Source organism: Cobetia sp. Dlab-2-AX, from assembly GCF_024124625.1.
GTDB lineage: Bacteria > Pseudomonadota > Gammaproteobacteria > Pseudomonadales > Halomonadaceae > Cobetia.
The window spans coordinates 113669-228411 of the sequence record NZ_JAMXRV010000005.1 but is presented as its reverse complement, the minus strand read 5'-3'; the positions used below and the strand labels follow the sequence as shown (position 1 = coordinate 228411).

General features: G+C 62.5%; 104 protein-coding genes and 1 other RNA gene (2 of these 105 running past the window's edge). 54 read left to right on the top strand and 51 right to left on the bottom strand.

What is annotated here, in order from left to right; all coding sequences use genetic code 11:
* The 9 genes from NH396_RS10645 to argC form a co-directional block, all read right to left on the bottom strand.
* A protein-coding gene (locus NH396_RS10645) for a ParB/RepB/Spo0J family partition protein (RefSeq protein WP_043331703.1) crosses the window boundary here: on the bottom strand, positions 1-266 show its beginning. It extends 682 nt beyond the left edge of the window; 266 of the gene's 948 nt are visible here — the first part of the coding sequence; its start codon is at positions 264-266; the stop codon falls past the left edge of the window.
* Between the two features lie 18 nt (positions 267-284).
* On the bottom strand, positions 285-1052 hold the full coding sequence (locus NH396_RS10640) for a ParA family protein (protein WP_043331702.1): 768 nt from the start codon (positions 1050-1052) through the stop codon (positions 285-287).
* 149 nt (positions 1053-1201) lie between these two features.
* A complete protein-coding gene (rsmG, locus tag NH396_RS10635; protein ID WP_253063536.1) occupies positions 1202-1852 on the bottom strand; it encodes a 16S rRNA (guanine(527)-N(7))-methyltransferase RsmG in 651 nt (216 codons plus the stop codon).
* A complete protein-coding gene (mnmG, locus tag NH396_RS10630; RefSeq protein WP_253063534.1) occupies positions 1849-3771 on the bottom strand; it encodes a tRNA uridine-5-carboxymethylaminomethyl(34) synthesis enzyme MnmG in 1923 nt (640 codons plus the stop codon). The genes rsmG and mnmG overlap by 4 nt, the downstream gene beginning before the upstream one ends.
* A 1352-nt stretch (positions 3772-5123) precedes the next feature.
* Positions 5124-5870, bottom strand: coding sequence for an amino acid ABC transporter ATP-binding protein (locus NH396_RS10625; RefSeq protein ID WP_279836538.1), 747 nt, complete (start codon positions 5868-5870; stop codon positions 5124-5126).
* A gap of 109 nt (positions 5871-5979) precedes the next feature.
* Positions 5980-6651 carry an amino acid ABC transporter permease gene (locus tag NH396_RS10620; RefSeq protein WP_253063532.1) on the bottom strand — a complete coding sequence of 224 codons (672 nt, stop codon included), beginning with the start codon at positions 6649-6651 and terminating at the stop codon, positions 5980-5982.
* Between the two features lie 174 nt (positions 6652-6825).
* Positions 6826-7533 carry a transporter substrate-binding domain-containing protein gene (locus NH396_RS10615; protein ID WP_253063611.1) on the bottom strand — a complete coding sequence of 236 codons (708 nt, stop codon included), beginning with the start codon at positions 7531-7533 and terminating at the stop codon, positions 6826-6828.
* 288 nt (positions 7534-7821) lie between these two features.
* Positions 7822-8175 (bottom strand): iron-sulfur cluster insertion protein ErpA, encoded by a 354-nt coding sequence (erpA, locus tag NH396_RS10610; RefSeq protein ID WP_043331693.1) that lies wholly within the window; start codon positions 8173-8175, stop codon positions 7822-7824.
* A gap of 147 nt (positions 8176-8322) precedes the next feature.
* The gene (gene argC / locus NH396_RS10605; RefSeq protein ID WP_253063530.1) at positions 8323-9366 is read right to left on the bottom strand and encodes an N-acetyl-gamma-glutamyl-phosphate reductase; all 1044 of its coding nucleotides are present in this window, start codon (positions 9364-9366) and stop codon (positions 8323-8325) included.
* A gap of 253 nt (positions 9367-9619) precedes the next feature.
* Here argC and NH396_RS10600 point away from each other — a divergent pair, with 253 nt between their 5' ends.
* The 6 genes from NH396_RS10600 to NH396_RS10575 all read left to right on the top strand — a co-directional run bounded on the left by NH396_RS10600 (position 9620) and on the right by NH396_RS10575 (position 16669).
* Positions 9620-11371, top strand: coding sequence for a chloride channel protein (locus tag NH396_RS10600; RefSeq protein ID WP_253063609.1), 1752 nt, complete (start codon positions 9620-9622; stop codon positions 11369-11371).
* A 182-nt stretch (positions 11372-11553) separates the two neighbouring features.
* Complete coding sequence (gene hemJ / locus NH396_RS10595; RefSeq protein ID WP_043331686.1) at positions 11554-11985, top strand: protoporphyrinogen oxidase HemJ; 432 nt, start codon at positions 11554-11556, stop codon at positions 11983-11985.
* Between the two features lie 14 nt (positions 11986-11999).
* The gene (locus tag NH396_RS10590; RefSeq protein ID WP_253063520.1) at positions 12000-12860 is read left to right on the top strand and encodes a hydroxymethylpyrimidine/phosphomethylpyrimidine kinase; all 861 of its coding nucleotides are present in this window, start codon (positions 12000-12002) and stop codon (positions 12858-12860) included.
* Positions 12861-13109: 249 nt separating this feature from the next.
* Positions 13110-14402, top strand: a complete 1293-nt coding sequence (hemL, locus tag NH396_RS10585) for a glutamate-1-semialdehyde 2,1-aminomutase (protein WP_176678570.1) — start codon at positions 13110-13112, stop codon at positions 14400-14402.
* Positions 14403-14628: 226 nt separating this feature from the next.
* Positions 14629-16134 carry a bifunctional aminoglycoside phosphotransferase/ATP-binding protein gene (locus NH396_RS10580; protein ID WP_253063519.1) on the top strand — a complete coding sequence of 502 codons (1506 nt, stop codon included), beginning with the start codon at positions 14629-14631 and terminating at the stop codon, positions 16132-16134.
* Between the two features lie 124 nt (positions 16135-16258).
* Complete coding sequence (locus tag NH396_RS10575; protein WP_253063517.1) at positions 16259-16669, top strand: hypothetical protein; 411 nt, start codon at positions 16259-16261, stop codon at positions 16667-16669.
* A 148-nt stretch (positions 16670-16817) separates the two neighbouring features.
* Here the strand turns inward: NH396_RS10575 and NH396_RS10570 are convergent, their stop codons facing one another.
* The 7 genes from NH396_RS10570 to NH396_RS10540 form a co-directional block, all read right to left on the bottom strand.
* Positions 16818-17999, bottom strand: coding sequence for a hypothetical protein (locus NH396_RS10570; RefSeq protein WP_253063515.1), 1182 nt, complete (start codon positions 17997-17999; stop codon positions 16818-16820).
* Positions 18000-18317: 318 nt separating this feature from the next.
* Complete coding sequence (locus NH396_RS10565) at positions 18318-18806, bottom strand: hypothetical protein (protein WP_253063513.1); 489 nt, start codon at positions 18804-18806, stop codon at positions 18318-18320.
* Positions 18807-19162: 356 nt separating this feature from the next.
* Positions 19163-19996 carry a CsgG/HfaB family protein gene (locus NH396_RS10560; RefSeq protein ID WP_176675815.1) on the bottom strand — a complete coding sequence of 278 codons (834 nt, stop codon included), beginning with the start codon at positions 19994-19996 and terminating at the stop codon, positions 19163-19165.
* Between the two features lie 27 nt (positions 19997-20023).
* Entirely contained in the window at positions 20024-20437 is a 414-nt protein-coding gene (locus NH396_RS10555; RefSeq protein WP_176675816.1) for a curli assembly protein CsgF, read from the bottom strand.
* 76 nt (positions 20438-20513) lie between these two features.
* Positions 20514-21017, bottom strand: a complete 504-nt coding sequence (locus NH396_RS10550) for a curli production assembly/transport protein CsgE (RefSeq protein WP_253063511.1) — start codon at positions 21015-21017, stop codon at positions 20514-20516.
* A gap of 11 nt (positions 21018-21028) precedes the next feature.
* Positions 21029-21712, bottom strand: coding sequence for a LuxR C-terminal-related transcriptional regulator (locus NH396_RS10545; protein WP_176675818.1), 684 nt, complete (start codon positions 21710-21712; stop codon positions 21029-21031).
* Positions 21713-22294: 582 nt separating this feature from the next.
* Positions 22295-22933, bottom strand: a complete 639-nt coding sequence (locus NH396_RS10540) for a LuxR C-terminal-related transcriptional regulator (RefSeq protein WP_176675819.1) — start codon at positions 22931-22933, stop codon at positions 22295-22297.
* Positions 22934-23415: 482 nt separating this feature from the next.
* Between NH396_RS10540 and rdgB the strand changes: the two genes are divergently transcribed.
* The 4 genes from rdgB to rlmJ all read left to right on the top strand — a co-directional run bounded on the left by rdgB (position 23416) and on the right by rlmJ (position 27906).
* Positions 23416-24036, top strand: a complete 621-nt coding sequence (rdgB, locus tag NH396_RS10535; protein WP_253063509.1) for an RdgB/HAM1 family non-canonical purine NTP pyrophosphatase — start codon at positions 23416-23418, stop codon at positions 24034-24036.
* A complete protein-coding gene (hemW, locus tag NH396_RS10530) occupies positions 24036-25235 on the top strand; it encodes a radical SAM family heme chaperone HemW (RefSeq protein ID WP_253063500.1) in 1200 nt (399 codons plus the stop codon). The genes rdgB and hemW overlap by 1 nt, the downstream gene beginning before the upstream one ends.
* A gap of 85 nt (positions 25236-25320) precedes the next feature.
* On the top strand, positions 25321-25983 hold the full coding sequence (locus tag NH396_RS10525; protein WP_253063498.1) for an OmpA family protein: 663 nt from the start codon (positions 25321-25323) through the stop codon (positions 25981-25983).
* A 228-nt stretch (positions 25984-26211) separates the two neighbouring features.
* Complete coding sequence (rlmJ, locus tag NH396_RS10520; protein ID WP_253063496.1) at positions 26212-27906, top strand: 23S rRNA (adenine(2030)-N(6))-methyltransferase RlmJ; 1695 nt, start codon at positions 26212-26214, stop codon at positions 27904-27906.
* Between the two features lie 114 nt (positions 27907-28020).
* On the opposite strand, the gene NH396_RS10515 is transcribed toward rlmJ, so the two are convergent.
* The 6 genes from NH396_RS10515 to rpmH form a co-directional block, all read right to left on the bottom strand.
* Positions 28021-29838, bottom strand: coding sequence for an ABC transporter transmembrane domain-containing protein (locus NH396_RS10515; RefSeq protein WP_253063494.1), 1818 nt, complete (start codon positions 29836-29838; stop codon positions 28021-28023).
* Positions 29835-31730 (bottom strand): ABC transporter transmembrane domain-containing protein, encoded by a 1896-nt coding sequence (locus tag NH396_RS10510; RefSeq protein ID WP_253063492.1) that lies wholly within the window; start codon positions 31728-31730, stop codon positions 29835-29837. Before NH396_RS10510 ends, NH396_RS10515 begins: the two co-directional genes overlap by 4 nt.
* 154 nt (positions 31731-31884) lie before the next feature.
* The gene (gene mnmE / locus NH396_RS10505) at positions 31885-33303 is read right to left on the bottom strand and encodes a tRNA uridine-5-carboxymethylaminomethyl(34) synthesis GTPase MnmE (RefSeq protein ID WP_253063490.1); all 1419 of its coding nucleotides are present in this window, start codon (positions 33301-33303) and stop codon (positions 31885-31887) included.
* Between the two features lie 210 nt (positions 33304-33513).
* Positions 33514-35178, bottom strand: coding sequence for a membrane protein insertase YidC (gene yidC / locus NH396_RS10500; protein ID WP_253063488.1), 1665 nt, complete (start codon positions 35176-35178; stop codon positions 33514-33516).
* Between the two features lie 119 nt (positions 35179-35297).
* Complete coding sequence (gene rnpA, locus NH396_RS10495; protein ID WP_176675826.1) at positions 35298-35687, bottom strand: ribonuclease P protein component; 390 nt, start codon at positions 35685-35687, stop codon at positions 35298-35300.
* Between the two features lie 11 nt (positions 35688-35698).
* Complete coding sequence (gene rpmH, locus NH396_RS10490; protein WP_043331656.1) at positions 35699-35833, bottom strand: 50S ribosomal protein L34; 135 nt, start codon at positions 35831-35833, stop codon at positions 35699-35701.
* 840 nt (positions 35834-36673) lie between these two features.
* Here rpmH and dnaA point away from each other — a divergent pair.
* On the top strand, positions 36674-38161 hold the full coding sequence (gene dnaA / locus NH396_RS10485; protein ID WP_253063486.1) for a chromosomal replication initiator protein DnaA: 1488 nt from the start codon (positions 36674-36676) through the stop codon (positions 38159-38161).
* A 145-nt stretch (positions 38162-38306) separates the two neighbouring features.
* Positions 38307-39410: a DNA polymerase III subunit beta gene (dnaN, locus tag NH396_RS10480; RefSeq protein ID WP_043331653.1), complete on the top strand. Its 1104-nt coding sequence runs from the start codon at positions 38307-38309 to the stop codon at positions 39408-39410.
* Here dnaN and NH396_RS10475 read toward each other — a convergent pair.
* Positions 39397-39588 carry a hypothetical protein gene (locus NH396_RS10475; protein WP_253063484.1) on the bottom strand — a complete coding sequence of 64 codons (192 nt, stop codon included), beginning with the start codon at positions 39586-39588 and terminating at the stop codon, positions 39397-39399. The genes dnaN and NH396_RS10475 overlap by 14 nt on opposite strands.
* Here NH396_RS10475 and recF point away from each other — a divergent pair.
* Positions 39587-40672: a DNA replication/repair protein RecF gene (gene recF / locus NH396_RS10470; RefSeq protein ID WP_253063482.1), complete on the top strand. Its 1086-nt coding sequence runs from the start codon at positions 39587-39589 to the stop codon at positions 40670-40672. The genes NH396_RS10475 and recF overlap by 2 nt on opposite strands.
* 19 nt (positions 40673-40691) lie before the next feature.
* Positions 40692-43109: a DNA topoisomerase (ATP-hydrolyzing) subunit B gene (gene gyrB / locus NH396_RS10465; RefSeq protein ID WP_253063480.1), complete on the top strand. Its 2418-nt coding sequence runs from the start codon at positions 40692-40694 to the stop codon at positions 43107-43109.
* Between the two features lie 146 nt (positions 43110-43255).
* Here gyrB and NH396_RS10460 read toward each other — a convergent pair whose 3' ends face one another.
* The 5 genes from NH396_RS10460 to glyQ form a co-directional block, all read right to left on the bottom strand.
* The gene (locus NH396_RS10460) at positions 43256-44185 is read right to left on the bottom strand and encodes an alpha/beta fold hydrolase (RefSeq protein ID WP_253063468.1); all 930 of its coding nucleotides are present in this window, start codon (positions 44183-44185) and stop codon (positions 43256-43258) included.
* Between the two features lie 139 nt (positions 44186-44324).
* Positions 44325-44837 (bottom strand): S-ribosylhomocysteine lyase, encoded by a 513-nt coding sequence (luxS, locus tag NH396_RS10455; RefSeq protein WP_043331647.1) that lies wholly within the window; start codon positions 44835-44837, stop codon positions 44325-44327.
* A gap of 137 nt (positions 44838-44974) precedes the next feature.
* Positions 44975-45604: a D-glycero-beta-D-manno-heptose 1,7-bisphosphate 7-phosphatase gene (gene gmhB, locus NH396_RS10450; protein WP_253063466.1), complete on the bottom strand. Its 630-nt coding sequence runs from the start codon at positions 45602-45604 to the stop codon at positions 44975-44977.
* 376 nt (positions 45605-45980) lie between these two features.
* A complete protein-coding gene (glyS, locus tag NH396_RS10445; protein ID WP_253063464.1) occupies positions 45981-48050 on the bottom strand; it encodes a glycine--tRNA ligase subunit beta in 2070 nt (689 codons plus the stop codon).
* Positions 48051-48052: 2 nt separating this feature from the next.
* Positions 48053-49009 (bottom strand): glycine--tRNA ligase subunit alpha, encoded by a 957-nt coding sequence (glyQ, locus tag NH396_RS10440; RefSeq protein WP_253063462.1) that lies wholly within the window; start codon positions 49007-49009, stop codon positions 48053-48055.
* A 169-nt stretch (positions 49010-49178) separates the two neighbouring features.
* Here glyQ and rfaD point away from each other — a divergent pair, with 169 nt between their 5' ends.
* The 3 genes from rfaD (at position 49179) to NH396_RS10425 (ending at position 52165) form a co-directional block, all read left to right on the top strand.
* Positions 49179-50135 carry an ADP-glyceromanno-heptose 6-epimerase gene (rfaD, locus tag NH396_RS10435; RefSeq protein ID WP_175088931.1) on the top strand — a complete coding sequence of 319 codons (957 nt, stop codon included), beginning with the start codon at positions 49179-49181 and terminating at the stop codon, positions 50133-50135.
* A gap of 102 nt (positions 50136-50237) precedes the next feature.
* Positions 50238-51257 carry a lipopolysaccharide heptosyltransferase II gene (gene waaF / locus NH396_RS10430; protein ID WP_253063460.1) on the top strand — a complete coding sequence of 340 codons (1020 nt, stop codon included), beginning with the start codon at positions 50238-50240 and terminating at the stop codon, positions 51255-51257.
* On the top strand, positions 51254-52165 hold the full coding sequence (locus tag NH396_RS10425; RefSeq protein ID WP_253063449.1) for a hypothetical protein: 912 nt from the start codon (positions 51254-51256) through the stop codon (positions 52163-52165). The genes waaF and NH396_RS10425 overlap by 4 nt, the downstream gene beginning before the upstream one ends.
* A 124-nt stretch (positions 52166-52289) precedes the next feature.
* On the opposite strand, the gene NH396_RS10420 is transcribed toward NH396_RS10425, so the two are convergent.
* The 3 genes from NH396_RS10420 to NH396_RS10410 all read right to left on the bottom strand — a co-directional run bounded on the left by NH396_RS10420 (position 52290) and on the right by NH396_RS10410 (position 55213).
* Positions 52290-53423 (bottom strand): glycosyltransferase family 4 protein, encoded by a 1134-nt coding sequence (locus NH396_RS10420; RefSeq protein WP_253063447.1) that lies wholly within the window; start codon positions 53421-53423, stop codon positions 52290-52292.
* 2 nt (positions 53424-53425) lie between these two features.
* Positions 53426-54271: a glycosyltransferase family 2 protein gene (locus tag NH396_RS10415; protein WP_253063445.1), complete on the bottom strand. Its 846-nt coding sequence runs from the start codon at positions 54269-54271 to the stop codon at positions 53426-53428.
* Between the two features lie 159 nt (positions 54272-54430).
* The gene (locus tag NH396_RS10410) at positions 54431-55213 is read right to left on the bottom strand and encodes a 3-deoxy-D-manno-octulosonic acid kinase (RefSeq protein WP_366071719.1); all 783 of its coding nucleotides are present in this window, start codon (positions 55211-55213) and stop codon (positions 54431-54433) included.
* 4 nt (positions 55214-55217) lie between these two features.
* Here NH396_RS10410 and NH396_RS10405 point away from each other — a divergent pair, with 4 nt between their 5' ends.
* From NH396_RS10405 to waaA, 3 genes are read left to right on the top strand one after another with little or no spacing between them, the layout of a single operon-like run.
* Positions 55218-56381, top strand: coding sequence for a glycosyltransferase family 9 protein (locus NH396_RS10405; protein ID WP_253063441.1), 1164 nt, complete (start codon positions 55218-55220; stop codon positions 56379-56381).
* Positions 56381-57811 (top strand): bifunctional D-glycero-beta-D-manno-heptose-7-phosphate kinase/D-glycero-beta-D-manno-heptose 1-phosphate adenylyltransferase HldE, encoded by a 1431-nt coding sequence (gene hldE, locus NH396_RS10400; RefSeq protein ID WP_253063439.1) that lies wholly within the window; start codon positions 56381-56383, stop codon positions 57809-57811. The genes NH396_RS10405 and hldE overlap by 1 nt, the downstream gene beginning before the upstream one ends.
* Before the next feature lie 2 nt (positions 57812-57813).
* Positions 57814-59136 (top strand): lipid IV(A) 3-deoxy-D-manno-octulosonic acid transferase, encoded by a 1323-nt coding sequence (waaA, locus tag NH396_RS10395; protein WP_253063437.1) that lies wholly within the window; start codon positions 57814-57816, stop codon positions 59134-59136.
* A gap of 149 nt (positions 59137-59285) precedes the next feature.
* Here waaA and NH396_RS10390 read toward each other — a convergent pair whose 3' ends face one another.
* Positions 59286-60062, bottom strand: coding sequence for a DeoR/GlpR transcriptional regulator (locus tag NH396_RS10390; protein WP_176675839.1), 777 nt, complete (start codon positions 60060-60062; stop codon positions 59286-59288).
* A gap of 319 nt (positions 60063-60381) precedes the next feature.
* Here NH396_RS10390 and NH396_RS10385 point away from each other — a divergent pair, with 319 nt between their 5' ends.
* Complete coding sequence (locus NH396_RS10385; RefSeq protein ID WP_176675840.1) at positions 60382-61650, top strand: NupC/NupG family nucleoside CNT transporter; 1269 nt, start codon at positions 60382-60384, stop codon at positions 61648-61650.
* Between the two features lie 348 nt (positions 61651-61998).
* Entirely contained in the window at positions 61999-62868 is an 870-nt protein-coding gene (locus NH396_RS10380; RefSeq protein ID WP_253063435.1) for an outer membrane protein OmpK, read from the top strand.
* Between the two features lie 118 nt (positions 62869-62986).
* Here the strand turns inward: NH396_RS10380 and NH396_RS10375 are convergent, their stop codons facing one another.
* Positions 62987-63712, bottom strand: a complete 726-nt coding sequence (locus NH396_RS10375; protein ID WP_176675842.1) for a DUF3157 family protein — start codon at positions 63710-63712, stop codon at positions 62987-62989.
* Positions 63713-63721: 9 nt separating this feature from the next.
* Positions 63722-64393, bottom strand: coding sequence for a ribose-5-phosphate isomerase RpiA (rpiA, locus tag NH396_RS10370; RefSeq protein WP_176675843.1), 672 nt, complete (start codon positions 64391-64393; stop codon positions 63722-63724).
* Positions 64394-64630: 237 nt separating this feature from the next.
* Here rpiA and ilvA point away from each other — a divergent pair, with 237 nt between their 5' ends.
* Positions 64631-66154, top strand: a complete 1524-nt coding sequence (gene ilvA / locus NH396_RS10365) for a threonine ammonia-lyase, biosynthetic (RefSeq protein ID WP_263643043.1) — start codon at positions 64631-64633, stop codon at positions 66152-66154.
* Between the two features lie 773 nt (positions 66155-66927).
* Here ilvA and NH396_RS10360 read toward each other — a convergent pair.
* From NH396_RS10360 to NH396_RS10350, 3 genes are all read right to left on the bottom strand, one after another.
* On the bottom strand, positions 66928-67644 hold the full coding sequence (locus NH396_RS10360; RefSeq protein ID WP_253063433.1) for a 5-formyltetrahydrofolate cyclo-ligase: 717 nt from the start codon (positions 67642-67644) through the stop codon (positions 66928-66930).
* A 22-nt stretch (positions 67645-67666) separates the two neighbouring features.
* A non-coding RNA gene (gene ssrS / locus NH396_RS10355) (6S RNA) lies at positions 67667-67849 on the bottom strand.
* 73 nt (positions 67850-67922) lie between these two features.
* Positions 67923-68300 (bottom strand): cell division protein ZapA, encoded by a 378-nt coding sequence (locus NH396_RS10350; protein WP_064503224.1) that lies wholly within the window; start codon positions 68298-68300, stop codon positions 67923-67925.
* Between the two features lie 259 nt (positions 68301-68559).
* Between NH396_RS10350 and NH396_RS10345 the strand changes: the two genes are divergently transcribed.
* From NH396_RS10345 to NH396_RS10330, 4 genes are all read left to right on the top strand, one after another.
* Complete coding sequence (locus NH396_RS10345) at positions 68560-69201, top strand: UPF0149 family protein (RefSeq protein ID WP_176675846.1); 642 nt, start codon at positions 68560-68562, stop codon at positions 69199-69201.
* 133 nt (positions 69202-69334) lie between these two features.
* Complete coding sequence (gene pepP / locus NH396_RS10340; protein WP_253063431.1) at positions 69335-70678, top strand: Xaa-Pro aminopeptidase; 1344 nt, start codon at positions 69335-69337, stop codon at positions 70676-70678.
* 4 nt (positions 70679-70682) lie between these two features.
* Complete coding sequence (gene ubiH, locus NH396_RS10335) at positions 70683-71945, top strand: 2-octaprenyl-6-methoxyphenyl hydroxylase (RefSeq protein WP_253063429.1); 1263 nt, start codon at positions 70683-70685, stop codon at positions 71943-71945.
* Positions 71946-72136: 191 nt separating this feature from the next.
* Positions 72137-73462, top strand: coding sequence for a UbiH/UbiF/VisC/COQ6 family ubiquinone biosynthesis hydroxylase (locus tag NH396_RS10330; protein WP_253063428.1), 1326 nt, complete (start codon positions 72137-72139; stop codon positions 73460-73462).
* 219 nt (positions 73463-73681) lie between these two features.
* Here the strand turns inward: NH396_RS10330 and NH396_RS10325 are convergent, their stop codons facing one another.
* The 3 genes from NH396_RS10325 to gpmI all read right to left on the bottom strand — a co-directional run bounded on the left by NH396_RS10325 (position 73682) and on the right by gpmI (position 78168).
* The gene (locus NH396_RS10325; RefSeq protein ID WP_290441748.1) at positions 73682-75076 is read right to left on the bottom strand and encodes a S41 family peptidase; all 1395 of its coding nucleotides are present in this window, start codon (positions 75074-75076) and stop codon (positions 73682-73684) included.
* A 241-nt stretch (positions 75077-75317) separates the two neighbouring features.
* Positions 75318-76487 (bottom strand): peptidoglycan DD-metalloendopeptidase family protein, encoded by a 1170-nt coding sequence (locus NH396_RS10320; protein WP_253063426.1) that lies wholly within the window; start codon positions 76485-76487, stop codon positions 75318-75320.
* Between the two features lie 118 nt (positions 76488-76605).
* Positions 76606-78168, bottom strand: coding sequence for a 2,3-bisphosphoglycerate-independent phosphoglycerate mutase (gene gpmI, locus NH396_RS10315; RefSeq protein WP_253063424.1), 1563 nt, complete (start codon positions 78166-78168; stop codon positions 76606-76608).
* Between the two features lie 449 nt (positions 78169-78617).
* Here gpmI and NH396_RS10310 point away from each other — a divergent pair, with 449 nt between their 5' ends.
* The 11 genes from NH396_RS10310 (at position 78618) to NH396_RS10260 (ending at position 87243) form a co-directional block, all read left to right on the top strand.
* A complete protein-coding gene (locus tag NH396_RS10310; protein ID WP_176675852.1) occupies positions 78618-79037 on the top strand; it encodes a rhodanese-like domain-containing protein in 420 nt (139 codons plus the stop codon).
* Positions 79038-79163: 126 nt separating this feature from the next.
* On the top strand, positions 79164-79667 hold the full coding sequence (gene secB, locus NH396_RS10305) for a protein-export chaperone SecB (protein WP_176675853.1): 504 nt from the start codon (positions 79164-79166) through the stop codon (positions 79665-79667).
* Between the two features lie 165 nt (positions 79668-79832).
* A complete protein-coding gene (locus NH396_RS10300; RefSeq protein WP_253063422.1) occupies positions 79833-80579 on the top strand; it encodes a 16S rRNA (uracil(1498)-N(3))-methyltransferase in 747 nt (248 codons plus the stop codon).
* Positions 80580-80791: 212 nt separating this feature from the next.
* Entirely contained in the window at positions 80792-81763 is a 972-nt protein-coding gene (gshB, locus tag NH396_RS10295; protein ID WP_253063420.1) for a glutathione synthase, read from the top strand.
* Positions 81764-81870: 107 nt separating this feature from the next.
* On the top strand, positions 81871-82785 hold the full coding sequence (locus tag NH396_RS10290; RefSeq protein WP_176675856.1) for a TonB family protein: 915 nt from the start codon (positions 81871-81873) through the stop codon (positions 82783-82785).
* 15 nt (positions 82786-82800) lie between these two features.
* Entirely contained in the window at positions 82801-83358 is a 558-nt protein-coding gene (locus tag NH396_RS10285) for a YqgE/AlgH family protein (protein ID WP_043331610.1), read from the top strand.
* The gene (gene ruvX, locus NH396_RS10280; protein WP_054556397.1) at positions 83351-83806 is read left to right on the top strand and encodes a Holliday junction resolvase RuvX; all 456 of its coding nucleotides are present in this window, start codon (positions 83351-83353) and stop codon (positions 83804-83806) included. The genes NH396_RS10285 and ruvX overlap by 8 nt, the downstream gene beginning before the upstream one ends.
* A gap of 83 nt (positions 83807-83889) precedes the next feature.
* Positions 83890-84438 carry a bifunctional pyr operon transcriptional regulator/uracil phosphoribosyltransferase PyrR gene (gene pyrR / locus NH396_RS10275; RefSeq protein ID WP_245162881.1) on the top strand — a complete coding sequence of 183 codons (549 nt, stop codon included), beginning with the start codon at positions 83890-83892 and terminating at the stop codon, positions 84436-84438.
* Complete coding sequence (locus NH396_RS10270) at positions 84435-85487, top strand: aspartate carbamoyltransferase catalytic subunit (RefSeq protein ID WP_052384301.1); 1053 nt, start codon at positions 84435-84437, stop codon at positions 85485-85487. Before pyrR ends, NH396_RS10270 begins: the two co-directional genes overlap by 4 nt.
* The gene (locus tag NH396_RS10265) at positions 85484-86749 is read left to right on the top strand and encodes a dihydroorotase (protein WP_253063418.1); all 1266 of its coding nucleotides are present in this window, start codon (positions 85484-85486) and stop codon (positions 86747-86749) included. Before NH396_RS10270 ends, NH396_RS10265 begins: the two co-directional genes overlap by 4 nt.
* Positions 86750-87057: 308 nt before the next feature.
* A complete protein-coding gene (locus NH396_RS10260; protein WP_043331603.1) occupies positions 87058-87243 on the top strand; it encodes a tautomerase family protein in 186 nt (61 codons plus the stop codon).
* A 290-nt stretch (positions 87244-87533) separates the two neighbouring features.
* Here NH396_RS10260 and serA read toward each other — a convergent pair whose 3' ends face one another.
* Positions 87534-88784, bottom strand: a complete 1251-nt coding sequence (gene serA / locus NH396_RS10255; RefSeq protein ID WP_253063416.1) for a phosphoglycerate dehydrogenase — start codon at positions 88782-88784, stop codon at positions 87534-87536.
* Positions 88785-89105: 321 nt separating this feature from the next.
* Between serA and xseB the strand changes: the two genes are divergently transcribed.
* The 4 genes from xseB to NH396_RS10235 all read left to right on the top strand — a co-directional run bounded on the left by xseB (position 89106) and on the right by NH396_RS10235 (position 93126).
* Positions 89106-89390, top strand: a complete 285-nt coding sequence (gene xseB / locus NH396_RS10250) for an exodeoxyribonuclease VII small subunit (RefSeq protein WP_043331600.1) — start codon at positions 89106-89108, stop codon at positions 89388-89390.
* Entirely contained in the window at positions 89390-90322 is a 933-nt protein-coding gene (locus NH396_RS10245; RefSeq protein WP_253063414.1) for a farnesyl diphosphate synthase, read from the top strand. Before xseB ends, NH396_RS10245 begins: the two co-directional genes overlap by 1 nt.
* A 12-nt stretch (positions 90323-90334) precedes the next feature.
* Entirely contained in the window at positions 90335-92257 is a 1923-nt protein-coding gene (dxs, locus tag NH396_RS10240; protein ID WP_175088961.1) for a 1-deoxy-D-xylulose-5-phosphate synthase, read from the top strand.
* A 239-nt stretch (positions 92258-92496) separates the two neighbouring features.
* Positions 92497-93126 (top strand): glutathione S-transferase family protein, encoded by a 630-nt coding sequence (locus NH396_RS10235; protein ID WP_253063412.1) that lies wholly within the window; start codon positions 92497-92499, stop codon positions 93124-93126.
* A 280-nt stretch (positions 93127-93406) separates the two neighbouring features.
* On the opposite strand, the gene NH396_RS17170 is transcribed toward NH396_RS10235, so the two are convergent.
* Positions 93407-93577 carry a pentapeptide repeat-containing protein gene (locus NH396_RS17170; RefSeq protein ID WP_366071721.1) on the bottom strand — a complete coding sequence of 57 codons (171 nt, stop codon included), beginning with the start codon at positions 93575-93577 and terminating at the stop codon, positions 93407-93409.
* A gap of 339 nt (positions 93578-93916) precedes the next feature.
* Between NH396_RS17170 and NH396_RS10230 the strand changes: the two genes are divergently transcribed.
* Positions 93917-95212, top strand: coding sequence for a DUF4172 domain-containing protein (locus NH396_RS10230; RefSeq protein ID WP_253063410.1), 1296 nt, complete (start codon positions 93917-93919; stop codon positions 95210-95212).
* A gap of 195 nt (positions 95213-95407) precedes the next feature.
* Here NH396_RS10230 and NH396_RS10225 read toward each other — a convergent pair whose 3' ends face one another.
* Together NH396_RS10225 and ribA are read right to left on the bottom strand one after the other, a co-directional pair.
* Entirely contained in the window at positions 95408-96217 is an 810-nt protein-coding gene (locus tag NH396_RS10225) for a hemolysin III family protein (protein WP_253063408.1), read from the bottom strand.
* Positions 96218-96351: 134 nt separating this feature from the next.
* Positions 96352-96987, bottom strand: coding sequence for a GTP cyclohydrolase II (gene ribA / locus NH396_RS10220; RefSeq protein WP_253063406.1), 636 nt, complete (start codon positions 96985-96987; stop codon positions 96352-96354).
* A 324-nt stretch (positions 96988-97311) separates the two neighbouring features.
* Between ribA and hemE the strand changes: the two genes are divergently transcribed.
* The 7 genes from hemE (at position 97312) to NH396_RS10185 (ending at position 104883) form a co-directional block, all read left to right on the top strand.
* Positions 97312-98409, top strand: coding sequence for a uroporphyrinogen decarboxylase (gene hemE / locus NH396_RS10215; RefSeq protein ID WP_253063404.1), 1098 nt, complete (start codon positions 97312-97314; stop codon positions 98407-98409).
* Between the two features lie 79 nt (positions 98410-98488).
* Positions 98489-98875 carry a VanZ family protein gene (locus NH396_RS10210; protein WP_253063402.1) on the top strand — a complete coding sequence of 129 codons (387 nt, stop codon included), beginning with the start codon at positions 98489-98491 and terminating at the stop codon, positions 98873-98875.
* A gap of 286 nt (positions 98876-99161) precedes the next feature.
* The gene (gene speE, locus NH396_RS10205; RefSeq protein ID WP_253063400.1) at positions 99162-100025 is read left to right on the top strand and encodes a polyamine aminopropyltransferase; all 864 of its coding nucleotides are present in this window, start codon (positions 99162-99164) and stop codon (positions 100023-100025) included.
* A gap of 430 nt (positions 100026-100455) precedes the next feature.
* Positions 100456-101481, top strand: coding sequence for an amino acid ABC transporter substrate-binding protein (locus NH396_RS10200; protein WP_176675869.1), 1026 nt, complete (start codon positions 100456-100458; stop codon positions 101479-101481).
* A 254-nt stretch (positions 101482-101735) separates the two neighbouring features.
* Positions 101736-102926 (top strand): amino acid ABC transporter permease, encoded by a 1191-nt coding sequence (locus NH396_RS10195; protein ID WP_253063398.1) that lies wholly within the window; start codon positions 101736-101738, stop codon positions 102924-102926.
* Positions 102927-102936: 10 nt separating this feature from the next.
* Positions 102937-104076: an amino acid ABC transporter permease gene (locus tag NH396_RS10190; RefSeq protein WP_253063396.1), complete on the top strand. Its 1140-nt coding sequence runs from the start codon at positions 102937-102939 to the stop codon at positions 104074-104076.
* A 78-nt stretch (positions 104077-104154) separates the two neighbouring features.
* Positions 104155-104883 (top strand): amino acid ABC transporter ATP-binding protein, encoded by a 729-nt coding sequence (locus NH396_RS10185; protein WP_176678200.1) that lies wholly within the window; start codon positions 104155-104157, stop codon positions 104881-104883.
* Positions 104884-105027: 144 nt separating this feature from the next.
* Here NH396_RS10185 and NH396_RS10180 read toward each other — a convergent pair whose 3' ends face one another.
* Complete coding sequence (locus NH396_RS10180) at positions 105028-105576, bottom strand: hypothetical protein (protein WP_253063394.1); 549 nt, start codon at positions 105574-105576, stop codon at positions 105028-105030.
* 340 nt (positions 105577-105916) lie between these two features.
* Between NH396_RS10180 and NH396_RS10175 the strand changes: the two genes are divergently transcribed.
* Entirely contained in the window at positions 105917-106345 is a 429-nt protein-coding gene (locus tag NH396_RS10175; RefSeq protein ID WP_043331587.1) for a host attachment protein, read from the top strand.
* Between the two features lie 176 nt (positions 106346-106521).
* Here NH396_RS10175 and NH396_RS10170 read toward each other — a convergent pair whose 3' ends face one another.
* Positions 106522-107469, bottom strand: a complete 948-nt coding sequence (locus NH396_RS10170; protein WP_253063393.1) for a LysR family transcriptional regulator — start codon at positions 107467-107469, stop codon at positions 106522-106524.
* Between the two features lie 286 nt (positions 107470-107755).
* On the opposite strand from NH396_RS10170, the gene NH396_RS10165 reads away from it, so the two are divergent.
* Positions 107756-108532 carry a ferredoxin--NADP reductase gene (locus tag NH396_RS10165; RefSeq protein ID WP_166019073.1) on the top strand — a complete coding sequence of 259 codons (777 nt, stop codon included), beginning with the start codon at positions 107756-107758 and terminating at the stop codon, positions 108530-108532.
* A gap of 129 nt (positions 108533-108661) precedes the next feature.
* Here the strand turns inward: NH396_RS10165 and glnK are convergent, their stop codons facing one another.
* The 3 genes from glnK to NH396_RS10150 form a co-directional block, all read right to left on the bottom strand.
* On the bottom strand, positions 108662-109000 hold the full coding sequence (gene glnK, locus NH396_RS10160; RefSeq protein WP_024951507.1) for a P-II family nitrogen regulator: 339 nt from the start codon (positions 108998-109000) through the stop codon (positions 108662-108664).
* A gap of 149 nt (positions 109001-109149) precedes the next feature.
* On the bottom strand, positions 109150-110397 hold the full coding sequence (locus tag NH396_RS10155; RefSeq protein WP_253063391.1) for an ammonium transporter: 1248 nt from the start codon (positions 110395-110397) through the stop codon (positions 109150-109152).
* A gap of 31 nt (positions 110398-110428) precedes the next feature.
* Complete coding sequence (locus NH396_RS10150; RefSeq protein ID WP_043331582.1) at positions 110429-110767, bottom strand: P-II family nitrogen regulator; 339 nt, start codon at positions 110765-110767, stop codon at positions 110429-110431.
* Positions 110768-111202: 435 nt separating this feature from the next.
* Here NH396_RS10150 and NH396_RS10145 point away from each other — a divergent pair, with 435 nt between their 5' ends.
* A complete protein-coding gene (locus NH396_RS10145; RefSeq protein ID WP_176675875.1) occupies positions 111203-111577 on the top strand; it encodes an accessory factor UbiK family protein in 375 nt (124 codons plus the stop codon).
* Between the two features lie 95 nt (positions 111578-111672).
* On the opposite strand, the gene NH396_RS10140 is transcribed toward NH396_RS10145, so the two are convergent.
* Positions 111673-111951, bottom strand: coding sequence for a hypothetical protein (locus tag NH396_RS10140; RefSeq protein ID WP_253063389.1), 279 nt, complete (start codon positions 111949-111951; stop codon positions 111673-111675).
* Positions 111952-113128: 1177 nt separating this feature from the next.
* Here NH396_RS10140 and NH396_RS10135 point away from each other — a divergent pair.
* Complete coding sequence (locus NH396_RS10135; protein ID WP_253063387.1) at positions 113129-114673, top strand: YifB family Mg chelatase-like AAA ATPase; 1545 nt, start codon at positions 113129-113131, stop codon at positions 114671-114673.
* 34 nt (positions 114674-114707) lie between these two features.
* On the opposite strand, the gene NH396_RS10130 is transcribed toward NH396_RS10135, so the two are convergent.
* On the bottom strand, positions 114708-114743 hold the 3' portion of the coding sequence (locus tag NH396_RS10130; protein WP_253063385.1) for a DUF4105 domain-containing protein. Its footprint extends 1023 nt past the window's final position; the window shows 36 of its 1059 coding nt (coding positions 1024-1059); its start codon lies off the right edge, out of view; it ends in the stop codon at positions 114708-114710.

Sequence of the window (114743 nt, the reverse complement as noted above, 5' to 3'; positions counted from 1 at the left end):
TCCGCCAGCTCCTCGAGCGCTTCCGGCTGAATGTCACGCCGTGGCTGATACTTGCCACGCTGCAGCTGCCCGAGCGGCAGGCGCTCGAGGCGCTCGCTGGGCAATTCCGCCGTGGCAGCGGCCGGATTCGCGGCCAGCGCGGCATCCGGTGACGCATCGATGGCGTCGCCATCGACAGCTTCTATATCGGCTTCGACATGGCGGCGGCGGTTTCCGGCGCCAATCAGGGCATCCAGGCCCCTTCCCAGGGCACGCTTACGCGTCATGGACCTTCCTCGGTGAAGTTACAGCGAGAGACGACGAATCAATTCCTTGGCGAGCACCCGATAGGCCTGGCTGCCACGCGACAGACGCGCATACTTGGTCACCGGCAGGCCGTGGCTCGGCGCTTCTGCCACCCGCACGTTGCGCGGAATGGTCGCCTTGATCAGGGTATCGCCAAAGTAATCGGAAAGTTGCTTGCTGACATCGCGGGTCAGACTGTTGCGAGCGTCGTACATGGTGCGCACGATCCCGAACACGTCGAGGGCCGGATTCACGTTGCCTTGAATCTGCTCGACGGTATCGAGCAGTGCTGACAGACCTTCCAGTGCATAGAACTCGCACTGCAGCGGGATCAGCACGCCATGGGCGGCGGTCAGGGCATTGACGGTCAACATGTTGAGCGAGGGCGGGCAGTCGATCAGTACCACGTCATATTCCGCGGCGATCGGCGCCAGAGCTTCCGTGAGGCGGCGCTCACGCCCCTCGACACCGAGAAGATCGACCTCGGCGGCGGTAAGGTCGCCATTGCCGGGCAACAGGGCGTAGCCGGCATCGGGACAATCGAGAATCACGTCACTGGCACGCAGCTCACCCAGCAGCACATCTAGCACGCTGCCTTCGAGGTCGTGCTTGTCGATGCCGCTGCCCATGGTGGCATGGCCCTGCGGGTCGAGATCGATCAGCAGAACGCGGCGATCGAGTGCCGCCAGCGACGCCGCCAGATTGACGGCAGTGGTGGTCTTGCCGACGCCACCCTTCTGGTTGGTCAGCGCGATGATCTTGGTCACGAGCGACTTCCTTGGTTCCTTGAGAAGCGGGGCCATTGGCACCAGCCACATGCTCACGAGGACAGATCAATGATCTGCCCTCGTGAAAACATCAGGCTGCCTGCCTTTTGCGCCCGGCACAATCCCTGCGCACACCTTGAGGCGCTTTATCAGTCGCGCTTGAGGCGCAGAAGGTGACGCTCCCCTTCCTCGCCCGGCACTTCCAGCACCAATGTCTCGACCAGCGAGACACCCATCGGCAGGCGGGCAATCTCATCACTGGGGATGCGCCCTTTCATGGCCAGCCATTCGCCGCCCTCGGCGAGCACGGCCGCCGACAGATTGACGAAGGCATCGGTATCGGCGAAGGCACGCGAGATGATCTGCTCGAACGGCGCGCCATCATAGGCTTCGATACGGACCTGGGTCGGGCTCAGATTCTTGAGGCCCAGTTCGTGGCCGGCCTGAATCTGGAAGCGCACCTTCTTGCCATTCGAATCCAGCGGCACGACGGCGATGTCGGGACGCATGATCGCGATCACGATGCTGGGCAGGCCCGGGCCGGCGCCGACATCCAGAAGACGTGGCCCATTGATATAAGGCAGCACACTGAGGCTGTCGAGCAGATGGCGAGTCACCATCGCCTCCGGCTCACGTACCGCGGTGAGGTTATAGGCGCGATTCCACTTGTGCAACAGCACCAGCAACGTCATCAGCTGGGCGTGCTGTTCCTCGCTCAGCGCCACTCCCATGGCGCTGGCACCGCGACTGAGCAGCTGAGCGCAACGTTCACGCTGGGTCTCGTTGAGCGTCTGGCTCATTGCGCGACTCCCGTGTCAGTCGTTGCGGCATCTGCGGGTGTCTCCGCCTTGATCAGCTGACGCTTCTTCAAGTGAATCAACAGGATGGAGACGGCTGCCGGCGTGACACCGGAAATGCGACCGGCCTGGGCCAGCGTCGCCGGGCGCGCTTCGTTGAGCTTCTGCTTGATCTCGTTGGAGAGACCATCGACGGAATCATAGTCGAGGCTGGTCGGCAGTTCGGTGTGCTCGTGACGGCGCAGGCGGTCGATCTCCTCCTGCTGACGCTGGATATAGCCTGCGTACTTGGCAGTGATCTGCACCTGTTCGGCGATGCGCCAGTCGTCGACCCCTTCCCCTTTCAGGCCTGCCACATCCGGATACTCGAGCTCCGGACGCTTGAGCAGCTCCATCAGGCTGGCTTCGCGCTTGAGCGGCGAGCTGAGCTTGTCGCTCAACGGGGCCAGCTCCGGGCTCTTCGGCGTCAGCCAGGTGCTCTCGAGACGCGCGGTCTCGCGGGCGATGGCTTCACGCTTGCGATCGAAGGCTTCCCAGCGGGCGTCATCGATCAGGCCCAGCTCGCGCCCCTTGGCGGTCAGACGCAGATCAGCATTGTCCTCACGCAGCAACAGGCGATATTCGGCACGCGAGGTGAACATGCGGTACGGCTCGCGCGTGCCGAGGGTGATCAGGTCATCGACCATCACACCGGTATAGGCCTCGTCACGCAGCGGGTGCCAGGACTCGTCGTCACTGGCGCGCAAGGCGGCATTGACGCCCGCCAGCAGCCCCTGGGCACCGGCTTCTTCATAGCCGGTGGTGCCATTGATCTGACCGGCGAAGTAGAGGTTCTTGATGAAACGGGTCTCCAGGGAGTGATGCAGGTCCTGGGGATTGAAGAAATCGTACTCGATGGCGTAGCCGGGACGCGTGATATGCGCGTTCTCCATGCCACGGATCGAGCGCACCACCTCGAGCTGCGTATCGAAGGGCAGCGAGGTGGAGATGCCGTTGGGATACAGCTCATGGGTATTCAGGCCTTCCGGCTCGATGAAGACCTGGTGGCTGTTCTTGTCGGCGAAGCGATGCACCTTGTCCTCGATGGACGGGCAGTAACGCGGCCCGATGCCATCGATGACGCCGGAGTACATCGGCGAGCGGCCGAGATTGGCGAAGATGATCTCGTGAGTGCGCTCGTTGGTGTGCGTGATGTAGCAGTTGACCTGCTCCGGCTGCATCTCACGGCTGCCCATGTAAGACATCACCGGACGCGGCGTATCACCCGGCTGGGCTTCCATCTTGCTGAAGTCGACGCTCTTGGCATCGATGCGCGGCGGGGTGCCTGTCTTGAGGCGATCGACCCGGAACGGCAGTTCACGCAGACGTGAGGCCAGGCCATTGGCGGGCGGATCACCGGCACGGCCACCGGCATGGTTGTCCAGGCCGATGTGAATCACGCCGCCGAGGAAGGTCCCGGTCGCCAGCACCACCGTGGTGGCGTGGAAGCGGATCCCGGTCTGGGTGACGACGCCCCGCACGGTCTCGCCGTCGACGATCAGGTCTTCCGCACCCTGCTGGAACAGCGTCAGGTTCGGCTGGTTTTCCAGCACGTTGCGGATCGCGGCCTTGTACAGCGCCCGGTCAGCCTGGGCGCGAGTGGCACGCACTGCCGGCCCCTTGCGGGCATTCAGGGTACGGAACTGGATACCCGCCATGTCGGTGGCCAGACCCATGGCGCCGCCCAGCGCATCGATCTCCTTGACCAGATGGCTCTTGCCTATCCCACCGATGGCGGGATTGCAGGACATCTGGCCCAGCGTCTCGATGTTATGGGTCAGCAGCAGGGTCTGACGGCCCATGCGGGCAGCAGCCAGTGCGGCTTCCGTACCGGCATGACCGCCGCCGATGACGATCACGTCAAAGCGGTTCGGGTAATCCACGTTGGCACCTCGGGGTATCACGAAACTTGGATGAAGCGCTGTTCGCTGGTTGGCGAAGCAGGCAAATCGGCCAGGCAGGGCGATGAATCGATGCCTGGATGAATCAAGGACTGCCAGACGGCATGGCGAATGATGTCCGTCGCCGAAGGCATGTGCTCGACCGGTGAGGGAGCTTGCAAGCCAGCAGGATGACGTCCGGGCCGCACAGTATAAACCGCCTGTGGGTAAGCGTCAGGAGTTTTCCACAGCGCCGTGTCCTGGCAGGCCATGAATGAATGCCCGGGTTGTTTCTACTCAGGCATCAATCCACGCCGTGACGATTCACGAGTCTTGCGGATACGACACGTTGATTTTCCGGCGAGGGATGTCCTGACCAGACAGCCGTTCGTTATCCCGAACACTTCGGGTTCGGTGGGTTCACGTCAGGTCGATCGTGATGTCTCGGTCCGTCCTTCGGGTTTCCGGATAACAAGATTATATAAAGAAAAGAAAAAGGGGTTTTATTGATATTGTAACTACTGTTGTGGACAAAATCAGTGGGAAATCGACTTTACCCGTTACAAATCAAAAGCTTACGATGTTGATATAGTTGGGGAGAAAATGCGGAGTACCTGAGGACGTCACCGGTCGCTTCCTGTGGATGAAATGCGCCCTTGTCCACAGCCCCGATTATCCCCTGATTCATACCGAGCTGGTACCCGACTTTTCTGCCCTGCTGTGCACAAGTGGCGTTGTTACCCACAACCCCTAGTGCTGCATGGCCTGACGGCAAGAAGGCCGCGGATAATGCCGGAAAATGTCCACAGAGGCAAATGTCGATTTCCTGCGCTGACCAAAGCTGTAGACAGTCATGGGATAAGTGGTGCGTGAATGCCTACAGCCCTCGCCAATGGTGCCAATGACGCGATGCGTCCCAGCCTGTGGATACTTTTTCGCTTGTTTTGCCCGTATCGGCCGCTGAGATTGCCTGAACGCTGTCCCGGCGGCTCACGGTGCACGTTATCCTCGTGTGGTTTTCCGGCTAGGCCCCTGATTTATCCCTGCTTTTCACACGCTAAAGCGACGCTTGAGTGAGGGCTGCCAGGCGGGGAAAGCGACATTCGTTCGAGCGTCGAGGCTTGTTTGCGTGACCTGGCAAGGGGATGGCCGGGTCCAAAAAAATTCGTTTTTTTCTTCTCGAAATGCCGACAGAAGGCGTGGAGGGAGAAGATTTTTCATCGTTTGGCGATCCGCACGGCTCGCAAGCCTCTCTGAGGACAAAAAAATGCCCCGACCTGACGGTCGGGGCATGCCCGCTGCCATGCGTGCAGCGGTGGGGACATCACGTGCTCAACGCGTGTCCGGACAGTGGCTCAGCGAGACAGTACGCGGGCCAGGAAGCTCTGGGTGCGTGGATGTTGCGGCGTATCGAAGACCTGCTCTGGCGTGCCTTCCTCGACGATGCTGCCCTGATGGATGAACACCACCCGGTCTGCCACTTCACGGGCAAAACTCATTTCATGGGTGACGATCATCATCGTCATGCCTTCGCGGGCCAGCTTGCGCATGACATCGAGCACCTCGCCGATCATTTCCGGGTCCAGTGCCGAGGTGGGCTCATCGAACAGCATCAGGCGCGGTTCCATCGCCAGTGAGCGGGCAATGGCCACGCGTTGCTGCTGGCCACCGGAGAGTTGCCCCGGGTACTTGTCGGCCTGCTCGAGGATATTGACCCGCTCGAGCAGCGTATCGGCTTGCTGCTCGGCAGCCGGGCGTGAGGTACCGCGGACCTTGATGGGGGCCAGACTGACGTTGTCACGCACGCTCATGTGCGGGAAGAGGTTGAACTGCTGGAAGACCATGCCGACTTCGGTGCGTATCGCCTTGAGCGCCCTGTGGCTCTTGCCATGGGGGATCAGCGAGTGCCCATCCACCTCGATGTTGCCGTCCTGAAATTCCTCCAGGCCGTTCACGCAGCGAATCAGTGTCGACTTGCCGGAGCCACTGGCCCCGATGATCACCACCACCTCCCCCTGGGCGACCTCGAGCTCGATGTCCTTGAGGACATGCAGGCTGCCGAAATGCTTGTTGAGCTTGTGCATCTTCACGATGGCAGTCATGGGGCGCTCCGAACCGGCGCTGCATGCCGGAAGGTCGTCAGAGAAATGAGATCAGGCAGAAGGAGAGATGGCGCGGCGATATCCGTCACGTTTGGGGGGCAGAGAGACATCATTGGCCCACCAACCCGCGGCGCTCGAGCATCCGCAAGCCAAATGACAGGCTGAGGGTGATCACCAGATACAGCAGCGCGACCATGAAGTAGGTTTCCAGCGCATTGAAGGTCGTGGCGATATGAATCTGCCCCTGACGCACCAGCTCACCGACGCCGATCACCGAGAACAGCGAGGTGTCCTTGATCGAGACGATGCCCTGGTTGCCCAGCGCGGGAATCATGCGGCGCAGCGCCTGAGGCCAGATGACATAGCGGAAGGTCTGCGGGATGGAAAGGCCGAGTGACAGGCCGGCTTCCCGCTGGCCACGGGCGATGGATTGCACGCCACCGCGCACGATTTCCGAGATATAGGCCGCCGAGTTCAAGGCGATCGCGGCGATGCCGGCGGTCAGGGCATCGATGGGGCCACCGATGATCTGCGGCAGGCCATAGAAGATGAAGAGCACCTGGACGAGCACCGGGGTGCCACGGAAGATCTCGATATAGGCGGTGGCGACCCAGCGCAGGATCCGGCTGGGAGACAGGCTCAGCAGTCCGAACAGGATGCCGAGCACGAAGCCGATGGCGAGGCCACCGAAGGAAATGGCGAGGGTCCAGGGAATGCCCTCGAGCAGGTAGGGCACCGAATTGAGTGCGGCCTGCCAATCAAACTGGAACTGAACGTCCACGGGGGGCTCCTTGGCACGAACCTCTCATGCACCGCTGGGCGCGCCGGAGGTTCGAGACGACCGACATTCCGGCAGGCTGTCGCTGCCGAAATGTCGTGATGATGATCTGTACTACGCTCTGCACTATGTTCTGCGCTACGCGACGTGAGGCGTCTTAGGCGAGTTGGAAGCGGCTTACTGGCTGTCGCCGGGCATGGTGCCGAACCACTTCTGGTAGATCTCGGCATAGCTGCCATCGGACTTCATCTCGGCCAGCGCCTTGTTGGCGGCCTCGGTCCACTCGCTGCCTTCGGTGAAGGCGATGCCGTATTGCTGGCCTTCATAGAGCGGCCCCACCGTCTTGACGCGTCCATTGCCCTTGGTCTTGGCGAAGTAGCCGACGTTGGGGGCATCGTAGAAGACGGCATCGACGCTGCCGGACATCAGGGCCATGTACATGTCGGCGCTGCCCGGATAAGGCGTGATGGTGGAGTCACCGAGGTTGGCGGTGAGATAGTCGTAACTGGTGGATCCGATCTTGGTACCGACCTTCTTGCCTTCCAGGCCCTCGATGTCCTCGATGTCGCCGTTGTTGGCCGAGGTCAGAATCTGCAGGCCGGAGTCATAGTAGGGATCGGTGAAGTCGACGATCTTCTCGCGTGCTTCGGTGATGGTGATGCCGGCGATGGCGACATCGACGCTACCGGTCTGCACGGCCGGGATGATGCCATTGAAGTCCATGGTCTTGAGGTCGATATCGAAGCCGGCGCGCTCGCCGATGGCATTGAGGATGTCGATATCGAAGCCGACCATCTCGCCGCTTTCCTGATCGAGCATCTCGAAGGGCACGAAGCTCGGGTCGGTCGCCGCCTTGAGGGTGACGGCATGGGCAGCGCTGGCCATGAAGGTGGCGGCCGCAAGGCCAGAGAGGGAGGCCAGCAGGTGAGAACTGCGCATTTTACATTCCTCTTTATATTTAGATTTTAGGATGTATAGCGTTTTTAGATTGACGAGCGCACCGGACCCCGTCAAGTCTCCCGCCTCTGCCATACCGCGAAGGGAAGCTGGCAAGCCACTGAGATGACGAAAAAAATCGCCCCTACCGGGAACCGGTAGGGGGCGATCAGGCCTCAGCAAGGCGTCAATGTCGTGCGCGGGGCTGTCAGACCCTCACGATTAGATCCTCAATGATCAGACCATGAAAGAAGATCCGCAGCCACAGGTGCTGGTGGCATTGGGGTTCTGGATCATGAAGCGGGCGCCTGCCAGACCTTCCTCATAGTCGATCGTCGAGCCGACCAGATACTGATAGGACAGCGGGTCGATCACGATGGCGGCTTCGCCCAGCTCGACCACGGTGTCGTCATCGGCCAGATCGGTGGCGATATCGAAACCGTACTGGAAGCCGGAACAGCCGCCGCCAGTGACGTAGACCCTGAGACGCAGCTCCGGGTTGGCTTCTTCCGCGCGCAGCGCTGCAATCCGGGCACTGGCGCGCTCGGACAGGTACAACGGCGTGGGGATGAAGCTTTGTGCTTCGCTCATGCGGGCCTCCTGGAAGGAGTCGGAGGCCGGACGCTGAAGATAGCGCCCGGCACGGTATAGAGAACAGAATGACGCCTATTATCCCTATATCCGAGCAAAAGGGTCAACTTTGTCTGACGTGCTGCCTTGCGGGCGTACGCTGGCGGTTCAGGGCATCATCGCCGGCGCACCGACCCCCATCATCTCATCGAGACCGAACATCAGATTGAGGTTCTGGATGGCCTGGCCTGACGCGCCCTTGACCAGGTTGTCGATCACCGACAGCACCACCAGGGTGTCGCCGTTGCCCGGACGATGCAGGGCGATGCGGCACAGGTTGGTACCCCGCACACTGCGCGTCTCCGGATGGCTGCCCAGCGGCATGACATCGACGGCGGGGTGGTCGGCGTAGCGCTGTTCGAACAGCGTCTGCAGATCTTCCAGCGTGCCGCTGAAGCCGCTCAGACGCGGATAGAGGGTGGAGTGGATGCCGCGAATCATCGGCGTCAGGTGCGGGACAAAGGTCAGACCGACCGCGCTGCCGGCTGCCAGGTCCAGCCCCTGGGTGATTTCCGGCAGATGACGGTGGCCGGAGGCGCCGTAGGCCTTCATGGACTCGCCGGCTTCACACAGCAGAGAGCCGACCTTGGCACCGCGACCCGCGCCGGAGACGGCGGACTTGCAGTCGGCGATGATGTTGTCGGTCTCGATCAGGCCGGCTTCCAGCAGCGGGATCAGGCCCAGCTGCACGGAGGTCGGGTAGCAGCCCGGCACCGCGATCAGGCGCGCTTCGCGGATGGCATCGCGATTGACTTCCGGCAGGCCATAGACGGCTTCGCCGAGCAGCTCCGGCGCGCCATGCGGCTGGCCATACCACTCGGCCCAGACGTCGGCGTCCTTGATGCGGAAGTCCGCGGACAGGTCGATGACCCGCGTGCCGCGTGCCAGCAGATCGCCAGCCAAGGCGTGAGCGACACCGTGAGGCGTGGCGAAGAATACGGCGTCACAGGCGGCCAGCACCTCGGCATCCGGCTCGCTGAATGCGAGAGTGTCGTAGTGGCCGCGCAGATTGGGGTACATCTCGTCGACACGCACGCCCTTCTCGCTTCGCGAGGTGATCACGGTCACTTCCACCTGCGGATGGCTGGCCAGGAGCCTGAGGAGTTCCACTCCGGTGTAACCGGTGCCGCCGACGATACCTACCTTGATCATGCTGCCTCCCCGCCTTCGGGCGGTGTCCTGTTGATGCGAGATGTAATCTTGTGTCCGATCTGCTGCTGCGACCTTTGGTGGCCTGTGCGCGAGACAGGCGTTGCGCCATGCTGTGCCGAGCTTGTCGGATTGCGCACGGTCGCGACGGTTCGCAATCGATATGATACACAGGTGTCAGGCGGGCAGTAATGCGCTGCCGACATGGATGTCCTCTGTCATTGCCAGTGCCTTCAAGGAGTCGTGAGTGTCACGCCTGACGCGTCCGCATCTGCCTCGTCCCAGTCTCGACAATTTTCGGCGCAAGCTGGCGGCGGTCGATGCACTCCCGCAACTGTGTCTGCTGGGGCTGGTGGCAGGGCTGCTGACCGGCTCATTGATGGTCGGTTTCCGCCTGCTGTTGAGTGCCGGTGCTCTGGGCTTCATGCCCGATGACAATCCGGAGAACTTCGAAGGGCTTGCCCCCTGGGTGCGCGCCTCGCTGCCGCTGCTGGCGGTGCTGGTGATCGGCATCGTGCTGGGGCGACAGCATCCGGCGCAGCGCAAGCTGGGCATCGGTCATGTCATCGAGCGTTTGACCTATCATCAGGGCAAGATGCCGCTGCGTGCCTGGCTCAATCAGGTCGTGGTCGGGGTCGCGAGCGTGCTCGGCGGCCTGTCGGCGGGGCGTGAAGGCCCGGCGATCCACCTGGGTGCCGGTGCTTCAAGCTGGATCGGCGAGCGTCTCAAGCTGCCCAACAACAGTCTGCGCGTGCTGGTCGCCTGTGGCACGGCGGCGGGCATCTCCGCCTCCTTCAATACGCCGATCGCCGGGGTCATCTTCGCCATGGAAGTGGTGATGATGGAGTACACCCTGATGGGGTTCATGCCGGTGATTCTGGCCTCGACCACCGGCGCGGTGGTCACGCAGATGGTCTACGGCTCGGCACCGGCCTTCGCGGTGCCGTCTCTGTTGCTGCATTCCCTGCTCGACCTGCCCTGGGTCATCGTCACGGCGCTGGTCATCGGCCTGCTGGCGGGGGGCTTCGTGCATCTGGCGCGTCAGCAGGCACGCGTGGCACACCTGTCATGGGGGATGCGCATGGCGCTGGTCGGGGTCTCGACGGCCGTCGTGGCGTGGTGGTATCCCCAGGTACAAGGCATCGGCTATGACAGTCTGGCTCAGTTGCTCGACGGCCAGCTGGCGCTGGATATCCTGTTGGCGCTGGTGGTCGGCAAGCTGGTGCTGTCGGCACTGTGCGTGGCCTGTGGCGTGCCGATCGGCATCATCGGCCCGGTGGTGGTGGCGGGCGCCGCGGCCGGGGCATTGATGGGCATGCTGGGCGGCTGGCTGTTGCCGGACCAGGCCTCGGACATCGCGCTTTACGCCCTGCTCGGCATGGCGGCGATGATGGGTGCGGTGCTTCAGGCGCCACTGGCCGCCCTGATGGCACTGCTCGAATTGACGCATTCGCCGAATATCATCTTGCCCGGCATGCTGGCGGTGGTGGTGGCAGGCCTGACCTGTCGCCAGTTGTGTCACTGCCAGGGCTTCTTCATCTCGACGCTGACGTCGCAGGGACTGCATCCGCTCCAGCAGCCATTGATGCAGGCGCTGTCGCGGGTGGCAGTGCCGGCGGTGATGGAGCGCTCGCTGGTCAGCGTACCGCGCCGCATCACGCGTGAACGTGCTCGCGCCCTGCTCGACAGCAAACCGGTCTGGCTGGTGGTCACGCGCTCGACGCCGGAAAAGCCGATGGTCGCGCTGCCGGCGGCGGATCTGGTGCGTGTGCTGATGGATGAGCACTGGCGGGAGCAGGAAGAGCTCGACCTGCTCGAGATCCCCGCTCAGCGTCTGGATCTCGCGCCCATCCACCTGCAGGCTACCTTGTCCGAGGCCTATGAGCGGCTGCTGCCCAGCGATGTCGATGCCCTCTATGTCGAGCACACTACTGCACCGATGATTCGCAAGATTTCAGGTATCATTACGCGGGATGCAATAGAGAGCTACTATCGCTATACCCCTTGAGACTTGCTGCATTCCCTGTCTCTGGCGTGGCGCTTCGGTGTGTCCTCTGCCTTATGCCCGCGACCGCATACCGCATGGGCCTTTGGCGCCTCGCATGCCATCGTGTCGATCCAGTGGCATCCTGCGCCCCTTGATTGCCTGGCTTTCCTGACCTTCCTGACCCTGACTGACGGAGCTCCCTCATGTATCTGTGGATCAAGGCGTTTCATCTGATTGCCGTAGTGTGCTGGTTTGCGGCTCTGTTCTATCTGCCGCGTCTATACGTCTATCACGCCCAGGCGCGTGATGCCGGCGACCACAAGGCCATCGAGTACTTCAAGACCATGGAGCGCAAGCTCTATCGCGGCATCATGATGCCGTCGATGATCGCGACCCTGGTGCTGGGGATCTGGCTGCTGGCGCTGGTGCCGAGCTTCATGAGCATGGGCTGGATGCACCTCAAGCTGACCATGGTCGTGCTGCTGGTCGGCTATCACCATGCCTGTGGTCTGTATCTGAAGCAGTTCGCCGCCGATACCTGCAAGAGAACCTCGCGCTACTTCCGCTTCTTCAATGAAGTGCCGGTACTGATGCTGGTGGTGATCGTCATCTGCGTCATCGTCAAACCGTTCTGAGGGCTGGTTCAGCCATGACCGAGTACTCAGTGCAACTGCCCTACGTGCTGGTATTGGCGGGGCATGATCCCAGCGGCGGCGCGGGGCTGGTCGCCGACAGCGAGGCGATCCGTGCCGGTGGCGGCTGGGCGCTGACGGTGCCGACGGCACTGACGGTGCAGAACTCCTGCAATGTGCAGGCGGTGATCCCGCAATCGGGCGAGTCGATGCTCGCCATGGCCCGCACCCTGTGTGAGGACTTCCGTCCAGGCGCGCTCAAGATCGGTCTGCTCGCCAGCGAAGCGGCGCTCACGGCGTGCGTGACGCTGATCAAGGAACTCCAGCAGCGCTGGCCGGGGCTGCCCGTGGTATGGGACCCGGTGTTGAAAGCGGGCGGCGGGCTGGAGCTTTCCACCGAGTCGCTCATCCATCAGGCGCGTGAGAGCTTGCTGCCGCACGTGGATGTGCTCACGCCCAACCGCGCGGAGCTTGCGCGGCTGGCGGCCTGCCCTACGGAGATGGGCGACGGCCAACTCGCCGAGCATCTGCTGGCGGCAGGCGCCGGAGCCGTGCTGGTCACCGGTACTGATCCTGTCGAGCGCGATGCTGACCCGCTGGGAAATGACGCTGATTCGCTGGCTGAGCCGTCGGTGATCCATCGTCTGTATCGCCGAGATCATGCCACGCTCGCACTGGACTGCCCGCGACTGACGGGCAGCTTCCATGGCAGCGGCTGCACCCTGGCATCGCACCTGGCGGTGCGTCTGGCACGCGGCATGACATTGCCATCGGCGTGGCAGGCTGCCCAGCAGGCCACCTGGCAGAGTCTCGTCGATGGCCAGCAGCGTGGGCGGAAAGGTGCGTTGCCCGAGGCCCAATTTCTGCCCTGGCGATAGCGCTAATGCCCTTTCGACGCCGGCACCCCTTGCGCTCGCGCGGCTGCAACTCACCCGTGAGTCGCGTTAAGCTGTCGCCATCGACGGCATTCGGGTTATCCACACCCCCTTGCCGCCCCGAGGCTATCGGGCCGTTTCATCGGCTGTGGACAAGCTGCATTCACGTTATCCACAGCGTTTTTATGTCTGATCCCCTTTTCTCCATTTTCGCGGCCGATGAGCCGCCCGCCGCTTATCAAGAGGTATGTCATGACCACGTCCGCTGCCCAGTTCGAACGCGCCAGCCGTCATATTCCCGGTGGCGTCAACTCGCCGGTCCGCGCCTTCAAGGGACTGCATCGTCCGCCGGTGTTCATCGACCATGCCAAGGGCGCGTATCTGTTCGATGTGGAAAATACGCGCTATATCGATTACGTCGGCTCCTGGGGGCCGATGATCACCGGGCACGCCGATGAAGATGTGCTCAGCGCCGTGCGCGAGCGTCTCGAGAGTGGCCTGTCCTTCGGCGCGCCCACCGAGATCGAGTCCGAGATGGCCGAGCTGATCTGCGAGATGCTGCCGAGCCTCGACATGGTGCGCATGACCAACTCCGGCACCGAAGCCACCATGTCGGCGATTCGCCTGGCGCGTGGTTTCACCGGTCGTGACAAGATCGTCAAGTTCGAGGGTAACTATCACGGTCACTCCGACTCGCTGCTGGTCAAGGCCGGCTCCGGCGCGCTGACCCATGGCGAGCCCAGCTCCCCGGGCGTGCCGGCGTCGCTGGCCGAGCACACCATCACACTGGACTACAACGACGCCGAGGGCGTGCGTCGTTGCTTCGCCGAGCTGGGTGACGAGATCGCCTGCATCATCGTCGAGCCGGTCGCCGGCAACATGAACTGCATTCCGCCGGTTCCGGGCTTCCTGGAAAGCCTGCGTGAAGTGTGCGATGCCCACGGCAGCGTGCTGATCCTCGATGAGGTGATGACAGGCTTCCGTGTCGCCCTGGGCGGCGCTCAGGCGCATTACGACATCACGCCGGACCTGACCTGCCTGGGCAAGATCGTCGGCGGCGGCATGCCGGTAGGTGCCTTCGGCGGCAAGCGCGAGATCATGCACCACCTCTCGCCGCTGGGGCCGGTCTATCAGGCGGGGACGCTGGCAGGCAATCCGCTGGCGATGGCCGCTGGCGTCGCGCTGCTGCGCAAGCTCAAGGCGCCCGGCTTCCACGCCGAGCTTGCGCGCAAGGTCGAGATGCTGTGTGAAGGCCTGGAAAGCCGTGCCAAGGCGGCAGGCATCCGTCTTATCACCCAGCATGCCGGTGGCATGTTCGGTGTCTTCTTCACCGATGACGCAGAAGTCAGCAATTTCGCCTCCGCCACGCGCTGCCGTCAGCAGGATTTCGTGACCTTCTTCAACGCGATGCTCGCCGAAGGCGTCTACCTGGCGCCGTCCGCCTATGAAGCCGGCTTCATGTCCGCGGCGCACACCGATGCGGATATCCAGGCCACGCTGGATGCGGCTGAGCGGGTCTTTGCGCAGATGTCCGCATCGAACTGAGTGCGACGCAAGACAGTACCTGAGTCCGCGGGTTGGCCAACGCAGACAGGAACCCGCTCGGCAGGCTGCCGGGCGGGCTGCCATCCGGTACACTTGTCGCCAACGATAGCGATTGCGCTAATGACCTTATAGCCAGCTTGCCCTAGCGGAGACGACCTTGAGCCAGGCCTTGATTCGAGCCCTTCACACAGCCGATTGCTTCGATCACCCAGTGAAGGATATCGAAGTGCACGAGACGCATATCTCGTGGATCGTGCTGACCGGCGACTACGCCTACAAGATCAAGAAGCCGCTGGATTTCGGCAGCTTCCTGGATTTCTCGACCCTTGAGCGCCGCAAGATCCTGTGCGAACAGGAAGTGCGCCTCAACCGCCGTCTGGCACCGACGCTGTATCTGGATACCGTGGCGATCTCGGGCACGCCCGAGGCTCCGCGCATCGGAGACGACAGTGCTGTCTTCGAGTACGCGGTCAAGATGCGCCAGTTCTCCAATCGCCATCTGTTCAGCGCCCTGCAGGCCAGTGGCGAGCTGTCGCTGGAATTGCTGGATGATCTGGTCGACCAGCTGGTGGCCTTCCATGAGCAGGCCGAGCGCATCCAGGGCGATAGCGAGCTGGGTAGCCCGCAGATGGTCAGCCGTACCATCGATAACGAGTTCGAGCTGATTCGTCCCCGCCTCGGCGATGATGCCGAGGCCATCAAGCGACTCGCGCTGCTCAAGCAGTGGACCGAAGAGACCTTCCAGCGCCTCAACCCCGAGTTCGAGCGTCGCTGGCAGGAAGGCTTCGTGCGTGAGACTCACGGCGATATCCACCTGGGTAACGCCGTGCGCCATGAAGGCCGTGCTCTGTTGTTTGACGGCATCGAGTTCAATGAAGAACTGCGCTGGAACGATGTCGGTTGTGACCTGGCCTTCCTTGTGATGGATCTCGAAGCGCGTGATGAGCAGGCCTTTGCCCATCATGCACTCAACCGTTATCTCGAGCTCTCCGGTGATTACTCGCTGGTGCGTCTGCTGCCGTACTACAAGATTTATCGCGCACTGATCCGGGCCAAGGTGGCGATGATTCGCTATCACCAGCCGGACCTGTGTGAAGCGGATCGGGCCGATGTGCTGGCCGAGTACGAGCGCTATATCGAGCTGGCGGAGCGTTATAGCGAGATCCGCTTCCCTTACATGATCATCGGTGTGGGTGTCTCCGGTAGCGGCAAGAGTCGCTTCACGGAAGAGATGGTGCGTGAGCTGGGCGGCGTGCGTATTCGCAGTGATGTGGAGCGCAAGCGCCTGTATGGCTTTGCGGCGGATGCCGATACCGAGTCCGGGCTCAATGGTGGCATCTATACGCCGCAGGCCACCCATGCGACCTACGAGCGACTCTCGCATCTGTCCGCCACGCTGCTGGAATCGGGTATCCCCGTCTGCATCGATGCCACCTGCCTGAAGAAGGTGCAGCGTGATCGCCTGCGTCATGAGGCAGAAGCCCGTGGCCTGCCGGTGCTGATGATCAGCTTCGAGGCCGATGACGAGACGCTGCGCAAGCGCATCATCAAGCGCAGCCAGCGCAGTGGTGAGGCGTCCGAGGCAGGTCTCGAGGTGCTCGACAAGCAATTGGCCAATCGCGAGCCATTCGCACCGGAAGAGCATGGTCAGCTGGTCCACATCGACACGACAGCGCCCAACGCCAATGTCACCTTGGCTCGCCTGATTCGTGAGCAGCTCAGGCTACATTGAGACGAGCGATCATTGTCATGGGGCATGGCGGAATGAGCGCCATGCCCTTTTTTGTATTGCATAGTGCGCTCCCGAGTGAGCCTTGGCTTTGGTTGGGAAGCTATGCATCTGGAAAGGAAATATCATGCGCCAACAATGGGTAAATACTGCCGCCGCTGCCATCAGTCTGGCACTGCTCGCGGGCTGCTCCAGCCAGCCGACAACCGCTGATCTCATGCGCGGTCAGGCTGAGGAAGCCAAGGCTGTCGCCAAGGTGCGTGACCAATTGGCAGATCAGTGGGAAGAAGGCAAATCACTGGTCGCGGCAGGTGAGAAGCAGATCGTCAGTGGTGAGAATCTGGTCAATGATGGCGAATCCAATATCACCAAGGGCCAGGCGCTGATCGACAAGGGCAATGGTCAGATCAAGAAGGGCAAGGCGCGGATCGTCGGCGGTAACAAGCAGGTCAGTAAGGGCCGCCAGATGGTGGATGAAAGCCTTGAGAGTTATCGCAAGTCCTTCCCGGAGGGGGCCGTGACAGCGCCAAAGAAGTAACGTGTCGCTGCGTTAGGTGTTTCGCGGTTGGCACTGGAAGGCCGCTGACAACCCTGTCAGCGGCCTTCCATTATATGGATCCACTGGGTGGGAAAACGAAAAACCCCGCTTGCGCGGGGTTCTGTAAGACATCCTGGCTGGGGCATGATCAGTACTGCATCACGTTGGCCACGTTGCCACCGCCAGTCTGGGTGATGGTGGAAGTGTTGGTGAAACCAGTCTGCGTCACATTGGCAGTATTCGGCGCAAAACTCATGAAGCCGCCAGCCTGCTGCAGAATGGTGGATTCGTTATGTCCGCCTACCTGCAGCACGGTCGCACTGTCGTTGTAACCGGTCTGGGTAATGTAGGACTCGTTATCAACAGCCCAAACCTGCGTGACATTGGCATCGTTATTGAAACCGCTTTGCTCAATCACGGCTAGATTGCCCAGGCCAGCCTGCTTGATATCAGAGTCATTGAAGGCGCCGCTTTGAATGACCATGCTGCGGTTACCGTAACCATACTGGTCTATCTCTGAGTCATTGTGGAAGTCAGACTGAGATACGCTGGCACGGTTGTAGCCCCCCCCCTGATTGATCTCGGAGTCGTGTGACGTGCCGCTTTGCATGACACGAGCTCGCTGATGCTTGCCGGATTGTGCGATGTCCGAGTCACTGAAAGCCCCCGTCTGCATGACACGTGCCTTGCTGTACTTTCCGCTCTGCAACACGCTGGAGTCATGGTAGATGCCGCTCTGGCTGACGGAAGCGACGTTGTATTCACCGCTCTGTTCGACATCCGAATCATGGCCGAGGCCCATTTGGATCACGGTCGCTTTCTCGTGACTACCGCTTTGCGTGGCGATGGACGAGTTGAAGGCGCCTGTCTGGGTCACGGTCAAGTCATTGAAACGACCACTTGAGTTCGGGCCGCTATCGCCTTGCTTGGAGACGGAGTTGTTACGCAGGCCATCCTGCGTGATGGTTGCCGTGTTCTTGAAGCTTTTCTGGTCGACATCGGCGTGGTTGCGGCGCCCCTCCTGGTAGACAGTTGCTATCTGTGCCTGACCCCTCTGCAGGACATCCGTCATATTGGCCAGGCCTTGCTGATTGACACTGGCAATGCTCGCGACGCCGCTCTGGTAGACAGTGGCGCCGTTGAAGGCACCTGTCTGGTCGATATCACTGGTATGCTCGCCAGCGTTGAACGGGTTTCCATTGCGATCACCTTGGGTGACCATCGCGCCATTAGCGAAACCGGTCTGATCGATGTCGGAAGCATTGTCCACTGCCATCGCATGTGAAGAAAAAGCGACAGCGGCAGCCAGCAAGCTCATTTGGATTTTCATGGTTTGTTCCCTTGTGTAGATCGTTTTTTGAGTTGTGTTTTTATTTTTTATTTGCTTCTGGTCGTGCATCCCCTGACATGATGACGGTCTGGTTTTTCGTTATCCGCGACATGACATCATGTTGTACTGCTACTGCTCTTTTGTGCCCTTGCCAGGAGGCTGTGTTCGTCATGCAGGACTCTTGACTACATGTAAGTGAGAACCTCTCCTAGCCAGGCAAAATTCGTATTGTCGATTCGACGAAAGCGAATATTAAGTTACCATCTTCACAAGACTTATTGTCATATGACAATGTCATGTAAGTCATTGTAGTAAAGATCATTGTTGTATGACCTGGACACGCATATGGCCCCGTGAATATTGAGTGATACTTGCCGGTACCTGACTACTGGCCTGTTGTAGAAGCGTGGCGCTTCCCCCGATACCTATCTGCTGAATGCTGGCGCTTTGCCCAACGCCTTGCTGAATGATCAGCGCAGCATGATATTGGCCATGTTGAAGAATGCTGGCTTCATGCAGGGCACCCTCTTGCAGCGTGTATGCCGTGTTCCCATTGCCATACTGATCGACCTCTGCTTCATTCAGAGCACCGCTCTGGCGAATCAATGAGACATTGCTATTGCCATGCTGAGCGATCATCGCTGTGTTGTACGTGCCAGATTGCTCGATGACGGCCACTGAGTGGCTGCTTCCCAATTCGGAGGTGGTCGCCAGGTCATTGGCCAACACCCACAAGCTGAGTGTCAGTGATGAGAAGAAAAGGCAGGCCTGTAGCATTCTTCTTTGTTGATGCTTTGCCGTAGCCATGGCACGAGTCCATCCAGGTGACCGTCTAAGTGACCTAACTATTGTTCTTTATCGAGGCCATCACCATCAGTCATTTTCGGGTTTATGAGGGCTAGAGATTGCTACTCATAATGTCTTGCCAAATAGCGGCGAGTAATGACAAAGAGTGGTCAGGTTTTCAGCACCGTTCAGGGAGATATTACTGTTGACGGTATTAGGCGCATGATATTTCATGATTTGTTATTTTGTTTATTTCTTATGTTTGTACCAATACGAAAAAAGGCAGCCACCTCTTGCGAGGTGACTGCCTTTTGAGGGAGAGAGAATCACTGCGAATACCACGATACTCTCTGCGGGGGCTTGAATATGGGTTGGCTCTACAACATCGGAGTCGGGGCTTGCAGATAATCCATCAGCTCTGATGTCTGAAGGCTGCCCGGGTCCTGGAGAACCCAGAGCTGGCGTTCGACGCCTTGCGCAATCAAGTGAATCACGGCAGATTCGATGGCGGACATGACCGCCATCTGTACGGGTTCATTGCTGGTATACCCCGCCTCCATCTCCAGCAAGCGACTGAAATCGATGAAGCGATAGACGCCCGCCCTCAGCTCGCGTGAGTAGATCGTCTTGCTGGTATTGACGTTGGCGATGACCTGCCCCGTGGTGATATCGACAGCGCGCAGATTGACCGTCACCTGGTCCACCTGATACTGACCAGAGGCGCCGATGCCGAAGTATTCTGCGCCTGCGCCACCTGTTCTGACATTGGAGTCGAAGGCAATGATGCCACCCTCGAACAGCAGGTTGGCGGCTTGCAGCGCGGCAAGATCATTCTGGCCCGTGCGTTCCATGTTGGCGCGGATGATCTTGCGCTCTGTCAGCAGGTTCTGCAGTCCTACGCGCTCGAGGGGGATGAACCAGCCGGAGTCCGACAATGCGGCGCTCAGCATGGCGGCGCCGCCTTGGGTGACCGCCGTAGAGAAAGTACTGGCAGGGGCAGGCCGGTACTGGCCTGTCTGGTCACGGAAGTCATAGATGGCGACCGGAATACGTCCGGCAGGGGGTGGTAGACTGATCAGGTCCTGATAGGTGGCGGTTCTTGGCATCAAGGTGCTGGGCACCCCTTCAAGACCCTGGGTATTGGCAACCATCGGCGCACAGCCTGCAAGCGCCAGGCTGGCAGCGGCCAGCATGAGAGTGAGTATCTTCATTGGACGAAACCCTTCATCAGTAGCGGATCAGAATGAATTGCCTGATGTGCCGAGGTTGATGACGGTGGTTTCACCTGTGGCGCGGTCAAGCACCTGCATGGAGAAACCGCCATTGCCGTTGCTGACCACTTCAATGCGCAGCTGCGCACTGTCGATCACGCTGGAACGGCCGGGCTCCGTAGCTTCTACAGCGTCGGTGATGGCATCAGAGACCAGGCTATTACGCAGGTCATTGATGAAGATTTCGGTATCGGAGAGGCTATCGAAAGAGTAGGCATCAGGATCCTCGTGGGTGTCCTGGGCCTGGGCCTTGCCAAGCAGGTAGCTGCCATTGAGAGGGTTGCCACCAAAGCTCGGGTTGATGGGCTGATAGATGAGTTCACCGGCATATAGCGGCATCGCCGACAACAGCAACGACACCGCGAGTGTCTGATGCTTCATGATGTTCCCCTGTTCCCTTGCGTATTGTCAGGGTCTCCGTGTCCGGAGCCCATTTATTATGTCGGTCTTCGATACATCAGAATTCGTCACCGGCCATGTCCGGGTCATTGCGCAGGGCTTCCATGACCTTGCGACGCAGGAACTGGTCGGAGACGCTTGATACAGCGGCGCTGGCGTACATATCCACGTCATTCAGGCGCGGAGGGAGCGTCGCTTCATACAGAACGTTGTTGCCTTCGGTGATCCAGATGAGGCTGCCCCAGCGTGCAGAGGGGCGTTCGTGGATACTGAGAGATGTGTTGCGGATGGCTGGACTGTCGAGGCGTTGCTGGCTGAACTGGCGGAAGAAGGTCTTGCCGATCATGGTCATGGTGCGATCGATCATCACTCCATTCAGACCGTCGGAGAGCGTGGGGCGCGCGCGCTGGATGGCGACCCCATCCTCTCCCTGACGGCGAGCCTGCTGCTCTTCACTGGCAACGGATACCTCGGGTCGCACCGCCTCCGGCGCGGATTGCGCGAAGGCGGGCGACAGACTGAAGCATGTCAGTCCCCAGGCGAGTACCTGGCGGCTTATCATGCCCCAACCGTTCACGACATCTGTGCTCTGCGAGCGATGCGTGGGGTGCGCGAGACAGGCATGGCCAGGTTCTGACGTGCCCAGTTCATGGCCTGAATGCGGTTATGCACCTTGATCTTGCGGAAGATGTTGTAGAGATGTGACTTGACCGTGTGTTCACTGACGAACAGCTGGTCAGCAATCTCGGTATTCGAGGCGCCCGTGCCCAGCAAGCCGATGATTTCCACCTCACGCTGGGTCAGACCACAGACTGGGCGATAGGCGTTGAGCTGCTGACGGCGATAGAAATCCAGCAGGCGGGTCATTAGCGGTCGGGACATCCACATGTCGCCTTCCAGCAGTTTCGCGATGCCCTTGCTGATCAGTGAGAGGCTGTCCTGTCGGTAGAACACGCCTTGAAGATGGGTACTGACCAGCAGGCTGGCAGCTTCCTCTTCATCACTGATGTTGATAGCGGCCAGCTCTGTGCTGGCATCCTGGCTGGCATCTGCATCCCAGCGTTGCATCGTGCCTTCATCGACGTGGTCGGTGTCCAGCAGCACTATCGTTCTTTCTGCCTGCCCGGGTGTGTAATCCTCGTCGGGGCTTGCGGAAGCCACCTGACACTCAAGCTGCTGGCGAATGTACTCCATGAAAAGCGCTGACTGCGGATTGCAGTCAGTCACCAGCAGCACCATTGCGTTCCCTGTAATCATGGTGCGAGACCTCTGAGTTGTCGTACCGATTTTTCTTGGCGGAGCCATATCTGAAGTATGGTTGGGGTCATCCTGTGGGATGGGGAAGATGACGCGTTGGGCATTACGCGTTTGTCCCTATCCAAGGATTGCGCGATAAGGCAGATATGGCAACCACTTATAAATAATTTATAAGTTATGCAGGTAGCTTTTTCAGTCCTTTTGCGTTCGATGCACCAAAAAGAACTGGAAAAACAGTGCACAACCTTGGAAGACGACGAGGCAAGTGTAATATCCTCGCTGGTAAGTACAATAAAAACCAAACCTTTGCACTTTTTTACCAAGCTTTCCACAAGTTAAAAGGTACCACATACCTAATGCCGAAATGCTTCTGTTCAGTGTTATTGCGTAACCTTGCTTGTCTTTTTGTATCCTCTCATTCAGTGAGTGTCAGGAATACGACGCAGCACTGCGTATGAGTCATTTCACGCTTGAAAAGTGAAGCGCTTACTACGCGTAGCCGGTTTGAGGCATGCTCTGTCACTGTGGTGATCTCACAGATCCACCTGCTGGAAGACATGCTCGTCCAGCGTCACCTGAGCCTCAGGATTCCGGCTCCGTCGTACGCTTGGGGATGTAAAAATTGAGGTGCTCGTGGGCCCATTGGATCGCTTGATGGCGGTTGTGGACTCTGATCTTGCGAAAGATGTTATATAAATGAGACTTCACGGTGTGTTGGCTCAACATCAATCTATGCGCGATATCTGCATTACTTTGCTGTGATGCAACGAGTGACAATATTTCCAGCTCCCGTTGTGTCAGTCCCATGACAGGCTGGAAGGCAATCTGTAGTTGTTGACGATAATGACGAATCAATGTCTGCATGGTGTTGCGAGTCAGCCAGTTTTCATTCTCGAGTATCTTGCCGATACCCTTGCTGATTTGTTCAAGGCTGTCGTGGCGATAGAAGATTCCGCTGAAGGGAATATTCAGAAGTAGTGAGATGGCATCGTCTTCATGCTCGACATTGAAGGCAGCGATCTTGTCGATATGGCTCCATCGCATCATCTGGGCCAGACTGCACTGGGTGCTGTCGATCAGCACCAGGCAGGGAGATGACGGCAGTGGGGCTTCATGGTGGCAGGCCTCGACGACACATTTCAGTGTCTCTTGCAGGTACTCGACGAACAGTTCGGTCTGCGGTGAAGGGCTTGTCACGAACAGGACTCTGGTAGCAGTCATGGGGCGCTCCTGTCGCAAGCGTTTTGGGGGCTCATCATCAGCAGGCTGAGGCGGAGACATGAATCCACGGTGATTCGATGGTTGTCTTGAAGTCTAGTCGAGTGACATCTGAGGGCTGGCGCTGCGCATAGTGCTAGATGGCATAACGAACATTTCTTTTAATTCCTACTTCAAAGCTATAAAAATCATCGAGTTACGCGTTTTTTTCGGTTGATGCTTACTTCCTTGAGCCGCGAGGCACAGACAAATCCTGCACAGGCATTAGCCCGCGCTGGGGCAGATAGCCTGTATCGGCCTGTCAGTCATCAAGTTGAGCACATGAGTGACATCGGCCCATGACACCAAGAATCTCAGTCGTGCCTGTCGCAGACCCCTTGCGTGTACGCACCGGCCTCACGCGCTAGAATGGGGGGGCTGCAAGCGCCTCGCCCGTGTGACTCACACGCGGCCGCATTCTCGTTGTTCCTATCCCGGAGATTCACATGTCCGCTTCTTCTCTCGTACTGGCCAGTGGCAATGCCGGCAAGCTACGTGAATTTTCCCACCTGCTCGCACCACTGGGGATCGAACCGATTCCTCAAGGGCAGCTGGGAGTGAGTGACGCCGAAGAGACAGGGCTGACCTTCGTCGAGAATGCGTTGATCAAGGCACGCCACGCCGCAGAGGTCACCGGCCTGCCGGCATTGGCAGATGATTCCGGGATCGAAGTCGATGCGCTGGGTGGGGAGCCGGGCATCTATTCCGCACGCTTTGCCGCGCGGCGTCAGCAAGGTAGTGGTGATGGTGACAACAACGCCGCCCTGTTGGCAGCACTTGAGGGCGTGCCTGAGCACGCGCGTACGGCGCGCTACTGGTGCGTGCTCGTCTATCTGCGCCATGCGACAGACCCGGTGCCGATCATCGTTCAGGCCAGTTGGGAAGGGCGTGTCCTTGACGCGCCACAAGGCGAGGGGGGCTTCGGTTATGACCCGCTTTTCTGGCTGCCGGAGCATGACATGACCGCCGCCGCCCTGGATGCCGAGACCAAGAACCGGCTCAGCCACCGGGGGCGTGCGATGCAGCAGTTGCTCGAGGCGCTTGTCGCGCAGAGCGGGCAGGCGTGATGTCCGCAGCGAACCTGCCGCCTCTGTCGCTCTATATTCACGTGCCGTGGTGCGTGCGCAAGTGCCCCTACTGTGACTTCAACTCCCACGGGGTCGGGCGTGATGCCGGCTTGCCTGAAGCGGAATACATCACGGCACTGCTGGCCGATCTCGATCAGGACCTGCAGTTGCTGCAGGGCCAGCCCGAGCGTGAATTGCACAGCATCTTCATCGGCGGCGGCACGCCGAGTCTGCTGAGCGGGGCGGCTTACCAGCGACTTTTCGATGGCCTGCGGGCGCGCATGACGTTCTCTGCCGACTGCGAGGTCACGCTGGAGGCCAACCCCGGCACGCTGGAGCAGGGCCGCTTTGCCGCCTATCGCGCCGCCGGTATCAATCGCTTGTCATTGGGCGTGCAGACCTTCCAGCCGGAGCAGCTCGAGGTGCTGGGGCGCATCCACTCCGCTGAAGAAGCCGGGCGCGCGGTGGCCAGCGCACGGGCGGCGGGCTTCGACAATTTCAATATCGATCTGATGCATGGCCTGCCGGGCCAGACATTGGAGACCGCGCTGGATGATATCCGGCGCGCCCTGGCACTCAAGCCGACCCATCTGTCCTGGTATCAATTGACGCTGGAGCCGAATACCGAGTTCTATTCGCGCCCGCCGGTACTGCCGGAAGATGATCTGCTGTGGGATATCCAGGATCACGGTCACGCCGAGCTGGAGGCTGCCGGTTTCCGTCGTTACGAGATTTCCGCCTATGCCCTTGAAGGGCGCAGCGCGCGTCATAACCTCAACTACTGGAAGTTCGGTGATTACCTGGGCATCGGAGCGGGCGCGCACGGCAAGTTGACGTTGTTGAAAACCGACTCGGATGGGAACTTGAACGGCGAGTTGCAACTCCAACGCCGTTGGAAAAGTCGTCAGCCTGAAGCGTACTTGCGCAGGATGCAGGACCCTCGCGGGTTCGTGGCGGGCCAGCAGGAAATTGACCGCGATGAGCTGGCGCTGGAGTTCATGATGAATGCACTGCGCTTGACCGGGGGTGTCAGTTTCGAGGATCTGCGTCGCACGACCGGGCTGGATCGCGAGGCATTGGAGCCGGGCCTGAGCCAGGCGCGCTCGCGCGGGCTGATCGTTGAGGATGACGTGCTGTTGCGCGCCACGTCCCAGGGCTTATTGTTCCTCAATGACCTGCTGGCCATGTTCGACACCTGATTGATCAGGCATTATCGGAGGCATGACGATTATTTGCGCAATTGTCGTCTTGCCTTTAATGAGTGTGTAAATAGGGAGCGTTACCATGAAGAAGTCTGTACTCCTGGCCCTGCCATTGGCAGCCGCCGTCGCGATGGCGGGTTGTACCACGACCAACCCGTATACCAATGAGCAGCAGACCTCCAGTGCGGCGAAGGGTGCCGGCATCGGTGCGGTCGTCGGCGCAATCGCCGGGGCGACCAAGAGTGGTAACCATCGTCTCGACAAGGCGCTGATCGGTGCCGCTGCGGGTGCCGCCGCGGGCGGTGGTATCGGCTATTACATGGATGTTCAGGAAGCCAAGCTGCGTGATCAGCTGCAGGGCACCGGTGTCAGCGTGACGCGTGTCGGCGACCAGATCATCCTCAACATGCCGTCCAACGTCACCTTCGGCTCCGACTCCAGCACCCTGTCCGGCCAGATTCAGCCGGTCATGAATGGTGTCATCACCGTGCTCAAGGAATACGACGAGACGCGCGTCAACATCGCGGGCTATACCGATTCCACAGGTGCCAGCAACTACAACCAGAACCTGTCCGAACTGCGTGCCCAGGCCGTCGGCAACTATCTGGCCAATGGTGGCATCGCCTTCAACCGTCTGAACATGCGCGGTTATGGTGAAGCCAGCCCGGTGGCATCCAACGACACCGCCTCCGGGCGCGCCCAGAACCGTCGCGTCGAGATCACGCTGACGCCGATGGAAAGCTGAGTATCCACCAGCTGCCATGGCGACATGACGGTGAATGACCACGAGGCCTGCGCATTTGCGTGGGCCTCGTTGCTTGGCAAGTACAGCTTTTGGGGTGACAAGTGATCATCTCTGCTATCCTTCAGCCCCTTCGGCGGCCTTGTCTGGTTTTCCTCTCGTCGCCGCCCCCCGATTTCTCTCTGCTGCCTCGCTGGATGTGGCAGATATCGCCGTATCAAGGAGGCGCTCTTGCTCGCCTATCAGCACGCCTATCACGCTGGCAATTTTGCCGACCTGCACAAGCACCTGCTCGCCACCACCCTGGCCGAGCAGCTATTACGTAAAGAATCTCCCGTTACGTTTATCGACACTCACGCCGGTCGTGGCTGGTATCCGCTGGCGGCCCGCGAGACGGAACAGCTGCGCGAATACGAGCAGGGCGTTCTGCCGTTGTGGCAGGTGCGTGACCGCTGGTTGACCGATGCGGGCGAGCCACGCTCATCGGCAGCGGACAAGCCTCTGGCGCGCTGGCTGGCGCGTCTGGCGGATATGCAGCCGGAGACGGGCAAGGGTAGTGCCGGCGAGTTGAGTGTCTATCCCGGTTCGCCCTGGTGGCTGAGCCAGTCGCTGCGTCGTGGCGATCGCCTGTTGGCCTATGAGCTGCATCCGGGCGAGATCTACCACTTCGATCAGGCGCCGGTGCAGCGTGACAGCCTCGGCAAGGTCATGCGTCGTCAGCAGGATGGTCTGTCCGGTCTGTTGGCGGCCGTGCCGGTCACCACGCCGCGCGTCGCCGTACTGATCGACCCCAGCTATGAGCTGAAGAATGATTACCGTGATGTCGCCGAGGTCGTGGTCGAGACTCTGCGCAAGTCACGTCATGCCACCATCATGATCTGGTACCCGCTGCTGCCGGCAGGGCGTCAGCATGACCTGCTCGAGCGCCTCAAGAAGCATTCGCCGGCACCGATGTGGCGCAGTGAGCTGACGATCGATTCGCCGGAAGGCGAGCACGGCATGTACGGCTCCGGCATGCTGGTGATCAATCCGCCGTGGCAGTTCGACCGTCAGTTCTCCACCGCCATGCAGGAAGTGGTCAAGGTGCTCAAGGGCGCGCTGCCGGCTCCGCAGTCGGTTGCCGTCGAGCACAAGGGCCTGTGGTGGCTGTCGGAGGAGGTCGCACGCGAGCGCAGCGAGCCCAAGCCAATGTCGCGCGAGCGACTGCTGGCACTGCGCAAGCTCAATCAGAAGGTCAAGCGTGACAGTGATGTCGAGGTGACCCAGGCCAAGCCGAAGCGCGAGAAGCTCAAGCGTGGTGAAGGCTGGGCCAAGCCACGTGTTCGCAGCGACGGTGCGACATCCAAGGCCAAGGGCAAGCGCCATTCCGCGACCGCCAAGCCCAAGACCAGCATCAAGGCCCAGATCAAGGATCAGGTGCATGGGCATTCCGCGCCGAGCCGCAAGCGCGTCAGCGAGAAGCCTGTCGAGCGCAAGTCGACGGCCGCTGTCGAACCGACTCGTCCGCGTGGCAAGGGCGAGACGGCAGGCAAGGGCACGGGCAAGGATTCTGCCAGCTGGAGCGACTGGTCCTCCAGCGTGCCGGGCAAGGGCCGCCGCGAAGGTTCCACGCGGGTCAGCATGCGCAGCACGCCGGCGATCGGTCGTGATGGTCAGGTCAACCCGAACAGCACGACCAAACTGCCCAGAAAGTACGCGGCCAAGCAGCGTCCCGAAGACAACAAGGATGTCGGCAAGCCGCTGGATGCGCGTGAAGCGCGTGCCCTGCGTGAGAAGCAGGAAAGCAATGCCATGAGAGGCAAGGCGGCCAAGGGCGGCGCCAGCAAGGAAAGCTCTGGCAAGTCAGCGCCTGGCAAGACCGCTTCTGGCAAGACAGCGCCTGGCAAGAAACAGAGCAACAAGCCACGCGGCCCTCGCAAGCCGTGATGGTTGAGGTGAACGCAGAACGCTGAGCGCCATATCATGAGCTCGGATTGCAAACGCCCCCATAGGCCATGCCTGTGGGGGCGTTTGCATTGTGGGGGCCGTTGGCCTGCCTGATCAGTGCGCGATGTCTTCTCGCCATAGCCGCCGATAGAGGCCGGATTCTGCCATCAGGGCATCATGGGTCCCCAGCTGGGTGATGCGGCCCTGTTCCAGCACCAGCAGGCGGTCCGCATCGCGCACCGTGGCAAGCCGGTGTGCCACCACGATCAAGGTCACTTCGCCACGTAGCTCATGCAGTGCCTGCTGCAACAGGGCTTCGGTATGGCTATCGATGCTGGCGGTTGCCTCATCCAGCAACAGCACGCGTGGTGTCGTGACCAATGCGCGTCCGAGCGCCAGCAATTGGCGCTCACCCGTGGAGAGGCTGAGGCCGCGCTCGCCCAGCAAGGTGTCGAGCCCCAGCGGCAGACTATCGATCAGCGGTGCCAGGTGCGCCTTGTGCAGAATCCATGACAGTTTCTGCTGGCTGATCTCACGCCCCAGCAGCAGGTTGTCGCGCAGTGTCGTGGCGCGGATGAAGGGCTCCTGCGGGACGACGGCGATTGCGGTAGCGCGTTGTCGAGCCGACCACTCCATCAGCGGACGACCATCCAGCAGCAGCTGAGTCCCCGGGGCAGGGCGCTGCCCGCTGAGCAGGTCAAGCAGGGTGGACTTGCCGCTGCCCGTCGGGCCGACCACGCCGAGAAACTCACCGCTCTCGATGGCAAGCGTCAGGCCTTTGAGGGCCGAGCCCTCCGCACCCTGATGGCGGAACGTCAGCTGCTCGAGTTGATAGTGACCACTCGCTATCACGGTGTTGTCGGTGTGCCCACCCGTGGATTTCCTCGCAGCGCGCTTATCTGGCTCAGGCGTCTCGCGCGGCCGGTCCAGGACCTCTTCCAGCCGGCCTGTCGCCACCAGCGCCGACTGGAAGACTTGCAGTCGCTGTGTGATCTGGATCAGGGGCTCGCTGATGCGACCCAACCAGGCGATGAACGCGTAGAGCACCCCCAGTTCTGCACCGCCGCCCAGTTCGCGCAGCCCGAACACGGCGACCAGCGAGAGCGTGATCAGCATCGCCATCAGGTCGATGGCCGAACGCAACAGCAGCCCCGACACACGCACCGTGCGCATGCGCGCCTGATACTGGGAGACGTTGAGGTGATGGTAGCGCTGACTGAAGCGTTCGGTCTGGTTGCTTGCCTGCAGCACACTCATGCCGCCGATCGCCTCGGCGATTCTGGCATTCTGCAAGGCGCGCAGGCGGCGTACCTCGCGTGCAGCACGCCCGGAGAAGCGCTGATACAGCCAGATCATGCCGATGGAGAGCGGGACCAGCGCCGTCGCGATCATCGCCAGGGTGCCATCCATCAGGGCCATCGCCGACAGGATGCCGATCAACAGCACCACATTGCCGATCAGTGTCGCCAGCACCCCGATATACAGCTCCTTGAGCGACTCGGTGTCGTTGGTCACGCGGGCCACCAATTCACCGGCGGCGATATTGTCGAGGGTCGATAGAGGTTGATGCAGCAGGTGTGTGAAGACTCGCTCACGGATATCGCGCACGCTGGCGAGGGCCAGACGGGCAAAGCGCAGCTGCTGGAAATAGCGCCCGGCGGCGGCGCCCAGCTGGGTGATCACGTAGATGGCCACCAAGCCTGCCAGGGCCTCGGGAGCGAGGTTGCCGGGAATCAGGTAGTCATCCAGATAGCGCTGGGTCAGCCACGGGCCAAGCACATCCAGTACGGTCGCCGCGATCAGGATCAACAGCGCGCGCAGGACCTCTGCGCGGCGCCTGCCCAGCGGTTGCCAGAGCAATGCCAGCCGCCGTCGGCTGAGCAGGCGAGTGCCGCTGAGGGTGTCGTGTCGTGTCGCGGCATCCTGGCTCATGAGCGCTCCGCCTTGGCATCGTCTTCGCGGCTGACCTGCTGGGCCTGCCAGAGGCGCCAGTAGGCGCCTCGGGCGGCCAGCAGACTGGCGTGATCGCCCTGTTCCAGGATGCACCCGTCCTCGAGCACCAGAATCTGCTGGCAGGCCTGTACGGCAGACAGGCGATGGGAATTGATGATCAGCGTGCGCTGGAGGCCGTGGTGATCGGGCTGCTGCAGACGCGCCAGAGTCCTTAGCAGAGTGCGTTCGGTGACCTGGTCGACCGCCGACAGGGTGTCGTCCAGCAGCAGGATAGGCGCCTCGCTGAGCAGGCTGCGTGCCAATGCCAGTCGCTGACGCTGACCGCCGGAGAGTGTGATGCCTCGCTCACCCACCAGCGTTCCCAACCCTTGGGGGAGGCGGCGCAGATCCTCCTCGAAGGCTGCGGCGCGCAGCGCCTCACGGATTTGCTCGTCAGAGGCCTCGGGGCAGGCGAGAGCGACATTGTCGGCCACCGAGAGCGCAAACAGGAACGGGTCCTGGGGAACCAGTGAGAACTGCTGGCGCCAAACCGATAGTGTGTACTCACTCGCTTCTCTGCCGCCGAGCGTCAAGACCCCTTGCTCAGGCGTCAGAGGCCAGCTGCGCGACAGCAGACGCAGCAAGGTGGACTTGCCACTGCCGGTCGCGCCAACGATCCCCAGACTGCCCCCTGCCGCCACCTGAAGGGAGAGAGGGCCCAGAGCACGTTGCTGGTTGCCCGGGTAGTGGAATTCATTGATTTCAAGGCGTAGTGAATGGTCGCTGACATTGTCCAGGGTGCCGCTGTCCTCAAGGGCTTCTGGTGCGGCGTGGAAGGTAGCCAGCCGCCGTGCGGCTGCCGCGCCGCGCTGCAGGATATTCAGGCACCAGCCAAGCGCGAACATCGGCCAGATCAACTGCGCCAGATAGAGCGTGAAGCTGGTCAGTTGGCCCAGGGTGATGGCGTCATCCAGATAGCGCCAGCTACCCACGCCCAGGGTCAACAGCGTCGCCGCCGAGAGCGCAATGAACACCACCGGATCAAAGGCTGCCTCCAGCTTCTGGACGCGATAATCGACGGCTTCGGCGGCGGCGGCACGCTGCGAGAACCTTGCGCCTTCATCCTCCAGCAAGGCATGGCTTCTGAGCATGCGAATGCCGGCGAAGGCTTCCTGGGTCTGGTCATTCAGGTCCGAGAAGCGCTCCAGCGATTCGCGGAAACGCTCTCCGATCCGTCGCGAGATGCGTGCGAAGGCCCAGGCCATGAAGGGGAAGGGCAACAGCGCGAGCAGCGTCAGCGGCACATCGATGGCGATCAGCATGATGCCGAGCACCAGCACGAAGGTCATGGCGCCATCGACGCTGGACAGCACGCCTTCCGCGGCGGCCATCTCCACGGCATCGATGTCCTGACTGGCGTGCGCCATCAGGTCTCCGGTGCGATGGCGCTGGTAGAAGCCGGGGTCCAGGCGCGTCAGCTTGGCATGGAAGGCATCACGTTGCTCCGTCCCTAGCTGATAGGCGGTACCGAACAGCGTCACGCGCCAGGCATAGCGCAGTGCATAGAGCGCGAGCCCCGCGCCTATCAGCCATAACAGGCGGTTCAGCAAGGCGTCGTGGTCGAGGCTGCCGTCACGCAACGCGTCGATGGTGGCGCCGATCGCCCACGGCAACAGCAGATTCAGCCCCGCGACCCCGATCAGGAACGCGATGGCCAGCAGATAGCGGGGCCAATGGCGGGTGAAGAAGTCGAGCAGCAGGTGGCGCAACGGGGCCTCGGGGAGAGGCCCGGCAGTCAGCTCGGCGGCGGGGGCCGGCGGGGGTGAGGCACTGGAGTCACGGGACTCGCGATGGGCATCCTGCGGTCTGTTCGATGTCGCGCGTCCCGCCATGTCGGCTCCCTGTCTGCCCCTGCCCGCCTCCGCCACTCGGAGGGGTCGGCAGAGGCAGTATAACGAGAGGGAGACAGCCAGACGCAAGCACTGTCGGCAAGAGGAGAGCCTGCCTGCGGGCGGGAGTCAGCTCTGCGCGATCACTTCGGTGCGATCACTTGCCGATGCAGAAGCTGCCGAAGATTTCCCCGAGCAGGTCATCGGCGGAGAATTCGCCGGTGATCTCGGACAGCGCCATCTGGGCGGCGCGCAGGTCTTCGGCCAGCAGCTCCCCGGCACCGGCGCCATGCAGCTGGGCGTCGCCGTTATCGAGGGACTCGCCAGCGCGTTCCAGCGCATCCAGGTGGCGGCGGCGGGCGCTGAAGCGACCCTCTGCCGTGCCGGTGAAGCCCATGATGTCCTTGAGGTGATCACGCAGCGCATCGAGGCCCTGATTGTCGCGCGCCGAGATGCGCACCACGCTGGCCTGGTGGCGTGCCTGCTCGGCATCGCCATCCTGTGTTGCGGTGATGGCGGTCAGCCCCGGCGTCTCGCCGCTGGTGTCGATCTTGTTGCGGACCAGCGTCAGGCGGGTTGGGTCCGGCAGGCGCGCGACGAACTCCGGCCATATCTCCATCGGGTCCGTCGCCGAGGTAGTCGCAGCATCGACCAGCAGCAGGACGCGGTCCGCCTTTTCGATCTCGTCCCAGGCGCGCTGCACGCCGATGCGCTCGACGGCGTCCGGCGTGTCGCGCAGCCCGGCGGTATCGATGATATGCAGCGGCATGCCGTCGAGATGGATGTGCTCACGCAGCACGTCGCGGGTGGTGCCTTCGATGTCGGTGACGATGGCGGTGTCCTGCTCGGTCAGCGCATTGAGCAGGCTCGACTTGCCGGCATTCGGGCGGCCGGCGATCACCACCGTCATGCCCTCGCGCATCAGAGCGCCCTGGTTGGCAGCGGCGCGCACGCCCACCAGCTCTGCCTTGACCTCATTGAGGCGCGCCGCGACATGGCCGTCGGCCAGGAAGTCGATTTCCTCTTCGGGGAAGTCGATGGCGGCCTCGACGTAGATGCGCAGCTCGATCAGACGCTGCACCAGCGCGCTGACGCGCGTCGAGAACTCGCCCTTGAGCGAGCGCAGCGCATTCTCGGCCGCCGCGCGTGAGCTGGCGTCGATCAGGTCGGCGATGGCCTCGGCCTGGGCGAGATCCAGCTTGTCGTTGAGGAAGGCGCGCTCGCTGAATTCACCGGGGCGTGCCAGGCGTGCGCCCAGCTGCACGCAGCGCTCCAGCAGCAGGTCCATGATCACCGGGCCGCCGTGCCCTTGCAGCTCCAGCACGTCCTCGCCGGTGAAGGAATTCGGGCCCTGGAAATAGAGCGCGATGCCTTCGTCGAGGGCGATGGGATTGCCCTGGGTATCCAGTCCCATGAAGGGGCCATAGTGGGCGCGGCGCGCCGGCGGGCATTGGCCCAGCATGGCCTGGGCGATGGCCTGACAGGCCGGACCGGAGACACGGATAATGCCGACGCCACCCCGGCCGGGCGGAGTGGCCAGGGCCGCGATGGAGTCAGGCTGGTAGGCGGTAGACATGCACAAACCTCGGGCGCGAAGCCGGAATGAAAATGAAGGAGATGGCCGCTATTGTCGCGGCTGGAGGCCCGTGACAGCAAGCGGGGTGATGGGGGAGGCACCTTGCGGCGGGAGTATAGGCGCAGCCCCCGGAATCAGGGCCCTGAAACGCCACGACCCCCGCCGAGGCGAGGGTCGTGGGTGAGCCATGTCAGGCGAACCTGAAAGGCATCATGCGCCTTTCTTGGTTGGCTCGGCATTCTCGATCTGACGGGTGATGACGTACTGCTGAGCGATCGACAGCGTGTTGTTGACGATCCAGTACAGCACCAGACCCGCCGGGAACCACAGGAAGAAGAAGGTGAAGACGATCGGCAGCATCTTCATGATCTTCGCCTGGGTGGGGTCCGGAGGCGTCGGGTTCAGCTGCTGCTGGATGAACATCGTCAGGCCCATGATGATCGGCAGGATGAACAGCGGGTCCTTCACTGACAGATCCTGGATCCACAGCATGAACGGCGCGTGGCGCAGTTCGACGGATTCCATCAGCATCCAGTACAGGGCGATGAAGACCGGCATCTGGATCAAGATCGGCAGACAGCCCCCCAGCGGATTGATCTTCTCCGTCTGGTAGAACTTCATCATCTCCTGGGAGACCTTCTGGCGGTCGCTGCCGTACTTTTCCTTGATGCGCTGCATCTCGGGGCCCATCTTGCGCATCTTGGCCATCGAGCGGTACGCGGTCGCGGACAGCGGGAACAGCACGACCTTGACCAGAACGGTCAGCAGGATGATGGAGGCACCCCAGTTGCCGACCAGCGCGTGGATGTGCTCCAGCAGCCAGAACAGCGGGTTGGCCAGGAACCACAGCCAGCCGAAGTCGACAACCAGCTCCAGGTAGGGAGCGGTCGCTTCCAGCTGGTCCTGGTCCTTCGGGCCGACGAACAGGGTCGCGCCGAGCTCAGCCTGCTGACCCGCGGCAATCTGGGTCGTCGGGCTCGCGAAGGCGGCGACGTTGCGGTTCTGCTTGTCGACGGTGGTGTAGTAGAGGTTCTTCTGGTTGTCAGCCGGCACCCAGGCAGACACGAAGTAGTGCTGGATCATGGACACCCAGCCACCCTGGACGTCGACATTCTTGAAGCTGCCGTCCTGGATGTCTTCGAAATCGACCTTCTGGTAGTGGTTCTCTTCCGAAGAGAAGGCCGCACCCAAGTAGGAACTCATGCCCATGCCACTACCGCTGGTCGGGTCCGCGCTGTTGTCACGGGCCAGCTGACCGATGAAGCGAGCATTGACCGGCTGCTGGGACTGGTTGTCCAGCAGGTAGTCGACCTTGATCTGATAGCTGTCCTGGCTGACGGTGAAGCGCTTGATGACCGCAACGCCATTGATGTCGGTCTTCAGGTCCACTTGCAGGCTGTCGTCACCCTCGGCAAGGGTGTAGCTGTTGCTGTCGGCAGAGAAGGCGATACGGCCCTTGTGGCCATCCAGCTGCAGACCGGACTTGGCCACGTAGCTGCGTGACTGATTGTCGGACAGCAGCACGAAGGGCGACTCGGAAGCGTTGTTCTGCTTGTGCTCGAGCAGCGCTGCATAGACCACGTCACCGCCCTGCGGATCGATACGCAGGTCCAGCACGTCAGTCTTGACTTCAATCAGGTTTTTGCTCGGCGTGCTTGCTGCGCTATCCGGCGTGGAGAGGCCGGTATCGCCATTGGCAGTCGTGCTGCTGCTTGGGGCTTCAAGGCCTTGCGCAGTGTCATTGGCGGTTTGAGAGGCAACCTGGGGAGCCTGTGTTTCCGCAGCCGGCTGGTCGTAGTCCTTGTTCCACTGGACCACCATCAGATAGGCGACAACCGCAAGCGGAATCACGAGGAGTAATCGTTTGACGTCCATGGTGTATACCCGTTGGAGGGTGAATCAATCTGGCGGGGAGTCAGATGAGTCCGGGTACGAACGGTAGGGCGTATAACGAAAAAAACGCCACATGCCGGACGCACCGGGCAGGTGTCACGTCAGGCAGGTGGCGTTGACTTGGCCGCTTTCTGGCGTCTGGCGTCCTTCTCCAGACGAGCCCACATGCCGTTCAGCTGGCGATGCAGGGTCTCGTTGTCCAGCTCGGTCACGCCTCGCTTGGCCAGTACGACGATGTCGACGGCCGGAAGGCGCTGCTGGCGGAGGCGAATGGATTCGCGCGTCAGACGTTTGAGGCGGTTGCGATCTACGGCACGGCGCACGTTCTTCTTGCTGAACACCAACCCCAGGCGGGCATGTCCCAGGTCATTCGGACACGCCAGGGCCAGAAGCCCCTTGCCGTGTACCTTGAGGGTGGTGTGATCGAAGACGTGCCGGTAATCCCCGGCAGTCAGCAAGCGAAGCTGCCGGGGAAATCCCTGACGGGACATCCGGGCCTCGATCAGGCGCTCAGACGCTTGCGGCCTTTCGCACGACGACGCTGGATGACCTCACGGCCACCTTTGGTCGCCATACGAGCACGGAAACCGTGTGTGCGCTTGCGCTTCAGGACGCTCGGCTGAAATGTGCGTTTCATAGCTGCTTCTTCCCACGTGGTTGTTTGGAAAAGGTCAACGAATGTTGCCCTGTATCCACATGAGGACAGGGCAGATTGGTCAGGGGCAGGGATTCTAGTGAATCTGCAAGTGGCTTGCAATGTCGCGTGGGAAGTTGTCCACAGCCCGTTCGCGGCACTTGACGACAGATATCGTCTACGCCGCCCGCCATATGGCGCTTCGTGTCTTACCTGGATCACGGGAAAGACAGGCCGTCAGGTGCAAAAAATCTCGCTTTGCCGTCGTTGGGCCATCAGGTGCCGCCGAATGGCCACCGGATCAGCGGACTGTCGACGCTGCATGCCTGCGCGGAATCTCTGTGCGGAATGTCTGGTCAGGTGGGCCGCCATGAGTGAACCGGCGTGATCGCTGATCCGGTGATGGGCGTGCCGAAAAGTTGCAGTGGATAACCTGAGCCTCTGCTCTCGATGACGGTTCTCGGTGTCTCACGCGAAGTCCTGCCAGTCTGGTCTTCTATCATCACTACAAAGAAGGTAGTTCTGAATAACCAATAACTATTAAGGAAGGCAGTCGCTGTGGATAACCTGATTTTTCCCATTTTGCTCAATGGCATGTCGACAGGACAGCTCTGGCGATAAGTGGTGGGCAACCTGCGTTCAGCCTGTGTATGGCTATGTGCATAACTGTCGTCTTGTCCACAGTCGCAATCTTGTACGCGGATGCTCCCCAGCCTGTCCCGATGCGGATGCTTGAAGAATACCGATGTTGTCCACAGTACTTTTTGCGGCAGATGTCGTGTGGATAACTCGTGGCTTGGCCTATACAATGGCCGCCCCTTTGACAACTGGATGTGAGGTCGCGTGTCGCTCGCACTTTGGCAACAATGTCTTGACGCCCTGCAAGACGAGCTGAATTCACAGCAGTTCAATACCTGGGTTCGTCCCCTGCAGGCCGAGGAAGGCGACAGCGGAGAGCTGTGCCTGCTCGCCCCCAACCGCTTCGTGCGTGATTGGGTCAATGACAAGTACCTCAAACGAATCCACGAGCTGCTGCGTGAGTTGGCACCGGGCAAGCCGCCCAAGGTCGAGCTGAGCGTCGGTAGCCGTCGGACCGTCTCGAACCCGCGTCCGGAAGGTGCGGCTGCGTCGCCGGTATCCGCCCAGGCGCCGGCGCCGGGTCAGATGCCGAGCCCGCGTGCCCCTTCCGTGCATACGCCACCGCGGGGCAATTTTGCGGAAGAGCGTGAGATGGCCGGCGATGGCGCCCAGGAACAGGTACCGCGTCGCAACACGCGCCAGGTGCAGGTAGAAGGTAGCCTCAAGCATTCCAGTGGCCTGAATCCGAACTTCACCTTCGAAACCTTTGTCGAAGGCAAGTCCAACCAGCTGGCTCGCGCGGCTTCGCGCCAGGTCTCCGAGAACCCCGGCGGCGCCTACAACCCGCTGTTCCTGTATGGCGGCGTGGGTCTGGGCAAGACTCACCTGATGCACGCGGTGGGCAATCATCTGGCCAAGCAGGGCGGCGAGAATGCCAAGGTGGTCTACCTGCACTCCGAGCGCTTCGTGGCGGACATGGTCAAGGCGCTGCAGCTCAATGCCATCAATGACTTCAAGCGTTTCTACCGTTCGGTGGATGCGCTGCTGATCGATGACATCCAGTTCTTCGCTGGCAAGGAGCGCTCCCAGGAGGAGTTCTTCCACACCTTCAATGCGTTGCTCGAGGGCGGGCAGCAGATGATCCTGACCTCGGACCGCTATCCGAAGGAGATCAATGGGGTCGAGGAGCGCCTCAAGTCGCGCTTCGGCTGGGGACTGACCGTCGCCATCGAGCCGCCGGAGCTCGAGACGCGCGTCGCGATCCTGATGAAGAAGGCCGATCAGGCCAAGGTCGATCTGCCTCACGATGCCGCCTTCTTCATCGCGCAGAAGATCCGCTCCAACGTGCGCGAGCTCGAGGGCGCCTTGAAGAAGGTCATCGCCGACTCCCACTTCATGGGGCGCGCGATCAATCAGGACTTCATCCGTGAATCCCTGAAGGACCTGCTGGCACTGCAGGACAAGCAGGTGGGTGTGGACAATATCCAGCGCACCGTGGCCGAGTACTACAAGATCAAGATTTCCGATCTTCACTCCAAGCGCCGCTCGCGCTCCGTCGCCCGTCCGCGTCAGGTCGCTATGGCGCTCGCCAAGGAGCTGACCAACCACAGCCTGCCTGAAATCGGCGATGCCTTCGGCGGGCGAGACCACACCACGGTACTGCATGCCTGTCGCAAGGTGGCCTCGCTGCGCGAAGAGAACGCCGATATCCGCGAGGACTACAAGAATCTGCTGCGTCTGTTGACCAGCTGATCGAATTGCAGCGGCAGGTCGGGTTGGAGACAATCACGCCATCGGCCTGCTGTGCTCCGGGCTTGCCTGTTGCGGCCCCGAATTTCTTTTGCGTGCGCGCTGCCTGTCAGCGAGCATTGCCCCGTTTCCAGAGAGTGGAGTCTCCATGAAATTTGCCATTTCGCGTGAAGCCCTGCTGCGCCCGCTGTCCCTGGTGGCGGGTGTCGTCGAGCGTCGCCAGACACTGCCGGTGCTGTCCAATGTGCTGCTTGAAGTGTCCGATCAGCAGCTGTCGCTGACCGGGACTGACCTTGAGGTCGAGCTGATCGGGCGCGTCGAGCCCAGCCGTGTCGACGAGCCGGGTTCCGCGACGGTACCGGCGCGCAAGCTGATGGATATCTGCAAGTCACTGCCCGAAGGCAGCGAGATCATTCTCGCGCTGGAAGAAGGCCGCGCCATTCTGCGCAGCGGCCGTTCACGCTTCACCCTGTCGACCTTGCCGGTGGCCGAGTTCCCGAACATCGATGATGGTCAGGGCGATATCACCGTCAGCCTGCCGCGCGGTACCCTCAAGCATCTGATCGACGCGACCTCCTTCGCGATGGCACAACAGGATGTGCGGTATTACCTCAACGGCATGCTGCTGGAACTGACCAGCAACCTGGTGCGTACCGTGGCGACCGATGGTCACCGCCTGGCCGTCTGCGAGCAGGCCGCTGACATCAGCGTGCCGGAAGCGCAGAAGCTGATCATCCCGCGCAAGGGTATCCTCGAGCTGACGCGCCTGCTCGACGGCAGCAACGAGCTGATGACATTGACGGTCAGCGGGACGCACGTGCGTGCCCAGACCGGCGACTTCACCTTCACCTCCAAGCTGGTGGACGGCAAGTTCCCGGATTACGAGCGCGTTGTCCCGCGTGGCGGTGACAAGGTCATCGTGGCTGAGCGTGCCGAGTTGCGTCAGGTACTGTCGCGTACCGCGATTCTCTCCAACGAGAAGTACCGTGGCGTGCGCCTCTATCTGGAGGCAGGCAACCTGCGCGTGCTGGCCAACAACCCCGAGCAGGAAGAGGCCGAAGAGAATATTGCCCTTGATTATCAAGGGGCTGGCCTCGAGATCGGCTTCAATGTCGGTTACCTGATTGATGTGCTGGGAGTGCTGGATGCCGATCGCGTGCAGTTGACGCTTTCCGATGCCAACAGCTCAGCGCTGCTGGAAGAGCCGGGCGGCGGCGATGCGCGCTACGTAGTGATGCCTATGCGCCTGTAATATCGTAATTGCTTTTTAAATCAGTATCTTGAATCGTAATTGTGCCGCAATTGACGCGCGCAATCGCAGAATGAGCCTCGACAACACCCGCCATTTTCACTCCTGAATGGCGGGTGTTGTCGTATTTGAGCCCCGAAGGCGGCCATGGCTCTTTTTCTCTATCGAATGAGGCCGTCATGGCGCTTGAACGACTCCAATTCCAGAATCTGCGCAACCTGGCGACAGTCGATATGGCGCCGGGAAAAGGGGTGAATCTGGTCAGTGGTGCCAATGGCAGTGGCAAGTCGAGTCTGCTGGAAGGTATCCATGTGCTGGGGCTGGCGCGCTCTTTCCGCACGCACAAGCTCAAGCATGCCATTGCGCATGACACGGCAGGAATGACGCTGTTTGGCCGCCTGGCAGGCGATCCGCCGCGCCCCCTGGGGGTAAGACGTGATCAGGCCGCAGATGGGCTGGAGATGCGTCTGGATGGCGAGAGGGTCGAGCGAGTCGCCCAACTGGCTCAGGCCTTGCCGTTGCAGCTGATCAACCCTGATGCCTTCCGGTTGCTGGAGGGTTCGCCCTCTGCCCGACGTGAGTTCCTCGATTGGGGTGTGTTTCACGTGAAACACGACTTCTTCGACGTCTGGCGCCGCGTGCGTCGGGCGCTCAAACATCGGAACGCACTGCTCAGGCATGGTAAGATGGACGTTCAGGCACTTAACGTCTGGGATCGAGAGTTTGCTCACTGGAGCGAACGTCTTGATGCCCTGCGCATGGAATATATGCAGGCGCTGGCACCTCTGTTTCAAGCCACGCTTGCCGAGCTGATTGATTTGCCCGAGCTGACTCTGCGCTATCAGCGCGGTTGGGATGCCAAGCGCCCTCTGGGCGACGTGCTGGCAGCAGGGCGCGACAGTGATAGCCATATGGGCTTTACCCAGACTGGCCCACAACGCGCCGACTTGCGTATTCGCCTGGGGCGACGCCCTGCAGTCGAGGTGTTGTCTCGCGGCCAGCAGAAGCTGGTGGTCAGCGCTCTCAAGCTGGCTCAGGGTCGCTTGCTCGAAGAAATGAACGGACGTACCTGTGTCTACCTGATCGACGATCTGCCGGCGGAACTGGATGGCGAGCATCGCCGTCTGTTCTGCCAGCTGTTGGCAGGCCTCGAGTGCCAGGTCTTCGTGACCTGCGTCGAACCCGAAGCATTGGATCGGGTATGGTTGCCGAACACTGATGTCAGGATGTTTCACGTGGAACACGGGCGACTGCACACGGAATGATTTCACGACGGAGAAGCCAATGAGCGAACAGGCTTACGACTCATCAAGCATCAAGGTCCTCAAGGGTCTGGATGCCGTACGCAAGCGCCCCGGCATGTATATCGGTGATACCGATGACGGCACGGGGCTGCATCATATGGTGTTCGAGCTGGTGGATAACTCCATCGACGAGGCGCTGGCCGGTCACTGTAGCGAAGTCCGGGTCGTTATCCATGCCGACGAGTCAGTTTCCGTCAGCGACAACGGTCGTGGTGTGCCGACCGAGATCCATGAAGAGGAAGGCGTCAGCGCAGCGGAAGTCATCATGACCGTGCTGCACGCCGGCGGTAAGTTCGATGACAACTCCTACAAGGTCTCCGGCGGTCTGCACGGGGTAGGGGTCTCGGTCGTCAACGCGCTATCCGAAGAGCTCAAGCTGACCATCTGGCGTCAGGGCAATGTCCACGAGCAGATCTATCACCATGGCGAGCCGCAGTCGCCGCTGGCCATCGTGGGCCAGACCGAGAAGACCGGCACCCTGGTGCGCTTCAAGCCTTCCCCACAGACCTTTGCCAATATCGAATTCCATTACGATATTCTGGCCAAGCGTCTGCGGGAGCTGTCCTTCCTGAACTCTGGTGTCGCCATCCGTCTGATCGATGAGCGCTCCGCAAAGGAAGAGCTGTTCCATTATGAGGGCGGCCTCAAAGCCTTCGTTGACCATATCAACACCAACAAGGCGCCCTTGAATCCGGTGTTCCATTTCGAGATGGAGCGCGAGGATGGCATAGCCGTCGAAGTGGCGATGCAATGGAATGAAGGCTTCGCCGAGAACATCTTCTGCTACACCAACAATATTCCCCAGCGCGATGGCGGCACGCACCTGGCCGGTTTCCGTGCAGCATTGACGCGCACGCTCAATAGCTATATCGAGGCGGAAGGCCTGCTCAAGAAATCCAAGGTCGGCACGACCGGGGATGATGCCCGTGAAGGTTTGACCGCGATCATCTCGGTCAAGGTGCCGGACCCGAAGTTCTCCTCCCAGACCAAGGACAAGCTGGTCTCTTCCGAGGTCAAGACGGCGGTGGAGCAGGAAATGGGGCGTCTGTTCTCGGATTATCTGATCGAGAAGCCCAACGAAGCCAAGGCCATCGTCAACAAGATGCTGGATGCGGCTCGCGCACGTGAAGCCGCGCGCAAGGCGCGTGATATGACGCGGCGCAAGGGCGCGCTGGATATCGCCGGTCTGCCGGGCAAGCTGGCCGACTGCCAGGAGAAGGACCCGAGCCTCTCGGAACTTTACCTGGTCGAGGGTGATTCCGCTGGTGGCTCCGCCAAGCAGGGGCGTGATCGTCGCACTCAGGCGATCCTGCCGCTGAAGGGCAAGATCCTCAACGTCGAGAAGGCGCGCTTCGACAAGATGCTGTCGTCCGCCGAGGTCGGCACACTGATCACCGCATTGGGTTGTGGTATCGGTCGCGAGGAGTTCAACCCCGACAAGCTGCGCTATCACTCCGTCATCATCATGACGGATGCCGACGTCGATGGTTCGCACATCCGTACGCTGCTGTTGACCTTCTTCTTCCGTCAGATGCCAGAGCTGATCGAACGTGGTCATATCTTCATTGCCCAGCCACCGCTCTACAAGATCAAGCGTGGCAAGCATGAGCAGTATCTGAAGGATGAGCAGGCGCTGCAGGACTATCTGACCGCCACGGCGCTGGACGGCGGCAAGCTGCATGTCAACGCCGATGCCCCGGGTATCGCTGGCGCTCAGCTGGAAGCACTGGTCAACCAGTATCGTGGCGTGATGAAGCGCATCGATCGTCTGGCGCGTGTCTACCCGTCTGCCGTGCTGCGCAAGATCGTGCACGCTCCGCATCTGGATGAGGCCGCTCTCACGGACAAGTCTCAGGTGCAAGGCTGGATCGACGGTCTCCAGAAGGAAATGGATGACCTGATCGCCTATGAGGGTGGCCCGCACTACAACTTCACTCTCAGTCATGACGGCGAGCGCAATCTCTATCTCCCAGCAGTGACGCTGACGGCACATGGTGTCAGCAGTGATTACCTGTGGGATGTCGATTTCTTCAAGTCCGCCGACTACCGCGAGATGAGTGAGCTGGGCAACATGCTGGAAGGCCTGCTGGAGGCTGGCAGCTACGTATCGCGCGGTGAGCGCAAGAAGGAAGTCGGCACCTTCTACGAAGCCCTCGACTGGCTGATGAAGGAAGCGGCACGTGGCTTCAGCATTCAGCGCTACAAGGGGCTGGGTGAGATGAACCCGGATCAGCTATGGGAAACCACCATGGATCCGGAGTCCCGTCGCATGCTGCGTGTGACCGTCGAGGATGCGATCGGTGCCGATCAGATGTTCAACACCCTGATGGGTGACGAAGTCGAACCGCGCCGTGACTTCATCGAGCGCTTCGCGCTGGTGGCCAATCTCGACGTCTGATGGCGTTGAGCTAGCGCTTGGCGGAGGTCTTGCCAAGCCGGGCCAGAAAAACGGCCCCTGATCTTCGATCAGGGGCCGTTTTTGCATGTGCGTGTTGCCGCAATCATTAACAAGGATGACAGTGCGGGACAGGGCTTGGCTCAGTCTCAGCCGGCGCGTTGCTCGTTCAGCCAGGCGGTGATTCGCTCTGCCGTGATAAAGGCTGTCGCAAGCCCCAGGTGATCGATCGTCTCGAGGATTTCCACCTGCGCCACGGAATGGTGGGGTTGCAGACATTGAGCAAGGCGCTCGGCATGAAACGCCTCGTCATGCTCGCCGATCAGCGCCAGCACTGGCAGCTGACGATGGGCGAGCGCCTTGAGGTCACTTTGGTAGTCGCGAGGATTGAGGCCCGTCATCAAGCGCCACGAGTAGGCGTCGGTGGTATGTGCATCGCGGTACTCTGGCGGGATATTGAAGCCAAGCACCTCAATATGATCCAGGCGATGGATGCCGAGCCGGTTCAGCAGCGCGCAGGCCAGCATCCGCGCGAGGCGTGGCTGTGCCCAGTGTGAATCACGTCGCATGTTGGGCGCGAGATGATGCAGGTACGGTGCCAGCAGTATGACGCCGTGCAGCGGAACGTTGGCACGCTGGCGCTGGCAGACTGCGGCCGAGAAGCGCAGTGCCAGGCCGCCCCCGGCAGAGTGGCCAGCGACAATGACTCTGGCATCGGCTGGTAGCTCTAGCGACAGGATCAGGTCCTCGAGATCTTCCTCGAGCTGGAGCAGGTGGTCGATGTCGCCACGTCGCTGCGGAGCTGGGCCGTGGCCGCGCAAGTCTGGCGTATGCACATAATGACCAGCCTCAGCCAGGCGCGTTGCCAGCGATGCGAGATAACGGCTGTCAGCACTGGAGCCATGCAGCAGGATGAGGTGTGAGCGGCTCCCTGACATGCCTGTTGCGGGATAATGGCGACAGCCCAGGCGGCTGTCATCGCGGCAGCGGTAGGGGACGAGTTCATTCGGCGCTGACCACGTTTCCTTGTCTGCCAGGAAGGTCGTGAAATCAAAGGCATGGCGGCTGGAATCTGGCATTGGCTACACTCGCTCGGATGTCACGTCATGAAAAAGCCCGCTATCTGATCCGGTCAGATAGCGGGCTTTTTCGTTCAAGTGCACGGCGCACTCGACAGGCTGATCAAGCCCCGTGCCTCAAGGCTTGCTGCCTCAAGGCTCAGTGCGCCTGATTGAGGAAGCCTTCATCCAGCTTCAGCTCGTCATTGCGGTTGACGCCGATATCGCGGGACAGGATGTTGCTGGCGATCTGCTTGGCTTCTTCCAGAGAGTGCATCTGTGCGGTGCCGCACTGATAGACGTTGAGCTCCGGAATCTCTTCCTGACGCGCCACGTTGAGCACGTCCTGCATGGCAGCAGACCAGGCAGCGGCAACGCGAGCTTCTTCCGGTTCACCGATCAGGCTCATGTAGAAACCGGTACGGCAACCCATCGGTGAGATATCGATGATCTCGACATCATCACCGTTGAGGTGCTCGCGCATGAAGCCGGCGAACAGGTGCTCGAGGGTGTGAATGCCCTTCTCGGAGAGAATCTCTTCATTCGGCACGCAGAAGCGCAGGTCGAAGACGGTGATGTTGTCGCCTTTCGGGGTGCCCATCTTCTTGGCCACGCGCACGGCGGGCGCCTTCATGATGGTGTGATCGACAGTGAAGCTATCCAGCAGTGGCATGTGAAGCCTCCAGCATGAGGAAGTGAGACAGGCAGGCAGTTGCCCGCCCGGATTCATGTCTGAAGGGTAGCATATCGCCGCTGTTGATTAGAGAGGCAAGCGCGCCGTGCGCAGGGTTCTCGCCGGGCAGGCGCGCCTCACAGATAGCTTTCGGCAGCGGCTTCACAGCTCACGCAGCGGCGCTGGGACTTTCCCGGCTCACCATCCGATATGGGGTGGTTGAGCTCACCATCGAGCAGGCGGTTGGTGAAGTCGGCCAGGTTGGCCACTACCAGCACGTCCTTGAGGCCCTCACCATCTGCCAGCGTCTTCTGGCCCTTGCCGGTCATCACCAGCGCGGCGCGACAGCCGGCCTTCTGGCCCGCGACGAGGTCACGCAGGCTGTCGCCCAGCATCCAGGCTCCTTCAAAGTCGGGAATCTGCAGGGCATCCTGGATCTGGTGGAGCAGGCCGGGTTCGGGCTTGCGGCAATCGCAGCCGTCGTCCGGGCCATGTGGGCAGTACGCAATATGAGCGATATCGCCACCGGCTTCCTTCACCAGCCGCATCATCTTGGTGTGCATCTGGTCGAGTTCGCGGTGGCCGAAATGGCCACGGGCGATGCCGGACTGATTGGTCGCCACGGCCACGGTGTAGCCAGCGCGGGTCAGACGGGCGATGGCCTGGATGGAAGTGGGGTATTCGATCCACTCTTCGGCATTCTTGACGAAGGCATCGGAGTCTTCATTGATGACACCATCACGGTCGAGCACGATCAGTTTTTGCATGGTCAACTCTTCACTTCAGGGCAGTCAGGGGCGTCAGCCGGGCTGCTTGTCAGGGGTCGCCGCTTTGCCTGGGAAATTGTGAGCCGAGTCACAAGATGACGCTCGCACGTGGGGATGGGCAAATGGCGCCGAGTGCTCGAAGTGCGTGGTGGGACAGGCTGTCGCGCTTTTCGAACACTGTTTCTATACTGGAATACTAGTGCGACCTAGGTAGGGGATCAAGCCAGAAATTGTGACATCGCTGCCATGTTGCGTGAAATCCTGTCACGCAACATGGCATTTCAGGACCCCGGATACAAAAGAACCCCGCTGTGGCGGGGTTCTTTTGCAGAGGCTGCGGTTCAACGATATCAGGGACAGCGTGGATCGGCAGATCTCATTGGGTCAGCAGACTGATGTCGGCCACCCCCATGAACAGGCCTTGCAGACTCGCCAGCATCGCCAGACGATTGGCACGCACGGCGGCATCGTCGGCATTGACCATCACCTGATCGAAGAAGGCATCGACCGGTTCGCGCAGGCTGGCCAGTGCATCGAGGGCCTCCTGGTAGCGCGCCGCAGCGAACAGTGGTGCCACTTCCGCGCCACGTGCCGTCAGGGCGTCTGCCAATGCCTGCTCGGCCGGCTCGCTCAGCAGGCTCGCATCCACCTCGGTGCGACCATCGTGCTTGGCCTTGGCGAGGATGTTGGAGACACGCTTGTTGGCTGCCGCCAGAGCAGCGGCTTCCGGGCGTTCGCCGAAGGCGTGCACGGCACGCAGACGCAGTGCGAAGTCCAGCGGGTTGCTGATCTTCAGGGTACGCACGGCCAGGTACAGCTCGGCCCCCATACCTTCGTCGTTGGCCCAGGCGCGGAAGCGATCGAGCATGTACTCGAGCACGTCCTCGGCCAGTCCCTCGGCCTTGGGCAGATCACGATGCTGCTCGGCGCTGACGCTCAGCAGCTCGCGCAGGTCGAGGTCCAGCTCACCCTTGATCAGGATGTTGAGCACCCCGATGGTGGCGCGACGCAGCGCGAACGGGTCCTTGGCGCCGGTCGGACGCTGACCGATACCGAAGATGCCGGTCAGGGTGTCGAGACGGTCGGCCAGGGCAATCGCCATGCCGGCCTTGGTCGTGGGGATCGCATCGCCGGCGAAGCGCGGCAGATACTGCTCTTCCAGCGCGAGAGCGACGGTGGCATCTTCGCCATCGTGACGGGCGTAGTAGTGGCCCATGATGCCCTGCAGTTCCGGGAACTCCAGCACCATCTCGGTGACCAGGTCGGTCTTGGCCAGCTGTGCAGCACGTGCGGCGTGGTCGACATCAGCGCCGATGCGTTCCGCGATGTGGCGTGCCACGGCTTCGCTGCGACGGGCCTTCTCGGCCATGCTGCCCAGCTTCTGCTGGAAGACGACGCTCTCGAGCTTCTCGCGACGCGATTCCAGCGTGCTGCGCAGATCGGTCTCGTAGAAGAAGGCGGCATCGCCCAGACGCGGACGAATCACCTTCTCGTTACCGGAGATGACCTGTTGCGGGTCCTTGCTCTCGATATTGGAGATGGTGATGAAGGCCGGCTTGAGCTTGCCGTCGTTGTCCAGCAGGTGGAAGTACTTCTGATTGGCCTTCATGGAGGAGATCAGACACTCCGCCGGCACTTCCAGGAAGCGCTCGTCGAAGGTGCCCGTCAGTGCCACCGGCCATTCCACGAGGCCGTTGACCTCGTTGAGCAGGGCTTCCTCGATGACGGCGTTGGCACCATAGACTTCTGCCTCGGCCTGAACCTGTTCGCGGATACGCTCACGACGCACCTCACGGTTGGCCAGCACGCGGGCGCCTTCCAGCGCGTCGAGGTAGTCCTCGGCGTGCGCCAGCGTGATGGCCTGCGGCGCATGGAAGCGGTGACCGAAAGTGGTACGACCGGAGTCGAGGCCGAGCACGCTGGCCTCGATCACTTCGCTGCCGTAGAGCGCGACCAGCCAATGCACCGGACGCGAGAACTCGATGCGTGAGGCACCCCAGCGCATGTTCTTCGGCACCGGCAGGCGAGCCACGACCTGCTCCAGCATGGCCGGCAGCAGGGCGGAGAGATGCTCGCCCGGCTGGGTGTGACGATAGCCGAGCCAGGTGCCCTTGTCGGTTTCCAGCTCGATCAGATCACTGACTTCGACACCGCAGGAGCGGGCGAAGCCCTGCACCGCACGGGTCGGTTCGCCATCCTTGAAGGCGGCGGCCTTGGCCGGCCCGCGCTTCTCGATCTCGCGGTCCGGCTGACGCTCGGCCAGGGATTCGATCATCACCGCCAGACGACGCGGTGTGGCGTAGGCACGTACCTGACCGAAGGCGACTTCGGCGTCGCGCAGGCCATCGGCGAGGCCGTTGGCGAGGCTGTCAGCGAGTGCGTCGATGGCGCCCGGCGGCAGTTCTTCGCAGCCCAGTTCGATCAGCAGGGTATTCACGGAGGCCATGCTTACGCGTCTCCCTCGGTAGTGGTGTCATCGGCGGCGAGCAGCTCATCACGCAGCGCCTGCGGGGCCAGCGGGAAGCCGGCGGCCTTGCGCGAATCGTAATAGGCGTGGGCCACATCACGGGCGAGAGTGCGCACGCGCAGGATGTAGCGCTTACGCTCGGTGACGGAGATGGCGTGACGCGCATCCAGCAGGTTGAAGGTATGTGATGCCTTCAGTACCTGCTCGTAGGCCGGCAGCGGCAGGTTGGCGGTCAGCAGCTTCTGGCACTCGCTCTCGCAGTGATCGAAGGCCGCGAACAGCTCCGGCACGGCAGCGTGCTCGAAGTTGTAGGCCGACTGCTCCTTCTCGTTCTGCAGGAAGACGTCGCCATAGGTCACGACGGAGCCGTCCGGCGCGGTGGTCCAGATAAGATCGTAGACGCTGTCCACGTCCTGCAGGTACATCGCGATGCGCTCGAGGCCGTAGGTCAGCTCGCCGGTGACCGGGAAGCATTCGATGCCACCTGCCTGCTGGAAGTAGGTGAACTGGGTCACTTCCATGCCGTTGAGCCACATTTCCCAGCCGAGGCCCCAGGCGCCCAGCGTCGGAGATTCCCAGTTGTCCTCGACGAAACGGATGTCGTGGACCAGCGGGTCGATGCCCAGACGCTCCAGCGAGCCCAGATAGAGCTCCTGCAGGTTGGCCGGTGACGGCTTCATCACCACCTGGAACTGATAATAGTGCTGCAGGCGATTGGGGTTTTCGCCGTAGCGGCCGTCGGTGGGACGGCGGGAAGGCTGCACGTAGGCAGCGTTCCAGGTTTCAGGACCGATGGAGCGCAGGAAGGTCGCCGGGTGGAAAGTCCCCGCGCCAACCTCCATATCCAATGGTTGCAGGATGATGCAACCCTGTTCGGCCCAGTATTGCTGCAGGGCCAGAATCAGGCCCTGGAAGGTTTTCACGTCTGGCTGTGTCATTGGTGAAGCCCGTTGGCCCATGAATTCGAGAACTGCCGAGTATACAATCCCCGCTTATCGGGTTATAGGCCGCAGACGAAACCGAGTGCGTGCCATTTCCAAATTCTGATGTGTCGCGTTGCTGAACGCGCGCGTTGCCTACAAGCCTCTAGAGGCTCTGGGAGCTCAAATGATCGTCGTTACCGGAGGCGCCGGCTTCATCGGTGCCAATATCGTCAAGGCACTCAATGACCGCGGCCGTACCGATATCCTGGTGGTGGATGACCTGAGTGACGGCACCAAGTTCGTCAATCTGGCGGACCTGACCATCGCCGATTACCTCGACAAGGACGACTTCCTGATTCGCGTCCAGTCGAGCCTGATGGGTGAGTATGCCGAGTTGCCGAAGATCGAGGCGATCTTCCACGAAGGCGCCTGCTCCGACACAACCGAGTGGGACGGCCAGTTCATGCTCGAGAACAACTTCGAGTACTCCAAGGTGCTGCTCAACTTCTGCGAAGCGAACCGGATTCCCTTCCTCTACGCGAGCTCCGCGGCGACCTACGGCGACAGCCAGGTCTTCAAGGAAACGCCGGAGTTCGAAGGTCCGCTCAACGTCTACGGCTACTCCAAGCTGCTGTTCGATCAGCACGTGCGCCAGCGCTGGGACAGCCTGACCACCCAGGTCGTCGGCTTCCGCTATTTCAATGTCTACGGCCCGCGTGAGCAGCACAAGGGCAAGATGGCCAGCGTTGCCTATCACCATCACACCCAGGTGAAGGCCGGCGAGAACCCCAAGCTGTTCGGCGCCTACGATGGCTTTGAAGCCGGCATGCAGAGCCGTGACTTCGTCTATGTCGGTGATGTGGTCGACGTGAACCTGTGGTTCCTCGACCACCCTGAAGCCTCCGGCATCTTCAATCTGGGCACCGGTCGCGCCGAGCCGTTCAAGGCGATCGCCGAGACCGTCATCGAGTACTACGAGAAGGGCGAGATCGAGTACATCGACTTCCCGGAAAACCTCAAGGGCCGCTACCAGAGCTTCACGCGTGCCGACATCGGCAAGCTGCGCAAGGCCGGCTGCAACGTCGAATTCAAGACCGTTGCCCAGGGCACCCGCGCCTATCTCGAATGGCTGAATCGCTGAGTCTAAGCGCGTCTGGACTGAGTGCGAGCGCCTGCCTCGCAAGGGCGATGGGGCAGGGCAAGCGCACCCGCAAGGAGGATTGGCCGTGAAGAGGAGCAAGGCATGAGTGAGCGCATTCTGGTGGTCGGGCCCAGCTGGGTCGGCGACATGGTGATGGCGCAGAGCCTGTTCATGACGCTGAAGCAGCGCTCGCCCGGCTGCCGGATCAGTGTGCTGGCGCCCGCCTGGTCGCAGCCGATCATCGAGCGCATGCCCGAGGTCGAGGAGGCACTGGCGTTGCCGGCGGGGCATGGTGACTTCGCCCTCAAGGCGCGCTGGCAGCTCGGGCGTTCACTGCGTGGACGCTTCGACCGCGCCATCGTGTTGCCGCGCTCGTGGAAGTCAGCGCTGGTACCGTTCTTCGCGCGCATTCCGGTGCGGGTCGGCTTCACCGGTGAGCAGCGCTACGGCCTGCTCACCGAGTGCCGCAGGCTCGACAAGTCGGTGCTCGATCAGACCGTCAAGCGCTTCACGTCACTGGGCCTGCCCGTTGAGGAGGCCAATCCGCCAGTGGGCATCCCGGAGCCCGCTCTGGTCACCGACAGCGCCAATCAGCGGCGTCTACGCGATGAGCTTGGTCTGGTAGCGCCGCCGGCGCCCATCATCGGCATGATGCCCGGGGCGGAATATGGCCCGGCCAAGCAGTGGCCGCTGGCGCACTTTCGCGCGCTTGCCGAGTCATTGACCCGGCAGGGGGCCGAGGTGCGCATCTTCGGTGGCCCCAAGGATGTCGCGGCGGGGGAGGAGATCGCTCAAGGGCTTGCGGGCGTTCACAACCTGTGTGGCAAGACGCGGCTGGCGGATGCGGTGGATCTGATCGCCGAGTGTCGGGAAGTAGTCAGCAATGACTCCGGCCTGATGCATGTGGCGGCCGCGGTAGGGGCCCGTATCCAGGGCATCTACGGTTCCTCGTCGCCGCATTACACGCCGCCGCTGACGGCCAATCGCGAGATCCACTGGCTGGCGCTGGAGTGTTCACCCTGCTTCAAGCGTGTCTGCCCGCTGGGGCATACCAACTGTCTGAATCATATTGCTCCCGAGCGACTGTTGACGGCGATCTCGCTGGATGAGGATGCGCGGTGAACCTGCCGAGAAACCGCACGACGGATGATCTGATCCACCCGCGCATGCGCGGGGCCATGCAGCGTGCTCAGCGGATAGAGGCGCTGCGTGCCTGGTGCGAGCACCACCTGATACTGCCGTTCAGTCGTTGCTGGTTGATGCGCTGGAAGCGCCAGCGTGCACGCCATCAGTCCCTTGAGCGCCGTGGCCTGCCGCGTCATGCGCTGGAAGACGTGATGGGGCAGGAGGCGCTGACGGTCTGGGTCAATCCGCGGGAGCTGGTGCGCGACGTCAACTTCGGGCGTGACAAGCGCAAGCGGCCATCCTCCAACGCCTTCATCTGGGACGGCGACTGGGACCTGCGGCGTGGTGCCTTCCGCTTCGGTTCACGCTCGCGGCTGATGCGGGACCTGATCGAGCATGGCGATGACCTGACGGTGACGGAGCGTTATCAGCACTTGAAGGCCTTGCTGGAGGCGGGCAAGCCGTGGTCGTCACCGCGTGATGGACTGTTGATGGACAGCGAGGAGCAGATTCTCGGCTATCTGCGCTGTTATCGCGGCTATCTGCAGGACATGGCCAGCAATGGCTTTCGTCAGGGCATCACCAAGGACGAGATGGGCGTCGCGGTGACACGTGAGGGTCGCCTGCTCAAGATCAACCGTGGTCTGCATCGTCTGGCCATGGCGCAACAGGTCGGTGTGCCCAGCGTGCCCGTCGTCATCAAGGCGGTACATCGTGAGTTCTGGGACAGGGTGACCGCTGGTGCCGAAGGCGATGAGGCCCTGCAGCGGCTGCAGGCTGCGCTGCGTGAGTGTCGCCCCGAAAGCGAACCAGGCCCGCTGGATCCCAGGACATATCCCGTGTTGGGCGTGGACGAGGGCTGGCCGGATCTGCGCGGCCTGGAGGACGGTGATTCGCGCGCCTGAGTCGCTAACCTGCTGTTTAGTCAGACGAAAAAGCCCTGTTTCATTGTGATGTTTCACATGAAACAGGGCTTTTTTCGTTCTTTGGCCGAGCGATAGGCGATAGGTACCTGAACTGAAAAGCGATCTAGCGTGCCAGCCGTTGATAAAGCCCCAGATAGGCCTCGCCCATGGCGCTGGGAGTGAAGCGTGCCAGATGCGCACGCGCCCCCGCGACCAGCCGCTCCCGACGTGGTGCATCCGCGACGAGTGCCACGATGGCGGCAGCCAGTGCCTGTGCATCGCCGCTGGGCACCAGCACGCCGGTGCTGTCGTCATGCACGATGTCGGGGATGCCATCCACATCGCTTGCGATGATCGGGACGCCGTGATCCATCACGTCGAGCAGAATCGAGCCGAGGCCCTCATTGCGTGATGGAAAGGCGAACAGATCGAAGGCTTCCAGATAGTCGCCGACATTGGTATGGAAGCCTTCCCAGACCAGATTGTCGAGATCGGCACTTTCCGCCTTGAAGGCCGCTTCGTCCTCGCCGGCGCCCAGGCAGACGAACAGCAGCTGCGGGTGGCTGTCGCGCAGCCTGCGGGCCGCCTCGATCAGCACTCGCTGGCCCTTGTGGCGGTCCACCAGGGCGCCGACATGCCCGATGACGATGCGACCCCCCGCGGACGTATTGCCGAAGCGCTGGCGTAGCTTGGCCACGGCTTGCTTGTCGCTGGGCAGGTGGGCGAGGGTGCTGGGGATCAACGCCGTCTCACCCCATTGGCGCTCCCGCAGGTGAGATTCGATCACCGACGAAATCGCCACCCGGCAGGCGGCCGCGCGATAGGTCAGGCGATTGAAGGGCTTGTCCTTCACCGGCTGGGGCACCCGGCGTGTCAGCAGGTAGGGCGTGCCGGTGAGGCGCTGATGCAGCCATGCCCAGTGCACGGCCTTGGCTTCATGAGCATGCACGATGTCGGCGCGGGGCTGACCGAGATGGCCCCTGAAGCGTCCGCTGATCTCGATCACTTCCACCGTGACAGCCAGCTCGAGAGCCGCCAGTTCGCTGATCAAGGGCGAGCCCCGCAGGCACACCAGTGACTGACGGAGCGGCGCGCCGGCTTCGCCGTTCTCCCCCGGGCTTGCGCGTCGCGCCAGGTCCGCGATCAGGTTGAGCGTCTGGCGCTCACCGCCGCGAAAGCCACGTGCCAGATTGACGTGGCGTACGTGAAGCGGGCGCGTCACACCTCGCGCGGCAGTCGGCTCACGGCTAGAGGTCATGGTCACCATACCTTGTTGAAATCTTCGGCCTCACGCACCTTGGCGTCGCGCTGGAATTCCAGCAGCTTGGCGTATTTCAGGTAGGCATTGACGCTGGCCGACAGCGCCACCGAGAAGCCATCGACGCCATCGCGGAAGCCGGCCTGGAAGACGAACTTGCGCATGAAGGCATTGCTGGCATGCAGGAAGGGCGTGAAGGCGTTGGCGCGTTTTCCCTTCTGATACATGATCTTGGCGGCGCGGTTCGAGAAACGGCCGCTGGCCTTGACGAACAGCTCACCGAGATTGGCGAAGCTGTAATGCTCGAGATCGGCGTCCAGTTCACAGGGATGGTTGGCCTGCACCGAGCTGTGCTGACGCGAATCGCGGAAGGCGAGTTTCTCGCGGTCATACAGGCGTAGGCAGTAATCGGGATACCAGCCGGCATGTCGCACCCAGCGCGAGCCGATGAAGTTGCGACGCCGCAGCGCGAAGCCGTCGTGGGGCGTGCTGTCGAGTGCCAGTTCGCGGATGGCGCTGACGGCACCGTCGGTCAGGCGCTCATCGGCATCCAGTGACAGCACCCAGCGGTGACTGGCATGGCTCGGCCCGACATTCTTCTGCGGCCCGTCGCCCAGGTAGGGTTGATCGATCACCACGGCGCCCATGTTGCGCGCCAGTTCGCAGGTGGCATCGGTGGAGCCGGAATCGACCACGATCAGCTCCTCGCAGACCTGGCCCAGCGAGCGCAGGCAGTCCTCGATGTTGTGGGCTTCATTGAGGGTGATGACACAGCCGGTGATGGGCACCGCAGTGCGCAGCTTGCCATCGGGTGAAGGGGCGGCCGAGGCCTCGTCGCTCGTGTTCATGACGGTCTCTGTCTTGAGAGCGCCTGCAGCACGACGGGGTGTGGCAGGCGCCGATGGGACGCAGTGGCAGGCTCGCCTGGGCGAAGCGTCTGCCGACGATTCATGTCGCTATCGTACACTGCATGGGCGTCGATGCCTGCAGGGCGATACGCTGCAGGTTCAGGCGTGATAGGCGCTGCGAATACGGGCCAGGCACGCCGCGTGATGCGTCGGGGTGAAGCGGGCCAGTGAACGCCCCAGGCGGGAGAGATTGTTCTTGCGCCAGCGTGCGTCGGTAGGTGCCTCGGCATGCAGCTGGCAGCGATCGAGATCGATCACGTAGACGCGTTCGCTTTCGTCGACCAGCAGATTGCGTGCATTGAGATCGACATGCTCAAGCCCGGCATCATGCACGCCGCGGATGGCGTGGCCAGCCGTATCGAGCAGGCGGAGCACGGCCTCGGGCAGCTCGGCCCCGGCAGGCAGGCGTTGTGTTTCGAGGGCGATCAGGTCATCGGCGAAGGCGCGTGCGCCGGGAATCAGCACCGTGATCAGGGCGGCCTCGTAGGTCAGACCATGCCGCCACACGCAGGCACCGACGGGCTCTGGCACCGGCAGCCCCTGGCGATACAGACGCTCCGTCAGGCGCAGTTCGGCGAAGGCGCGGGTGCGCTCAAGGCCGGTGTAGAGGTAGCGCTGACTGGCGAGCTTCGCGATCAGGCCGCCGCGACGATAGGGCCGCAGTGCCCAGCGGCGGGCGGGGCTTTCCGTTGTCTGGACGGGTTGCAGTGCGGCCGGCAAACGACAGACATCGAGGAACAGACTCGCCCCGCGCCCCGGCGCTTCGCCGGTCACGGCGTCGTGTTCACGCCAGAACGATGGCATGAACCAGTCCGGCGTCATTTGTGGCGCTGTTTCGCCATCATATAGAATGTGGGCATTCTCATTTCGGAAAACTGCCATCCGCATGAAGCATCCTCTCCCTGCCCAGCCCGCACATATCTGCGTGCTCCGGCTCTCCGCTCTCGGCGATGTCTGCAATCTTGTGCCAACGGTACGCGCCTTGCAGCGTCAGTGGCCTGAGGCCCGCATTACCTGGATCGTCGGCAAGGGGGAGCACAGTCTACTGTCCGGCCTGACCGGGGTCGAGTTCGTGGTCTACGACAAGTCCACCGGCCTTGCGGGCATGCGCGCCATCTGGCGACAGCTCAAGGACACGCACTTCGATGTGCTGCTGCACATGCAGCAGGCACTGCGTGCCAGTGCGCTGTCGCTGGGCCTCAAGGCCAAGGTGCGCATCGGTTACGACCGTGCGCGTGCCAAGGACTGGCAGTACCTCTTTACCTCCCATCAGCTGGCCCCGCGAGAGCGCGCCCACGTGCTGGAGTCGTTCATGGACTTCGCGCGTACGTTGGGTGTCGAGGACTGCCGCCTCGACTGGCGACTCGACGTGCCCTCCGAGGCCTACACCGAAGCCGCACGCGTCACTGGCGAGGCGCCCTATCTGATCATCAGCCCGTGTGCCAATCCGCGCCTGCGCAACTTCCGCAACTGGTCGCCGGAAGGCTATGCAGCGGTCGTCGATCATGCCTGGCAGCAATATGGCATCCGCAGCGTGATGACCGGTGGCGGCAGCCCGCAGGAACGTGAAATGGGCGCGCGCATCAAGGCGCTGGTCAGCGAAGGCGCGGTCATCGATGCCATCGGTGGCACCTCGCTCAAGGGCCTGCTGGCGATGATCGATCGCGCCGTGGCGGTAATCGCGCCGGATTCCGGCCCGGTACACATGGGCAATGCGCTCAACACCCCGGTGATCGGCCTGTACGCCACCACCAATCCCGAGCGTGCGGCGCCGTACTGCTGGCAGCACCTGGTGGTCAATCGCTATCCGGACGCCGTGAAGACCTATCTTCACAAGCAGATGGACGAGATCAACTGGGGCCAGCGCGTGCGCCATCAGGACGCCATGAGCCTGATCCGCGCCGAGGATGTCATCGCGCGCCTCGCCGAGCTGCTGGCGGACACCGATGGCGTCATTCGTGGCCAGAGTTGCGAACGTCTGCCGGCTGCGGCTGTCTCCCCTACCGAGACTTCTTCTTCCCAATCCCCCTCTGCACGCGGAGACGCCTGATGAAGCTTGATCTGACTGCGCTTGAACAGGCTCGCCTGCTGGTCGTGGGTGATGTGATGCTCGATCGCTACTGGCACGGTGGCACCTCACGCATCTCGCCGGAAGCGCCGGTACCGGTGGTACGAGTCGGCGAGAGCGAAGACCGCCCCGGCGGTGCTGCCAACGTCGCGCTCAACATCGCCTCGCTCGGCGCACACGCCACCCTCGCCGGTGTCGTCGGTCAGGATGACAACGCCGCCATCCTTACCCGCGCATTGGAAAACGCCAATGTCATCACTCGCTTCCAGGCCAGTGACAGCGTGCCGACCATCACCAAGTTGCGTGTGATGAGCCGCAATCAGCAGCTGCTGCGCCTCGATTTCGAGGAGCCGTTGCACGAGGTGGACACCAGCGCGCTGGTGAGCCAGGTCGAGGCCGAGCTTGGCGCCAGTGGCGTGATGATTCTCTCCGACTACGGCAAGGGCTCGCTGAATCAGGTCGAGGCGCTGATCGCCGCCGCGCGTGCGGCGGGCAAGCGTGTGCTGGTCGACCCCAAGGGCAGTGATTTCTCGCGCTATCGCGGCGCCAGCATCATCACCCCCAACCTGACCGAGTTCGAGACCATCGTCGGGCCGTGCCGCAGCGATGAGGAACTGGCCGAGAAGGGCGAGGCGCTGCGTGCCGAGCTCGAGCTGGAAGCCCTGCTGGTGACCCGCAGCGAAAAGGGCATGACCCTGATCCGCGAGGGCTATCAGCCGCTGCACCTGCCGACGCATGCGCGTGAGGTCTACGACGTCACCGGTGCCGGCGATACCGTGATCGGCGTGCTGGGTCTGGCGCTGGCGGCCGGTCACGCCTTCCCGGAAGCCGTGATGCTGGCCAACCTGGCCGCGGGTCTGGTGGTTGCCAAGCCGGGTACCGCGACCCTGTCGGTGGCGGAGCTCTACACCGCGCTGCACGGCGACAAGCTGGCGGAATTCGGCGTGATCCAGGAGTCCGCGCTCATTCCGGCAGTCAAGGCCGCCCAGGCGCGCGGCGAGCGGGTGGTGATGACCAACGGCTGCTTCGACATCCTGCACGCCGGTCACGTGGCCTACCTGCAGGAAGCGGCACGCCACGGTGATCGCCTGATCGTGGCCGTCAACGACGACGACTCGGTGGCACGCCTCAAGGGGCCGACACGCCCGATCAATCCCGTGCTGCGGCGCATGCAGGTGCTGGCGGGCCTCGGTGCGGTCGCCTGGGTGGTGCCTTTCAGCGAAGACACCCCGGCACGCCTGATCGAGGCCGTGCTGCCGGATGTGCTGGTCAAGGGCGGCGACTATCGCCCCGAAGAGATTGCCGGAGGAGAGGCGGTGATCGCCAATGGCGGTGAAGTCCGCGTGCTCGGTTTCGAGGACGGCGTCTCCACCACCGCGATGATCGCCACCATTCTCGATCGCGAGGACTAGGCGTGAGCCTTGCCCGCGGCCTCTACAGCACCGCGCTGACCCTGCTGTCGCCCCTCATCTGGCAGCGGGTCTGGCGCGAGCACGATGCCCAGCACCCGCGCCTGGAGCGGCTGGGTATCATCCCCTCCACGCCGAACACCACACCCGACAGTGAGCGCCCCATCTGGCTGCACGCCGCCTCGCTGGGCGAGGTGGTGATGGTGGCGAGTCTTGTCGAGGCGCTGCGTCAGCGCTACCCACGGCGCCCGCTGGTGCTGACGACCATGACGGCCACCGGCGCTGCGCAGGCCGCACGTCTGCTGCACACCCCGCAGGGCTCGTCGGAGCTTGCCCCGGCCCGACACCATTACCTGCCGCTGGATTTCCCGTTGAGCGCGCGGCGCTTCGTGCGCCGGCTGCGTCCGGCGCTGGCGATCATGGTGGAAACCGAACTGTGGCCCAACCTGATGGCCGCCTGCGCGCGGGATGACATTCCGCTATGCGTCATCAATGGCCGCCTGTCACCGCGCGCCTTCCAGCGCTATCGCAGGATCGGCGCCCTGATGCGCGATAGCCTCGCCCATGTCAGTGGTCTGTCGGCCAAGTCGCAGCAGGATCTGGAGCGTTTCATGGCGCTTGGCCTGCCGCCAGCGCGCGGCACGGCCGTCGGCTCGCTCAAGTTCGAACTGGACATTGCTGAACAGGTCGTTGCCGACGGCCAGGCGCTGCGCCAGTCATTCACGCAGCGGCCGGTATGGATCGCCGCCTCGACGCATGACGGCGAGGACGGCCAGATACTCGCGGCGCATGCTGCGGTGCGTGACCAGCACCCTCAGGCCTTGCTGCTGTTGGTGCCGCGCCATCCGCAACGCTTCGAGGCAGTGGCCGTTCAGGCGGCGCAGTGGTGTCAGACGCGCGGCGAGAGCAGCTTGCGGCGCAGTGTCATGTCAGAGAGCGGCACCGATGTGGCTGATGCCGTATCGGTACTGGTCGGTGACAGTCTCGGGGAATTGCTGACGCTGTATGCGGCCAGTGATATCGCCTTCATCGGCGGCAGTCTGGTACCCATCGGCGGGCACAACCTGCTCGAGCCCGCTGCGTTGGGGCTGCCACTGCTGAGTGGCCCATCGCTGGACAACTTCAGCGAGATTGCCGAGGTGATGGCCGCGGAAGGCGCGCTCCAGGTCGTCACGGATGACGCGGCATTGGCCGAAGCGGTGAATGCGCTGTTCTCGGATCAGGCCGCGCAGCAGAAGGCAGGCCAGGCGGCCAGTCAGGTCGTGGCGCGCAATCGTGGCGCGCTGAGCGGCACCTTGGCGATGCTCGAGCACCACCTGCCGCTGTGACGTCCCCGCGCACGCAAAGTGTGCATTGACTATCTGGTCAGACAGAAAGCGCCGCACAATCATGCGGCGGTTATTCTATGTATCCAGGTGTTTGGCAGTGGTCTGGCGCTGCGAGTGGCCTGGCTCCTTCCTGCAAGACAATCAGCTGCTCAGCAGTCGACAAGCTCGGCCGTCACGCCCATTTCTGCCTCCAGCGCTCCCAGACAATCACGTGCGGCGGGGCTGGCATTGCTGATCACCACATCAAAGTCACTCAGTGGGGCGATGAAGGCGGGGCGCACCATCTCGAACTTGCGCGCATCGACGATCAGGAAGCGCTGCATCGCGCTTTCCAGAGCGGCCTGCTTGGCCGCGACCTCATGGAAATGGAAGCAGCTGACGCCTCGCTCGGCATGCACTCCGCCCGCCGAGAGAAAGGCCTTGTTGATGCCGAGGCGGCGGATGGCCTCCGGCATGTCGGTGGCGGTGAATGACTGGGTGGCCGGGTGAAACAGCCCCCCCAGCATCACCAGCCGCACCCCGGGCAGATGGCCGACCGCATTGGCCACATTCAGGGCGCAGGTCACCAGGGTCAGCGTCTGCTGGCGGTCGATGGCGGCCGCCAGATGGACCAGCGTGGTGCCGCAATCCACGTACAGGGTATCGCCATCCTCGATATGACTGGCCAGTTGCTGGCACAGCGCTTGCTTGATCGGGGCGCTAGCGTCGATCTCGCGATCCAGGCGATAGACGCTGCCGGCGGAGGAATCGACCAGCAACAGGCGGCCACCCAGAATTTCAAGCAGTCCGTTGCTGTGCGCCACGTCGCGACGAATGGTCATCTCCGAGACGGCGCATAGCCGTGCGGCGTCGCTCAGTTGCAGAGGGCTGCCTTCGCGCAGAATGGCCTGCAGGCGGTCGAGTCGGGCGGCGCTGTGATTGTTCATGCGGCTTTTGTCCTTTGGTGCCGGTTCCGATGAGGGAGCGTTGGCGAAAAACTGGGCTGAAGCGCCACGTCCCACGTCAGAAGCAGATGATAAACCACTGACACACAGGGAGAACCTCAAAACTGCCCCTGACATTGCCAGTCTGGCGCTGGAAGACAAGTGGACGTGAGGTAAAACGGACGTATTGACTATTTGGTCAGGTTGTGACTTTTTGAACATGGTGAGAATGCAGGATAACACTGCACGACGTTGATGACGGCGCATCGCAGCCCTGCAGGCAGCTTCTATAACAACCACAAGAACCCTCAGGATCTTCCCAATGAATCCCCTCATGAGTCTCGTCGGGATGGCTTCGCTCATCCTCATTGCCGTGGCGCTGTCGTCGAATCGACGCGCCATTCGCCTGCGCACCGTGGGTGGTGCCTTTGCCATCCAGCTGGCCATCGGCGCCTTCGTGCTCTACACCTCCTTCGGCCAGGGAGTGCTGGCCGGTGTCTCCGGTGCCGTCAGTCAGGTGGTCAACTATGCCGATCAGGGCATCAACTTCCTGTTTGGCAGCCTGGCCAATCCGGGCAGTGGTGTCGGCTTCATCTTCGCGGTCAAGGTGCTGCCGATCATCATCTTCTTCTCGTCGCTGATCGCGGTGCTCTACTACCTCGGCATCATGCAGTGGGTGATTCGCCTGCTGGGTGGCGGCCTGCAGCGTGTGCTGGGCACGTCACGTACCGAGTCACTCTCGGCCACGGCCAACATCTTCGTCGGTCAGACCGAGGCGCCGCTGGTGGTCAAGCCGTATCTGGCCAGCATGACGCGCTCCGAGCTGTTCGCGGTGATGTGCGGTGGCCTGGCCTCCGTCGCCGGTTCGGTGCTGGGCGGCTATGCGGCGCTGGGCATTCCGATGGAGTACCTGGTGGCGGCATCGTTCATGGCCGCGCCCGGCGGGCTGTTATTCGCCAAGCTGCTGTTCCCGGAGACGGAGAAGCCGGACGACTCGATCGCCGTCGCGGATGCCTCGCTCAAGGATGATGATGCGCCTTCCAATGTGCTGGACGCCGCGGCCTCCGGCGCATCCTCCGGCCTCAAGCTGGCGGCCAATGTCGGGGCGATGCTGCTGGCCTTCATCGCGCTGATCGGCCTGATCAACGGCATTCTCGGCGGCGTGGGCGGCTGGTTCGGCATGGACACGCTGAGTCTCGACATGATTCTCGGCTGGTTGTTCGCGCCGCTGGCCTTCCTGCTGGGCGTGCCGTGGAGCGAGGCGACCCTGGCGGGTTCCTTCATCGGCCAGAAGCTGGTGGTGAACGAGTTCGTCGCCTACATCAATCTGGCGCCCTACCTCAGCGGTGACAGCATCGTGGCGGCCACCGGCGCGGTGATGACGCCCTACACCATGGCAGTGCTGTCGTTCGCGCTGTGCGGCTTCGCCAACCTGTCGTCGATCGCCATCCTGCTGGGGGGGCTGGGCAGTCTGGCACCGACACGCCGTCATGAGATCGCAAGCCTGGGGCTCAAGGCGGTACTCGCCGGCACGCTGTCCAATCTGATGTCGGCGGCGATTGCCGGTTTCTTCCTGGCGCTGGCGGCCTGATGCATGCCTCGCTCTCCGCCCGGTCAGTCGACGGGAGCCATCCTGCCGGCATGTGCCGGGCGGCAAGCGAGGAAACATCGGGATGTCAGCTCGGGGAAGCCGGGGGTGACAAGGTGCCTGACGAGAGTGTGAAAAGGTTCACATTGTCGTCGATGGCACGTTGATCATCCCCGAAATGTCGCTCTGTCGTTTTTGCGAGGAAGTGCTAACATCGCCGCCTTTCCGGACTGGGCTCCTGCGAGTTTCACTTCCGCGCCTTCGTCGGACTTCATGGCGACAAGACCCGCTCAGCGGGCAAGACCACAAGAATTCGAACAGTCTCAACATTCAGGACAGGATCGTTACGCGATGACCATGCTCAAGACCCTCGCGGCCAGCACTCTGGCTGCCACCACGCTGCTGACTGCTGCAGCACCGGCGCAGGCGACTGACTTCAATGGCGATATCCACGCCAATGATTACAAGTGGCTGACCTTCAACCTGATGCGCAGTGAAGACAACCGCCTGCCGTTCCGCAACAGCGAAGATACCTACCTGGAGATGGAGTTCGGCGGCCGCTCAGGCATCGTCGATCTCTACGGGTATGTCGACTTCTTCGATATCTTCGATGATGGATCGGATGATCAGAGCGGTAATGACAACTTCTTCGCCAAGCTGGCGCCGCGCTTCTCGCTGGACGCCATGACCGGTTACGACCTGTCCTTCGGCCCGGTGGACGAGCTCTACATCGCCACCGTCACCAACATTGGTGATAATGCGAGAGATGAGAACGGTGTTGGTAGTGGCCTGTGGGAGCACTACGTCGGCCTGGGCAGCGATGTGCAGGTGCCGTGGTTCGGCAAGATGGGCTTCAACCTCTACGCGCGTTACGTGCGTGAGAACTACGGCGGTGAAGACGAGAAGAAATGGGACGGCTACATGGCCTCCACCAACTGGTTCAAGCCGTTCGTCAACTTCGATGATGGCAGCTTCATCGCCTACCAGGGCTACCTGGACTACAAGTTCGCTGCCGATGAAGTGGGCAGCCAGGCGGGCCGCAGTGACAGCAGCATGGAGTGGTTCAATGGCATCTACTACCACACCCAGCGTTTCGCAGTGGGCTATGGCCTGAAGTACTACAACAACATGGCGTTCTTCGTTGATGGCGCGCCATCATTTGTTGGGGCCCAGGACACCACCGGCTTCGGCAACTACTTCAGCATCAACTACAAGTTCTGATCACCGCTTCGCTCTCGCTGGGCGACCGGCGCTAAAACAGAAACGGGAAGCCCTCAGGGCTTCCCGTTTTTCGTCTGGCTACTGTAGCGTCTGGCGCCTGAAGACCGGCATCTGGAGATCAGCGGAACTCCACCTCGGTGACTTCCACGCGCACCAGCTGACGTGACCACTCACCCTCCGGCAGCGAGACGCGTACCTCGCGGCTATCGCGTGTCTGGCCGGGGCGCAGGTAGGTCTGGGGCAGACGATATTCACCGACCCACAGTGGCACCTCACGCGTCGCGAGCAGATGGCCATCATCAGCATACAGGCGCAGTCTGGCCTGCACGCCGATGACACTCTGGCCGGCCGTGTTGTCGAGGCTGAACTGCAGAAGCGCCTCGTCATCCTCTTCGCTCACCGAGGACAGACGCGCGACCAGACCATCGCGGTGGCCTTCACTCAACAGGCGCGGATTGGCCAGCGCGCTGCGGTTGAGGCGTGACGCGCTGTCAGGTGCTGCGTTGCTGGCGCTGGCGGCGGCCGCTCCGGCTGATGGTGAGGCCGAGTCGCCAGCCGGAGCGACCGCCGCCGTCACCGGCACGGCCGTCGAGGTCGGCACCAGCGCGCTGCCAGCGCCAGCTTCCCTGGGCGGTTGTGTGGTCGGGGCGGACGCGGCCTGCACCTCATCCAGCTGATATTCCCAGCTGTGGTCCGGCTTGAGCAGGATCTTGACGCCACTGTCGAGCGTCACGGTGACTGGCTGGCTGATCGGCAGGCTATCGGCCAGTGCCAGCGGGCTTGCGCTGGCTGCCAGCAGCAGTGCGGTTGCCAGGCGCAGTCGTGGGCACAGATTCATCGTCATGCCAGCTCCTCAGGCAGTGATGCGTTCGACGCCACTTTCGCGTCCCACCAGCAGCACATCAGCACCGCGTGCCGCGAACAGACCGTTGGTGACGACACCGACGATGGCATTGATGCGCGCTTCCATGGCGATCGGGTCCTCGATCAGGAAGTTGTAGCAATCGAGGATGCGGTTGCCGTTGTCAGTCAGCACGCCATCGCGGTAGACCGGGTCGGCGCCCAGCTTGACCAGCTCACGCGCGACATAGGAGCGCGCCATCGGGATGACCTCCACCGGCAGCGGGAAGCCGCCGAGAATATCCACCTGCTTGGAGCCATCGGCGATGCACACGAAGCGCTCGGCGCAGGCCGCGACGATCTTCTCGCGGGTCAGCGCGGCGCCGCCGCCCTTGATCATCGCCAGGCGCGGGTCGATCTCGTCGGCACCATCCACGTAGACCGGCACGGTGCCGACATGGTTGAGTTCGAAGACGTCGATGCCATGGCCCTTGAGGCGCTCGGCAGTGGCTTCGGAGCTGGCGACGGCGCCGGCGAAGTCTTGGCGCACTTCCGCCAGCGCGTCGATGAACAGATTGGCCGTCGAGCCGGTGCCGACGCCGATGATGGTGTCGCGGCTCAGCAGTGGGCGAATCTCGTCAAGGGCGGCGCGGGCCACGGCCTGCTTCAGCTCATCCTGGGTCATGTGATACCTCGGGTCGGTAGGGCGGTGGTGAAAGTGGGCACTGGCGCGGTCTTTCCTACGTGGCTAGCAGTTTACCGCCGACAGGCACTGGAAAACGGCTTGACGTGAAGCGCAACGCCGGAAAACGCCACATTATAACGGCAAACCCGGCGATGGCGCTGGACGCTCTCGCCAGCGGTCTGATAACAATGGGGGTTCGGTCGCGCTCATGCGGCCCGCGCTGTGACACATCAGGACATTCCTATAATGCTCGAACATTACGTCAAGAAAATCCTGTCGGCTCGTGTCTACGAAGCCGCCCATGAAACTCCGCTCTCGCCGGCACCCTTGTTGTCGCGTCGTTTCGGCAATCACATTTTCATCAAGCGTGAAGACCTGCAGCCTGTCTATTCCTTCAAGATTCGCGGCGCCTACAACAAGATGGCCCAGCTGACGGATGAACAGAAGGCGTGTGGCGTGATTGCGGCCTCGGCCGGCAATCATGCGCAGGGCCTGGCGATGGCGGCCAAGCTGATGGGCGTCAAGGCAGTGATCGTGATGCCGCGCATTACGCCGGAAATCAAGGTGCAGGCCGTGCGCGAGCGCGGCGCGCGGGTGATTCTCAAGGGCGACGCCTTCCCCGAGGCATTGGCCCACGCGCGTACCCTGATGGACGAGCACGGCTATACCTTCATCCCGCCCTATGACGACCCGGATGTCATTGCCGGTCAGGGCACCGTCGGCATGGAAATCCTGCGCCAGCACCCCGGCAAGATCGATGCGATCTTCGTGCCGGTCGGGGGCGGTGGTCTGATCGCCGGGGTCGCGGCCTACGTGAAGTACCTGCGCCCCGAGATCCGCGTCATCGGGGTCGAGGCGGAAGATGCCGCCTGCCTCAAGGCAGCGATGGAAGCCGGCGAACGCGTGGTGCTGGACCAGGTTGGCGTGTTCGCCGAGGGTGTGGCGGTCGCGCAGATCGGCGCGGCACCGTTCGAGCTCATCCAGCACACCGTCGATGAAGTCATCACCGTCAATACCGACGAGATGTGTGCGGCGGTCAAGGACATCTTCGAGGATACGCGCGCCGTTTCCGAAACCAGTGGCGCACTGTCACTGGCGGGCCTCAAGAAATATGTCCAGCAGTCAGGCGCGGAAGGGGAGACGCTGGTGTGCATCAACTCCGGCGCCAACACCAACTTCGATCGCCTGCAGCACATTGCCGAGCGCACCGAGCTGGGCGAGCAGCGTGAGGCGATTCTGGCCGTGACGCTGCCGGAGCGCCCGGGGGCCTACAAGCAGTTCTGCAAGGTGATCGGCAAGCGCATGGTCACCGAGTTCAACTATCGCTATGCCAACCCGGAGGAAGCGCATGTCTTCGTCGGCGTGCAGGTCAAGCCGGGCGGTGAAGACCGCGCCGCTGTGGTCGAGAAGCTGCGTGAGGCGGGCTATGCGGTGGAAGACCTGACCGACAACGAACTGGCCAAGCTGCACACGCGTCATCTGGTCGGTGGGCGAACGACCAGCGATCTCGAGGAAGAGGTCTATCGCTTCGAGTTCCCGGAGCGCCCGGGAGCCCTGATGAATTTCCTCACTCACCTGCCGGCGGACTGGAACATCTCGCTGTTCCACTACCGTAACCACGGCGCGTCGCATGGGCGGGTGTTGATCGGCATGCAGATCCCCAATGGCGACCGCGCGCGGGTCGAGGAATATTTCAATGAGATCGGCTATCGCTTCTGGAAAGAGAGCGACAATCCCGCCTATCGTCTGTTTCTGTCCTGAGCGAGGCAAGCGATGGGGCGATGATGGCTATATGAGTCATTGGCGTTGAAGGTGGTGAGCTGAGGCGCAACTCATCATGCTTCATTGGTCACATTCGTGGAAAGAAAAGCCCCGGCCTTCGCATGGAAGGTCGGGGCTTTTTCATGCGTATCCGGCGGGCAAGCCGCAGGAAATTCCACATTTCATGCCAAGCGCGAAAAAGAACGGTGTTTCTGACTGAAGCTCTGGTCGGCAGGGGTGACCAGACATCAAAAGCTGCGTGGAAAAGCGTCCATTCAAACGATTGCATGGTGATTGTCATACAGAAGTCAGATGCCTATCATCTGGCCACTGTCAGGAAGACAGTCATCGACAACCGTCACGCGAAAGCCACTGACGATATAAGAAGAAGCCCGCTCTCATGAAACGTAAGCCCGATCTGGTCATGGCCCTGGTATTCATCTTCGGGATTGGTGTAGTGGCAACCGGCTACGCCCAGACCGTAATGGGTTCCTGAATCCTGCGCTACTGCCCTCACCGGCGGTAGCGGTGCTGCTGGCGTCAGTCTCTCTGGCGCCACGCACCGATGCCATGACCTTCCTTCTGTCAGGCTTTTCACCTCTCCGCTTTCCAGCTCCCCGACTCCCCCTCAGCTTGCCCCCATCTGACTTCATTGAGTTGCTGCTTCGCTTCCTCGCAAAAAGTCCCCTTTCTGCCTGCTTTTCCCCTCGCGCTCTACCGTCTCTCAGTCGCCTCGTGGTCGTGCCATCGATCTCGTCAAAACGCCCAGCGCCTCATTCGGCACGGGCAGGGCGTACGACTTCGCGATCACTGACGATGGCATCCAGCGGAATGTCCCAGGGCTGTACCGGCAGGGCGGGGACCTTCTGGCAGTGATGGGCGAGACCGATCAGCAGCGGCCTTGGGCCGGGGCGGCGGGTAAAGGCGAAGCTGCGATCGTAGAAGCCGCCGCCCATGCCGATGCGAGCCCCGCGCCCATCGAAGCCGACCAACGGCATCAAGACAACATCCAGCGCCCAGGCAGGCAGGCGCCGCGCCCTGGAAGCCCCATGACGGGTGTCCGGTTCGGCGATGCCGAAGCGGTTGCTGACCAGGGGTGTCTGATCGTCGTAGCGCACGAACCATAGCGAATTGGCCGCGAACGGACGCAGTACCGGCAGATAGACCTTCGCCCCTCGTCGCTGCAGCCAATCGCACAGACGCGTGGCATCGATCTCGCCATCGTAGGGCAGATACAGGGCGATGTGGCGGGCGCGCAACAGTTCCGGCAGCCGTTTCAGCTGACGCAGGAGCGCATCTTCGGCTTGCAGGCGAATGGCAGGGGGTAGCTGACGGCGGCGTTGGCGCAGCAGACGGCGAAGCGCACGACGGTCGGCCTGAGGGTGATCAAGCTCGCTGGGCAGCGCCCAGAGCGTGGTATCGAGTGCTGCAGAAGGGAGTGGCGAGCGTGGGCTCGCGGGTGCGGCATAGACCGCGGGGGGCTTGTGCATGCCTGACAATCTCCGTCAGACAGGGTTCTCCAAGGTGCCGGTGTTACCGGGGGCCCTTGAACCCAGCGGTTCAAGGTGGGTAGTCCCGCGCAGCGCATCAGGCGTTCCGACGCACGGACATGCACACAGCACTGCGCAGTGGACTCCCTGGGAATAGCTTATAAGCTCGAGGGACATCGGCAACTGTCGTACACCCCAGAGAACTCATTCAGTCTACCAAACCCCGCCTGCCTGCCCAAGGGCTAATCCTGTCGGGAACAATCTGTTGCCTGAATGTATCAGTTGTTTGATTCTGAAGCGTTTTTACGCTCAGCGGCGCGCGCCTTCGCCTGATCGGCATAGTCGGCTGGCAGCTGACTGAGCGCGGCATCCAGTTGACGGTCCAGCGCGGTGAGGCGAGTCTCGAAGTCGCGCTGCAGGGCGCGCTCGCTGTCACGGCTGTTGATCAGCTCATGCGAGATATTGAGCGCGGCCATCAGGGCGACCTTGTCGGCGCTGATGGTGTTGCCGCGCTGCTGGATGCCTTGCATGGCGAGATCCAGATAAGCCGCCGCACGGGTCAGGCCATCTTCCTCGCCGGGCTGACAGCTGACGGTATAGCTGCGGCCGAGCAGGCTGATCTCGGTGGTATTGCGTGGGGTGGCGGAATCGCTCATGTAGATCCTCTCGGGCCTTGTCCGGCGTCATCCAGATTGATGCCGACGTCCTGCTGTCAGTGCGTCACCGTCGCAGTCAGGACGGCAAGCCAGAAGGAGGGCCAGTGCGGTAAGATGGGGCATTCTCGAGCCACTATAGAGAGCCGCTTCTGGAGGGTCAACGCGCCGCGCGGCGCGGCTGCCTTGTGTTGCAGCACATCCTTCAGATGCCATTCTCCCGCTACAGAACCACTTCTCACTGACTCAATGGGGCCGCATCATGGCGATCATCAACGATACCTTCGACTTCTCGCTCGTCGCTGACCACTTCCTGGCTCACGGCAGCCTCAACAATCCCTCCTTTCTCGACGGTCAGCTGGTGGCCGCACTGGCGCTGGATGACATCAGTGCCGAGGATTGGCTGGCGCGCGTCTGCGCCTCGCTGGGGGTCGAGCAACCGGCCACGCGTGAAGCAGGTGAAGTCTTCCTTACCTGGCGCACGCGCAATCAGGAGCGTCTGGCCGCCAGCGAGATGAGCTTCGAGCCGCTGCTGCCGGATGACATGTTCTCGCTGGCCGAACGCGGTCAGAGCCTGCGCGAATGGACGCTGGGCTTCCAGGAAGAACTGGCCGGTGCCGATGACGATGTCCGCAGTGGCTGGAGTCAGGCGCTCAAGGATGCGCTGAGCGATGTCGAAGCCATCTCGAGCGGCCTCGCCAACGCCGAAGACCTCGACGACGACAACACCGAGGACGAGGCCGACCTGTTCGCGCTGGCTGACCATGTGCGCATGGCGGCCTTGCTGCTTTACACCGAGCAGCACCCGGGCAACCCGGACGTCGAGAAGCCCAGCGATGACCAGCTGCCGGAAGGCGGTCTCGAGGGCAGCCTCGGCGTCAGCTCACGTACCGATACCCACTGAATCGATGGTCACCCACCGCTTGCGCCGCGTCTGGCGCAGGCTGGTACAAGAGGGCGGGTGACCCCATCTACAGCATCACGCCTGTTTGTCACTCGAACGCGCCATGCCCGGCGGGTTCTCGACGGAGATTGCCATGACTGCCCCAGCCATCCTGCCCGCACCTGCTGCCCTGACGGCAGAGGATTTTCGTGCACGCCGCCAGCGCCTGATCGCGCAGCTGCCGCAGGGGGCTGCCGCATTGGTGGTCTCTTCGGGCCTGGCCCAGCGCAACCGCGACAGTGAATACAGCTTCCGTCAGAACAGCGACTTCCACTATCTGACCGGCTGGCCGGAACCCGAGGCCGCCTTGCTGTTGCTGCCCGGACGCGCCGAAGGCGAGAGCGTGCTGTTCTGTCAGGAGAAGGACCCGCTGGCCGAAGCCTGGACCGGCATCCGCATCGGTGCCGAGGGTGCCGTCGCCACGGCAGGCTTCGATCAGGCCTTCACCAATGAGGCCCGTGATGAGGTGATGGCCAGCCTGCTGGATGGCCGCGAGCGTCTCTATGTGCTGTTCGAGGATGATGAAGCTCTGGCGCTGGCTCAAGCGCTGCGCGATGAGCTGGCCGCCGCGGTGCGTCGCGGAGCACGGCCGCCGGCCGCCTTCGAGGATCTCGCGCCGCTGCTGCATGAGCAGCGCTTGATCAAGGATGAGCGTGAACTGGCACTGATGCGCCACGCCGCCGAGATTTCCGCGCGCGCGCATGTGCGTGCGATGCAGATCAGCCGTCCCGGCCTGCACGAGTATCATCTGCAGGCCGAGATCGAGCATGAATTCCAGTGGCAGGGCGCGCCGGCCCCGGCCTACACCAGCATCGTCGGGGCGGGTGTGAATGCCTGTGTGCTGCACTACATCGAGAATCGCGCGCCGCTGGAGAATGGTCAGCTGGTGCTGATCGATGCCGGCGCCGAGTACGCCCTGTACGCCGGCGACATCACGCGTACCTTCCCGGTCAATGGTCGCTTCAGTGAGCCGCAGCGCCGTCTGTACGAGATCGTGCTCAAGGCCCAGGAGCGCGCGGTGGCCGCCGTGATGCCGGGTGCAACGTTGGTGGGCATTCACCAACAGGTGGTGCATGACCTGACCACGGGGCTGGTCGAGCTGGGCCTGTTGCAGGGGGAGGTCGAGGAATTGATCGAGAGCGATGCCTACCGTCGCTTCTACCTGCACTCCACCTCGCATTGGCTGGGGCTGGATGTGCACGACGTGGGCAGCTATCGCGAAGCGGGTGAGCCGCGTCCGCTGGTGCCGGGCATGGTGTTGACCATCGAGCCGGGCCTCTACATTCCGCAGGACGCCGACATTCCTGCCGAATATCGCGGCATCGGCATTCGCATCGAGGACGACGTCGCGGTGACTGCCGCGGGCCACGAGGTGTTGAGCTATGGTGTGCCCAAGTCCGTCGAGGCCATCGAGGCGCTGATGCGCGCGGAGGCCTGACGCCATGAGCGAGCCTGAAGCCATGAGCGGGCGTGATGCCGAACACTTCGACATCGTGATCATCGGCGGCGGTCTGGTGGGCGCCAGCCTGGCCTGTGCGCTGGCGCCGCTGATGGCGTGTGTGGCCGACGAGAAGGGCCGTGAGGCCGCAGCGTTGCGTGTCGCCGTGATCGAGGCCAATGAGCTGCCCGCGGCGACGGCAGACGCCCGGCGCTTCCAGCCCAGTTTCGATGCACGTGCCAGCGCCATCGCGGCGGGCTCACGCCAGCGGTTCACCGCCTTCGGGGTCTGGGAGGCGATGTGCGAGCACGCCACGCCGATTCGCACCATCCATGTCAGTGAGCGCGGCCACCTGGGCGCGACACGCATGCGAGCCTCCGAACTCGAGGTAGCCGCGCTCGGCCACGTGATTCCCAATGCCTGGATGGGCCAGGTGCTGCATCGCCAGCTGGCCGAGCTGCCGCTGGCCTGGTATTGCCCGGCGCGCGTGGCAGAAATCGCCGTCACGGCACAAGGCCATCGCCTCACGCTCGAGGATGGTCGTCTGATCGAGGCTGAGCTGACCGTGCTGGCGGATGGCGGTCGTTCCGGGCTCAAGGAGCGCCTCGGCATCCACAGTGCGGCGCAGGACTATGAGCAGCATGCCTTGATCGCCACGGTGGAGATGAGCCAGCCTCACCAGGGAGTCGCCTACGAGCGCTTCACCAGTGAAGGCCCGATGGCCCTGCTGCCGCTGGCCGGCAAGCGCATGGAGCTGGTCTGGACGCGCTCCCCCGCTGACACGGAAAGCCTGATGGCGCTGCCCGACAGCGACTTCCTGCAGGCACTGCAACGCGCCTTCGGTGAACGCGCCGGACGCTTTCGCCGCGTCGGGCAACGCCACGCCTATCCGCTGTCGTTGGTGCGTGCCAGCGAAGGTACGCGTCCCGGCCTTGCGGTGCTCGGAAACGCCGCCCACGCCCTGCACCCGGTGGCAGGGCAGGGCTTCAATCTGGCGCTGCGCGGCGTGACCGACCTGGTCGCGGCCATCGAGGCGGGCCTGACGCGTGGCGAGTCGCCGGGGGCCACCAGCGTGCTGAATGATTTCGAGGCGCGGCGTGGAGCGGATCGCGACAATGTGGTGCTGTTCAGCGATGGCCTGATCCGCCTTTTCGGGGTCGAGAGTCGCTGGTTGGGGCATGCACGGGCAGCGGGCCTGATCGGACTCAATCTGGTCTCGCCGCTCAAGCGACTGTTGGCCAGACGCTCGATGGGCATTGAGCGCTGAGGTTGGTAAGCGCTCGTTGACTTGGCTCGAGGACAGAGCCTCGCAGACAGGGCGTCACTGACAGAACCTCACTGACAGCGCCTTGGTGTCGAGTCACGTGACAGGGCTTCGAAATCAGGGCACGAGATTGGTCTTCGAGATCAGGCTACGAGACAGTACTTCGAGACAGTACTACGAGACAGGGAGCAGGCATGAAGGACGGTCGATCAGCAGGTAGCGCACATGACGCCGATGTCGCCATCGTCGGTGCCGGTATCGTCGGTGCCACCCTGGCACTGTTGCTGGGGCAGGCGGGACTGCGGGTCATGCTGGTCGAGGGGCGTGAGTCCGCGACCCGCTGGCAGCCAGATAGCGTCCCCGAGCCACGGGTGAGCGCATTGACGCCGGTCTCTCAGCAGCTGTTGAGCGGCCTGGGTGTGTGGCCGACCATCGCCGCCAGTCGCCTGATGCCCTATACCGGCATGCAGGTGTGGGACGCGGAGGGCAATGGCGAGATCCAGTTCAGCGCCGAGGACAGTGGCGTGCCGGTGCTGGGGCACATCGTCGAGAACCGGGTCACGCTCGCTGCGCTGGAGCAGGCCATCGATACCTGCCCGGCGATCACGCGCTGCTTCGGGGCGCGTGTGGCAGGCATGTCACTGCCACGCTCTGGGGTTACGTCGGTAGTGAATGCTTACCAACTCGATGCGGCGGAAGCGACCAACCTGACGCTGACCGATGGTCGGACAGTCACCGCGGCGCTGGTGGTCGCGGCGGATGGTGCGCGCTCACGGCTCCGTGAGCTGGCCGGGATCGCCACGCGGGAACACGACACCGGCCAGGTCGCGCTGGTGGCCACGGTGCGCACCGAACTCGCGCATCAGGCCGTCGCGCGTCAGCGCTTCCTGCCGACCGGGCCGCTGGCCTTCCTGCCGCTGGCCGTCAATGACGCCCTGGCTCAGCCGGCTGAGGGAGCCTCGGCCGCGGAGCGGCATTGCTCCATCGTGTGGTCGACCACACCCGAAGAGGCCGAGCGGCTGCTGGCACTGTCACCTGCGGCATTCTGTCGTGAGCTGGAAGACGCCTTTGAAGGTCAGCTGGGCGCCATCGAATGGGCGAGCGAGCGCTTCAGTTTCCCGCTGCATCAGCGCCACGCCGAAGACTATGTGCTGCCGGGGCTGGCGCTGGTGGGGGATGCTGCGCATGCCATTCACCCGCTGGCGGGGCAGGGCGTCAATCTGGGACTGATGGATGTGGCGGTGCTGGCAGATGAGCTGCTGACAGGACATCGCCGCGGGGTGGCGCTTGGCGACGAGCGCTGGCTGGCGCGCTATCGCCGCCGGCGTCGCAGCGACAATGCCATGATGCTCAAGATGATGGATGGCTTTCGGCTGTTGTTCGGCAGCCGTCAGCCGGGCGTGCGGCTGCTGCGCAACTTCGGGCTTGGTTTCGTCGACGGCCAGGGCGAGCTGAAGCGCATCCTGATGCGTCAGGCGATGGGGCAGCGGGGTGAGTTGCCCGCCAGCTGCAAGCCGTAACAAGAGTGAAGGTGTTTTAATTCCTGCGCCATCGGGTATGTGAGCGCCTACTATCATCGCTTGGGAACAGGTGGTCACAGGATGGCCGATCGCTGCCACACATGCCGCTATATGCCTCTATACAAGTGCGCATGTCATGCCCCCTGCAACGACAAGGCCCCGCCAGATGGCGGGGCCTTGTCGTTGTGGCCTGATGATCTGCCGATCATGGCGTGATGCTTACTCGTCGCTTGTGGACACGGTGGCCTTGAGCGCCGCGCTGCGCCCCAGCACGTTCATGCCCTTGAGCAGATTGAGCGCCTCACCCAGCTGATAGTCACTTTCTGCCACTACCGGGCTGTCGGGTGTCTTGCTGCTGGTGGACTCGCTGGCGGCGTTGGCATTGTCGAGGCGGCCGTCGAGGTCTGCCTCGCGCACACTGAAGTCACGGCGCGTGTCGCGCTCGAGACGGCCGCGCACGACCTCGACATCCGGGCGGATGCCCTCTGCCTGGATCGAGCGACCGCTGGGCGTGAAGTAGAGCGCAGTGGTCAGCTTGAGCCCATCGCCATTGCCCAGCGGCATCACCGTCTGGACCGAGCCCTTGCCGAAGCTGTCGGTGCCCATGATGATGGCGCGGTGTTGGTCCTGCAGTGCGCCGGACACGATTTCCGCGGCCGAGGCCGTGCCGCCATTGATCAGTACCACCAGCGGGGTGTCGCCCGCTGGGGTATCGGGCTTGGCCGAGAAGGACAGTTCGCTGTCGGGCAGGCGGCCTTCGGTATAGACGATGCGGCCGCTGGACAGGAACAGGTCACTGATCTCGACGGCCGCGGAGAGTAGCCCACCGGGGTTGTTGCGCAGATCCAGCACCAGCCCCTTGAGCGGCTCGCCATCGTTGTCTTCCCGCAGTCTGGCCAGTGCCGTGTGGGCCTCGTCACCGGTCGCGCTCTGGAACTGGCTGATGCGCAGATAGCCATAGCCCGGGTCCAACAGGTGCTGACTGACGCTGCTGCTCTTGATGATGGCGCGTTCCAGCACCACTTCGCGCGGCATGTCGGCGCCCTCGGACAGAATCAGCAGCCGAATGCGAGAGCCTGCCTCACCGCGCATCAACTTGACCGACTCCGACATCGACAGGCCATCCAGCGGCGTATTGTCGATCTTGAGGATGACGTCTCGCGGCTGCAGGCCCGCGCGCGCCGCCGGGGTGTCATCGATGGGGGCGATGACGGTCAGCTGGCCATCGTCGCCGGTGCCGACCTCGATACCGATGCCGCCAAACTCGCCGTCGGTATTCTCGCGCAGGTCTTGCCAGTCTTCCTGATCCAGATAGGCGGAGTGCGGGTCCAGCCCTTCGAGCATGCCGCGCATGGCATTCTTGAGCAGCGTGCGGTCATCGACCTGATCGACGTAGGTGCGCTTGATGCGCTCGAAGACCTCGGCGAAGGTGCGCAGCTCATCCAGCGGCAGGTCAGTGCCCTGATGGGCATCCTGAGCGCTGTCGACCGGCGCGGTGACATCTTCTGCACTGGCCGGCAGTCCGCCACCCAGCAGGGCAAGGCTCAGCGGCACGCTGACCGCCAGCTGACGCAGGCGGCGCGGGGCAGGACGGAACGGCGACATTGCAGACATGCGATTTCCTTCTCGACGGATACTGACACGACAGGTACGGACTCGACTGGTACCGAAATGCGCTGAGCGCCGGGGCCGGATGTCGAGGCATGGCATGGGGAACACCGCCCAGCATGCTCGCAGTCACAGGCTACTGCGAGCATATCCCGCGCGAGTGCCTGGCGACTAGCCCGCTGGCTAGCGGTGGCGTTCAGCGCTGACTGACAATCAGGCGATGCGCGAGTTGCCGCTGCCAGGCACTTCAGCGGCGCGCGAGCCAGCGACTCGGGTCTGTCGGCTGGCCGCCGCGGCGCACTTCGAAATAGAGCGCCGGGCCATCGCGCCCGCCGCTGCTGCCGACGCTGCCCAGTTGCTGGCCACGTGACAGGCTATCACCCGGGCCCACGCTGAAGCTTGCCAGGTGGGCGTAGAGCGTCAGCACGTTGTCGCCATGATCGAGTATCAGCAGGTTGCCATAGCCGCGCATCCAGTCCGCGAAGACCACGCGACCGGCGTGCGGCGCCGTGACGGCGGTGCCCTGCGTCGCGCGAATCAGCACGCCATCACGGTTGACGCCCTCGCCACGCCCATAGGCGGAGATCACCTTGCCTGGCGCCGGCCAGTCCATCTTGCCCATTGCACGCGTGATGCGGGTCTTGGGCGGCGGTGCGCTCTTGATCGACTTGAGGCGCTTCTCAAGGGTCTGGATCAGCTGATTGGCATGCGCGCGGTCCTGGTCCAGTTCGGCGATCTTCGCCTCATGGCTGGCATAGCGTGCATCCAGCTTGCGCAGCAGGGCGGCGCGTTCATTCTGTTGCGCGATCAGCTGACTGGCCTGCCGCTTGAGTCCTGCCTGTACGTCATCCAGGCGCGTCTGGCGCGCCAGCAGCTGCGCGCGGGTGTCGGCCAGTGACCGGTTCAGCTCGGCCAGGCGCTCCAGCGCCGCACGCCGTGATTCGCTCAGGTGGTTCAGATAGACCTGCAGGCGCTCAAGGCGTGCGGGGTCATCCTGGTTGAGCAGCAATTTCAGCTCAGGCTGACGACCGAGGCGATAGAGGGCGGCCATCTCTTCGGCGACCGCCGCCTTCTGGGCCGTCTGCTGCTGACTGAGGGCTTCACGCTTGCGCGTCAGCGCCACCAGCTGCTGCTGGATGTCATCGCGCTCATCCTCGAGCTTGCCGGTCTGCTGGCGCGTGGCGTTGAGCTGGCGCTCGATCTTCTCCAGCCCGTTGCGGGTGTCACTGCGCCGCGCTGCCGTGGCCTTGAGCTCGCCCTGCATCGCCTGGATCTCGCGCTTGAGGCGCTTGAGGTCCGCCTCGGAGGCCTGCTTCTTCTGGGTCAGAGTGGCGGTGTCGTCAGCGGCCAGCGCAGTGGCGGACGTTACAGGGCCGAGTGCCAGCGGGGCGAGACTCAGCAGCCAGGCAGACAGCACAACGCCGGAGACTCGGCTCCGGCGCTTTGAGATTCGGGGGCGGTCGCCCTGCCCGAGCGATTTGCTCGGGCAGGGCGAGAGGCATGACGCACCGAAGGGCGCGCCATGCAGCCTGCTATCAGGCCTCGGCATAATCGACCAGCACCTTGCCATCCATCTCTTCCGGCACCGACTGACCCATCATGGTCAGCAGGGTCGGGGCGAGATCGCATAGACGCCCGTCGGCGGCCAGCTTGGCATCGCGCTGCGTCACGTAGATCAGCGGCACCTCGAAGGTGGTGTGCGCGGTCTGAGGATTGCCGGTTTCCGGGTGCACCATCTGCTCGGCGTTGCCGTGGTCGGCGGTAATCAGGCATTCGCCCCCGACCTTCTCCAGCGCCTCGACCACGCGCGCCACGCACTTGTCGAGGAACTCGACGGCCTGGACGGCGGCGTCGAACTTGCCGGTGTGGCCGACCATGTCGCCGTTGGCGTAGTTGCAGACGATGAGGTCGTAGCTGCCGGACTCGATGGCTTCCACCAGCTTGTCGGTGACTTCGCCGGCGCTCATTTCCGGCTTCTCGTCGTAGGTCTTCACGTCCTGCGGGGACGGCACGAGGATGCGCGTCTCGCCGGGATATTCCTCTTCGCGACCACCGGAGAAGAAGAAGGTGACGTGCGCGTACTTCTCGGTCTCGGCGATGCGCAGCTGGGTCAGGCCACGGTCGGACACGACCTCCCCCAGGGTATTGTGCAGCTCGGTCGGCGGGAAGGCTGCCGGCGCCGGGATGTCGGCGGCGTACTGGGTCATCATCACCAGGCCGTCGTGGGCCAGCTTGGGCAGCGTGCGCTCGAAGCCTGCGAAGTCCGGCTCGACGAAGGCGCGGGTCAGCTCGCGGGCACGGTCGGCGCGGAAGTTCATGAAGATGGCTGCATCGCCTTCCTGCATGGCGACGGAATCGCCGATGCGGGTAGCGGTGACAAATTCATCGGTCTCGTCGCGCTCGTAGGCGGCAGCCAGCCCGGCGACCCCGGTGGCGGCTTCATGCTCGGCTTCGCCGTTGGCGATCAGGCGGTAGGCCTGCTCGACGCGGTCCCAGCGGTTGTCGCGGTCCAGTGCGAAGTAGCGACCGACCAGCGTGGCGACACGGCCGTCTTCCAGGCCCAGACCCGCGAGGTGTTCATCGGCACGCACGATGGAGGCCTCGGCGCTCTTGGGCGCGGTGTCACGGCCATCGGTGATGGCGTGGATATAGATGCGCGTGGCGCCCCGCTCGGCGGCCAGGTCGGCCATGGCCAGGGTGTGGTCTTCGTGGGAGTGGACGCCACCCGGTGACAGCAGGCCGATCAGGTGCACGGCACGCCCGGCCTTGACGGCGGCATCGATGGGCGCGGTCAGGACGTCATTGTCCTTGAGGGCATTCTCACGCACCGCCTTGGTGATGCGCGTGAAGTCCTGATAGACGATGCGTCCGGCACCGAGGTTCATGTGGCCGACTTCGGAGTTGCCCATCTGGCCGTCCGGCAGGCCGACGAAGCCACCATCGGTGTGAATCAGTTCGCTGGGATATTCACGACGCAGGCGGTCCATCACCGGCGTGTCGGCAGCGAGGATGGCGTTGTCCTTCTCCTCTTCGCTGTGACCGTAGCCGTCCAGAATGATTAGGGCGACGGGACGCGGACCTTGTGCTTGAGCTGCCATGACTTCCTCGCTGTGATGACGAATGATCTGGGGTGAGCAGGGGCCGGGATACCAGGATGATGCTCGGCGGGTGACACATCATGCAGCTGTCATGTCCTGTGGCCATGCTGTGGCGCATCCGCGAGGCGGAGTCCTCGGCGGAGACGACATGACATGTAGTGATAAAACTACCTGCTCGTTCTGCCCTCTATTAGAGGGGTGGTAAGGTGCCGAGTGCAAGTGTCGCAAGTGTATCGCCGGGATTGGGTCGCGCTATCGGTGGATCGCTCCGGCCTGACTGAGCTGACAGCAGCCGGCGCATCGCCCGGCTACGCCTTTTTGATGCCATGCAGCGGCATTCATGCTTGGGCCTGTCATGTATAATGCTGGCTCCGTTACCTCAGGTAGCGGTCTATTTCCTTTGCCGCGTACGCGTCGGCATGCACGTCACAGCGGAGTTAGCCCGTCTCATGATCGAACAGCTGCTTCAGTTCGCGCAGAATCATCCCTTGCTGGTCGGCGCCTTCATTGCCCTGCTGGTCGCCCTCATCGTCATGGAAACCATGCGTGGCAACCACGGTGTCAGCGTCAGCGAGGCCACGCGACTGGTCAATCGCGAAGAGGGTGTCTTCATCGACATCCGCGACAGCAAGGAATTCAAGGCCGGTCATATCGCCGGTGCCGTCAATGTTCCCAGCAGTCAGCTGTCCAGCGAGACCACTCCGCTGGCCAAGTACAAGGAACGCCCGGTGATCATCGTCTGCAAGCACGGCCAGACGGCGGGACCGCTGGTGGCTCGCCTCGAGAAAGATGGCTTCAAGCAGGCCGTCAAGCTCAAGGGCGGCATGGGCCAGTGGGAAGCCGACAGCCTGCCGGTCGTGACTCGCTGAGTCGCAGGCTCGCTCGCCGAGTGTCTGCCAGCTGTCATTGCCTCCGCTGGCTGGGCAAGTTTGCGGGCCTGCTGGAAGCCGGCTCGCAACCAGGAATAAATCTCCGAACCCTCAAGGATATGTCTCATGGCTGAAGAACAGAACGCACAGGCTGCAGCAGGTGCAGAACAGGCTCAGGAACAGCTTCAGTTTGCCCTGCAGCGCATCTACGTGAAGGACGTGTCCTTCGAAGCCCCGAATTCTCCGGCGGTCTTCTCCCAGCCGTTCCAGCCGAAGGTCGCGCTGGAGCTGGACACCGAGCATCAGCAGGTCGGTGAAGAGCTGTTTGAAGTCGCCATCAAGGTCACCGCTCAGGTCACCAACGGCGAAGACAAGACCACTGCCTTCCTGGCGGAAGTCGAGCAGGCTGGTTTGTTCCGTATCGCTGGCCTGTCTGCCGAGCAGCTGGACCACACCCTGGGCGCCTTCTGCCCGAACGTGCTGTTCCCGTATGCCCGCGAAGCCATCGACAACCTAGTCAACCGTGGCAGCTTCCCTCCGCTGATGCTGGCCCCGGTCAACTTCGAGGCCATGTACGCGCAGCGCAAGCAGCGTGAAGCCCAGGGCGCCGCCGAGGCGACCGCTCACTGATCAGTGAGCCGGCCTTGATTGGCCACATGACAGGTACGACCAGCGACGGGCCCCAGTGGCCCGTCGCTGCGTTTCTGAGCGACAATGACCGCCGCCTTGCCTGCGATGCTGCATCGACTCATCGCGGTTCTCTTTCACTGCTTCTTAGTCCGCGAGACCCCGTCCATGGCCATCCGTCTGCACTGCCCCGATCTTGATCTCAATGTCAGCGCCGGGGTGTCCTTCGCGCTCCCTGAGGGGCCTGCACGTCATCTCGGGCTGGTGCTGCGCGCCAAGGTTGGCAGTGAGGCGCAGCTGTTCGATGGCCGTGGCCAAGAGGTGCGCGTGGTGCTGGAGGAGGTGACCCGCAAGGGCGTCAGCGTGCAGGTGATCGAGGCGGTGCCCAATGATCGCGAGGCACCGCTGGCGGTGCATCTTGGGCAGGCGATCTCCAAGGGCGATCGCATGGATTACGCCATCCAGAAGGCCTGTGAGATGGGCGTAGCTGCCATCACGCCACTCTATACCGCGCGTGGCGACGTCAAGCTCAAGGGCGAGCGCGCCGACAAGAAGCTGGCGCACTGGCAGGGCGTGGCGGCCAGCGCCTGCGAACAGTGCGGAAGAAGTGTCGTGCCGGTCGTGCATGCCCCGGTGGCGATGACGCAGTGGCTGGCCGAGCGTGATGAGCCGCTGCGCCTGATTCTGCAGCCGGGCGGTGCCGAGGCGCTGAACGTGGCCGAGGCCGAGGGCGGCGTGGCCCGCGCCAGCCTGCTGATCGGACCGGAAGGCGGCTTCACGCAGGAGGAGGTGGCAGAAGCGGCCGCCGCCGGTTGTGAGGTGCTCGGCCTGGGGCCGCGTATCCTGCGCACCGAGACGGCGCCGGTGGTGGCGCTGACCTTGCTCCAGCAGCGATTTGGTGACCTGCCGCGCTGATCTCCCCTCATCGGGCACCCGGGCGGAATTGTTGATCTGCCGGCAACACAGCGTGCGCCGGCAAGGGCGTTTCGCCAGTGGTGAGCAGCACGGCGCTGCTGCATACTTGTCCCATCGCTCCCGCGCCATGGTGTCATGTCGCGACGGGAGTCTCCGTTATCCCCGCTGCCGGCCGCGTGCCGGGCTGGCAGTGTCGTCACAAGGTTGCCTCAATGACTGCTCGCAAGCTCAAGATCGGCGTGGTGATGGACCCGATGTCCAGCGTCGCCTATAAGAAGGACACCACTCTGGCCATGTTGTGGGCCGCCAGCCAGCGCGGCTGGTCGCTGCACTATCTCGAGCAGGAAGATCTCTATCTCGAGAATGGTCGCGCCATGGGTCGGATGCGTCATCTGGAGGTTTACCACGACCCGGACAACTTCTATCAGCTGGGCGAGGTCGTCGCGACTCCGCTGGCCGAGCTTGACGTGATCCTGATGCGCAAGGATCCGCCCGTCGACGAACACTTCCTGAATGCCGTTCACCTGCTGGGCTTTGCCGAGCGGGAAGGCGTGCTGGTGGTCAATCCGACGGCCGCGCTGCAGACCTGCAACGAGAAGCTCTTCGCCCAGCAGTTCCCGCAGTGCATTCCGCCGACCACCGTGTCGGCCAACGACAAGGTGCTGCGTGCCTTCCACGCCGAGCATGGCAACGTGATCTTCAAGCCGCTGGACGGCATGGGTGGCAGTGGCATCTTCCACGTCGCTAAGGATGGCCGCAATCTCGGCTCGGTGATCGAGCAGCTGACGCTGCGCGGTACACGTCAGATCATGGCCCAGCGCTACGTGCCGGAAATCAGTGCCGGTGATACGCGCATTCTGCTGGTGGATGGTGAGCCGGTACCGTTCGGTCTGGCGCGCATTCCGAGCGCCGGCGAGACGCGCGGCAACCTGGCGGCTGGCGGACGTGGTGAATCGCGTGAGCTGACTGACCGCGATTACTGGCTGATCGAGCAGGTCAAGCCGGTAGTGAAATCATTGGGTCTGATGTTCGTCGGCCTGGACGTGATCGGCGACTACATCACCGAGATCAACGTCACCAGCCCGACCTGCGTGCGCGAGATCGATACCCAGCGCGGCACTGATATCGCCGGTCTGTTGATGGATGCCATCGAAGCGCGTCTGGCGGCTCAGCCCTCCGCCTGAGCAACATCGCGGTGAGGCCGGCGCCAGTGGCTGACCCGCAATGGATTCGCAGTAAACGGCAGGGAAGCCGAAGCTGCCAATGAGGTTCCGTGGACAGGGAGTGGGGTATGGCAGCACCCGTCGAGTGGTGGGCAGGCAATCATGGCGTCACCGACCCGATCACCTATGTTCCGGTGACGCGGGGGCATCGCCGTGTGGTGGCATGGAGCGCGGCACTGGCTGTTCATGCCGTCATCGGCTGGTGGTTGCTGGGTAGCGGCCTGCTGACGCCGCCCGAGGTGCCGCCGATGCCCAAGCCGGTGATGCTCGATGTGACGCTGGTCAGTCAGGCCAGCGCCACTGCCGTCGACTCGCAGGTGGTGGCCGAGCAGGACCAGCAGGCCAGTGGCAGCGGGCGCGAGGCGGCGGTGCAGGCCGGGCCAACCAATCAGGTGCCCCCGCAGCCGGGCGAGCAGAGTGCGTCCGAGGCCAGCGAGCCGGCCGTGGCGCAAGCCCAGGCTCCGGCCACGCAGGCGCTGGTACTGCCGGAGCGCATCCCCGAGGTCATCGCGACCCAGCAGGCGTCGTCACAGCAGGTGGCGCGTTCCGAACTGCTGCCGGATACGCCGGACAACGAACAGCAGGCCAGCGAGCAGGACGTCCAGCGAGTCCAGGCCTCCGGCCAGTCACGTGAGGTGGTGGGCGACACCGCCTCACGGAAGGCGGCGCGTGCCTCGGCCCGCGCGCGCTATATCAACGACTGGACCGGCACGGTGCAAACGTTCGGCAACCAGCACTATCCGGCGCCTGCTCATCTGAGCGGCGAGCTGCGGATTCGCGCCGTCGTGCTGCCCAGCGGTCAGCTTGAGTTCGCGGAAGTGTTACAATCCTCGGGACATGCTGAACTCGACCAGGCGGCTCTGGATACGGTCTACGGCGCGGCTCCTTATGCGCCCTTTGATGAAAGTCTCAAGGGCATGAGCCAGCTGACCATCACCCGCATCTGGCGATTCGGCCCCGGCAACGATTCTGGCGCGCCCTGACGCCTCGGGAGGACCATGCAAAGTCTGCGAGACTATTTCCTGCTGGCGATGCCGCATCTCGATGATGACAATTTTTCCGGCTCGCTCAGTTACCTCTGTGATCATGATGACAAGGGCACCCTTGGTGTCATCGTCAACAAGCCGATCAAGCTGACCATGCGCGGTCTGTTCGAGCAGCTCGAGATTGCTGCCGACAGTTGTGAGCGCCTCGATGAGGTGGTCTATTACGGCGGCCCCGTCCACAAGGACCGCGGCTTCATCCTCCATCGCGGCAAGGCCAGCGAGTGGGATTCCAGCCTGCAGGTCACCGACGAGCTGGCGCTGACCACCTCGTTGGACATCCTGAAGGCGATCGCCGGCAACGAAGGCCCTGATGATTTCATGGTCTGCCTCGGCTGCGCTGGCTGGGAGCCGGACCAGCTCACCAACGAGCTGAAGGAGAACAGCTGGCTGATCGTCGAAGGCGACAGCGGCATCCTCTTCGATGCCGACAGTGAGTCCCGTCTCGAAGCGGCTGCCAGCAAGCTGGGCGTCGACATGAATCTGATGTCGCGGGAGATCGGGCATGGCTGAGCGGCAAGTCAGCCGTACGGCGCTGGCGTTCGACTTCGGCACGCGCCGTATCGGTGTCGCGGTGGGCACCGAGATGCTCGGCACCGCGACGCCTCTGGTACCGCTGCATGTGCGGGACGGCATTCCGGACTGGAATGTCGTCAATCGCCTGATCGAGGAATGGCAGCCCGACCTGTTCGTGGTCGGCCTGCCCCTTGAGCTGGATGGCAGCGAGACACTGATGTGCAGCCGAGCCCGCAAGTTCGGCAAGCGCCTGTATGGCCGCTACGGCAAGCCGCTGGAAATGTGGGACGAGCGTGGCTCCACCAAGGCGGCCAAGGGCTTGGCGCGCGAGCGCGGCCACCGCGGCAATTATCGCGATGATGGCGTGGACGGCCTCGCCGCTCAGCTGATTCTCGAGAGCTGGTTTGCAAGCCAGCGAGGCGAGGGCGACCTTGTCGGTTACTGAATACTCCACCCGCTTCCTTTCCGGAAGCGGGTTTTTTTTGTCTGTTTGCCGCCACCCGGCAGGGAAGATAGGAAGCGATATCCATGCAAGAGTCTGAGATGCACGAAGAACATGAGGCACTGCCAGAGGTCGAGGCACTGCTCGAGGCCATGACCGAGGAGCTCGAATTGCTGTTCGAGCGCCGTGAGCTCGATCGTGAACGTCTAATTCCGGTCGGCATTCATACCGGCGGTGTCTGGGTCGCCCAGGCACTGCGTGAGCGGCTGGGGCTGGAAGAGCCCCTCGCGACACTGGATATCGGTTTCTGGCGCGACGACTTCGGCCACAAGGGCCTGCCGGATGGTGGCCAAGGGTCACAGCTGCCGGATATCGAGAACCGCGATCTGCTGCTGGTGGACGATGTGCTGATGAGCGGACGTACCGTGCGCGCGGCGCTCAATGAGCTGTTCGACTATGGCCGTCCGCGCCGCGTGCTGCTGGCCTGTCTCGTAGAGCTGCCGGGGCGTGAGCTGCCGGTGCAGCCGGACGCTCTGGGGGCCAACCTGGCGCTGGCGCCAGGCAAGCGCATCAAGCTGGAAGGCCCCGACAACCTGCGTCTGACACTGGTCGATACCGGCGAGGTGACGGCATGAACCTGTTTGATCTCTCCCAGGCCAGCGCGGACGTGCGGGCTGCCTCGCCGGCACAGGTCCAGCTGGATGAGCAGGGCCGGCTGCGTCACTTTCTGGATATCGAAGGCCTGCCGCGCAGCGTGCTGACCGAGATTCTCGACACCGCCGATCACTTCCGTGGCATCGGCGATGCCGAGGTCAAGAAGGTGCCGTTGCTGCGCGGGCGCACGGTGGCCAACCTGTTCTTCGAGAACTCGACCCGGACGCGTGCCACCTTCGAGCTGGCCGCCAAGCGTCTGTCGGCGGATGTGCTCAATCTGGACATCAAGACCTCGTCGGCCGCCAAGGGCGAGTCGCTGATGGATACCTTGGTCAATCTCGAGGCCATGCAGGCGGATGCCTTCGTGGTGCGTCATGGCGACTCCGGTGCGGCGCACTTCATCGCCAGCCAGATCACGCCGCATGTGGCGATCATCAATGCCGGCGATGGTCGTCACGCGCACCCGACCCAGGCGATGCTCGACATGCTGACCATTCGCCGCCACAAGGGCGAATTCGCCAATCTGCGCGTCGCGATCGTCGGTGACATCCTGCATTCACGCGTCGCTCGCTCGCAGATTCAGGCGCTCAATACGCTGGGCGCAGCGGAGGTGCGGGTGGTCGCGCCGCAGACGCTGCTGCCCATCGGGGTCGAGACGCTGGGTTGTCAGGTCTTCACTGAGCTGGCAGCAGGGCTGAAGGATGTCGATGTCGTCATCATGCTGCGCCTGCAGAAGGAACGCATGGATGGTGCACTGCTGCCCTCGGAGTCGGAATACTACCGCCGCTATGGCCTGACCCGCGAAAGCCTGGCACACGCGCACCCTGACGCCGTGGTGATGCATCCGGGGCCGATCAACCGGGGTGTCGAGATCGAATCCGCCGTCGCGGATGGCCCGCGATCGCTGATACTCGATCAGGTCACCAACGGTATCGCGGTGCGCATGGCGGTGCTGTCGATGGCGGTCTCCGGACAGATGAAGGCGCGCGCCGAGCGCAGGGGTGAACGTTCACGAGGAGCTGGCGCATGAAACGCAGCCTGATCAATGCACGGGTGATCGACCCGACCAACGGCCGCGATGGCCAGTACGACCTCCATCTCGACGGTGGTCGCCTGATCGCGATCGGCGAAGCGCCGGCGGGTTTCAGTGCCGAGCAGCGCGATGACCTGGCGGGCAAGCTGGTCACGCCGGCCTTCATCGATCTTGGCGCACACCTGCGCGACCCGGGCCCGCGCTACAAGGGCAGCCTGGTCAGTGAGTCGGCTGCCGCACTGGCGGGTGGCTACGCGACCATCCTGCCGCGCCCCGATACCAGCCCGGTGCTCGACAGCGCCTCGCATATTCGTACTCTGCTGGACCGCGCGCGTGATGTGGCGGGGGTGCGTCTTGCACCCTTGGGGGCACTGACGCAGGGGCTGGAAGGTGAGCTGCTTGCCAATATGGCCGCGCTCGAATCCGCAGGCTGTGTGGCACTGACCAACCTTCGCCAGCCGATACGCGATCTCGGTGTACTGCGGCGTTGTCTGGAATACGCGCGGACCTTTGATATCACCGTCGTGTTCCAGGCCCAGGAGGCCGCCTTGGCCGGGCAGGGCTGCGCCCATGAGGGTGCCATTGCCTCACGTCTCGGGCTGGCTGGCATCCCGGAATCTGCCGAAACGGTCGCTCTGACCCAGTGGCTGCTGTTGATCGAGCAGACCGGTGTGCGGGCGCATGTATCACTGCTCTCCAGTGCACGAGCCGTGGAGCTGGTACGTGATGCCAAGGCCAGAGGGCTGGATATCAGCGCGGATGTGTCGATGGCGCAATTGCACTGGACCGATGAGCAACTGGAAGGCTTTAATGCCAACTTCCATCTGGAGCCGCCACTGCGCAGCGCGGCAGACCGGGATGCGCTGCGGGCCGGTGTGGTCGATGGCACCATCGACGCCATCGTCAGTGATCATCTGCCCCATGAAGCCGCTGCCAAGAGCGCGCCCTTTGCAGTGTCCGAGCCCGGTATGACCAGCCTGGAAACCATGCTGCCGCTGGGACTGGCGCTCGTGAAGGCCGAGCTGCTCAGCTTGCCTCGCCTGATCGAGACATTGACGTTCAGTGCCAGACGCTTCGGACTCAAGGGCGGCATGCTGGAAGTGGGTGAGTACTGTGATCTGGCAGTAATCGATATGGCGCATGAGTGGCGTGTCTCAAGCGAGACGCTGGTCAGTGCCGGCCATAACACGCCGCTGCTTGGCATGCTGTTGAAGGGTCGCGTTGAAGAGGTGCTACTGGGCGATACCTGCTACGCCTAAGCCGTGTTTCACGTGGAACATTCTGCCTGAGATATTCAACTTAAACGCGCCAACGCACTGATAACTGGGTGGTTTTTGAATGGCGTGTGTAGGGACTGGCTGTTCTATCGTAAAGCAGCCAATCTCTTTACCTGCCTATGCCGCAGAGTTGCATTACTGGGTAGCGCTTATTGTTGCCGGTAGAGGTTTCACGTGGAACATCTGCCGTAACGCCATAACTTGTCTGTTGCAATAGCGATCAAGGCGGCTGATCAGCAGGTTGATCTGGCACACGGGAAAAGAGATATAAACAACAAGGAGAGACAACCATGCCGATGATTCGTGCGGAATTTCTGACTGGCAAGACACAGGAACAGAAGCGGGAGCTGGTGGAGGCGTTGACGCGCGAGACGGCTCGCGTGCTGGGTGTGCGTGAGCAGTCCGTCTGGGTGGTGCTGCAGGAAGTGGAGCCGGAAAACTGGGCCGTCGCTGGCACGCCATTGTCGGAGCGCTGAGAAACGCGCTGTCAGCTGGGAGCTCGATCTCAACTTGCTGATTCACAGTATGTTTTATAGGGACATGAGATGTTCCACGTGAAACACGCCCTTGGTCTTGGTCGGCAGTGCCAGAGTATGGGAAGTCGGCTGAGGGATGGCAGAGGCATGAAAGGAGGGGAGTGGGAAGCAAGACACGCGACGAGCAATACGCCTGATAATCCGCAACAAAAAAACGCCGCAGCCATTTCTGGCTGCGGCGTTTTCATTTGCCTGCCCTCTGCTCCACGGCCATGAAGCAGAGCGCGGACTCAGTTCTCGAAATCAGCTTCCGAGTAGAGAGTCCGGATACGCAGGGTATGGTCGACGGTCTTGAGCGCTTCGAGCGCTTTCTTGCCATAGGCCTTGTCGACATCGATGACCACATAGCCGACCGTGTTGTTGGTCTGCAGGTACTGGCCAGAGATGTTGATGCCTTCCTCGGACAGCACCTGGTTGATGTGTGACAGCACGCCCGGGACGTTGTCGTGGATATGCAGCAGACGGTGCTTTTCGGGGTGTGCCGGCAGGGCGACTTCCGGGAAGTTGACCGAGCCGATGGTGGTGCCGTTGTCGGAGTAGGTCACCAGCTTCTCGGCGACTTCGATACCGATGTTCTCCTGGGCTTCCATGGTGGAGCCACCGACGTGCGGCGTCAGGATGACATTGTCGAACTCGCGCAGCGGAGACACGAACTCTTCGCCGTTGCCTTTCGGCTCTACCGGGAAGACATCGATGGCGGCGCCCAGCAGCTTGCCGCTGGAAAGGGCTTCGGCCAGGTCTTCGATGACGACGGTGGTGCCGCGTGCCGCATTGATGAAGACGCTGTTCTGCTTCATCAGCGCGAACTGCTGCTTGCCCATCATCCACTTGGTGGAGGGGATTTCCGGCACATGCAGGGTGACGATGTCAGCGCGCGCCAGCAGCTCTTCCAGGCTTGCCACCTGACGGGCATTGCCCATGCCGAGCTTGGTGACGGCATCGTAGTAGATGACGTCCAGGCCCAGGGATTCGCTGAGCACGGACAGCTGGGAACCGATGCTGCCGTAGCCCACGATGCCCAGCGTCTTGCCGCGGACTTCATGGCTGTTCTTGGCGGATTTCATCCACTGGCCACGATGTGCCTTGGCGCTTTTCTCCGGCACGCCGCGCATCAGCATGATGGCTTCAGCCAGTACCAGCTCGGCAACCGAGCGAGTGTTGGAGTAGGGCGCGTTGAACACGGGGATGCCGCGCTTCAGTGCGGCTTCCAGGTCGACCTGGTTGGTGCCGATACAGAAGCAGCCGATGGCGGTGAGCTTCTCGGCAGCGGAGATCACGCGCTCGTTGAGCTGAGTGCGGGAACGAATGCCGATGAAGTGCACATCGCGGATCTTCTCGATCAGTTCTTCCTCGGCCAGCGAGGTCTGAAGCAGTTCGATATTGGTGTAACCCGCGTTGAGGAAACTATCCACGGCGGATTGGTGGACACCCTCGAGCAATAGAATCTTGATCTTGCTCTTGTCCAGGGACGTCTTGGCCATTGTCGGATCAACCCTCTCGCCGGTCATGCCGGCGTTTCTGTTCGTTTGGTCTTTTTCATGACCTGCTGGCGTGTCACACCTCAAGAAAATGCCAGAGAAACAGCGGGGCGTGCTGTCAACAGGGGAGCAAAGAATATCACAGCCGGCGGGGCCTCCGGATGAAATGTCCGCGTGCCGGGCATGAAAAATTCACAGCACAGCCGTTTGATGTGACTCTTCCACCGTGCGCAGGGGGTGGGCAGCGTCGTGAAGCCCTTCGGGTTATACTGGCGCTCCACACAGAGACACCGGGCCCGCCCGGTCGGATGAGCGAGAGCACCCATGGCCGAAAAGGAAGTGCCACAGGATTTCGCCGCCACCCTGGCCCGTCTTGAAGGGTTGGTGACGCGGCTCGAGGCTGGCGACATGTCGCTGGAAGCGTCACTGGGCGCTTTTGAAGAGGGCGTGAGCCTGGCGCGCGAGGCGCAGCAGCGGCTCGATAGCGCCGAGTTGCGCCTGCAGGCATTGGTGGAAGGCCCGGAAGGTGCGCTGACGCCCACGGCGTTTACGGCGCCCGATGCCGCAGGCAGCATGGCGGGTGAAGCGGACGAGGAGAAGGACTGGTGATGTCAGGTGGATTGAATGCGCAAGTCACGCCGACTGCATCGCAGGCCAGCGAGCTGATCCGTTCTGGACAGGCGCGCAGTGAGGCCGTGCTTGAGGCGTTGTTGACTCCCGGCAGTGCGGCGGTGAGTGAGCGTCTCGAGGACGCCATGCGCTACAGCGTGCTGGGTGGCGGCAAGCGTCTGCGCCCCGTGCTGCTGTATGCGGTGGGTCGTGCCCTGGGGGGCGATGAAGAGGCTGCTGACAGCGCTGCGCTGGACGCGGCGGCAGCGGCGCTCGAATTGGTGCATGCCTATTCGCTGGTCCATGATGACCTGCCGGCCATGGACGATGACGACCTGCGTCGTGGCCGTCCCACCGTGCATCGCGCCTTCGATGAGGCGACCGCCATTCTCGCGGGCGATGCCCTGCTGACGCTCTCCTTCGAAGTGATGGCGACGACCGGCCATGTACGCACCCCTGCCCTGGTGCGTACCCTGGCCGAGGCCTCCGGGCGGCGCGGGATGGTGGCCGGTCAGGCGCTGGATCTCGAAGCAGTCGGGCAGTTCCGCGAGGTAGAGGCGCTGTCACGCATGCATGCCTACAAGACCGGCGCGCTGATTCGTGCCGCGGTCCGGCTGGGCGGATTGGTGGCAGTCGACGAGCAGGATTCGCGTCTTGCTGCCCTGGAGCGCTACGCTTCGGCTATCGGCCTGGCCTTCCAGATCCAGGATGACATCCTGGACGTGACGGGCGACACCGCAACGCTTGGCAAGACGGCCGGTGCTGACGCTGCGCGCGACAAGCCGACCTATCCCTCGCTGCTTGGACTCGAAGGTGCTCAAGAGCGAGCAGGTCAGCTACTGCAAGAGGCCCTGGATGCCCTGGCACCGTTGGGAGAGGCCGCAGAGCCACTCGCGGTGCTGGCGCGCTACATGATCGAGCGAGACCACTGATTCCTGACGCCTATGAAGCTGTTTGACGAGATACCTCAGGCGCGCCCCGCGACGCCACTGCTCGATGCGGTCGAGACACCTCAAGCGCTGCGCGCCATGAGCGCGGCACAGCTGCGCCAATTGGCTGACGAACTGCGCGCCTACCTGCTGTACAGCGTCGGCTGTACCGGCGGGCACTTCGGGGCCGGGCTCGGTGTGGTCGAGCTGACCGTGGCGCTCCATCATGCGCTGGAAACGCCCCATGACCGTCTGGTGTGGGACGTGGGTCATCAGGCCTATCCGCACAAGATTCTGACCGGCCGTCGTGAAGCCATGTACAGCATGCGCCAGTACAATGGCCTGTCTGCCTTCCCCAAGCGGGCCGAGAGCGAGTTCGACACCTTCGGGGTGGGCCATTCCAGCACCTCGATCAGTGCGGCGCTGGGCATGGCGCTCGGCGCCCGTACGGCGGGTGAGTCACGGCGTGCCTGTGCGGTGATCGGCGATGGTGCCCTGACGGCTGGCATGGCGTTCGAGGCGCTGGCGCATGCCGGGCACGTGAAGGCCAATATGCTGGTCGTGCTCAACGACAACGAGATGTCGATCTCCGAGAACGTCGGCGGCCTGGCAAGTTACCTGGCACGTATTCTGGCCAGCAAGCCGTATACCCAGATGCGTGCCAACGGCAAGCGACTGCTGTCGCCCTTGCCGGGCGCGCTGGAGCTTGCCAAGCGTACCGAAGAGCACATGAAAGGCTTCATCAGCCCGGCGACGCTGTTCGAGGAGATGGGTTTCAACTACATCGGCCCCATCGACGGCCATGACCTGCCGGCGCTGGTGCAGACATTGCGCAACATGCGTGATCTGGATGGCCCGCAATTCCTGCATGTGGTGACGCGCAAGGGCAAGGGCTTCCTGCCGGCGGAGCGTGACCCGATCGGCTATCACGCCATCACCAAGCTCGAGAAGGCCGCGCCTCAGGCCGCCGAGCAGGCGCCTGCCGTCACCGACGCGCCGGCTCCCAAGCCGCAGAAATATTGCAGTGTCTTCGGCAACTGGCTGTGTGATGCCGCTAGCGCTGATGCGCGCGTCATCGGCATCACGCCGGCCATGCGGGAAGGCTCGGATCTGGTGCGCTTCTCGAAGGAATATCCTGATCGCTACTACGATGTCGCCATCGCGGAGCAGCACGCGGTGACAGTGGCAGCGGGCATGGCCTGTGAGGGCATGAAGCCGGTGGTGGCGATCTATTCCACCTTCCTGCAGCGTGGCTATGATCAGCTGATCCACGATGTCGCGGTGCAGAAACTGGACGTGACCTTTGCCATCGATCGTGCCGGTCTGGTCGGCGAGGACGGCCCGACGCATCACGGCAGCCTGGACATGTCCTTCCTGCGCTGCGTGCCGGAGCTGGTGCTGATGGCGCCGGCCGATGAAGCCGAGTGCCGTGGCATGCTGAGCGCGGCACTGGCGCATCCCGGGCCGGCCGCGGTGCGCTATCCGCGCGGTACCGGGCCGGGGGTGGCCACCGATGCCGACCTGACGCCAATGGCCATCGGTCAGGGGGAATACCGTCGTCGTATTAGCGGCAGCCCCGAGGTGCGTGTCGCCATCGTCGCCGTGGGCAGCATGAATACGCCGGTGGCCGAGGTCGCCGAGGCGCTGGACGCGACCCACTTCAACCTGCGCTCCATCAAGCCGCTGGATCGCGAGGCATTGCTCGAGATCGCTGCGGAGCATGACCTGGTGGTGACGGTGGAAGAAAACGCCATCGCGGGTGGCGCGGGCGCCGGCGTGGCCGAGCTCTACCTGAACGCGGGACTGGCCCAGCCCATGTTGCTGCTGGGGCTGCCGGATGGCTTCGTCGAGCATGGCAAGCCGGTCGAGCTGCTGCGTGATTGCGGTCTGGATGCCGCCGGCATCCGCGCCAGTATCGAGGCTCGCCTCGCCAGCTGATCCTGGTGGCATGCAATACCGAAACGCCTGTGGATGACTCGAGAGTTCGAGTTGTCCACAGGCGTTTTTCGTTGCGTGACTGCCTGCGCCGAGACGGCGAAGGATGCATGGCATCTCCGCGACTTCCCGCCCATGCTGGATGACCATCAAGCCCTCTGCCCAAGCAGCCAGGGCCTGGCCAGCGCGAAAGCCGTCACCTGCGCCAGTTACCACCGCAACGCCACGGAGTGCGCCCGACCATGTTGACTCTCTACAGCTATCCAAATTCCCGCTCGCTGCGGGTCGCCTGGACACTAGAGGAACTGGGGCTCGAATACCGGATTCATGGTCTGGATCTGAAGGCCGGTGAGGGGTACAGCCCTGAATACTTGGCCATTCATCCCGATGGCAAGGCGCCAGCCCTGGTGGATGGCGAGCTGGTCCTGTTCGAGTCCAGTGCCATCTGCCGCTACCTGGCGGCGCGAGAAGGGCGACTGCTGCCACAATCGCTGGCTGGACAGGCACAGATGGATCAATGGCTCAGTTTCCTCACCACCGAGCTTGAGCAGCCGCTGTGGACATTGGCCAAGCACACCTTCGCGCTGCCGGAGGACCAGCGCTGTGATGCCATCAAGCAGACAGCCCAATGGGAATTCCAGCGTGCTCTCAAGGCACTCCAGCGCCGCTTCGGTGGTCAGGGTTGGCTGGTGGCCGATGAATTCAGTGTCGCCGATATCTTCCTCGCCCAGACCCTCAGCTGGGCGCAGATGGCCGGGCAACCTCTGCCGGCCGTGCTTGAGCACTGGGGCGAAGAGGTGCGAGCGCGTCCTGCCTGCGAGCGGGCCCGCCAGCGAGAGCAACAGGCCGCCGAGGAGCGTCAGCAGCACTGAGCCCTGTTGCCAGAACTGATGTCGAAAGCCGTCGTCGAGCGCCGCCACAGGCCAAGCTGACGGGCTGATCTTTCCTGCATGTTCTGCAATGAAGTCATGAGAGCGCTCTGAGAGCGCGTACACGCCACGAGGCGCCATCCTGATATCAGGGTGGCGCCTTTTGCATTTTTGAGCCTCAGAAGACGCTTGCAGGGCGCCTGACGAGGTTGAGAGGTCGCCTTGCGCGTTCAGCGGCGTCAATCGTCGGGGGCGCGCCCCAAGCCGTTTGGTGACGGCTGGCTCAGGGCGGCTCGAGGCAGTCAGTTCGAGCCAAGTCAGTTCGAGACAGGTCAGTTCGAGGCAGGTCAGTTCGAGACAGGTCAGTTCGAGACAGGTCAGTTCGAGACAGGTCAGTTCGAGACAGGTCAGTTCGAAACGGTGCGGTGCGCCAGGGCGGCGCGAGGCAGGCCATCGATCGAGGATGGGTTTCAGCCATCAGGCGCTGAATGATGCGCTGTTGAGTCTTTTGCGTATCTATTGATGATTCGATAATTGATCTATTTTGTCATGATGGTCAAATGTTGGTCTTCATGAGGGCGTAGGTAGCACTCATGCGATGTGAGCAGCGACATATCCGATAAAAATCATGGGTTTGAGAGGTTTATTAGATTTTTATGACATGCAATCGATCAATTTGAGAGCGGTGATCGCATATTGTCTATTTTTCGTGTCATTTTTTGATTCGGTATATGGTTTATTGCGGATCTTTTTGATAGGATGTTGATGAAAACCTCAATGGGGATAACAACTTATGTGGATCTGGCAGCAGCCTGACTGGCCACGGGGGCAGTTGGAGGTCATGCCCTTGATGGGGCAGTTGGCGGCGACCCAGGCGGTGATGTCGCCGCTGGTCGCCCAGGGGCAGAATCTCTATCCCCGACAACGCCTGCGTCTCGAGGCGACGCTCCTCAGCGAAGAGATGGAAGCCAGTGCCCAGTTGTCCGGTGTGGTGCTCGGGCGGGCGGCGTTGCGTGACGCGCTGTATCAGGCGCTGGGGCTGGAGTCCGGCCATCAGGAGCCACCGCGCGGGCCGGCGCCTGGTGTCGACGTCTTTGTGGATGTGACGCTGGAAGTCGTGCGCACGGCATTCCAGCCGCTGACCCGCCAACAGGTGCTCGAGTGGCATCGGCGTCTGGGGCCTTTCCTGCCGCGCAGCAGTGGTCAGCCACTCGGTGCATGGCGTGAGGCGCGCTACGAAGCGGTCAGCGGTCGTTACGGTCTCAAGCGCTTGCGCTATCGCGCCCCGGCGGAGAACCCCGATGCGCTGGACCGGGAGCTGGATGTCTTCTGGCAGCGTCTGGCGACGGAAGAACCGGATGTGGATAACTCAGGGGTGTTGAATGCCCTGCAGCTGCATGCGCACTGGCAGGCGCTCGCACCGCTGGCCTTGGGCAACGGCTTGATCGGGCGCTTGCTGCTGATGCGCTGGCTGACACGAATCGATGCGCTGGCCGCGTTGCAGCAGCAGGGCGAGTTTGTCGGCAAGGTCGCCGAGCGCTGGGAGCCGGAAGCCCTGGAGCAACTCTGCTGGCGCCGCCAGGCGCTGTTCTCGGTGGTGATCGAGCATCAGGATGAATTGCGCGAGCTGGAGCAGCGTTATCTCGGCAAGCCTCAGACCTCGGCCAGCGGCCATCAGCTGCCGTCGCAGCTGGACCACGCGCTCAATGGTGAAGTGGAGGATGCAGCGCCCGGTGACATGAATGTCTGGGCCGAGTGGTGGCTTTTGCGCCTGCGCGACGCCGGTCGCCGGACGGCCTTCCATTACCAGCGCGTCCAGCGCGCCGAGCGTCTGTGGCTGGAGCACGCGCGTACGCCGCTGAATGCCCGCCAGCGCGAGCTGGTACTGACATTGCTGGAGCGAGACGACGAAGAGGGCGTGGGGCGCGCCGAATACCGTGCCCTGGTCGATACCTCCGACCCTACCGCCGCCCGTGATCTCGCCGATCTGACCGCCAAGCAGGTATTGGAGAGCTACGGTGTCGGGCGCGGAACCCGGTATCGCTTGCCGGTCTTCGCCCCGCAGGAAGATAGCTCTTCAAGAAAATAGCCCTGTGAGAGACGAGCCCTGAAGCGTCAAAAAAATCGCGAAAAAAAAGCGGGAAGGGTCATGACGACCCTTCCCGCTTTTTTGAGGTGGTTTGCCGGTGTTCTCAGTTCCTTGTTCTCAGTGCCGTGTTCTCAAACCTGTGCTTTCAAGCCGGTGTGCTCAAGAGCGCCGGCCAGCGTGGCTGCCCCGATCACGTCATACGGAATACGGCAGCACTGCGGTGTAGATGGCGAAGAAGTGGCAGGTACTGCCACCAAGCACGAACAGGTGCCATATGGCGTGGTGATAGCGCAGGCGCGTCATCAGAAAGAAGATCACGCCCAGGGTATAGGTGATGCCGCCGGCGACCAGCAGGATGAGCCCCGTCTCGGAGAGCTTCTCGACCAGCATCGGCGAGGCGAACACGATCAACCAGCCCATCAGCAGATAGACGCTCACGCGCAGGGCGCTGAAGCGTTCAGGCCAGCGCAGCTTGAGGAAGATGCCGCCCAGCGCGAGCGACCAGATGATGGCGAACAGCGTCCAGCCGGTCGGGCCGCGAAGATTGACCAGCAGGAAGGGCGTATAGGTGCCGGCGATCAGTAGATAGATGGCACAGTGATCCAGCAGCTGGAAGGCATATTTCAGGCGTGGGTGACGGATACCGTGATAGAGCGTCGAGGCCGCATACAGCACCACCAGGGTCAGGCCGTAGAGGCTGACGCTGACGATCTTCCAGGGGTCGACTTCGGCGGCGAGACTGGCCATCACGATCAGCACGATCATGCCGACGAGGCCCATGACGGCGCCGATGCCGTGGCTGGTGCTGTGCAGCCATTCCTCCAGCCGGGTATAGAGATCAGGTGTCGCGGTGGTGTCGCGTGAATCTGCGTCATCGGCGGGCGATGCGCTGGAAGAGGGTGATGCCGGAGGAGGTGTCGAGGCGGGCCATGTTGACGAAGGCTGTGATGACTGAGGTTGCGATGAAGAAGGCTGTAATGATGCAGCCGTTGAGTCTTTGCGCATGGCGATGTCTCCGGCGCGGGTTCGACTCCAGCCTACTCTCTGGCGGGTGACGTCGTCATGTCACGCTCGCTGTGCCAGCCGGTCAATCTGCCTATAAAGAAAGGGGGAACCCACCAGGCTCCCCCTGCGCGCGGCTACTCGCTGCGTTCGATATCGACGTCGCTTGCCTGGGTGAAATCATCCAGTGCCATCATGTGGCCCAGCTTGCCCGCCTTGGTCGAGAGGTAGTGCTCGTTGTGCGGGTTCAGGCCGGTGGTGATCGGCTGGCGCTCACTGATGGTGACACCATCACGGGTCAGGGCATCGACCTTGCGCGGGTTGTTGGTCATCAGCTTGAGAGCGCTGACGCCGAGATGCTCCAGCATCGGCACACAGATATCGTAGCGGCGCATGTCAGCCCCGAAGCCGAGGCGCTCATTGGCTTCGACGGTATCGGCGCCGCCATCCTGCAGCTCATAGGCGCGAATCTTGTTGAGCAGACCGATGCCGCGGCCTTCCTGACGCAGATAGAGCAGCACGCCGCGGCCTTCGGCGGCAATGCGTTTGAGCGCTTCCTGCAGCTGATAGCCGCAGTCACAGCGCATCGAGAAGAGGGCGTCGCCGGTCAGGCACTCGGAATGCACGCGGCCCAGCACCGGCGCGCCGTCATCGATGTCGCCCAGGGTCAGGGCGATGTGGTCCTTGCCGGTGGTCTCATCCTCGAAACCGTGCATGGTGAAGGTCGCCCAGGGCGTTGGCAGCCGCGAGGCGGCGATGAATCGAATGGTCACTGTTCACCTCGAACGCCCGGACAATCGCCGGGCTGAAAAAGCGCGGGCATGCGGTGGTCCGGCAATGTCTCGATGAGTCGCTCGAGATACCGGCGGCCAGCATGCAGTCATGTGGCGAGTTTACCAGTCTGTGGCCGATGACTCATCGCTCTGTATGGAAAAGCGTTGTTGCCGCCACCACCACAATGGTCGGATGACGCCAGCAAAGGGACTACAAAGGTGGGGCGATTTGCCAATGCATTTGTTGCATCACCACGATGGGCGGGATTTTTCTCAGGCTCTGATAGAATGCCGAGACATTCCCCGAGCTGATGTGTGATTCCGATGACCTTGAAGAATGATCGCTTCCTGCGCGCCCTGGCCCGTCAGCCGGTCGACCGTACTCCCGTCTGGATGATGCGCCAGGCTGGCCGCTATCTGCCGGAATATCGCGAAGTCCGTGGTCAGGCCGGTGGCTTCATGGACCTGTGCATGGACACCGCGCGTGCCTGCGAGGTGACGCTGCAGCCGCTGGAGCGCTTCCCGCTGGATGCCGCCATCCTGTTCTCCGACATTCTGACCATCCCGGATGCCATGGGGCTGGGCCTTTACTTCGAGACCGGCGAAGGCCCGAAATTCCGCAAGACAGTGCGGACTGCCGAGGAAATCGCGGCGCTGAGCGTGCCGAATGTCGAGCGTGATCTCGATTACGTCATGCGTGCCGTGTCCACCATCCGTCGTGAGCTGAACGGCCGCGTGCCGCTGATCGGTTTCTCCGGCAGCCCGTGGACACTGGCCACCTATATGGTCGAGGGCGGTTCCAGCAAGGACTTCCGTCACGTGAAAGGCCTGATGTATTCCAATCCGGAAGCCATGCATCAGCTGCTCGACACCCTGGCGCAGGCCGTTACCGACTACCTGAATGCCCAGATTGCCGCGGGTGCTCAGGCGGTGCAGATCTTCGATACTTGGGGCGGCACTCTGTCCACGCCGGCCTACCTCGAGTTCTCGCTGCGCTACATGGAGCAGATCGTCGCCGGCCTCAAGCCGGACAGCGAAGGCAACCGTGTACCGGTGATCCTGTTCACCAAGAATGGTGGCCAGTGGCTCGAGCACATCGCCGCCACCGGCTGTGATGCCGTCGGCCTCGACTGGACCACCGAGATGTCCAATGCGCGTGAGCGTGTCGGCCATCGTGTGGCCCTGCAGGGCAACCTGGACCCGAATGCACTGTTCGGCACGCCAGCCGCCATTCGTGCCGAAGTCGGGCGTATCCTCGACAGCTACGGCCAGGGCCCGGGCCACATCTTCAACCTCGGTCACGGCATCAGCCAGTTCACCGACCCGGGTAACGTCAATGCCCTGATGGACGCGCTGCACGAGCTGAGCCCGGCCTACCATCAGGATGACGCCGCCAATGCGACACCGGTCGCCCGCAGCTGATGGGGGAGTCCTGCATGGTCTTTTCTGCTGTCACCCCTGTGGCTGCCTGTAGAAGGTGGCAAGCAGCAGGGCAGCCAGCATGACGCCGGTCGAGCAGCGTCTCATCCCGCGCCGCGGTTGGGCCTTCGTGGCGCTGCTGTGCCTGTTGCTGATCCTGTTCGGCACGCTCTCCCCGGGCGTGCCACATCCGGAGCAGATCTTTCCCTGGGACAAGCTGCAGCATTTCTCCGTCTTCGCGTTGCTGGCGCTGACCACACGGCTGGCGGGCTTGACCAGCTTGATCATCCTGCCGCTCCTGCTGCTGCTGGGCGTCGCCATCGAATGTCTGCAGCTGGCGATTCCCTATCGCGGCGCTGAGGTGCTGGATGCCCTGGCGGACCTCGCCGGCATCCTCATCGGGCTGGGAGTGTTTCAGGGCGTCAGGCTGATTCTCCATCTGATCCGCCTCGGCCCGGCCTCTCGCTGAGCCTCTCCCCCGGGCCGCGTGTCATCGCTACGCGGCCTGACTGAAATTGTCATGCATCAACACTTTCCACTCCGCCCGTCTTTGGCTATGGTGCAGCGCCTGCGCCATGTTGGCGCTTGCCCGGCATGTCGCGTATCACGACATCACGCCGCATGGTCGTCATGCGGGCCGTGAACTGCCGGCCTGACGCTGGCGCAGTGCTGATTGGCGCAATTTCCGATGGCCATCGTGCCGTCTCTATCCATACCTTGATATCCCGTCTGTGATATCCAATGCGAGGGTCCCCATGACCGAACGTCTCGATGGCTCCTGGTTTACCGAAATCTTCGATCGCCACGGCAGCGCCTTCTCGCTCAAGGTCAGCCACAAGCTGCATGACGAGCAGACCCCTTATCAGCACCTCGAAGTCTATGCCACCGAGACCTACGGCAACCTGATGGTGCTGGACGGCTGCGTGATGCTGACTGACCGTGACAACTTCCTCTATCACGAGATGATGTCGCATCCGGCGCTGTTCGCTCATGCAGACCCCAAGCGTGTCGTCATCATCGGCGGTGGCGATTGCGGCACCCTGCGTGAGGTGCTCAAGCACCCGGGTGTGGAGAAGGTCACCCAGATCGATATCGATCCGGCGGTCACGCGTGCCTCCGAGCAATTCTTCCCGGCGCTGGTCGAGTCCAATGACGACCCGCGCGCCGAGCTGCTGTTCGAGGATGGCGTCAAGTGGGTCGACAACTGCCCGGACGAGAGCATCGATGTGCTGATCGTCGACTCCACCGATCCGGTCGGCCCGGCGGAAGGTCTGTTCAAGACAGACTTCCTCAAGCGCTGCCATCGTATCCTCAAGCAGGGCGGCCTGATGGTGCAGCAGAGCGAGTCCCCGCTCTATCACACCGATTCCATCATCAAGGACCTGCGCAATGACATGGGCGAAGCGGGCTTTGATAGCGTCGCGACCCTGCCCTTCCCGCAGCCGGTGTATCCGTCCGGCTGGTGGAGCTGCACCCTGGCGGGCAAGGGCTGTGACGTGAAGTCCTTCCGCGAGGAAGATGCCGCTGCCGCCACCTTCGCGCGTGACTTCTATACCGTCGAAGGCCATCGCGCCTCCCTGGTGCTGCCGCCCTTCATGCAGCGCCTGCTGGAGAAGTGATCTGCATGCACCTTGCGGTGGCAAGCAAGCCCCATCAGGGACGAAAACGTGCCTGATGGGATGAACAAGCGTTGAGTCAGTCAGACCGAGACATTGGTCGCAATCTGCCACTCGCGCCACATCGCTGCACCGCCAACGGCCGTTTCGCAATGAAACGGCCGTTTTTATTTTGCACCGATATGAGGCGAACTGGTCTTGTCAGGCGCCTAACTGCGCGGCAATCGCGCGGAATGATCCGCCGCCCCACCTCGAGGCTTTGGCCTATATCACTGGGTTTTAGCACTTTTTTCAGCGTTGAACGCAGCGGATCACTCGCCAGGCGGAAATTGGAACGCGGCTTGCTATTGTCGATAGGTGCCATGCAATGCATTGCACCACTTCTGACTCGAGGCTGATCGAGCGGACTCCAGACTTTCGCGAGGGAATCACGATGCATAACAACAAGAAGCCACTGCTGATCGCTAGCGCCGCTGTCCTGGCCGCCTCCATGGCGACAGGCGCCAGTGCCGCGACCCTGGATAGCGTCAAGGAAAAGGGCTTTGTCCAGTGTGGCGTCAGCACCGGCTTGCCGGGCTTCTCGGCACCGGATGACGCCGGCAACTGGCAGGGCATCGACGTTGATGTCTGCCGCGGCGTTGCAGCGGCCGTACTGGGCGATGCCAGCAAGGTGCGCTATGTACCGCTGACGGCCAAGGAGCGTTTCACCGCGCTGCAGTCCGGCGAGATTGATGTCCTGTCCCGTAACACCACCTGGACGGCGACCCGTGACACCTCACTGGGCCTCAATTTCGCTGGCGTGAACTATTACGACGGCCAGGGCTTCATGGTCAGCAAGGACCTGGGCGTCTCCAGTGCCAAGGAGCTGGACGGGGCAGCCGTCTGCATCCAGTCCGGTACCACCACCGAGCTGAACCTGGCGGACTACTTCCGCCTCAATGACATGTCCTTCGAACCGGTCGTCTTCGATACCTCCGATCAGACCGTCAAGGGCTTCGAGGCTGGCCGCTGTGATGTCCTGACCTCCGACCAATCCCAGCTCTACGCGCTGCGTATCAAGCTCTCCGATCCGGCGTCCGCGATGGTGCTGCCGGAAGTCATCTCCAAGGAACCGCTGGGCCCCGTCGTCCGTCAGGGCGATGACCAGTGGTTCAACATCGTCAAATGGACCCTGTTCGCGCAGATCAATGCCGAGGAGATGGGGCTGACCTCCGACAACATCGAAGAGAAGAAGGCAGATACCAACCCGAACGTCGCGCGTCTGGTCGGTGCCGATGGCAACTATGGCGAAGCCATGGGGCTGCCGGCTGATTGGGCCTATCAGGTCATCAAGCAGGTCGGTAACTACGGCCAGATGTTCGAGCGCAATGTGGGTACCGGCTCCGCACTGGGTATCGAGCGTGGCTTGAACGCACTGTGGACCGATGGCGGCGTCCAGTACGCCCCGCCGGTTCGCTGATGCGCGGGCTCGCCCTGTACTGCGGGTGGGCCTTGCCCCTCATGACAGGCTGAGCAAGGACGCTGGCCAGGGGAAGTGAGCGTCTTGCTCCACTTCCTCTGGCCAGCGTCATGTGGGGCCCGGTAGCAAGAATTCTCACATGAGGCCCAGCCTGTTCCTCGTGACCCATTCATCGAGTGCCGAGAGATAACTGATCTGCCGTTCGATAGGACGGCAGGCGGAAGTCGCATAGCTTTCCGGCGGAGATTGCCTGTATGACACAACCTGCTTCTCGCCCGCCGGCCACGGTCAAGCCGCCATTCTGGCGTGACCCGGCCAAGCGGGCACTGATCTTCCAGCTATTGATGCTGGCAGGCGTGTTCGGTGTGTTGGCGATCATCGTCAGCAATACCCTGACCAACCTCGAAAGCCGTGGCATCACCACCGGCTTTGCCTTTCTGGACAACACCGCAGGCTTTGGCATCCTGCAGAGCCTGATCGACTATTCCGAGCAATCCACCTATGGCGATACCTTCATCGTCGGCCTGCTCAATACCTTGTTGATATCCGCACTGGGTGTCATTGCCGCGACCGTGATCGGCTTCATCATGGGGGTCGCGCGTCTGTCCCCCAACTGGCTGATCTCGCGACTGGCGGCGGTCTATATCGAAGTCTTCCGCAACATCCCGCTGCTGCTGCAGATCTTCTTCTGGTATTTCGCCGTTTTGAGAACCCTGCCGAGTCCGCGTGGCTCGCTGTCGCTGGGCGAGGCATTCTTCCTCAACGTGCGCGGTCTGTTCGTGCCGGCCCCCATCACCTCCAGCGGTTTCTCGGTGGTGATTGCGGTGCTCGTGCTGGCCGTCGTCGCCAGCGGCATCTTCAGCTACTGGAACCGCCAGCGTCAGGCACGTACCGGTCAGCGCCTGCCGGCGGTCTGGATTTCGCTCGCTCTGATCATCGTGGCGCCGCTGCTGGCCTACTTCGCGATGGGCATGCCGCTGAGCTGGGAGCTGCCGGAACTCAAGGGCTTCAACTTCCGTGGCGGTATCACGGTCGTCCCCGAGTTCCTCGCCCTGTGGGTCGCGCTGTCGGTCTATACCGCAGCCTTCATCGCCGAGATCGTGCGTTCCGGCATCGAAGCGGTACCGCACGGCCAGACCGAAGCGTCACGGGCGCTGTCGCTGTCCGGTGGCATGACACTGCGTCTGGTGGTGGTGCCACAGGCGCTGCGCGTCATCATCCCGCCGCTGACCAGCCAGTACCTGAACCTGATCAAGAACTCGTCGCTGGCCACGGCCATCGGCTACCCCGATCTGGTCTCGGTCTTCGCGGGTACCACGCTCAACCAGACCGGTCAGGCCATCGAGGTGATCGCCATGACGATGCTGGTCTATCTGACCATCAGTCTGCTGGTCTCCATGTTCATGAACTGGTTCAACGCCCGCATGGCGTTGGTCGAGCGCTGAGGGTCTGCCCATGTCGATTGAAAAGACGTCGATTGAAAAGACCCTGTCACGGGTCACCGAGAAGATGATCGATTCCCGTCCGGCGCCGAGCGACAGCATCGGTGCGATGGCTTGGCTGAGAGCCAATCTGTTCGCCGGACCGATCAATACGCTGTTCACGCTGTTCGCGCTGTATCTGGTCTACCTGCTGGTGGTGCCCAGCCTGCAATGGGCGCTGATCGATGCCAGCTGGAGCGGTACCTCACGAGAGGACTGCACGGGGGAGGGCGCCTGCTGGGTGTTCATCAGTGCGCGTCTCGATCAGTTCATCTACGGCTTCTACCCGAGTGAGGAAACCTGGCGGGTCGATATCGTCTTCGCCGTCTTTGCGGCACTGATCGCCTGGCTGGCGATTCCGAAGCTGCCGGCCAAGGGCTGGGTCGCCATCGTCAGCCTGGTGGTGTTCCCCTTCATTGCCTACTTCCTGCTACATGGTGGCAGCTTCGGCCTCGAGATCGTCGGCACCCACGAGTGGGGCGGTCTGATGCTGACGCTGGTGCTGGCGGTGGTGGGTATCGTGGCGGCACTGCCGCTGGGGATCCTGCTGGCGCTGGGGCGTCGCTCCGAGATGCCGATCGTGAAGAGCATTTGTGTGGTGTTCATCGAGTTCTGGCGCGGCGTGCCGCTCATCACGGTGCTGTTCATGGCCTCGGTGATGCTGCCGCTGTTCGTGCCTGGCGAGGTCAATCTCGACAAGCTGGTGCGCGCGCTGATCGGTATCACCCTGTTCCAGAGTGCCTACATGGCGGAAGTGGTGCGGGGTGGTCTGCAGGCGATCCCGAAGGGACAGACCGAGGCCGGCATGGCGCTGGGGCTGGGCTACTGGCGCAACATGGGGCTGATCGTGCTGCCCCAGGCGCTCAAGCTGATGATTCCCGGCATCGTGAATACCTTCATTGCCCTGTTCAAGGACACCTCGCTGGTACTGATCATCGGGCTCTTCGATCTGCTCGCCATCGTGCAGGCCGGTCTCGCCGACCCCAAATGGCTGGGCTACTCCATCGAGGGCTATGCCTTCGTGGCGCTGGTCTTCTGGGTCTTCTGCTTCAGCATGTCGCGCTACAGCCAGTATCTCGAGCGCCTGCTGCATACCGGTCACAAGAAGCGCTGATCACGGCGCCAAGGAATCTTCATCATGACAACGACAACATCCGTCTCGCAGGGCAACACCGGCGCCGATGAGCGCCCGATGATCGAGCTCAAGGGTCTCAACAAGTGGTACGGCGACTTCCACGTGCTGCGCGACATCAACCTGAGCGTGCGCAAGGGCGAACGTATCGTCATCTGTGGCCCTTCGGGGTCCGGAAAGTCGACGATGATCCGCTGCATCAATCATCTCGAGGAGCATCAGGAAGGCGATATCGTGGTCAACGGCATGCCGCTGACCCAGGACATCAAGCAGATCGAGGCGATCCGTCGCAACGTCGGCATGGTGTTCCAGCACTTCAACCTGTTCCCGCATCTGACGGTGCTCGAGAACTGCTGTCTGGCGCCGATCTGGGTACAGAAGCGGCCGCGCAAGGAGGCGGAAGCCGAGGCCATGAAGTATCTGGAGCGCGTGCGTATCGCCGATCAGGCCCACAAGTTCCCCGGTCAGCTGTCCGGTGGTCAGCAGCAGCGTGTCGCGATCGCGCGCTCGCTGTGTCTGAGTCCGGAGGTGATGCTGTTCGATGAGCCGACCTCGGCGCTGGACCCGGAGATGATCAAGGAAGTGCTGGATGTCATGGTCGAACTGGCCGATGAAGGCATGACCATGCTGTGCGTGACCCACGAGATGGGCTTCGCCAAGACCGTCGCTGATCGCGTCATCTTCATGGATCAGGGCCAGATCATCGAAGAGAACGCGCCGGAGCCATTCTTCAACAATCCGCAGTCCGAGCGGACCCAGCTGTTCCTCAGCCAGATTCTGGGGCATTGAGGCCACGGGCTGATCGGATGCTGTAAGCCGTCAAAAGACAACGCCCCGCGTGATTCCCATCACGCGGGGCGTTGTCGTGTGTGAGTTGCAAGGCAGTCAGTGGGTGCTCACTATCAATTCATTGTGCTGAATGAAGAGGCTTGCCTAGAGGCTGGGCTCGGTGCGGCGTACTTCGCTGCTGCGGGTGACTGACAGCTCTTCATCGCTGCCCAGGCTTGGCTCCTGCGGTTTGGCTGCGGCCTTGGATGATGCATCGGCAGGCTCATCGGCGGGTGTCTTTATCGCCGTTGCGGCAGCGGACACTTCTTCGCCTTCGCGCGGCCAGGTGACGCTGCGTGGCTTGCCGACCCAGCTATCGTCATTGTCGTGCACCGCCGGGCGGCGCGAGATGGAGCGCGTCACCAGCGCCGCGGCATCCAGGGTGTGATTGGTCCCGCGAATGCTCAGCAGGTGATGCGGCGCCATCAGCAACTCGAACAGCAGGCGCGTCATCACGAAGGCCAGCAGGAAGCCACCGACACCCTGCGCCAGTACCGGCCACTGCGCGACCAGCGAATTGTCAGGCCCGATGGGCGTCAAGTGCTGCAGCGTCCAGCCGCAGGCAGCCGCCAACAATCCCAGCTGCAGCATCAGGTGAGCGGTGACCAGCACGCGCCGGGGCAGCGGGCGGCGCATCAGGAGCAGATTGCGCATCGAAACTTCTCCGAGAAAAGACCACAGGATGAAAGGAGCGGTGGCAGACGGGCAGGCGGCGCCCCGCGTTGGGCGGATGTTAGCACGCACTTCGCCATCGACGTCATGTCCGGGAGTCGCGACACCCGTGTCGGGAAGGGCGACATCAATGCCGAGGTGGTCGAGCGTTTCGTCGTCTTGCCTTGCAGGTGTCGTGCAGGTGCCCTGCTGGCGGAGGAATCGGCGCGAAATGAACGGCGAGGGTTGAATTTCGCCACGCCGCCTGCATGTCTTGCGATGTACGCCAAGATGGTCGTCATTCTTGATCAACGACGCCTCACGAGAGACAGGGAGTGTGTAAATGGTTACTTACATCGTTGCTGCCGATGCCGCACGTGCACGTATCTTTGCCCGTGCTGCCGGCAAGGTCACCGAAGTGGAAAGCCTCGTACATCCTGAAAGCCGCCAGCATACCGGTGACCTGAGAACCGGTGGCAAGGGGGAATCCAGCGGCGGGCATGGCAGCCTGCATCAGACTGGCGATGATGGCGCGACCTCCGACAAGCATCAGGACTTCTTCGCCAAGGAAGTCGCGCAATACCTCAAGCAGACGGCCAATGACGGCAAGTTCGATCAGCTGATCATCGCCGCCGCGCCCAAGTTCCTGGGGGCGCTGCGCGACAAGCTCGACAAGCCGGTCGCCAAGCTGGTGACGGAAACCGTCGACAAGGACCTCTCCCACGAGAGCGCTGATGAGATAAAGGCACGTTTCACTGGCCTGACTCACTGACCACCTCCCCGTCATCCAGAGACCAAGACGCCGCCAGCGGAAACGCTGGCGGCGTTTGTGTGTGAGCGGTCACTACCTCCTTGGGGCTCATGTCGTGCCGGCTGGTGTCTCAAGGCTATAGTGCCTTGATGCTCCGTGGCGTCAGGCGCTGTTGCAGAAGTCCGGGTATGGGCGAATCACGGCACCTGCGGCAGGATGATCTCGTCACTGCGTGAGGCGCTGCCGCTCAGGTTGCGGCAACTGGCGACGAATTCGCGCATCGCCTGGGTGATGAAGCGATCACGATGGTGGACGAAGCGATAGGCGCGCGTCAGCTCCAGCCATGGAGTGGGCAGCTCGACGAGACTGCCGCGCCGAAAGGCATCTCTCAGTGCGAGGCGTGAGATGCAGCCGATGCCGAGCCCCGCTTCCACGGCGCGCTTGATGGCTTCGGTGTGTTCCAGCTCCAGCATGATGTCGAGGCGCTGGGAGACGCTGGTCGAAGGCCCGTCCAGATGTGGGCGCAATGCCTGCTCGAAGGTGCCGCGTGTGCCGGAGCCACGCTCGCGCATGATCCAGCGAGCCGCCAGCAGGCGCTCAAGCGTGACCTCACCCTGTGCCAGCGGGTGTGACGGCGCACAGAAGATGCTCAGCCGATCACTGACCCAGTGGGTGGCCTCCAGCAGCGGATGCTCCACCTCGCCTTCCACCAGTCCGATGTCGAGTTCGAAGTGCACCAGCTTGTCGATCAGCTGATGGGTGTTGTGCACGTGCAGCTCGACGCGGCTGGCGGGGTGATGGTGCAGAAAGTCACCGATGATCTGGGGTGCCAGATAGTTGCCGATGGTCAGCGTCGCGCCGATCTCCAGCGAGCCGGTGGCGTCCTGCTGACCGAGCAGCTGTTCCAGCTCTTCGGCCTGGTCCAGCAGCGCGATCGCCTTGGGCAGCAGCTCACGCCCCAGGCCATTGAGCCGCAGGCGCTTGCCATGGCGATCGAACAGCCGGCAATCGAACTGACGCTCCAGCTCGGCCAGTGCGGTGCTGGCCGCTGATTGCGACATGGCCAGGCTGTCGGCGGCCAGCGAGACATTGTCATGCCGCGCGACCGCCACGAAGACGGCCAGCTGGCGAAGGCTGTAGCGCATTCGACCTCCCGGGGCATGCAGTGAAGGGGCAGAGATGAGGAGGCGAAAGTGAACGCAACCCAGGATTCGCCGTCAGAGCGGGCGAACTCTGCAAGATCGGGGTTGAAATGCGATTCATTCGCAACCAATATTGGTAAACTAGATAACCTATATCCAGATAAACCATTTAACGCATAACCCTGCAGTGACTACAATCGCTGCATAGTTCGTTGGGTCATAAGCTATTATTTGTTTATGCCAATAGAGAATATCGAATTCGAGGGGCCACGCCCCGGGAGGCCATCAGGTGAGCAGTCTGACCACAACCGAAGTCATCGACGTCCATCACTGGAACGATTCGCTGTTCAGCTTCCGCACTCAGCGTGAAGACAGCCTGCGCTTCAAGAACGGCCAGTTCGTGATGATCGGCCTGGAAGTCGACGGCAAGCCGCTGATGCGCGCCTACTCGATCGCCAGCCCGAACTACGAGGAGCACCTCGAGTTCTTCTCCATCAAGGTGCAGGACGGCCCGCTGACTTCACGCCTGCAGCATCTGCAGCCGGGCGATCAGATCATGGTATCCCGCAAGCCGACAGGCACGCTGGTACTGGATGACCTGCTGCCGGGCGAGAACCTTTACCTGTTCTCCACCGGCACTGGCCTGGCGCCGTTCCTGAGCGTCATCCAAGACCCGGAAACCTATGAGCGCTATGACAAGATCATCCTGATGCACGGTGTGCGCCATGTCTCCGAGCTGGCCTATGCCGACATGATCGCGGAAGAGCTGCCCAAGCACGAGTATCTGGGCGAAGAGATCGCCGAGAAGCTGATCTACTATCCGACCGTGACGCGCGAGGAGTTCCGTAACCAGGGCCGCATCACGGATCTGGTCGAGAACGGCAAGCTGTTCGAGGACATCGGCCTGCCGCCGCTGGACCCGAAGCGCGACCGCGCCATGATCTGTGGCAGCCCGGCGATGCTCGACGATATCAGCGCCATGCTGGATGCACGCGGCTTCGCCATCTCGCCGAAGATGGGCGTGCCGGGTGACTACGTGATCGAGCGTGCCTTTGTCGAGAAATGATCCGCGCGCATCACGCTTGAACGGCAAGTGCTGAAACGAAAAAACCGCAGGCCGATGGCCTGCGGTTTTTTGTGTGCTCATGTCACCCGTCGGGGCAGCACGACAGTGCCAGGGGCTTGCGCCAGAGGCTCAGACGGCGTCCTTGCCGGTCTCGCCGGTACGGATGCGAATGACCTGCTCCAGCGGTGAAACGAAGATCTTGCCGTCGCCGATCTTGCCGGTATTGGCGACATTGGTGATCGCCTCGATCACGGAATCGATCATGGCGTCATCCACCGCGACTTCCAGCTTCACCTTGGGAAGGAAGTCGACCACGTACTCGGCACCCCGATACAGCTCGGTGTGGCCCTTCTGGCGGCCGAATCCCTTGACCTCGGTCACGGTGATACCCTGCACGCCAATCTCCGACAGGGATTCGCGCACGTCGTCGAGCTTGAATGGCTTGATGATGGCAGTGACCAGTTTCATCGTCTCTCTCCTTGGGTGATGGTGCGGGTAACGAGGCCTGCTCGTCACGCCGGTCTCTGACTCAAGCATACACCGCTTATCCAGTCAGGAAAAAAGACTCCCGCCAGGTGGCGGGAGTCTTGATGCTGCAGGTGCTGTCGCGTCCAGGCTTACTTGCGGCTGGAGGTGAATTCCGGATAGGCCTCCATGCCACATTCGGCCAGATCCACACCTTCGTATTCTTCTTCCTCGCTGACGCGAATCCCCATGATGGCCTTGATGATCAGCCACACCACGAAGCTTGCGATGAACACCCAGGCGAAGATGGAGGCGGCGCCCAGCAGCTGTGCGGAGAAGGTGGCATCGTCATTGGTCAGCGGTACAGCCAGCAGACCCCAGAGACCGACCACACCGTGCACGGAGATGGCGCCGACTGGATCATCGATCTTCAGCTTGTCGAGACCGACGATGGAGAACACGACCAGCAGACCGCCGACGGCGCCGATCAGGGTGGCAGCACCGACGCTCGGTGTCAGCGGACCCGCAGTGATGGCGACCAGGCCAGCCAGCGCGCCGTTGAGGGCCATGGTCAGATCAGCCTTGCGGAACCACAGACGGGCGAGGGTCAGCGCGGCGATGACACCACCACAGGCGGCGGCATTGGTGTTGACGAAGACCTGGGCGACCGCGTTGGCCTCATCGATGTTGGACAGCACCAGCTCGGAGCCGCCGTTGAAGCCCAACCATCCCAGCCACAGGATGAAGGTACCCAGCGTGGCCAGCGGCAGGTTGGCGCCCGGGATGGCATTGATCTCGCCATTCTTGCCGTACTTCCCTTTGCGAGCGCCCAGCAGCAGCACGCCTGCCAGAGCGGCGGATGCGCCGGCCATGTGCACGATGCCGGAGCCGGCGAAGTCACTGAAGCCCGCTGTGCTCAGGAAGCCGCCGCCCCAGGTCCAGTAACCCTGCACCGGATAGATGACGCCGGTCATGACCACGGCGAAGGCCAGGAAGGCCCACAGCTTCATGCGCTCGGCGACCGCACCGGAGACGATGGACATGGCGGTCGCCACGAACACGACCTGGAAGAAGAAGTCGGAACGCGCGCTGTAGTAGATGTCGCCACCGGAAGCGAGCGCCTCCTCAGCGGTATTTTCGGCACCGATCAGGAAGCCCAGGCTCGGCAGGAAGCCGCCTTCGGCGCTCGAGTACATGATGTGGTAACCGACGACCATGTACATGGTGCAGGCGATGGCGAACAGCGCCACGTTCTTGGTCAGGATCTCGGTGGTGTTCTTGGCGCGGACCAGACCGGCCTCGAGCATGGCAAAGCCGGCTGCCATCCATAGCACCAGGGCGCCACACACCAGGAAGTAGAAGGTATCAAGTGCGTACTTGACCTCGATGATCTCGTTCATGCGGGGTTCTCCTTGTTATTGTGCGCGAGGCTCAGACAGCGTCGGCGCCGCGTTCACCGGTGCGGATACGGATGACATCGTCCAGCGGAGTGACGAACAGCTTGCCGTCGCCGATCTTGCCGCTGTTGGCCGCCTGGGTGATGGCGTCCAGTACCGATTCCACACTGCTGTCATCGACAGCCACTTCAATCTTGACCTTGGGAAGGAAGTCGACGACGTACTCGGCACCGCGATACAGCTCGGTGTGCCCCTTCTGACGTCCGAAGCCCTTCACTTCGGTGACGGTAATCCCCTGCACGCCGTTGTCGGCCAGTGCTTCTCGCACGTCGTCCAACTTGAAGGGTTTGATGATGGCGGTGATCAGTTTCATGTGCTGCCCCCGTTCGCTACCGGAATGATCATTCTTGTTAAGCATGGCCAGTCAGATGAGCTGGCGGCCTGTTCCTGACAAGTGCATCGCACGAGATGTGCCATGCGGCTGAAAATCCTTGTAACTCATCTGGTTATCGCAGAATGGCTGACAGTTTTTCGGCCTGTGCAAAGATGGCTGAATCCGAAGGTCACTTGGCATGCACCGTAATGGTGCTGTTTCTGCGCCTTTGGGTGTGGGGGAAAGTGCTAATGTGGTGCAGGGGTGTGCCTGTCGATGAGGATTGTCTGGTGCAGGATGATGCGGGGCATGCACCCGACTCCAGGGTTGCGTATCCTTGCAGCAGGACACGACGGCCCCATGTACAGGGGGCATCATTTTCTGACCGGTAGCCCGTTTGAGGTGGCTGCCGGCCCGCAACGGCTGAGGTGCAGCATGTTCAAGAATGACGTCATCGGGCGTATGGCCCAGCAGATCGGTGAGCGCCTGCAGGATGCCTCGCATGGCCCGGAAGAGCTGCAGAAGTCCGTGCAAGGGGTGATGCGCGGTGCCTTCGACCGCATGGAACTGGTCTCGCGTGAAGACTTCGACATCATGATGGATGTGCTGACGCGTACGCGCAGCCGCGTCGAGTCGCTGGAAAAGCAGGTCATTGCCCTCGAGGCACTGCTGGAGAAGCAGGGGCTGGTAGCGGGCAATGCACCGGCTGCCGAGCCCGCCACGCCAGTGGATGACAAGGGGGAGGCCGCGGTGGCGAAGCGTGAAGCCGCCAGTCATGCCGCGGAAATCGAGCGCCAGCGCGACGCCTGATCCCCTCAGGTGACGGCTGAACCAAAACCGCCACGCCCTTTCGGGGCGTGGCGGTTTTTTTCGTCATGGGCGCCGCTGATTCTCAGGGGGCGGCCTCAGGCAGTCTGGGGCCGAGTGCCCAGCATCCAACGAACCAGACCTACCACTGAGGCGATGATCCAGAAGATCTCGATCACGAAGCTGGCGAGGTTGAAATTGATGCACAGGCTGATCAACAGCAGGATCGCCCCGCTTAGATTCATCAGGTTGTAGATCAGGCTGCGGGCATCGAGTCTGCCGAGCTGCAGCAGGAAGAAGGCGCCGACGACCAGAGTGGTGCCTAGCATGCCGATCACATCCGCCAGGGATGCCAGCGGGGCAAGCATGTCTTGCATGGGTATTGCTCCTGAAACAAGCCGAAGTCGTCCTGAATGGCTGGCCCTTTCCGTGGGTTGGACGATTCTCTGCCGCGCAGCGGCGGCGTTCCGTGAGACAGCTTGGCGGTCCTCCCGGCAAGGCCGGGACAACCGATCAAATATACAGCAGTCGCCGTCCGGCGGCACTCTTGTGGCTCTCTCGAGGACGCTATTGCCCCTGTATGAGCACTTTCTTGGTGCAGCCAGGTCTCGAGTCGGCCTTACACTATGCCCATGTGGCGACTGGTGGCGCTGGAATGCGCCAAAAAAGGCGCTTTTGCGTGGAAACTGCTGCCAAAGCCGCTACTTTTAACTCGCCGTGAGCGTTTGTCGGCAATGCTGGCAGCATAAGCGTCATGCCGGCGAGAGACCCACAGTGTCAGCCCCGGGCGTGTCGCGAGGCGTGAAGCTGAAATGGCAGTCGCAGTCGCAGTCGCAGCCGCAGGGCGCCAGATGCCCTCAATTACCAGGCAGCAATAAGCCGTCACCCAGCGCCAGGTCCTCAGGCGCCAATCCTTGGGTATCAACGACCCGATGCTCGTGCAAATTCCTCGAACGCAGCGCATGCGCTTTCTCTGATTCCTCTCCGCCAGGCGCCTCATGAGCTCCTCTGGCTCAATCTGATCTCTGACATGGCTTTCATCGCTCGACTGAGTCGAGTGTCCAAGCACCCTGCCTGCGCTTATAAAGTTTAATTTCTGTTGGTTGGTGCTTGTGAGTTGAGAGCGGGCTGTGGGTGCCTGGTCTGACGTTGGCTGCTTGATCATCGATGGTGTCGGGTGCCTTGAATGCTGAAGTTTTGAGCGCTCAAAAAATGTCCACATTCGATGATTATGTAATGTTATCCACATCCTGTTTTCGTGTTACGTATCCAGTAATTGCTTGATGATGGGGCGTAATGAAAGTTACGAAATGGCGGCGAATATTATCGCCTGAATACGTACTTCCAGGCGGCGCATGACCGTGTCGTGGTGGTATGCGAAGCATTGCGGCAATCGTCGAGTGACCAAGCGTTGAGGCGCTCGCCTTCTGGAAAGTATGAGGTTTGCCATGCTGGGAGGGTTGGCAGCGGTGTATGCCTTCGTGCTCATGGCAGGCCAGGGCCTGCTCCGATTGCGCCGTGCAACTGAGAGGCGGCATCACGCAGGGAAGACTCATGTCACTGGCAATGTTGCGCACGCGCGCGTCACTTGGTCTCGAAGCCCCGGAAGTTCAGGTGGAGGTACACCTTTCCAACGGCTTGCCGGGGCTGTCCATCGTCGGCTTGCCGGAAGCGGCGGTGAAGGAGAGTCGTGAGCGGGTGCGCAGTGCGCTGCTCAATGCCGGCTTCGAGTTTCCGGCGCGCCGTATCACCCTCAATCTGGCGCCAGCGGACCTCCCCAAGGAAGGTGGACGCTTCGATCTGCCCATTGCGCTGGGGATTCTGGTCGCCTCAGGGCAGATACCGGAAGAAGCCGTGGCTGGGATGGAGTGCCTTGGTGAGCTGGCGCTCGATGGTAGCATCCGCGCCGTGACTGGCGTGCTGCCAGCCGCACTCTGCTGTCGCAAGGCGGGGCGGACGCTGGTGGTGCCGCGCGGCAATGCCGATGAGGCGGCACTCGCCGAGGAGCTGGAGGTACTGGCGGTGGGGCATCTGCTGGAGTTGGTGGCTCACCTGCTGGGGCGCGAGCGCCTCACGCCGCATGTGTGCTCGATCATTCCCCAGGCGCGCCTGCCGGAGCCTGACCTGAGCGAGGTGCGTGGCCAGCATCAGGCACGCAGGGCATTGGAGATCGCCGCGGCCGGCGGCCACAACCTGTTATTCGCTGGTCCGCCGGGCACCGGCAAGACGATGCTGGCCAGTCGCCTGTCCGGCATCTTGCCGCCACTGGGCGAAGGTGAGGCGCTGGAAGTCGCGGCGGTGCGCTCGGTATGTGGTCTGCCGATCATGGAGCGCTGGGGGCAGCGGCCATTCCGCGCCCCGCACCACACGGCCAGTGGGGTCGCGCTGGTGGGCGGTGGCTCCAAGCCGCGCCCGGGCGAGGTGTCGCTGGCGCATCATGGCGTGCTGTTTCTGGATGAGCTGGCGGAGTTCGACCGTGGCGTGCTGGAAGTGATGCGCGAGCCGCTGGAGAGCGGTCGTATCCTGATCTCGCGTGCCAGCCATCAACGCCGCTTCCCGGCGCGCTTCCAGCTGGTCGCGGCGATGAATCCCTGCCCCTGCGGCTACCTCGGTGACAGTCGCCGCAATTGCAGCTGCACCCCGGCGCAGATCCAGCGCTATCAGGCGCGTCTGTCCGGCCCGTTGCTGGACCGCATCGACCTGCAGGTCGAGGTGCCGGGCCTGCCCGCCGAGGAGCTGACGTCCGCCACTCCCGGCGAGGCCTCGGCCGGCGTGCGCGAACGAGTGCTGGCCGCTCGCGCGCGCCAATTGGCACGCGGCGGCCTGAATGCCCATCTGGATTCCCACGCGCTGGAAGCCGCCTGTCAGCTGGAAGACGGCGAGCGCCAGTGGCTGGCCGGCGTACTGTCACGCCTCAATCTCTCGGCGCGAGCCTATCACCGGGTGCTGCGTGTCGCACTGACACTGAGTGATCTGATCGACCAGGACGGTTTGCAGCGGCCGCAGCTGATGGAGGCCATCGGCTATCGCCAGCTGGACCGCATGATGGGCAGGGACCCGGCTCGCCCGGGCGCCGGTGCCCAGCAGCGCAGCGCTTGACGTTGGCGGGTCAGGACCTCAGCCCTGCGCGGGCTCAGTAGGAGGGGCTGTCCGCGCCGGGAATGCCTGC

Coding starts and splice junctions, on each gene's coding strand:
- NH396_RS10260 (WP_043331603.1), top strand. CDS start 87,058: ATGCCGATGATTCGTGCGGAATTTCTGACTGGCAAGACACAGGAACAG.
- hemE (WP_253063404.1), top strand. CDS start 97,312: ATGACCTTGAAGAATGATCGCTTCCTGCGCGCCCTGGCCCGTCAGCCG.
- NH396_RS10180 (WP_253063394.1), bottom strand. CDS start 105,576: ATGCGCAATCTGCTCCTGATGCGCCGCCCGCTGCCCCGGCGCGTGCTG.
- NH396_RS10385 (WP_176675840.1), top strand. CDS start 60,382: ATGAATCCCCTCATGAGTCTCGTCGGGATGGCTTCGCTCATCCTCATT.
- NH396_RS10570 (WP_253063515.1), bottom strand. CDS start 17,999: ATGAAAATCCAAATGAGCTTGCTGGCTGCCGCTGTCGCTTTTTCTTCA.
- argC (WP_253063530.1), bottom strand. CDS start 9,366: ATGATCAAGGTAGGTATCGTCGGCGGCACCGGTTACACCGGAGTGGAA.
- NH396_RS10235 (WP_253063412.1), top strand. CDS start 92,497: ATGTTGACTCTCTACAGCTATCCAAATTCCCGCTCGCTGCGGGTCGCC.
- luxS (WP_043331647.1), bottom strand. CDS start 44,837: ATGCCACTGCTGGATAGCTTCACTGTCGATCACACCATCATGAAGGCG.
- NH396_RS10410 (WP_366071719.1), bottom strand. CDS start 55,213: ATGGCAGTTTTCCGAAATGAGAATGCCCACATTCTATATGATGGCGAA.
- speE (WP_253063400.1), top strand. CDS start 99,162: ATGACCGAACGTCTCGATGGCTCCTGGTTTACCGAAATCTTCGATCGC.
- gmhB (WP_253063466.1), bottom strand. CDS start 45,604: ATGCAAAAACTGATCGTGCTCGACCGTGATGGTGTCATCAATGAAGAC.
- NH396_RS10545 (WP_176675818.1), bottom strand. CDS start 21,712: ATGATTACAGGGAACGCAATGGTGCTGCTGGTGACTGACTGCAATCCG.
- NH396_RS10285 (WP_043331610.1), top strand. CDS start 82,801: ATGCAAAGTCTGCGAGACTATTTCCTGCTGGCGATGCCGCATCTCGAT.
- recF (WP_253063482.1), top strand. CDS start 39,587: ATGGCGCTTGAACGACTCCAATTCCAGAATCTGCGCAACCTGGCGACA.
- rfaD (WP_175088931.1), top strand. CDS start 49,179: ATGATCGTCGTTACCGGAGGCGCCGGCTTCATCGGTGCCAATATCGTC.
- NH396_RS10405 (WP_253063441.1), top strand. CDS start 55,218: ATGAAGCATCCTCTCCCTGCCCAGCCCGCACATATCTGCGTGCTCCGG.
- NH396_RS10475 (WP_253063484.1), bottom strand. CDS start 39,588: ATGACGGCCTCATTCGATAGAGAAAAAGAGCCATGGCCGCCTTCGGGG.
- NH396_RS10190 (WP_253063396.1), top strand. CDS start 102,937: ATGTCGATTGAAAAGACGTCGATTGAAAAGACCCTGTCACGGGTCACC.
- NH396_RS10345 (WP_176675846.1), top strand. CDS start 68,560: ATGGCGATCATCAACGATACCTTCGACTTCTCGCTCGTCGCTGACCAC.
- rdgB (WP_253063509.1), top strand. CDS start 23,416: ATGTCCGCTTCTTCTCTCGTACTGGCCAGTGGCAATGCCGGCAAGCTA.
- xseB (WP_043331600.1), top strand. CDS start 89,106: ATGGCCGAAAAGGAAGTGCCACAGGATTTCGCCGCCACCCTGGCCCGT.
- NH396_RS10560 (WP_176675815.1), bottom strand. CDS start 19,996: ATGAAGATACTCACTCTCATGCTGGCCGCTGCCAGCCTGGCGCTTGCA.
- glyS (WP_253063464.1), bottom strand. CDS start 48,050: ATGGCCTCCGTGAATACCCTGCTGATCGAACTGGGCTGCGAAGAACTG.
- secB (WP_176675853.1), top strand. CDS start 79,164: ATGGCTGAAGAACAGAACGCACAGGCTGCAGCAGGTGCAGAACAGGCT.
- NH396_RS10625 (WP_279836538.1), bottom strand. CDS start 5,870: ATGACTGCCATCGTGAAGATGCACAAGCTCAACAAGCATTTCGGCAGC.
- NH396_RS10230 (WP_253063410.1), top strand. CDS start 93,917: ATGTGGATCTGGCAGCAGCCTGACTGGCCACGGGGGCAGTTGGAGGTC.
- rpiA (WP_176675843.1), bottom strand. CDS start 64,393: ATGACCCAGGATGAGCTGAAGCAGGCCGTGGCCCGCGCCGCCCTTGAC.
- NH396_RS10175 (WP_043331587.1), top strand. CDS start 105,917: ATGGTTACTTACATCGTTGCTGCCGATGCCGCACGTGCACGTATCTTT.
- rsmG (WP_253063536.1), bottom strand. CDS start 1,852: ATGAGCCAGACGCTCAACGAGACCCAGCGTGAACGTTGCGCTCAGCTG.
- dnaN (WP_043331653.1), top strand. CDS start 38,307: ATGAAATTTGCCATTTCGCGTGAAGCCCTGCTGCGCCCGCTGTCCCTG.
- NH396_RS10210 (WP_253063402.1), top strand. CDS start 98,489: ATGACGCCGGTCGAGCAGCGTCTCATCCCGCGCCGCGGTTGGGCCTTC.
- NH396_RS10415 (WP_253063445.1), bottom strand. CDS start 54,271: ATGAACACGAGCGACGAGGCCTCGGCCGCCCCTTCACCCGATGGCAAG.
- NH396_RS10185 (WP_176678200.1), top strand. CDS start 104,155: ATGATCGAGCTCAAGGGTCTCAACAAGTGGTACGGCGACTTCCACGTG.
- erpA (WP_043331693.1), bottom strand. CDS start 8,175: ATGAGCGAAGCACAAAGCTTCATCCCCACGCCGTTGTACCTGTCCGAG.
- NH396_RS10245 (WP_253063414.1), top strand. CDS start 89,390: ATGTCAGGTGGATTGAATGCGCAAGTCACGCCGACTGCATCGCAGGCC.
- NH396_RS10360 (WP_253063433.1), bottom strand. CDS start 67,644: ATGCACAAGCCCCCCGCGGTCTATGCCGCACCCGCGAGCCCACGCTCG.
- NH396_RS10200 (WP_176675869.1), top strand. CDS start 100,456: ATGCATAACAACAAGAAGCCACTGCTGATCGCTAGCGCCGCTGTCCTG.
- glnK (WP_024951507.1), bottom strand. CDS start 109,000: ATGAAACTGGTCACTGCCATCATCAAGCCATTCAAGCTCGACGACGTG.
- NH396_RS10290 (WP_176675856.1), top strand. CDS start 81,871: ATGGCAGCACCCGTCGAGTGGTGGGCAGGCAATCATGGCGTCACCGAC.
- NH396_RS10590 (WP_253063520.1), top strand. CDS start 12,000: ATGACCGAGTACTCAGTGCAACTGCCCTACGTGCTGGTATTGGCGGGG.
- glyQ (WP_253063462.1), bottom strand. CDS start 49,009: ATGACACAGCCAGACGTGAAAACCTTCCAGGGCCTGATTCTGGCCCTG.
- ubiH (WP_253063429.1), top strand. CDS start 70,683: ATGAGCGAGCCTGAAGCCATGAGCGGGCGTGATGCCGAACACTTCGAC.
- NH396_RS10550 (WP_253063511.1), bottom strand. CDS start 21,017: ATGATAAGCCGCCAGGTACTCGCCTGGGGACTGACATGCTTCAGTCTG.
- rnpA (WP_176675826.1), bottom strand. CDS start 35,687: ATGTCCCGTCAGGGATTTCCCCGGCAGCTTCGCTTGCTGACTGCCGGG.
- NH396_RS10325 (WP_290441748.1), bottom strand. CDS start 75,076: ATGTCTGCAATGTCGCCGTTCCGTCCTGCCCCGCGCCGCCTGCGTCAG.
- NH396_RS10615 (WP_253063611.1), bottom strand. CDS start 7,533: ATGGCCAGCGCTGCCCATGCCGTCACCCTCAAGGCGGCGACCGACCCG.
- NH396_RS10155 (WP_253063391.1), bottom strand. CDS start 110,397: ATGAACGAGATCATCGAGGTCAAGTACGCACTTGATACCTTCTACTTC.
- waaF (WP_253063460.1), top strand. CDS start 50,238: ATGAGTGAGCGCATTCTGGTGGTCGGGCCCAGCTGGGTCGGCGACATG.
- NH396_RS10380 (WP_253063435.1), top strand. CDS start 61,999: ATGACCATGCTCAAGACCCTCGCGGCCAGCACTCTGGCTGCCACCACG.
- NH396_RS10510 (WP_253063492.1), bottom strand. CDS start 31,730: ATGGCGGGACGCGCGACATCGAACAGACCGCAGGATGCCCATCGCGAG.
- gshB (WP_253063420.1), top strand. CDS start 80,792: ATGACTGCTCGCAAGCTCAAGATCGGCGTGGTGATGGACCCGATGTCC.
- gyrB (WP_253063480.1), top strand. CDS start 40,692: ATGAGCGAACAGGCTTACGACTCATCAAGCATCAAGGTCCTCAAGGGT.
- NH396_RS10140 (WP_253063389.1), bottom strand. CDS start 111,951: ATGCAAGACATGCTTGCCCCGCTGGCATCCCTGGCGGATGTGATCGGC.
- NH396_RS17170 (WP_366071721.1), bottom strand. CDS start 93,577: ATGGCCTGCCTCGCGCCGCCCTGGCGCACCGCACCGTTTCGAACTGAC.
- hemW (WP_253063500.1), top strand. CDS start 24,036: ATGTCCGCAGCGAACCTGCCGCCTCTGTCGCTCTATATTCACGTGCCG.
- NH396_RS10575 (WP_253063517.1), top strand. CDS start 16,259: ATGCGCCAACAATGGGTAAATACTGCCGCCGCTGCCATCAGTCTGGCA.
- NH396_RS10375 (WP_176675842.1), bottom strand. CDS start 63,712: ATGACGATGAATCTGTGCCCACGACTGCGCCTGGCAACCGCACTGCTG.
- NH396_RS10150 (WP_043331582.1), bottom strand. CDS start 110,767: ATGAAACTGATCACCGCCATCATCAAACCCTTCAAGTTGGACGACGTG.
- yidC (WP_253063488.1), bottom strand. CDS start 35,178: ATGGACGTCAAACGATTACTCCTCGTGATTCCGCTTGCGGTTGTCGCC.
- pyrR (WP_245162881.1), top strand. CDS start 83,890: ATGCAAGAGTCTGAGATGCACGAAGAACATGAGGCACTGCCAGAGGTC.
- gpmI (WP_253063424.1), bottom strand. CDS start 78,168: ATGGCAGCTCAAGCACAAGGTCCGCGTCCCGTCGCCCTAATCATTCTG.
- NH396_RS10540 (WP_176675819.1), bottom strand. CDS start 22,933: ATGACTGCTACCAGAGTCCTGTTCGTGACAAGCCCTTCACCGCAGACC.
- dxs (WP_175088961.1), top strand. CDS start 90,335: ATGAAGCTGTTTGACGAGATACCTCAGGCGCGCCCCGCGACGCCACTG.
- hemL (WP_176678570.1), top strand. CDS start 13,110: ATGACCACGTCCGCTGCCCAGTTCGAACGCGCCAGCCGTCATATTCCC.
- rpmH (WP_043331656.1), bottom strand. CDS start 35,833: ATGAAACGCACATTTCAGCCGAGCGTCCTGAAGCGCAAGCGCACACAC.
- mnmE (WP_253063490.1), bottom strand. CDS start 33,303: ATGTCTACCGCCTACCAGCCTGACTCCATCGCGGCCCTGGCCACTCCG.
- NH396_RS10515 (WP_253063494.1), bottom strand. CDS start 29,838: ATGAGCCAGGATGCCGCGACACGACACGACACCCTCAGCGGCACTCGC.
- NH396_RS10300 (WP_253063422.1), top strand. CDS start 79,833: ATGGCCATCCGTCTGCACTGCCCCGATCTTGATCTCAATGTCAGCGCC.
- serA (WP_253063416.1), bottom strand. CDS start 88,784: ATGGCCAAGACGTCCCTGGACAAGAGCAAGATCAAGATTCTATTGCTC.
- NH396_RS10270 (WP_052384301.1), top strand. CDS start 84,435: ATGAACCTGTTTGATCTCTCCCAGGCCAGCGCGGACGTGCGGGCTGCC.
- NH396_RS10390 (WP_176675839.1), bottom strand. CDS start 60,062: ATGAACAATCACAGCGCCGCCCGACTCGACCGCCTGCAGGCCATTCTG.
- NH396_RS10310 (WP_176675852.1), top strand. CDS start 78,618: ATGATCGAACAGCTGCTTCAGTTCGCGCAGAATCATCCCTTGCTGGTC.
- NH396_RS10350 (WP_064503224.1), bottom strand. CDS start 68,300: ATGAGCGATTCCGCCACCCCACGCAATACCACCGAGATCAGCCTGCTC.
- hemJ (WP_043331686.1), top strand. CDS start 11,554: ATGTATCTGTGGATCAAGGCGTTTCATCTGATTGCCGTAGTGTGCTGG.
- NH396_RS10330 (WP_253063428.1), top strand. CDS start 72,137: ATGAAGGACGGTCGATCAGCAGGTAGCGCACATGACGCCGATGTCGCC.
- hldE (WP_253063439.1), top strand. CDS start 56,381: ATGAAGCTTGATCTGACTGCGCTTGAACAGGCTCGCCTGCTGGTCGTG.
- NH396_RS10420 (WP_253063447.1), bottom strand. CDS start 53,423: ATGACCTCTAGCCGTGAGCCGACTGCCGCGCGAGGTGTGACGCGCCCG.
- NH396_RS10145 (WP_176675875.1), top strand. CDS start 111,203: ATGTTCAAGAATGACGTCATCGGGCGTATGGCCCAGCAGATCGGTGAG.
- ruvX (WP_054556397.1), top strand. CDS start 83,351: ATGGCTGAGCGGCAAGTCAGCCGTACGGCGCTGGCGTTCGACTTCGGC.
- NH396_RS10565 (WP_253063513.1), bottom strand. CDS start 18,806: ATGGCTACGGCAAAGCATCAACAAAGAAGAATGCTACAGGCCTGCCTT.
- NH396_RS10170 (WP_253063393.1), bottom strand. CDS start 107,469: ATGCGCTACAGCCTTCGCCAGCTGGCCGTCTTCGTGGCGGTCGCGCGG.
- NH396_RS10225 (WP_253063408.1), bottom strand. CDS start 96,217: ATGCGCAAAGACTCAACGGCTGCATCATTACAGCCTTCTTCATCGCAA.
- NH396_RS10265 (WP_253063418.1), top strand. CDS start 85,484: ATGAAACGCAGCCTGATCAATGCACGGGTGATCGACCCGACCAACGGC.
- NH396_RS10525 (WP_253063498.1), top strand. CDS start 25,321: ATGAAGAAGTCTGTACTCCTGGCCCTGCCATTGGCAGCCGCCGTCGCG.
- NH396_RS10195 (WP_253063398.1), top strand. CDS start 101,736: ATGACACAACCTGCTTCTCGCCCGCCGGCCACGGTCAAGCCGCCATTC.
- NH396_RS10460 (WP_253063468.1), bottom strand. CDS start 44,185: ATGCCAGATTCCAGCCGCCATGCCTTTGATTTCACGACCTTCCTGGCA.
- pepP (WP_253063431.1), top strand. CDS start 69,335: ATGACTGCCCCAGCCATCCTGCCCGCACCTGCTGCCCTGACGGCAGAG.
- NH396_RS10135 (WP_253063387.1), top strand. CDS start 113,129: ATGTCACTGGCAATGTTGCGCACGCGCGCGTCACTTGGTCTCGAAGCC.
- NH396_RS10555 (WP_176675816.1), bottom strand. CDS start 20,437: ATGAAGCATCAGACACTCGCGGTGTCGTTGCTGTTGTCGGCGATGCCG.